The sequence below is a fragment of the Salmonella sp. SJTUF15581 genome, assembly GCF_043356775.1.
Taxonomy (GTDB): Bacteria; Pseudomonadota; Gammaproteobacteria; order Enterobacterales; family Enterobacteriaceae; genus Salmonella; species Salmonella enterica.
In genome coordinates, this window is sequence record NZ_JBEUJY010000002.1 from 516,330 (window position 1) to 631,672 (window position 115,343).

113 protein-coding genes, 2 tRNA genes and 1 other RNA gene (2 of these 116 cut by a window edge) are annotated in these 115,343 nt (G+C 53.6%); 45 read left to right on the top strand and 71 right to left on the bottom strand.

Going from position 1 to position 115,343, the window contains the following annotated elements; all coding sequences use genetic code 11:
* The 7 genes from ABVN36_RS06010 to tdcA form a co-directional block, all read right to left on the bottom strand.
* Positions 1-586, bottom strand: partial view of an amino acid permease gene (locus ABVN36_RS06010; RefSeq protein ID WP_000443189.1) — the 5' end (the start) only. Its footprint begins 746 nt before the window's first position; the window shows 586 of its 1,332 coding nt (coding positions 1-586); it begins with the start codon at positions 584-586; the stop codon falls past the left edge of the window.
* A 314-nt stretch (positions 587-900) separates the two neighbouring features.
* Complete coding sequence (gene tdcG, locus ABVN36_RS06015; RefSeq protein WP_023138716.1) at positions 901-2,265, bottom strand: L-serine ammonia-lyase; 1,365 nt, start codon at positions 2,263-2,265, stop codon at positions 901-903.
* A gap of 69 nt (positions 2,266-2,334) precedes the next feature.
* Positions 2,335-4,629, bottom strand: a complete 2,295-nt coding sequence (gene pflB, locus ABVN36_RS06020) for a formate C-acetyltransferase (protein WP_023138715.1) — start codon at positions 4,627-4,629, stop codon at positions 2,335-2,337.
* 33 nt (positions 4,630-4,662) lie between these two features.
* Complete coding sequence (gene tdcD / locus ABVN36_RS06025; protein WP_001001854.1) at positions 4,663-5,871, bottom strand: propionate kinase; 1,209 nt, start codon at positions 5,869-5,871, stop codon at positions 4,663-4,665.
* 66 nt (positions 5,872-5,937) lie between these two features.
* A complete protein-coding gene (tdcC, locus tag ABVN36_RS06030) occupies positions 5,938-7,269 on the bottom strand; it encodes a threonine/serine transporter TdcC (RefSeq protein ID WP_000108129.1) in 1,332 nt (443 codons plus the stop codon).
* Positions 7,270-7,289: 20 nt separating this feature from the next.
* Entirely contained in the window at positions 7,290-8,279 is a 990-nt protein-coding gene (tdcB, locus tag ABVN36_RS06035) for a bifunctional threonine ammonia-lyase/L-serine ammonia-lyase TdcB (protein WP_000548368.1), read from the bottom strand.
* Positions 8,280-8,376: 97 nt separating this feature from the next.
* On the bottom strand, positions 8,377-9,315 hold the full coding sequence (gene tdcA / locus ABVN36_RS06040) for a transcriptional regulator TdcA (protein WP_001094907.1): 939 nt from the start codon (positions 9,313-9,315) through the stop codon (positions 8,377-8,379).
* 713 nt (positions 9,316-10,028) lie between these two features.
* Here tdcA and ABVN36_RS06045 point away from each other — a divergent pair.
* Positions 10,029-10,256, top strand: coding sequence for a hypothetical protein (locus ABVN36_RS06045; RefSeq protein ID WP_001747714.1), 228 nt, complete (start codon positions 10,029-10,031; stop codon positions 10,254-10,256).
* 229 nt (positions 10,257-10,485) lie between these two features.
* Here ABVN36_RS06045 and rnpB read toward each other — a convergent pair.
* The 4 genes from rnpB to garL form a co-directional block, all read right to left on the bottom strand.
* An RNA gene (rnpB, locus tag ABVN36_RS06050) (RNase P RNA component class A) lies at positions 10,486-10,860 on the bottom strand.
* A 32-nt stretch (positions 10,861-10,892) separates the two neighbouring features.
* The gene (garK, locus tag ABVN36_RS06055; protein ID WP_023138260.1) at positions 10,893-12,038 is read right to left on the bottom strand and encodes a glycerate 2-kinase; all 1,146 of its coding nucleotides are present in this window, start codon (positions 12,036-12,038) and stop codon (positions 10,893-10,895) included.
* Between the two features lie 97 nt (positions 12,039-12,135).
* Positions 12,136-13,026 carry a 2-hydroxy-3-oxopropionate reductase gene (gene garR, locus ABVN36_RS06060; protein ID WP_000178106.1) on the bottom strand — a complete coding sequence of 297 codons (891 nt, stop codon included), beginning with the start codon at positions 13,024-13,026 and terminating at the stop codon, positions 12,136-12,138.
* Between the two features lie 25 nt (positions 13,027-13,051).
* Entirely contained in the window at positions 13,052-13,822 is a 771-nt protein-coding gene (garL, locus tag ABVN36_RS06065; RefSeq protein ID WP_001057715.1) for a 2-dehydro-3-deoxyglucarate aldolase, read from the bottom strand.
* Between the two features lie 529 nt (positions 13,823-14,351).
* On the opposite strand from garL, the gene garD reads away from it, so the two are divergent.
* From garD to ABVN36_RS06105, 8 genes are all read left to right on the top strand, one after another.
* Entirely contained in the window at positions 14,352-15,923 is a 1,572-nt protein-coding gene (garD, locus tag ABVN36_RS06070) for a galactarate dehydratase (protein WP_023138261.1), read from the top strand.
* A 257-nt stretch (positions 15,924-16,180) separates the two neighbouring features.
* The gene (locus ABVN36_RS06075) at positions 16,181-17,035 is read left to right on the top strand and encodes a tagatose bisphosphate family class II aldolase (protein WP_000469979.1); all 855 of its coding nucleotides are present in this window, start codon (positions 16,181-16,183) and stop codon (positions 17,033-17,035) included.
* A 119-nt stretch (positions 17,036-17,154) separates the two neighbouring features.
* The gene (gene gatZ / locus ABVN36_RS06080) at positions 17,155-18,426 is read left to right on the top strand and encodes a tagatose-bisphosphate aldolase subunit GatZ (protein ID WP_001805535.1); all 1,272 of its coding nucleotides are present in this window, start codon (positions 17,155-17,157) and stop codon (positions 18,424-18,426) included.
* Between the two features lie 14 nt (positions 18,427-18,440).
* Entirely contained in the window at positions 18,441-18,905 is a 465-nt protein-coding gene (gene gatA, locus ABVN36_RS06085) for a PTS galactitol transporter subunit IIA (protein ID WP_000080445.1), read from the top strand.
* A gap of 30 nt (positions 18,906-18,935) precedes the next feature.
* Positions 18,936-19,220, top strand: coding sequence for a PTS galactitol transporter subunit IIB (gene gatB / locus ABVN36_RS06090; protein WP_000824293.1), 285 nt, complete (start codon positions 18,936-18,938; stop codon positions 19,218-19,220).
* A gap of 3 nt (positions 19,221-19,223) precedes the next feature.
* A complete protein-coding gene (locus ABVN36_RS06095; RefSeq protein ID WP_000490604.1) occupies positions 19,224-20,597 on the top strand; it encodes a galactitol-specific PTS transporter subunit IIC in 1,374 nt (457 codons plus the stop codon).
* Positions 20,598-20,640: 43 nt separating this feature from the next.
* Entirely contained in the window at positions 20,641-21,684 is a 1,044-nt protein-coding gene (gene gatD / locus ABVN36_RS06100; protein WP_198908278.1) for a galactitol-1-phosphate 5-dehydrogenase, read from the top strand.
* Positions 21,685-21,794: 110 nt separating this feature from the next.
* Entirely contained in the window at positions 21,795-22,568 is a 774-nt protein-coding gene (locus tag ABVN36_RS06105) for a DeoR/GlpR family DNA-binding transcription regulator (RefSeq protein WP_001083899.1), read from the top strand.
* Positions 22,569-22,725: 157 nt separating this feature from the next.
* Here ABVN36_RS06105 and rsmI read toward each other — a convergent pair whose 3' ends face one another.
* Positions 22,726-23,589, bottom strand: a complete 864-nt coding sequence (gene rsmI / locus ABVN36_RS06110) for a 16S rRNA (cytidine(1402)-2'-O)-methyltransferase (protein ID WP_000812295.1) — start codon at positions 23,587-23,589, stop codon at positions 22,726-22,728.
* Between the two features lie 63 nt (positions 23,590-23,652).
* Between rsmI and ABVN36_RS06115 the strand changes: the two genes are divergently transcribed.
* From ABVN36_RS06115 to dolP, 4 genes are read left to right on the top strand one after another with little or no spacing between them, the layout of a single operon-like run.
* Entirely contained in the window at positions 23,653-25,695 is a 2,043-nt protein-coding gene (locus ABVN36_RS06115; protein ID WP_023138262.1) for a penicillin-binding protein activator, read from the top strand.
* Positions 25,653-26,048, top strand: coding sequence for a YraN family protein (locus ABVN36_RS06120; RefSeq protein ID WP_000057285.1), 396 nt, complete (start codon positions 25,653-25,655; stop codon positions 26,046-26,048). Before ABVN36_RS06115 ends, ABVN36_RS06120 begins: the two co-directional genes overlap by 43 nt.
* 21 nt (positions 26,049-26,069) lie before the next feature.
* Positions 26,070-26,660: a DnaA initiator-associating protein DiaA gene (gene diaA / locus ABVN36_RS06125; RefSeq protein WP_000893481.1), complete on the top strand. Its 591-nt coding sequence runs from the start codon at positions 26,070-26,072 to the stop codon at positions 26,658-26,660.
* Positions 26,661-26,669: 9 nt separating this feature from the next.
* Positions 26,670-27,245 carry a division/outer membrane stress-associated lipid-binding lipoprotein gene (dolP, locus tag ABVN36_RS06130; protein WP_000643280.1) on the top strand — a complete coding sequence of 192 codons (576 nt, stop codon included), beginning with the start codon at positions 26,670-26,672 and terminating at the stop codon, positions 27,243-27,245.
* 66 nt (positions 27,246-27,311) lie between these two features.
* Here dolP and ABVN36_RS06135 read toward each other — a convergent pair whose 3' ends face one another.
* Entirely contained in the window at positions 27,312-27,947 is a 636-nt protein-coding gene (locus ABVN36_RS06135; protein ID WP_020899280.1) for an NAD(P)H-binding protein, read from the bottom strand.
* A gap of 130 nt (positions 27,948-28,077) precedes the next feature.
* Between ABVN36_RS06135 and yhbO the strand changes: the two genes are divergently transcribed.
* On the top strand, positions 28,078-28,596 hold the full coding sequence (gene yhbO / locus ABVN36_RS06140) for a protein/nucleic acid deglycase (protein WP_000037599.1): 519 nt from the start codon (positions 28,078-28,080) through the stop codon (positions 28,594-28,596).
* Here the strand turns inward: yhbO and ABVN36_RS06145 are convergent.
* Complete coding sequence (locus ABVN36_RS06145) at positions 28,576-29,019, bottom strand: YhbP family protein (protein ID WP_000380404.1); 444 nt, start codon at positions 29,017-29,019, stop codon at positions 28,576-28,578. The two genes, yhbO and ABVN36_RS06145, sit on opposite strands and share 21 nt — an antisense overlap.
* A 37-nt stretch (positions 29,020-29,056) precedes the next feature.
* On the opposite strand from ABVN36_RS06145, the gene ABVN36_RS06150 reads away from it, so the two are divergent.
* A complete protein-coding gene (locus tag ABVN36_RS06150; protein WP_000928379.1) occupies positions 29,057-29,374 on the top strand; it encodes a GIY-YIG nuclease family protein in 318 nt (105 codons plus the stop codon).
* On the opposite strand, the gene ABVN36_RS06155 is transcribed toward ABVN36_RS06150, so the two are convergent.
* Positions 29,361-29,864, bottom strand: coding sequence for a GNAT family N-acetyltransferase (locus ABVN36_RS06155; RefSeq protein ID WP_000908562.1), 504 nt, complete (start codon positions 29,862-29,864; stop codon positions 29,361-29,363). The two genes, ABVN36_RS06150 and ABVN36_RS06155, sit on opposite strands and share 14 nt — an antisense overlap.
* Complete coding sequence (locus ABVN36_RS06160; RefSeq protein ID WP_000884721.1) at positions 29,858-30,382, bottom strand: SCP2 domain-containing protein; 525 nt, start codon at positions 30,380-30,382, stop codon at positions 29,858-29,860. Before ABVN36_RS06160 ends, ABVN36_RS06155 begins: the two co-directional genes overlap by 7 nt.
* Before the next feature lie 216 nt (positions 30,383-30,598).
* Between ABVN36_RS06160 and ABVN36_RS06165 the strand changes: the two genes are divergently transcribed.
* The 3 genes from ABVN36_RS06165 to ABVN36_RS06175 all read left to right on the top strand — a co-directional run bounded on the left by ABVN36_RS06165 (position 30,599) and on the right by ABVN36_RS06175 (position 33,666).
* Positions 30,599-31,594, top strand: a complete 996-nt coding sequence (locus tag ABVN36_RS06165) for a peptidase U32 family protein (protein WP_000421309.1) — start codon at positions 30,599-30,601, stop codon at positions 31,592-31,594.
* A complete protein-coding gene (locus ABVN36_RS06170; protein WP_001540959.1) occupies positions 31,585-32,481 on the top strand; it encodes a U32 family peptidase in 897 nt (298 codons plus the stop codon). The genes ABVN36_RS06165 and ABVN36_RS06170 overlap by 10 nt, the downstream gene beginning before the upstream one ends.
* A 177-nt stretch (positions 32,482-32,658) precedes the next feature.
* Positions 32,659-33,666: an LLM class flavin-dependent oxidoreductase gene (locus ABVN36_RS06175; protein WP_000130438.1), complete on the top strand. Its 1,008-nt coding sequence runs from the start codon at positions 32,659-32,661 to the stop codon at positions 33,664-33,666.
* Here ABVN36_RS06175 and ABVN36_RS06180 read toward each other — a convergent pair.
* On the bottom strand, positions 33,644-34,363 hold the full coding sequence (locus ABVN36_RS06180) for a murein L,D-transpeptidase family protein (protein WP_023138263.1): 720 nt from the start codon (positions 34,361-34,363) through the stop codon (positions 33,644-33,646). The genes ABVN36_RS06175 and ABVN36_RS06180 overlap by 23 nt on opposite strands.
* 158 nt (positions 34,364-34,521) lie before the next feature.
* Between ABVN36_RS06180 and ABVN36_RS06185 the strand changes: the two genes are divergently transcribed.
* The gene (locus ABVN36_RS06185) at positions 34,522-35,052 is read left to right on the top strand and encodes a hypothetical protein (RefSeq protein WP_023138264.1); all 531 of its coding nucleotides are present in this window, start codon (positions 34,522-34,524) and stop codon (positions 35,050-35,052) included.
* Positions 35,053-35,112: 60 nt separating this feature from the next.
* On the opposite strand, the gene mtr is transcribed toward ABVN36_RS06185, so the two are convergent.
* From mtr to ABVN36_RS06245, 12 genes are all read right to left on the bottom strand, one after another.
* Positions 35,113-36,357, bottom strand: coding sequence for a tryptophan permease (mtr, locus tag ABVN36_RS06190; RefSeq protein ID WP_023138265.1), 1,245 nt, complete (start codon positions 36,355-36,357; stop codon positions 35,113-35,115).
* Positions 36,358-36,510: 153 nt separating this feature from the next.
* The gene (deaD, locus tag ABVN36_RS06195) at positions 36,511-38,400 is read right to left on the bottom strand and encodes an ATP-dependent RNA helicase DeaD (RefSeq protein ID WP_000807244.1); all 1,890 of its coding nucleotides are present in this window, start codon (positions 38,398-38,400) and stop codon (positions 36,511-36,513) included.
* The gene (gene yrbN / locus ABVN36_RS06200; protein WP_010723222.1) at positions 38,393-38,473 is read right to left on the bottom strand and encodes a protein YrbN; all 81 of its coding nucleotides are present in this window, start codon (positions 38,471-38,473) and stop codon (positions 38,393-38,395) included. Before yrbN ends, deaD begins: the two co-directional genes overlap by 8 nt.
* Before the next feature lie 105 nt (positions 38,474-38,578).
* Positions 38,579-39,463 (bottom strand): lipoprotein NlpI, encoded by an 885-nt coding sequence (gene nlpI / locus ABVN36_RS06205; RefSeq protein WP_000802069.1) that lies wholly within the window; start codon positions 39,461-39,463, stop codon positions 38,579-38,581.
* A gap of 109 nt (positions 39,464-39,572) precedes the next feature.
* Positions 39,573-41,708: a polyribonucleotide nucleotidyltransferase gene (pnp, locus tag ABVN36_RS06210; protein WP_001670767.1), complete on the bottom strand. Its 2,136-nt coding sequence runs from the start codon at positions 41,706-41,708 to the stop codon at positions 39,573-39,575.
* Between the two features lie 241 nt (positions 41,709-41,949).
* Positions 41,950-42,219 (bottom strand): 30S ribosomal protein S15, encoded by a 270-nt coding sequence (gene rpsO, locus ABVN36_RS06215; protein WP_000059465.1) that lies wholly within the window; start codon positions 42,217-42,219, stop codon positions 41,950-41,952.
* Between the two features lie 150 nt (positions 42,220-42,369).
* Positions 42,370-43,314 carry a tRNA pseudouridine(55) synthase TruB gene (gene truB / locus ABVN36_RS06220; RefSeq protein ID WP_023138266.1) on the bottom strand — a complete coding sequence of 315 codons (945 nt, stop codon included), beginning with the start codon at positions 43,312-43,314 and terminating at the stop codon, positions 42,370-42,372.
* Positions 43,314-43,715, bottom strand: a complete 402-nt coding sequence (gene rbfA, locus ABVN36_RS06225) for a 30S ribosome-binding factor RbfA (protein ID WP_001040208.1) — start codon at positions 43,713-43,715, stop codon at positions 43,314-43,316. The genes truB and rbfA overlap by 1 nt, the downstream gene beginning before the upstream one ends.
* 220 nt (positions 43,716-43,935) lie before the next feature.
* Positions 43,936-46,614 carry a translation initiation factor IF-2 gene (infB, locus tag ABVN36_RS06230; RefSeq protein WP_000133064.1) on the bottom strand — a complete coding sequence of 893 codons (2,679 nt, stop codon included), beginning with the start codon at positions 46,612-46,614 and terminating at the stop codon, positions 43,936-43,938.
* A 24-nt stretch (positions 46,615-46,638) separates the two neighbouring features.
* A complete protein-coding gene (gene nusA, locus ABVN36_RS06235; RefSeq protein ID WP_001031038.1) occupies positions 46,639-48,141 on the bottom strand; it encodes a transcription termination factor NusA in 1,503 nt (500 codons plus the stop codon).
* Between the two features lie 27 nt (positions 48,142-48,168).
* Positions 48,169-48,621, bottom strand: coding sequence for a ribosome maturation factor RimP (rimP, locus tag ABVN36_RS06240; protein ID WP_000105461.1), 453 nt, complete (start codon positions 48,619-48,621; stop codon positions 48,169-48,171).
* 207 nt (positions 48,622-48,828) lie between these two features.
* Positions 48,829-48,905 (bottom strand) — tRNA-Met (locus ABVN36_RS06245).
* A 343-nt stretch (positions 48,906-49,248) separates the two neighbouring features.
* Here ABVN36_RS06245 and argG point away from each other — a divergent pair.
* On the top strand, positions 49,249-50,592 hold the full coding sequence (gene argG / locus ABVN36_RS06250) for an argininosuccinate synthase (protein WP_000207654.1): 1,344 nt from the start codon (positions 49,249-49,251) through the stop codon (positions 50,590-50,592).
* A gap of 85 nt (positions 50,593-50,677) precedes the next feature.
* Here the strand turns inward: argG and ABVN36_RS06255 are convergent, their stop codons facing one another.
* The 7 genes from ABVN36_RS06255 to rlmE form a co-directional block, all read right to left on the bottom strand.
* Entirely contained in the window at positions 50,678-51,742 is a 1,065-nt protein-coding gene (locus tag ABVN36_RS06255) for a YwqG family protein (RefSeq protein WP_023138267.1), read from the bottom strand.
* A 335-nt stretch (positions 51,743-52,077) separates the two neighbouring features.
* Positions 52,078-52,164 (bottom strand) — tRNA-Leu (locus ABVN36_RS06260).
* 13 nt (positions 52,165-52,177) lie between these two features.
* The gene (gene secG / locus ABVN36_RS06265) at positions 52,178-52,510 is read right to left on the bottom strand and encodes a preprotein translocase subunit SecG (protein WP_000272680.1); all 333 of its coding nucleotides are present in this window, start codon (positions 52,508-52,510) and stop codon (positions 52,178-52,180) included.
* Between the two features lie 222 nt (positions 52,511-52,732).
* On the bottom strand, positions 52,733-54,070 hold the full coding sequence (glmM, locus tag ABVN36_RS06270; protein ID WP_000071169.1) for a phosphoglucosamine mutase: 1,338 nt from the start codon (positions 54,068-54,070) through the stop codon (positions 52,733-52,735).
* On the bottom strand, positions 54,063-54,911 hold the full coding sequence (gene folP, locus ABVN36_RS06275) for a dihydropteroate synthase (RefSeq protein WP_023138268.1): 849 nt from the start codon (positions 54,909-54,911) through the stop codon (positions 54,063-54,065). The genes glmM and folP overlap by 8 nt, the downstream gene beginning before the upstream one ends.
* 103 nt (positions 54,912-55,014) lie before the next feature.
* The gene (gene ftsH / locus ABVN36_RS06280) at positions 55,015-56,949 is read right to left on the bottom strand and encodes an ATP-dependent zinc metalloprotease FtsH (RefSeq protein ID WP_001107481.1); all 1,935 of its coding nucleotides are present in this window, start codon (positions 56,947-56,949) and stop codon (positions 55,015-55,017) included.
* 103 nt (positions 56,950-57,052) lie between these two features.
* The gene (gene rlmE / locus ABVN36_RS06285; RefSeq protein ID WP_000145974.1) at positions 57,053-57,679 is read right to left on the bottom strand and encodes a 23S rRNA (uridine(2552)-2'-O)-methyltransferase RlmE; all 627 of its coding nucleotides are present in this window, start codon (positions 57,677-57,679) and stop codon (positions 57,053-57,055) included.
* Between the two features lie 126 nt (positions 57,680-57,805).
* Between rlmE and yhbY the strand changes: the two genes are divergently transcribed.
* Positions 57,806-58,099, top strand: coding sequence for a ribosome assembly RNA-binding protein YhbY (gene yhbY, locus ABVN36_RS06290; RefSeq protein ID WP_001592995.1), 294 nt, complete (start codon positions 57,806-57,808; stop codon positions 58,097-58,099).
* Positions 58,100-58,254: 155 nt separating this feature from the next.
* Here yhbY and greA read toward each other — a convergent pair whose 3' ends face one another.
* On the bottom strand, positions 58,255-58,731 hold the full coding sequence (gene greA, locus ABVN36_RS06295) for a transcription elongation factor GreA (protein ID WP_001148008.1): 477 nt from the start codon (positions 58,729-58,731) through the stop codon (positions 58,255-58,257).
* Between the two features lie 247 nt (positions 58,732-58,978).
* On the opposite strand from greA, the gene dacB reads away from it, so the two are divergent.
* Positions 58,979-60,412, top strand: a complete 1,434-nt coding sequence (dacB, locus tag ABVN36_RS06300) for a serine-type D-Ala-D-Ala carboxypeptidase (RefSeq protein WP_001212675.1) — start codon at positions 58,979-58,981, stop codon at positions 60,410-60,412.
* A gap of 130 nt (positions 60,413-60,542) precedes the next feature.
* Here dacB and cgtA read toward each other — a convergent pair whose 3' ends face one another.
* The 4 genes from cgtA to rplU all read right to left on the bottom strand — a co-directional run bounded on the left by cgtA (position 60,543) and on the right by rplU (position 63,414).
* Complete coding sequence (gene cgtA, locus ABVN36_RS06305; protein WP_000673556.1) at positions 60,543-61,715, bottom strand: Obg family GTPase CgtA; 1,173 nt, start codon at positions 61,713-61,715, stop codon at positions 60,543-60,545.
* Between the two features lie 15 nt (positions 61,716-61,730).
* Positions 61,731-62,696, bottom strand: a complete 966-nt coding sequence (locus ABVN36_RS06310) for a DMT family transporter (protein WP_000813052.1) — start codon at positions 62,694-62,696, stop codon at positions 61,731-61,733.
* Positions 62,697-62,825: 129 nt separating this feature from the next.
* On the bottom strand, positions 62,826-63,083 hold the full coding sequence (rpmA, locus tag ABVN36_RS06315) for a 50S ribosomal protein L27 (RefSeq protein ID WP_000940593.1): 258 nt from the start codon (positions 63,081-63,083) through the stop codon (positions 62,826-62,828).
* A gap of 19 nt (positions 63,084-63,102) precedes the next feature.
* Complete coding sequence (rplU, locus tag ABVN36_RS06320) at positions 63,103-63,414, bottom strand: 50S ribosomal protein L21 (RefSeq protein WP_000271396.1); 312 nt, start codon at positions 63,412-63,414, stop codon at positions 63,103-63,105.
* 257 nt (positions 63,415-63,671) lie between these two features.
* On the opposite strand from rplU, the gene ispB reads away from it, so the two are divergent.
* Together ispB and sfsB are read left to right on the top strand one after the other, a co-directional pair.
* Positions 63,672-64,643 (top strand): octaprenyl diphosphate synthase, encoded by a 972-nt coding sequence (ispB, locus tag ABVN36_RS06325; RefSeq protein ID WP_001047354.1) that lies wholly within the window; start codon positions 63,672-63,674, stop codon positions 64,641-64,643.
* 231 nt (positions 64,644-64,874) lie between these two features.
* Positions 64,875-65,162, top strand: a complete 288-nt coding sequence (gene sfsB, locus ABVN36_RS06330) for a DNA-binding transcriptional regulator SfsB (protein WP_000444167.1) — start codon at positions 64,875-64,877, stop codon at positions 65,160-65,162.
* A gap of 58 nt (positions 65,163-65,220) precedes the next feature.
* On the opposite strand, the gene murA is transcribed toward sfsB, so the two are convergent.
* From murA to mlaF, 7 genes are all read right to left on the bottom strand, one after another.
* Positions 65,221-66,480 carry a UDP-N-acetylglucosamine 1-carboxyvinyltransferase gene (gene murA / locus ABVN36_RS06335; protein ID WP_000357288.1) on the bottom strand — a complete coding sequence of 420 codons (1,260 nt, stop codon included), beginning with the start codon at positions 66,478-66,480 and terminating at the stop codon, positions 65,221-65,223.
* A 53-nt stretch (positions 66,481-66,533) separates the two neighbouring features.
* A complete protein-coding gene (gene ibaG, locus ABVN36_RS06340; RefSeq protein WP_001518349.1) occupies positions 66,534-66,788 on the bottom strand; it encodes a BolA family iron metabolism protein IbaG in 255 nt (84 codons plus the stop codon).
* Positions 66,789-66,975: 187 nt separating this feature from the next.
* Positions 66,976-67,272 carry a lipid asymmetry maintenance protein MlaB gene (gene mlaB / locus ABVN36_RS06345; protein WP_000188843.1) on the bottom strand — a complete coding sequence of 99 codons (297 nt, stop codon included), beginning with the start codon at positions 67,270-67,272 and terminating at the stop codon, positions 66,976-66,978.
* Positions 67,272-67,907, bottom strand: a complete 636-nt coding sequence (gene mlaC, locus ABVN36_RS06350; protein ID WP_000476475.1) for a phospholipid-binding protein MlaC — start codon at positions 67,905-67,907, stop codon at positions 67,272-67,274. Before mlaC ends, mlaB begins: the two co-directional genes overlap by 1 nt.
* A gap of 18 nt (positions 67,908-67,925) precedes the next feature.
* The gene (mlaD, locus tag ABVN36_RS06355) at positions 67,926-68,477 is read right to left on the bottom strand and encodes an outer membrane lipid asymmetry maintenance protein MlaD (protein WP_001193591.1); all 552 of its coding nucleotides are present in this window, start codon (positions 68,475-68,477) and stop codon (positions 67,926-67,928) included.
* A 4-nt stretch (positions 68,478-68,481) separates the two neighbouring features.
* A complete protein-coding gene (gene mlaE / locus ABVN36_RS06360; RefSeq protein WP_000925786.1) occupies positions 68,482-69,264 on the bottom strand; it encodes a lipid asymmetry maintenance ABC transporter permease subunit MlaE in 783 nt (260 codons plus the stop codon).
* 7 nt (positions 69,265-69,271) lie between these two features.
* Entirely contained in the window at positions 69,272-70,084 is an 813-nt protein-coding gene (gene mlaF / locus ABVN36_RS06365) for a phospholipid ABC transporter ATP-binding protein MlaF (protein WP_000531566.1), read from the bottom strand.
* A gap of 212 nt (positions 70,085-70,296) precedes the next feature.
* Between mlaF and ABVN36_RS06370 the strand changes: the two genes are divergently transcribed.
* The 12 genes from ABVN36_RS06370 (at position 70,297) to yrbL (ending at position 79,139) form a co-directional block, all read left to right on the top strand.
* Positions 70,297-71,274 carry a calcium/sodium antiporter gene (locus ABVN36_RS06370; RefSeq protein ID WP_000922736.1) on the top strand — a complete coding sequence of 326 codons (978 nt, stop codon included), beginning with the start codon at positions 70,297-70,299 and terminating at the stop codon, positions 71,272-71,274.
* Positions 71,275-71,287: 13 nt separating this feature from the next.
* Positions 71,288-72,274 (top strand): arabinose-5-phosphate isomerase KdsD, encoded by a 987-nt coding sequence (gene kdsD, locus ABVN36_RS06375; RefSeq protein WP_000018619.1) that lies wholly within the window; start codon positions 71,288-71,290, stop codon positions 72,272-72,274.
* A gap of 20 nt (positions 72,275-72,294) precedes the next feature.
* Positions 72,295-72,861 (top strand): 3-deoxy-manno-octulosonate-8-phosphatase KdsC, encoded by a 567-nt coding sequence (gene kdsC, locus ABVN36_RS06380; RefSeq protein WP_000030029.1) that lies wholly within the window; start codon positions 72,295-72,297, stop codon positions 72,859-72,861.
* A complete protein-coding gene (gene lptC, locus ABVN36_RS06385; RefSeq protein ID WP_000047845.1) occupies positions 72,858-73,433 on the top strand; it encodes an LPS export ABC transporter periplasmic protein LptC in 576 nt (191 codons plus the stop codon). Before kdsC ends, lptC begins: the two co-directional genes overlap by 4 nt.
* A complete protein-coding gene (lptA, locus tag ABVN36_RS06390) occupies positions 73,402-73,956 on the top strand; it encodes a lipopolysaccharide ABC transporter substrate-binding protein LptA (protein WP_000669770.1) in 555 nt (184 codons plus the stop codon). The genes lptC and lptA overlap by 32 nt, the downstream gene beginning before the upstream one ends.
* Before the next feature lie 6 nt (positions 73,957-73,962).
* Entirely contained in the window at positions 73,963-74,688 is a 726-nt protein-coding gene (lptB, locus tag ABVN36_RS06395; RefSeq protein WP_000224104.1) for an LPS export ABC transporter ATP-binding protein, read from the top strand.
* A 47-nt stretch (positions 74,689-74,735) separates the two neighbouring features.
* Positions 74,736-76,169: an RNA polymerase factor sigma-54 gene (gene rpoN / locus ABVN36_RS06400; protein WP_000809020.1), complete on the top strand. Its 1,434-nt coding sequence runs from the start codon at positions 74,736-74,738 to the stop codon at positions 76,167-76,169.
* 22 nt (positions 76,170-76,191) lie between these two features.
* Positions 76,192-76,479, top strand: a complete 288-nt coding sequence (gene hpf, locus ABVN36_RS06405; protein ID WP_001176589.1) for a ribosome hibernation promoting factor — start codon at positions 76,192-76,194, stop codon at positions 76,477-76,479.
* A 117-nt stretch (positions 76,480-76,596) separates the two neighbouring features.
* Entirely contained in the window at positions 76,597-77,088 is a 492-nt protein-coding gene (gene ptsN / locus ABVN36_RS06410) for a PTS IIA-like nitrogen regulatory protein PtsN (protein WP_000609332.1), read from the top strand.
* A 45-nt stretch (positions 77,089-77,133) separates the two neighbouring features.
* The gene (gene rapZ, locus ABVN36_RS06415; protein WP_023138269.1) at positions 77,134-77,988 is read left to right on the top strand and encodes an RNase adapter RapZ; all 855 of its coding nucleotides are present in this window, start codon (positions 77,134-77,136) and stop codon (positions 77,986-77,988) included.
* On the top strand, positions 77,985-78,257 hold the full coding sequence (gene npr / locus ABVN36_RS06420) for a PTS phosphocarrier protein NPr (RefSeq protein WP_000216797.1): 273 nt from the start codon (positions 77,985-77,987) through the stop codon (positions 78,255-78,257). Before rapZ ends, npr begins: the two co-directional genes overlap by 4 nt.
* 249 nt (positions 78,258-78,506) lie before the next feature.
* Entirely contained in the window at positions 78,507-79,139 is a 633-nt protein-coding gene (gene yrbL / locus ABVN36_RS06425; protein WP_023138271.1) for a PhoP regulatory network protein YrbL, read from the top strand.
* A 74-nt stretch (positions 79,140-79,213) separates the two neighbouring features.
* Here the strand turns inward: yrbL and mtgA are convergent, their stop codons facing one another.
* The 4 genes from mtgA to ABVN36_RS06445 form a co-directional block, all read right to left on the bottom strand.
* Positions 79,214-79,942 (bottom strand): monofunctional biosynthetic peptidoglycan transglycosylase, encoded by a 729-nt coding sequence (gene mtgA / locus ABVN36_RS06430; RefSeq protein ID WP_000044651.1) that lies wholly within the window; start codon positions 79,940-79,942, stop codon positions 79,214-79,216.
* Positions 79,939-80,592: an isoprenoid biosynthesis glyoxalase ElbB gene (gene elbB, locus ABVN36_RS06435; protein ID WP_001748596.1), complete on the bottom strand. Its 654-nt coding sequence runs from the start codon at positions 80,590-80,592 to the stop codon at positions 79,939-79,941. The genes mtgA and elbB overlap by 4 nt, the downstream gene beginning before the upstream one ends.
* Before the next feature lie 226 nt (positions 80,593-80,818).
* Complete coding sequence (gene arcB / locus ABVN36_RS06440; RefSeq protein WP_000809811.1) at positions 80,819-83,155, bottom strand: aerobic respiration two-component sensor histidine kinase ArcB; 2,337 nt, start codon at positions 83,153-83,155, stop codon at positions 80,819-80,821.
* A 93-nt stretch (positions 83,156-83,248) separates the two neighbouring features.
* Complete coding sequence (locus tag ABVN36_RS06445; protein WP_001176892.1) at positions 83,249-84,178, bottom strand: TIGR01212 family radical SAM protein; 930 nt, start codon at positions 84,176-84,178, stop codon at positions 83,249-83,251.
* 671 nt (positions 84,179-84,849) lie between these two features.
* On the opposite strand from ABVN36_RS06445, the gene gltB reads away from it, so the two are divergent.
* From gltB to ABVN36_RS06470, 5 genes are all read left to right on the top strand, one after another.
* Positions 84,850-89,310: a glutamate synthase large subunit gene (gltB, locus tag ABVN36_RS06450; protein ID WP_000965014.1), complete on the top strand. Its 4,461-nt coding sequence runs from the start codon at positions 84,850-84,852 to the stop codon at positions 89,308-89,310.
* 9 nt (positions 89,311-89,319) lie between these two features.
* Positions 89,320-90,738 (top strand): glutamate synthase subunit GltD, encoded by a 1,419-nt coding sequence (gene gltD, locus ABVN36_RS06455; protein WP_000081635.1) that lies wholly within the window; start codon positions 89,320-89,322, stop codon positions 90,736-90,738.
* Positions 90,739-90,944: 206 nt separating this feature from the next.
* Positions 90,945-92,048, top strand: a complete 1,104-nt coding sequence (locus ABVN36_RS06460) for a YhcG family protein (RefSeq protein ID WP_023138272.1) — start codon at positions 90,945-90,947, stop codon at positions 92,046-92,048.
* A 115-nt stretch (positions 92,049-92,163) separates the two neighbouring features.
* Positions 92,164-93,417, top strand: a complete 1,254-nt coding sequence (codB, locus tag ABVN36_RS06465) for a cytosine permease (protein ID WP_000076262.1) — start codon at positions 92,164-92,166, stop codon at positions 93,415-93,417.
* Positions 93,404-94,684 (top strand): cytosine deaminase, encoded by a 1,281-nt coding sequence (locus ABVN36_RS06470; protein ID WP_001180674.1) that lies wholly within the window; start codon positions 93,404-93,406, stop codon positions 94,682-94,684. The genes codB and ABVN36_RS06470 overlap by 14 nt, the downstream gene beginning before the upstream one ends.
* Positions 94,685-94,766: 82 nt before the next feature.
* Here ABVN36_RS06470 and nanQ read toward each other — a convergent pair whose 3' ends face one another.
* The 8 genes from nanQ to sspA form a co-directional block, all read right to left on the bottom strand.
* Positions 94,767-95,234, bottom strand: coding sequence for an N-acetylneuraminate anomerase (gene nanQ, locus ABVN36_RS06475; RefSeq protein WP_000979903.1), 468 nt, complete (start codon positions 95,232-95,234; stop codon positions 94,767-94,769).
* Positions 95,231-96,106, bottom strand: a complete 876-nt coding sequence (nanK, locus tag ABVN36_RS06480; RefSeq protein ID WP_000208971.1) for an N-acetylmannosamine kinase — start codon at positions 96,104-96,106, stop codon at positions 95,231-95,233. The genes nanQ and nanK overlap by 4 nt, the downstream gene beginning before the upstream one ends.
* On the bottom strand, positions 96,103-96,792 hold the full coding sequence (locus ABVN36_RS06485) for an N-acetylmannosamine-6-phosphate 2-epimerase (protein ID WP_000054439.1): 690 nt from the start codon (positions 96,790-96,792) through the stop codon (positions 96,103-96,105). Before ABVN36_RS06485 ends, nanK begins: the two co-directional genes overlap by 4 nt.
* 46 nt (positions 96,793-96,838) lie before the next feature.
* Positions 96,839-98,329, bottom strand: a complete 1,491-nt coding sequence (gene nanT / locus ABVN36_RS06490) for a sialic acid transporter NanT (protein ID WP_000108071.1) — start codon at positions 98,327-98,329, stop codon at positions 96,839-96,841.
* A gap of 115 nt (positions 98,330-98,444) precedes the next feature.
* Positions 98,445-99,338, bottom strand: coding sequence for an N-acetylneuraminate lyase (gene nanA, locus ABVN36_RS06495; RefSeq protein WP_023138273.1), 894 nt, complete (start codon positions 99,336-99,338; stop codon positions 98,445-98,447).
* Between the two features lie 134 nt (positions 99,339-99,472).
* Entirely contained in the window at positions 99,473-100,264 is a 792-nt protein-coding gene (gene nanR, locus ABVN36_RS06500; protein ID WP_000382926.1) for a transcriptional regulator NanR, read from the bottom strand.
* A 108-nt stretch (positions 100,265-100,372) separates the two neighbouring features.
* Positions 100,373-100,873 (bottom strand): ClpXP protease specificity-enhancing factor, encoded by a 501-nt coding sequence (gene sspB, locus ABVN36_RS06505; RefSeq protein WP_000366112.1) that lies wholly within the window; start codon positions 100,871-100,873, stop codon positions 100,373-100,375.
* A 5-nt stretch (positions 100,874-100,878) separates the two neighbouring features.
* Positions 100,879-101,517 (bottom strand): stringent starvation protein SspA, encoded by a 639-nt coding sequence (sspA, locus tag ABVN36_RS06510; protein WP_000257298.1) that lies wholly within the window; start codon positions 101,515-101,517, stop codon positions 100,879-100,881.
* 114 nt (positions 101,518-101,631) lie between these two features.
* Here sspA and ABVN36_RS06515 point away from each other — a divergent pair, with 114 nt between their 5' ends.
* A complete protein-coding gene (locus ABVN36_RS06515) occupies positions 101,632-101,805 on the top strand; it encodes a hypothetical protein (RefSeq protein WP_001518027.1) in 174 nt (57 codons plus the stop codon).
* Between the two features lie 26 nt (positions 101,806-101,831).
* Here ABVN36_RS06515 and rpsI read toward each other — a convergent pair whose 3' ends face one another.
* The 3 genes from rpsI to zapE form a co-directional block, all read right to left on the bottom strand.
* Entirely contained in the window at positions 101,832-102,224 is a 393-nt protein-coding gene (gene rpsI, locus ABVN36_RS06520) for a 30S ribosomal protein S9 (protein ID WP_000829815.1), read from the bottom strand.
* 15 nt (positions 102,225-102,239) lie between these two features.
* Positions 102,240-102,668, bottom strand: coding sequence for a 50S ribosomal protein L13 (rplM, locus tag ABVN36_RS06525; RefSeq protein WP_000847559.1), 429 nt, complete (start codon positions 102,666-102,668; stop codon positions 102,240-102,242).
* Positions 102,669-102,970: 302 nt separating this feature from the next.
* On the bottom strand, positions 102,971-104,095 hold the full coding sequence (gene zapE, locus ABVN36_RS06530; protein WP_023138274.1) for a cell division protein ZapE: 1,125 nt from the start codon (positions 104,093-104,095) through the stop codon (positions 102,971-102,973).
* 192 nt (positions 104,096-104,287) lie between these two features.
* Between zapE and zapG the strand changes: the two genes are divergently transcribed.
* From zapG to degS, 3 genes are all read left to right on the top strand, one after another.
* Positions 104,288-104,686: a Z-ring associated protein ZapG gene (gene zapG, locus ABVN36_RS06535; RefSeq protein ID WP_001519074.1), complete on the top strand. Its 399-nt coding sequence runs from the start codon at positions 104,288-104,290 to the stop codon at positions 104,684-104,686.
* A 156-nt stretch (positions 104,687-104,842) separates the two neighbouring features.
* Positions 104,843-106,210, top strand: coding sequence for a serine endoprotease DegQ (degQ, locus tag ABVN36_RS06540; RefSeq protein ID WP_000716695.1), 1,368 nt, complete (start codon positions 104,843-104,845; stop codon positions 106,208-106,210).
* Between the two features lie 92 nt (positions 106,211-106,302).
* Positions 106,303-107,373 carry an outer membrane-stress sensor serine endopeptidase DegS gene (degS, locus tag ABVN36_RS06545; protein ID WP_000497705.1) on the top strand — a complete coding sequence of 357 codons (1,071 nt, stop codon included), beginning with the start codon at positions 106,303-106,305 and terminating at the stop codon, positions 107,371-107,373.
* Between the two features lie 33 nt (positions 107,374-107,406).
* Here the strand turns inward: degS and ABVN36_RS06550 are convergent, their stop codons facing one another.
* The 8 genes from ABVN36_RS06550 to ABVN36_RS06585 all read right to left on the bottom strand — a co-directional run.
* Entirely contained in the window at positions 107,407-108,138 is a 732-nt protein-coding gene (locus ABVN36_RS06550; protein WP_023138275.1) for a triphosphoribosyl-dephospho-CoA synthase, read from the bottom strand.
* Positions 108,139-108,157: 19 nt separating this feature from the next.
* Positions 108,158-109,459 (bottom strand): oxalacetate decarboxylase subunit beta, encoded by a 1,302-nt coding sequence (locus ABVN36_RS06555; RefSeq protein ID WP_164528040.1) that lies wholly within the window; start codon positions 109,457-109,459, stop codon positions 108,158-108,160.
* 12 nt (positions 109,460-109,471) lie between these two features.
* The gene (oadA, locus tag ABVN36_RS06560; protein ID WP_050901253.1) at positions 109,472-111,247 is read right to left on the bottom strand and encodes a sodium-extruding oxaloacetate decarboxylase subunit alpha; all 1,776 of its coding nucleotides are present in this window, start codon (positions 111,245-111,247) and stop codon (positions 109,472-109,474) included.
* A 16-nt stretch (positions 111,248-111,263) separates the two neighbouring features.
* Complete coding sequence (locus ABVN36_RS06565; protein WP_033903554.1) at positions 111,264-111,512, bottom strand: oxaloacetate decarboxylase subunit gamma; 249 nt, start codon at positions 111,510-111,512, stop codon at positions 111,264-111,266.
* Between the two features lie 156 nt (positions 111,513-111,668).
* A complete protein-coding gene (gene ttdB / locus ABVN36_RS06570; RefSeq protein WP_000162405.1) occupies positions 111,669-112,286 on the bottom strand; it encodes a L(+)-tartrate dehydratase subunit beta in 618 nt (205 codons plus the stop codon).
* Entirely contained in the window at positions 112,286-113,185 is a 900-nt protein-coding gene (gene ttdA / locus ABVN36_RS06575; RefSeq protein WP_000045349.1) for a L(+)-tartrate dehydratase subunit alpha, read from the bottom strand. The genes ttdB and ttdA overlap by 1 nt, the downstream gene beginning before the upstream one ends.
* Positions 113,186-113,217: 32 nt before the next feature.
* A complete protein-coding gene (locus ABVN36_RS06580) occupies positions 113,218-114,486 on the bottom strand; it encodes an SLC13 family permease (protein WP_000433390.1) in 1,269 nt (422 codons plus the stop codon).
* Between the two features lie 210 nt (positions 114,487-114,696).
* Positions 114,697-115,343, bottom strand: partial view of a GntR family transcriptional regulator gene (locus ABVN36_RS06585; protein WP_001171581.1) — the 3' portion only. The gene runs 19 nt beyond the window's last position; only the last 647 of its 666 coding nucleotides appear in the window; its start codon lies beyond the right edge, outside the window — the gene reads right to left on this strand; its stop codon occupies positions 114,697-114,699.

Sequence of the window (115,343 nt, forward strand, 5' to 3'; positions counted from 1 at the left end):
CCAGCGCCGCCACTACCAGTAGCTTGGTCAGCACCATGCCGGTGGAGATTTTGAACAGTAATTTTTCACCGCGTGAGGAAATCGCTACCAGGATGCAGATCAGCACCAGACCATAAAATGGACTATCGGAAAGTAATCCTTCCGTTACGCCGAAAGTATGCAGATAAGAGGCGCTGTCGTTAGTAATCGCCGTAGAATAGACGAACATCCAGATGACGAGCATCACAAAGTACAGCGCGCCTAATAAAATACCCCAGTTTTTGCCCAGATAGCCGCTGATCACGCTGGGGTAGTCTTTACATTCCGGGGATTCCGCCAGCGTATTAATAAACAGCCGCTGGAACAGGTACATGGCCGGATAGCCAATAATAGAAGAGAGTAAAAAGACCCAAAGTCCCATCAGGCCAACCTGGACAGGAAGAAAAACGATCCCTGCGCCGATCGCCATCCCGATACTCATAATGACCCAACCGGTGTCGGTACTATCAAATTTGATGGCTTCACGCCATTCGCTTTCTGTCATCCCTGCCCGACGCGCCGGGGCTGATGCGTCGAGGATTACGCTGGTATTACTAGCCGATTCCATAGAATTCTCGCTCAATGTGTAGGTAGAGGTTTTTTTATTTTTCGTGCCGCAGCAAGGCGATATGCAGAACGTGAGGTGCAGGTACTTTCTTGTAATAAGAAAATCATACGCGCACGATAAGAGAAAAACTTACCAATAAAACGCCTGCATTTCTTGTGGGTTAAGAATTTTTTTCTATTTACTATTGGTTTAATGTTGTTATTTTCTCTATTTGACGCATATCACAACAAAAAAGGGCGCACGTTGGTGCGCCCTTTTCTCAGCTTCTGTCTTCTGCGTTATCCCATAGCCTGCTTACTCTGCGCCTGTCGGGCCTATCCACAAACGACTTTAATCGCCAGACCGCCGCGCGACGTCTCGCGATATTTGTCGTTCATGTCTTTACCCGTTTCGTACATGGTTTCGATCACTTTATCGAGCGAAACCCGCGGCTCAGAGGTACGGCGTAGCGCCATTCGCGCCGCATTTACCGCTTTAACGGCGTTAATCGCATTACGTTCAATACAAGGGATTTGTACCTGACCCGCCACCGGGTCACAGGTGAGGCCAAGGTTATGCTCCATCGCAATTTCCGCCGCAATACAGACCTGCGCCGGGCTGCCGCCCAGCAGTTCTGTCAGCCCCGCCGCCGCCATCGAACACGCGACGCCAACCTCGCCCTGACACCCCACTTCCGCGCCGGATATCGAGGCGTTCATCTTGTACAGCATGCCAATCGCCCCCGCCGACAGCAGATAGCGGGCGATAGAGTTGGCATTGACCGGACGACGGAATTTGTCGTAATAGGCCAGCACCGCAGGAATAATGCCGCACGCGCCGTTGGTCGGCGCGGTGACCACTCGCCCGCCCGCCGCGTTCTCTTCGCTCACGGCCAGGGCGAACATGTTAATCCAGTCGATGACGTTCATCGGATCGCGGGAAAGATTATCGCTGGAGACCAGCAGACGCCGTAACGCTACCGCTCGGCGTGGAACGTTCAGCGGCCCCGGCAGCACGCCCTCAGTATTCATGCCACGTTCAATTCCGGTCGCCATCACCTGCCAGATGCGGGCAAAGCCAGCGTCAATCTGCTCTTTGCTCCGCAACGCCAGTTCATTTTGCATCATCAGGCCGGAAACCGAGAACCCCTGTCTTTCACACAGCGTCAACAGTTCGCTGGCGGAATGAAAATCATACGGCACCGATTTTTCTACGTCGTGCGACTGGCCAAAGCGTTCCTCTTCGACAATAAAGCCGCCGCCAATAGAGTAATACGTTTTGTGTAAAAGCGGCGTTTGTCCGTGCCAGGCGGTAATACGCATACCGTTTTCATGGCGCGCCAGGGTTTCAGCGTGAAAGAAAATACTGTCGGCGACGGGAAAATCCACCACATGCGCGCCACCCGCCACCGATAAACGGCTGCTGCGGGCAACCTCCTGGATAAACGCCGGAATGCTATCAATATTGACATCCTGCGGCGTATTGCCCGCCAGGCCCATAATGACGGCGGTATCGGTCGCGTGGCCTTTGCCCGTCAGCGATAGCGATCCGTAAAGATCAACCGTGATGCGCGTCGTTCGCGGCAGGTCGCCGCTGTCGATCAGCCGATCGATAAAACATTTTCCTGCATTCATTGGCCCTACGGTATGGGAGCTTGAAGGTCCAATGCCAATCTTAAAAATATCAAATGCGCTAATCATATCTCCCCCTAAGATTACCGTTCAGTGAAGATCCGTCGCGGGGCGATCCACACGATCGCCCCGTTCACGTTACATCGCCTGAGTAAAGGTGCGCGAAATAACGTCCTGTTGCTGCTCACGAGTCAGCGCATTGAAGCGCACGGCATAGCCGGAAACGCGGATCGTCAGGTTCGGGTAGTTTTCCGGATGTTCAATCGCATCCAGCAACATTTCACGGTTCATGACATTGACGTTCAGATGCTGCCCGCCTTCTACCTGTGCTTCATGATGGAAATAGCCGTCCAGCAGGCCGACAAGATTGGTTTTCCGCACCGCATCTTCTTTCCCGAGCGCCGCAGGCACAATCGAGAAGGTGTACGAAATACCGTCTTTGGCGTAGGTAAACGGCAGTTTCGCCACCGACGTCAGCGAGGCTACCGCTCCTTTGCGGTCACGACCGTGCATCGGGTTCGCCCCCGGCGCGAACGGCGTTCCGGCGCGGCGTCCATCCGGCGTATTGCCAGTCTTCTGCCCGTACACGACGTTCGAGGTGATGGTCAAAATGGACTGCGTCGGCACCGCATTGCGATACGTCGGCAACACGCTAATTTTTTGCATAAAGCGTTTCACCAGGTCGCAGGCGATGCTGTCCACGCGCTCATCGTTGTTGCCGTACTGCGGATACTCGCCTTCAATAGCGAAGTCGATGGCAAGGCCATTTTCGTCGCGAATCGGTTTCACCTGAGCGTACCTGATGGCGGACAGGGAATCCGCCGCCACCGACAGTCCGGCGATGCCGCACGCCATCGTCCGATACACATCACGGTCGTGCAGCGCCATCAGCGAAGCTTCATAGCTGTACTTATCGTGCATGTAGTGAATGATGTTCAGCGCGCTAATGTACTGCACCGCCAGCCAGTCCATAAAATGGTCGAGGCTCTCCATTACCGTGTCGTAATCCAGCACCTCATCCGTTAACGGCGCGGTTTTCGGCCCAACCTGGATTTTCAGTTTCTCATCAACGCCGCCATTGATAGCGTACAGCAACGTTTTGGCAAGGTTGGCGCGCGCGCCGAAGAACTGCATCTGCTTACCGATGACCATCGGGCTGACGCAACAAGCGATAGCATAATCGTCGCTGTTAAAGTCGGTACGCATTAAATCGTCGTTTTCATACTGCAAAGATGAGGTCACGATGGAGACCTGCGCAGCATATTTCTTGAATGCCACCGGCAACGCTTCTGACCACAGTATGGTCAGGTTCGGCTCCGGCGCTGGCCCCATCGTGTGCAGGGTATGCAGATAACGGAAAGAGTTCTTCGTCACCAGCGTGCGGCCATCAAGCCCCATCCCGCCAATAACTTCGGTGGCCCAGATCGGATCGCCGGAAAAGAGCGAATCAAATTCCGGCGTGCGCAGGAAGCGCACCATGCGGATCTTCATGATGAAATGGTCGATCAGCTCCTGCGCCTGCTGCTCTGTCAGAAGACCCGCGTTGAAATCGCGCTCAATGTAGATATCAAGGAACGAGGCGGTTCTTCCCAGCGACATTGCACCGCCATTTTGCGATTTTACCGCCGCCAGATAAGCGAAGTAGAGCCACTGTACCGCTTCCTGCGCGTTCCGCGCCGGGCGGGAGATATCGTAGCCGTATTTCGCCGCCATCTCCTGCATTTGCAGCAGCGCGCGACGATGCTCCGCCAACTCCTCACGCAGGCGAATCGTCGCCTCAAGATTCTGTCCCTGCTCCAGATTCGACTGCAGATCGGCGAATTGCAGCTCGCGTTCGCGCACCAGATAACGGATGCCATACAGCGCGACACGACGATAATCGCCAATAATGCGCCCGCGACCATAACCATCCGGCAAACCGGTTAATACGCCGGATTTACGGCAGCGCAGCATATCCGGCGAGTAAACATCGAATACGCCCTGATTATGGGTTTTCCGCAGGTCGGTAAAGGTATATTCAAAATCGGCGTCCATTTCGCGGCCATAAGCGTGGAATGAACTTTTGATCATGTTAACGCCGCCAAACGGATGCAAAGCGCGTTTAAGCGGCTTATCCGTTTGTAAACCGACGATTTTTTCCAGCTCTTTTTCAATATACCCCGCATCGTGCGCGGTAATCGTCGTCGCGATGTTGGTATCGAAATCCACCGGCGCATGGGTCGCGTTCTCGATACGTATTCCCGCCATCACCTTTTCCCACAACGCCGTGGTCGCTGGCGTCGCGTCGGCGAGAAAAGATTCATCCCCCTCATAGGGCGTATAGTTATGCTGAATAAAATCACGGACATTAATTTCTTCTTTCCAGTCCGTACCTTTAAAATCACGCCATGCTTCGGCATACAGCATATCGCTGGTATCGATATTTACCTTCATGAAAAATAATCTCTCTACAGAACAGCCGTTAAGTTATGCAAATTCCACTGGTGCTTTCACGTTGCCTAAATGAATGGCATCAAGGGCAATCATTTTCTCTTCATTCGTGGGAATAACAGCGCAAATAACCTGAGAAGGGTTAGCGGAAATAATGCGCTCGCCGTGAGAATTCGGCTGCTTATTCATTTCAACGTCTAACGTAAGCCCCAGTACGCCCAAATGTTCAATGGCCAACTGGCGAATTAATACTGAATTTTCACCAATACCGCCGGTAAAAATAATGCCATCCAGCCGATGTAACGATGCCGCGTGTCCGGCAATATGACGGGCGATACGGTGGACAAATGTTTTTATCGCTAACCGGGCGCGCTCATGTCCTTCGTGCCAGGCTTTTTCCAGGACTCTAAGGTCGGATGACAACCCGGAGATGCCGAGCAAACCGGACTCTTTATTCACCACTCGCTCCAGATCGCTCAACGTCTGCCCGGTTTCTTTGGCTATCCACGCCATCGCGCCGAAATCAACGTCGCCGCTGCGAGTACCCATCATCAGCCCCTCAAGCGGCGTCATCCCCATTGAGGTATCCACGCTCTGACCATTGCGTACCGCGCAGATAGACGCCCCATTGCCCAGATGCGCGACAATCAGACCCGAGTTTTTTTCATCGAGGTCAAGCAGTTCATACGCGCGCCGCGAAACATAGCGATGCGACGTACCGTGAAAGCCGTAGCGACGCACACCCAGGCTGGAAAAATATTCCCACGGCAATCCGTACAAATAGGCTTCCGGCGCCAGCGTCTGGTGGAAACTGGTATCAAATACCGCCACCTGACGCACGGCCGGGAAAAGGTGCCGCGCCGCGTCAATGCCGCTTAAATTAGCGTAATTATGCAGCGGCGCTAAAGGTGATACCCGACGAATATTATCGATAATCTCATCGGTAATAATGACGGACTGCGTAAATAGCTCTCCACCGTGCGCGATACGGTGACCAATTAATGCCACGCTATCCGTTAAATCACGTTTTTCCAGCTCAAAGGCAATGGCTTTTAACGCGTCCTCATAATTAGAGTGCGCGAGGTTTATCGGCTTATCGCCATTAATAGATAAAAAGGCGTTTTCAGTATTCATCCCATCTGCTATTCCCGCCATTAAAACATCACAGGTAGCGACATCCAGTACAGAGAATTTGATAGAAGATGATCCGCAATTAATGACCAGAACGACCGGAAATTCATTCATGTAGTGCCTCCGTCGATGTCAGCCTGCGTCCACGCCCTGGGGCGGAACGCAGGCTAAACGTGAGGATTAGAACAATTTGTAGACAATATTCAGGATGGTCAGCAGACCAATCAGGGTGACGAACACGTTATCCAGACGACCACGGTACTTCGCCAGCGACGGCGCTTTACGAATGGCGTACATCGGCAGCAGGCATAACAGCGAGGCGATAATCGGCGCGCCCATCGCTTCAATCAGGTCCAGAATGTTCGGGTTTGCGTAAGCTACGACCCAGGTAGACCCCATAATGAAGATCATGCTGATGGTGTTAAGCTTGCCCATAGAGACTTTGGTTTTATCGCCTTTATAACCGAATTTCAGCACCAGGCCGTTCAGCCCTTCCAGCGTCCCCAGGTAGTGACCGAAGAAAGATTTGAAAATAGCAACCAGCGCGATGATAGACGCGCCATACTCCAGCACCGTTGCAAAAGTAGATTTTGTCCCCGACAAAGAGGCGAAATGGTTGGCCAGGTAGGAAAGTACCGGAATGTTCTGCGCTTTCGCATCCGCCATGTTCTGTGGAGAGAGCGTAAACAGGCAGCTAAAGGCGAAGAACATCACCACGGCGACCATCAGCATACTGGCGCGCGAGATGATCTGTGAACATTTACGCTCGGTAAATTCGCGGCCAAACTCTTTCTCATACTCTTCCCGCTTAGACACCACGAAGGAAGAGACGATGGGCGAAAAGTTAAAGGAGAACACCATGATAGAGATGCCCAGCCACACCGTAACCAGTATGCCATCGTGCCCGGTCAGCGCGATATTACTGAGATCAACCTGATCGATAACCGCCGAGTTCCAGTAAGGAATCAGCGATAATGAGATTAGCACCAGGCTGGCGATAAACGGCCATACCAGGTAACTCATCACCTTAACCATCAGATCTTTACCAAACCAGATCACAAAGGCCATCAGCAGCAGCAAGAACAGCGCCACGAAACCGCGATTCAACGCTGGCATCTGCAACTGGTTTTCCCAAAACGTCATGAACGTGTTAGTGATGGTGACGCCATAAATCCACAGCAGCGGACAAATCGCAAAGAAGTAAAGGAACGTGATAACTACCCCGCCCGTTTTACCAAAGTGCTCTTCGACCGTTTCCGTAATATTGCCGGACGGATTAGATCCGGATAAACACAGACGCGCCAGCGCCCGGTGACAATAGAACGCAATGGGGTAAGCTAAAACCAGCATCAGCAGAATGGGGATAAGCCCGCCAAACCCGGCGCGGATAGGGAAAAACAGCACCCCGGCGCCAATGGCGGTACCAAATAAACCCAGCGTCCACGTCGTGTCCGATTTACGCCATGACGACTGTTTTGCCTGGCTGGATACAATGCTATCAGTAGTACTCATATCCTATCCTCACGAAAAGATTAAGCGTCAACTAAACCCGTAATTTGTGATACACGAGAAAGATCGATATTGCCGCCAGAAATAATACTGACCGTTTTTCTGTTCTGAATATGACTATCTAATTTCCCGCTTAATAGTGCGGCGCAGGCCAGTGCGCCAGCGCCTTCAGTAATAACCTTATTGCGCTGAATTAAAGCGATCATGCTGTTACGAATTTCATCTTCGCTAACCAGAACAATGTCATCGACTAATTCACGAACAATTTCATAGGTTAAATTACCCGGGCGGGAGACATCACAACCATCCGCCAGGGTGCCGGTCGTTCGGTGCGTGGTTATTTCGCCGGCGTAATAAGACGCCGCCATACCGTGAACATTTTCGGCCTGTACGCCGATAACTTTAATGGTTGGGTTAATCGATTTAATCGCAATGGCAATACCTGCAATTAAACCACCGCCGCCAATAGGCACGATGACATTATCGACATCGTACAGATCTTCCATAATTTCCAGACCAATAGTGCCCTGCCCGGCAATGACTTTTGGATCGTCGTAAGGCGGAATAAAAATGCGGCCTTCGGTTTCGACAATTTCACTCACCTTAGCAATGGTGTCATTGAAGTTGTCACCGTGGAGCACCACTTCCGCCGAATAATCACAGGTGGCCGCCACTTTTGACTTTGGCGCGCCCTTCGGCATCACGACTTTGCCGTCAATACCCAGCATTGCGCAAGAAAGAGAAACGCCCTGTGCATGATTACCTGCGGAACAGGCCACGACGCCTTTACGTTTTTCCGCCTCCGTTAACGAGCTAAGTTTGTTAAAAGCGCCACGAATTTTAAATGAACCCGTACGCTGCATATTTTCAAACTTGAGAAATATTTCGCCTTTGCAACGTTCACTAAAATAGTTAGAGCGAGGCATTCCCGTTTTATATATCTTCCCCGCCAGTCTTTTTTTCGCTTCGAGGATATCTTCAATTGCAACCGGGAGATCGTATGTAATGTGCATTATAACCTCTTAACCTGGGTATTAAAAATAAGTTACCGTTGCCCACTGTTCAAAAGAAACAGGTGGCGTCAATTTCGCTAAATATGTTTATTCCATATCATTCAATTTCTATTAACTGCCTGCGTCTGCATCCATTATATGATGAATATTGCTTAGCCAATTCTACTAATACTGAAGCGGCTTTTTTGATACGATAATTTTTAGACCATACCGCCGCATAACGTGCGACGGGTAATGTGTCTTTGATTGGTATCGTGATAAATTGATTAGAGCCAAAAGGCGTGGTCATATCGCAGGGAATAACAGTTAAGAAATCAGCATTGAGAACAAGATTATATATTGTGACAACGGAATCTGTTTTAACAATGTTTTCGATGCTGATGCCATTTCGTTGTAGAGTGGTGAGTAATTCGCTGTAGTAGCCCATATTCGTTTGCGGCAACACCCACTGTTCGTCTTTTAACGATTCCAGTGTGATGGTGCCGGTGCATGTTCGGGACTTGCTGGCTACCAGGACAAACTCTGATTCAAACAGCGGCTCGACATGCAGATCCTGTAGCTGCATTTCATTACTGAGCGTACCGATAGCAAAGTCCAGCCGCCCGTCGCGCAGGGCCGGCAGGAATGAAGAGAGCTGGGCTTCGTACATGGATACCTGCGCTTTTGGAAAGACCTCTTTGAACTTATGAATCATATCGGACATGAAGGTAAAGCCAATCAGCGAAGGAAAGCCAAACGAGACGTCGACAACGGTATTGCACGTCATACTGTTCATCTCGTTGATCATGTTTTTCATTTCGCGGGTGATAGATTCAGACCAGGAAAGCAGTACCTGTCCCGCTTCGGTCAACGTAACGCCGGTATTTTTACGTACAATTAGCTCAACGCCAAAATAGGCCTCAACATCGCTAATGATTTTACTGACGGCGGGTTGGGTTAACCCTAACGATTTTGCGGCAGAACCGATAGAACCACTTCTAATGACTTCCTGAAAGACCACCAAATGCTGTGTTTTAGGGAGAACAAGAGTATTCATATCTACCGCTCTGAAATAACATTGTGAACGGCAGGAAGTGTAGCAAATTAAATCTTAAAGGTTATGTGCGACCACTCACAAATTAACTTGCCGCAATTTTTACATGGTCTTTATTAAATAAATAAAATCTGTTATTTCAATGAGTTACAAAAATAAAACAGCAACTTAGTCTGATTTCAATCAAAAAATAGGGTCGGGATAACGATATATTATGGCGATAACCAGCCTATTTTATCTCCTATTTTCGACATCCCATGAAGGCGATATTTCAATCAATTACGGGACATTTTATCGACAATTCCAGCGTTAAATTTAAAACGTAATTTCTCAAATTTAAGTATAAACCGAAGGTAAATGCGCTTAAAAACCGTTACGCGTCACATTTTTTTACCTTATTTGTTTGTAAAGAAACATTTAATAAAATTTTAACCAAAATATTTCATACATTTAATTTTCATTTACAACAAATAATTTACACCGTTTTCTTGCTGTTTTTCAGGATGTAATTTTGTGAAAGAAATCGATTGCTTTTCACTTCAACTAAAAAGAGCGCAATCCATAGCGTTTTGTGTTTCTCATCACAAAAACGAATAATATTATGTCACCACGGCTGTCAATTAATTGCCGGATAGTGACGCTGGCGTCTTCTGCAACCTCTATACCCTTCACCGGCCTGATAAGCAAAAACCCGCCGAAGCGGATTTTATGAAGAGGTGAAACTGACCGATAAGCCGCTTTCTTTTGGGTATAGTGTCGTGGACAGTCATTCATCCTGTCGCCCTGTAAAAGCAAAAACCCGCCGAAGCGGGTTTTATGAAGAAGTGAAACTGACCGATAAGCCGCTTTCTTTCGGGTATAGCGTCGTGGACAGTCATCCATCCTGCCGCCCTGTAAAAGCAAAAACCCGCCAGCTTACACTGACGGGTTTTATGAAGAAGTGAAACTGACCGATAAGCCGCTTTCTTTTGGGTATAGCGTCGTGGACAGTCATCCATCCTGCCGCCCTGTAAAAGCAAAAACCCGCCAGCTTACACTGACGGGTTTTATGAAGAAGTGACACTGACCGATAAGCCGCTTTCTTTTGGGTATAGCGTCGTGGACAGTCATTCATCCTGCCGCCCTGTAAAAGCAAAAACCCGCCAGCTTACACTGACGGGTTTTTGCATGAAGAGGTGAAACTGACCGATAAGCCGGGTTCTGTCGTGGACAGTCATTCATCTAGGCCAGCAATCGCTCACTGGCTCAAGCAGCCTACCCGGGTTCAGTACGGGCCGTACCTTATGAACCCCTATTTGGCCTTGCTCCGGGTGGAGTTTACCGTGCCACGGACTGTTACCAGCCGCGCGGTGCGCTCTTACCGCACCCTTTCACCCTTACCTGATCCCACTTACGTGGGCCATCGGCGGTTTGCTCTCTGTTGCACTGGTCGTGGGTTTCCCCCCCAGGCGTTACCTGGCACCCTGCCCTATGGAGCCCGGACTTTCCTCCCCTCCGCCCGTCTCCCCGAAAGGTCGACGACGAAGCGGCGACTGTCTGGTCAGCTTCGGCGCGCAGTATAGAGGGTTCGCGCGACTTTGTCACCCTGCGCTGCGCATTCCTATCGCCAGAGCGGCAGCAACATTTCTGGATGCCCGATAAATATTGTCAAAAGCGCCCCGAAAAGCCTCCTCCAGCGTCACGATGCGCGTGAGTACGCTAAAGACAGCGTCGATGCCATAGTGATGCACTACCCCTACATCGTGCGTCAGGCTGCCGGCAATGCCAATCACTGGCTTATGATATTTTTTCGCCACATTCGCGACGCCAATCGGCACTTTACCGCGAATACTTTGGCTATCAATCCGCCCTTCTCCCGTCACCACCAGCGTACAGTCGTGGATATGCTCCTCCAGGTTCAGTGCCGCCGTGACAATTTCGATCCCGCTGCGTAATTCCGCACCGAGAAAAGCCATTAACGCCGCCCCCATACCGCCTGCCGCGCCTGCGCCGGGCGCCGCCTTTACGTCGACATTCAGCGATTTTTTTATGATGTCGGCATAGTGAGCAAGATTTCTGTCCAGCTCAACAATGTTCTCTTCGGTCGCGCCTTTCTGCGGCCCAAAAATTCGTGATGCGCCGTTGTCGCCGATCAGAGGATTAGACACATCGCAAGCGACACGAATAGCGCAGAGTTTTAAACGGGGATCGAGCTCTGAAATATCAATGTCGCTTAGACAATGAAGGCTTCCGCCACCGTAACCGATATCCGCGCCGTTTGCATCGCGCAGTTTTGCGCCCAGCGCCTGCATCATCCCTGCGCCGCCGTCATTTGTCGCGCTGCCGCCAATGCCGATAATGATATTGCTTGCGCCGCTTTCCAGCGCCTGCAATATCAGCTCCCCCGTTCCCCGCGAGGTAGTAATCAAAGGGTTGCGTTTTTCTGGTGGAACCAGCGCCAGTCCGCTGGCCGCCGCCATTTCAATAAACGCGGTTTTACCATCCCCGGACATTCCCCAGCAGGCTTTCACTTTTTCACCCAACGGCCCGGTCACCCATGCGGTGCGTTCAACGCCCTGCGTCGCGGCAATCATGGCTTCGACCGTTCCTTCGCCGCCATCGGCAACCGGAACAGAGACATATTGCGCATCGGGGAAAATTTCCCGAAATCCTTTTTCTATCGCCTGCGCTACCTCGGCGGCAGAAAGGCTTTCTTTGTAGGAGTCGGGGGCAATTACGATTTTCATAGTGGTAGCCTGTTACTGCACAACGCCGGATGGCGTTTCACTTATCCAGCCTGAAATTCAGGCCCGGATCGCTACACGCCATCCGGGCACAACGTCGTTAGCGAGTGACTTCCACTTTCGCCAGTTTTTCGTAGTAGCACGCCAGCGCGCTATGGTCGTCATTACCGTGTCCATCCGCGCGTAACGCCTGCATCATTTCCATAACGGCGGCGGTCAGCGGGAGCTGCGCGCCAACGCCGTGGGAGGTATCCAGCGCATTCGCCAGATCTTTAATGTGCAGATCGATACGGAAACCTGGCTTAAAGTTTCTGTCCATGACCATCGGCGCTTTCGCATCCAGTACCGTGCTGCCAGCCAGACCGCCGCGAATCGCCTGATAGACCAGATCCGGGTTGACGCCCGCTTTAGTCGCCAGCGTCAGCGCTTCAGACATGGCGGCGATATTCAACGCCACGATTACCTGGTTAGCCAGTTTTGTGACGTTGCCTGCGCCGATATCGCCGGTATGCACCACGGAACCCGCCATCGCTTTCATCAGGTCGTAGTACTTGTCGAAAATGGCTTTATCGCCCCCCACCATCACCGACAGCGTGCCATCAATCGCCTTCGGCTCGCCGCCGCTGACCGGCGCATCCAACATCTCAACGCCCTTCGCCTTCAGCGCATCGCTGATTTCACGGCTTGCCAGCGGCGCGATAGAACTCATATCAATCAATACGGTTCCCGGCTTCGCGCCTTCGATGATACCGTTCTCGCCCAGCGCAACCTCTTTCACATGCGGAGAGTTAGGCAGCATCGTGATGATGACGTCACACTGTTCAGCGATCGCCTTCGCCGTAGAGGCCGTTTCCGCGCCTGCGGCAATGACGTCGGCAATCGCTTCAGGATTACGATCGGACACCACCAGCGAATACCCTGCTTTCAGTAAGTTTTTGCTCATGGGCTTACCCATGATGCCTAAGCCAATAAAGCCAACTTTCATCGTCATAGCGTTCTCTCTTTCCATACCAGGATTATTTTTTAAAGGTGTCGGCAAGCTTCTGCGTGCTGGCGCGGAATGCGCCTAAATCGCTGCCAACGGCGACAAAGGTCGCGCCCCATTCCAGATAACGGCGGGCATCCGCCTCTACCGGCGCCAGAATGCCGCACGGTTTACCGTGCGCTTTAGCGCGGGCGAAAATATGTTGAATCGTCTGCTGCACGTCAGGGTGAGAAGCATTGCCGAGATGACCCAGCGCGGCGGCCAGATCGCTGGGGCCGACAAAAATGCCATCAACGCCTTCCGTTGCGGCGATGGCATCAACATTGTCGACACCCAACTGGCTTTCGATTTGAACAATAATGGTGATGTTTTTGTTCGACTGCGCAAAGTAATCAGGCACCGTACCGAACATATTCGCGCGGTGAGAAACGGAGACGCCGCGAATGCCTTCCGGCGGGTAACGCGTCGAGGCGACGGCGCGAGCCGCTTCCTCTTGCGTTTCAACAAAGGGGATCAGGAAGTTATAAAACCCAATATCCAGCATCCGTTTGATAATGACCGGTTCATTGGTTGGCACACGTACCACAGGCGCGCTGGCGCTGCCTTTCAATGCCATTAACTGCGGAATTAAGGTGGTCACATCGTTCGGCGCATGTTCGCCATCCAGCACCAGCCAGTCAAATCCCGCCAGACCGAGAACTTCGGTGGTGATTGGGCTTGCCAGTGCAGACCAGCAGCCAATCTGCACCTGTTGCGCCGCTAGCGCCGCTTTAAACTTATTCGGGAAAATAGCGTTATTCATCGCTTATACCTTCGCTTATTTCTTTAATTCTCTACATGTGATGCCGCCACCATAACTTATAGCAACGACAATAAAATGCTTATCTGAAATCAGAATGGGTCTCCGCATTCTATTTCTAATGTGGTACACATCCTGTAGCACAATATACCGTTCTGATATCTTTATCGTCTTTTATTATTATCATGGTATTTTCAAATAACTCGTCAGATACACTGAATTCGCCATTCAGTATAAACAGCCTATGGCGGATAATCATTGTGCAAACGCTCATTAAAAAGGGATTATTTAACGCTTATTTTTGAGCATACGCCCATGATACTGGGCGCTAATGCACACATTTACGCTTTACCCGGCCTGCATAAAAAATTTCATAATTTGCGGTGATCTGGATCACATTCTTATATTTATACTCCTGTCATTCTTATTTCATTATGCATGAACTTTATTTCTTATATTGAGATTTAACGATTTAACCATAACCAAAATAGATAATCCTATTTCTATCATCCAGGCTGGAGAATGTTGAACAATGGCCAATATCGAAATTCGCCAGGAATCGCCATCGGCGTTTTATATAAAAGTACATGAAACCGATAATGTCGCAATTATTGTTAATGACCACGGTCTTAAAGCCGGAACACGTTTTCCGGATGGCCTGGAACTGACTGAACATATTCCGCAAGGCCATAAAGTTGCTCTGACGGATATCCCCGCTCACGGCGAAATCATCCGTTATGGCGAAGTCATCGGTTATGCGGTACGCGACATCCCGCACGGAAGCTGGATCGACGAGTCGCTGGTTGAACTGCCAAAAGCGCCGCCGCTGAATACGCTACCGCTGGCGACCAAAGTACCGGAACCGCTGCCGCCGCTGGAAGGCTACACGTTTGAGGGCTATCGTAACGCCGATGGCAGCGTCGGCACCAAAAATCTGCTTGGCATTACCACCAGCGTGCACTGTGTGGCGGGCGTGGTCGATTATGTGGTGAAAGTGATTGAGCGCGATCTCCTGCCCAAATACCCGAATGTCGATGGCGTTGTAGGGCTAAACCATCTGTACGGCTGCGGCGTGGCAATCAACGCGCCGGCGGCGGTCGTGCCGATTCGCACGATTCATAATATCGCGCTCAACCCCAATTTTGGCGGCGAAGTGATGGTGATTGGCCTCGGTTGCGAAAAACTGCAGCCGGAACGGCTGCTGGAAGGCACCGAGGATGTTCCCGCCATCGCCGTTGAAAGCGCCAGTATTGTGCGTTTACAGGACGAGCAGCATGTCGGCTTTAAATCAATGGTCGACGATATTTTGCGGGTCGCCGAACGCCATCTGACGAAACTGAACCAGCGCCAGCGCGAAACCTGCCCGGCCTCCGAGCTGGTCGTCGGGATGCAATGCGGCGGCAGCGATGCGTTTTCCGGCGTCACGGCAAACCCGGCGGTGGGTTATGCTTCCGATCTGTTGGTACGCTGCGGCGCGACCGTCATGTTCTCGGAGGTCACCGAAGTGCGCGATGCCATTCATCTTCTGACGCCGCGCGCCATCAACGAAGCCGTGGGTAAACGCCTGCTGGATGAAATGGCCTGGTACGATAACTACCTTGATATGGGGAAAACCGATCGCAGCGCTAACCCCTCCCCTGGCAACAAAAAAGGCGGACTGGCGAACGTCGTGGAAAAAGCGTTGGGCTCTATCGCTAAATCGGGTAAGAGCGCCATTGTCGAAGTATTGTCACCGGGCCAGCGCCCCACCAAACGCGGCCTGATTTACGCCGCGACGCCCGCCAGCGATTTCGTCTGCGGCACGCAGCAGGTCGCTTCCGGCATTACCGTACAGGTCTTTACCACCGGACGCGGCACGCCGTACGGGCTGATGGCGGTGCCGGTCATTAAAATGGCGACGCGTACCGAGCTGGCGAACCGCTGGTATGACTTAATGGATATCAATGCAGGCACCATCGCCACGGGTGAAGAGACAATCGAAGATGTGGGCTGGAAGCTGTTTCACTTTATTCTCGATGTCGCCAGCGGCCGGAAAAAGACTTTCTCGGACCAGTGGGGCCTACATAACCAACTGGCGATATTTAACCCGGCGCCAGTGACCTGATCCAGTCAGTACCCTTCTCCGACCAGGGTATAACCGCATAATCTGTAGACCGGGTAAGCGCCAGCGCTACCCGGTATTTTTTCGCCCTTAGTCTGTAGCCTGAAGTATGTCTGCCCGACATGCTTTTTTTATGCCTGACTTTCGATAACTTCCATTTTATTTCGAAACTTTCATTTATCAGATCAAAATCACAAAAAAACATTCCGAAAGCCTATAAATTCTTTCAAAGAAAACAAACGAAAGATTTCGGAGGAAGGATGTTTATCATTTCAGGCAGAACAATGCTAAAGAAGGCGCAGCAGGAAGGTTATGCTGTGCCGGCGTTTAACATCCACAATCTGGAGACATTGCAAGTGGTGGTGGAAACCGCCGCAGAATTGCGCTCTCCGCTGATTGTCGCCGGTACGCCAGGCACCTTTAGCTACGCAGGCGTCGGTAATATCGTGGCCATCGCCGCAGAACTGGCGAAAAGCTGGAACCATCCTCTCGCGGTACATCTCGATCATCATGAAAAACTGGCCGACATCAAAATGAAAGTCGCCGCCGGGGTACGCTCGGTCATGATCGACGGGTCGCATTTCCCCTTTGCCGACAATATTGCGCTGGTGAAAAGCGTGGTTGATTACTGTCATCGCTACGATGTCAGCGTTGAAGCTGAACTTGGGCGTCTCGGCGGGCAGGAAGACGATCTTATCGTTGACGGCAAAGATGCGCTTTATACCCATCCGGAACAGGCCCGGGAATTTGTAGAAAAAACGGGTATCGACTCGTTAGCCATTGCTATCGGCACCGCTCATGGCCTCTACACCGCTGAACCAAAACTTGATTTTGAACGACTGACGGAAATTCGTCAGCGGGTTGATGTCCCCTTAGTCCTTCACGGCGCCTCTGGCCTGCCGACCCGCGATATTACCCGCGCTATTTCGCTGGGCATCTGCAAAGTTAACGTCGCGACCGAGCTTAAAATCGCCTTTTCCGGCGCGCTTAAAAACTATTTAACGCAACACGCAGAGGCCAGCGATCCCCGCCATTACATGATCCCGGCGAAAGCGGCCATGAAAGAGGTTGTACGTAAAGTGATTGCCGACTGCGGTTGTGAAGGGAAGCTCTAAAGCCCCCGGATTTAGCACGGCAAAGGGCGTTTTCATAGCTGGATCACGAAAGCCATTATTATCCTTTGCCTTCAAACCAAAAATATTATGAAGATAAACAAAAGATATCGGAGCCAGAAGTGAAAGAAATAATTTCTCGTCACAAAGCAGGAGAACAGATAGGGATCTGTTCCGTATGTTCAGCACACCCGCTGGTGATTGAATCCGCATTACGTTTTGATCTGAATAGCGGGAACAAAGTTCTGATCGAAGCGACCTCTAACCAGGTTAATCAGTTTGGCGGTTATACCGGCATGAAACCGGCTGACTTTCGTGATTTTGTCTATGGCATCGCCCAGGAAGTGGGTTTTCCACGCGAACGGCTTATTTTAGGCGGCGATCACCTGGGACCTAACTGCTGGCAAAACGAACCTGCAGATACGGCGATGGAAAAATCCGTCGAACTCATTAAGGCTTACGTCGCTGCCGGGTTTAGCAAAATCCATCTTGATGCCTCTATGTCCTGCGCTGACGACCCGACGCCGCTGGACCCAATGGTTGTCGCTAAACGCGCCGCCCTGCTTTGCCAGGCAGCGGAAACGACGGCGACCGACGAACAAAAACGCCATTTAACCTATGTTATCGGCACTGAAGTTCCGGTTCCGGGCGGAGAAGCCAGCGCCATTAACGCCGTACATGTTACCCGCGAACAGGATGCGGCTCGCACGCTGCAAACGCATCAGGCTGCTTTTCGCGCCCTGGGGCTGGAGGAGGCATTGAACCGGGTTATCGCGATTGTCGTACAGCCGGGCGTAGAATTCGACCATACACAGATTATCCACTATCAACCGCAGGCCGCTAAAGCGCTTTCCGACTGGATAAAAGAAACGCCGATGGTCTATGAAGCGCACTCCACCGATTACCAAACTCGCCAGGCCTACCGTGCGCTGGTACGCGATCATTACGCCATTCTGAAGGTCGGCCCGGCGCTCACTTTCGCGCTGCGCGAAGCCATTTTCGCACTTGCGCAAATGGAAAACGAGCTGATCTCCCCGGAACAACGTAGTCGGGTACTGGAGGTCATTGATGAAGTTATGCTAAACGAGCCAGGCTACTGGAAAAAATACTACCGTCCAACCTGGAGCCAGGCGATGGTCGACATCCACTTTAGTTTGTCTGACCGTATTCGCTATTACTGGCCGCACCCGCGTATTCGTCAAAGCGTAGAGAAGTTAATCGCCAATCTGAATAACGTCACATTGCCGCTGGGATTAATTAGCCAGTTTATGCCCGTACAGTTTGAACGCCTGTCTGAGGGCGTGCTCACCCCCACGCCGCATAACCTGATTATTGACAAAATTCAGGATGTTCTGCGCGCTTATCGCTTCGGTTGCACGCCGGATGTCGCCTGAATAATGGAGAATTTATGAGCCAACTATTTGTCCGAACCGGAATCACATTCGACTCGAGCCAACAGGCGCTGGCGCACATTGGCAAAGAGATGCTGGCGAAAGGCGTGGTACATGATAGTTATCCGCAGGCGCTGGTGGAACGTGAAGCGTCTTTTCCTACCGGCATTGCGCTGGAGCGTCACGCCGTCGCTATCCCTCATTGCGAGGCGGTTCATGCGAAATCACCCGCTATCTATCTGATTCGTCCAGATAAGCCGGTCATGTTTCAACAGGCGGATGATGACGAAGAGATTGCCGTTTCGTTAATCATCGCCTTAATCGTTGAAAACCCGGCGGCACAGCTAAAACTTCTGCGCCGCCTGTTTAGTGAGCTACAGAACCCAAGCACCCTCGATGCCCTGTTAAGCGCGCCGGATGCCGAACTGGCGATACGCTTTCAGGAAACCATCCTTGAGCCTGAGCAGTGCGTCCAGGTTTGATAATAAATTGATAATAATGAGGAATACCCTATGAAACGTAAAGTAATTGTGGCCTGTGGCGGTGCGGTTGCAACCTCAACGATGGCTGCGGAAGAAATTAAAGAGCTATGTGATGCCAACCATATTGAGCTCGACTTAGTGCAATGCCGGGTCACCGAAATCGAAACCTATATGGACGGCGCCGATCTTATCTGTACCACTGCCAGGGTCGATCGCGCCTTCGGCGATATTCCCGTCGTTCACGGTATGCCTTTTGTTTCCGGCGTGGGTATTGAAGCATTACAGCAAAAAATTCTGTCCATTCTCATGGGGTAACGTATGTTTAGCGAAATAATGCGTTATATCCTCGACTTAGGCCCAACGGTGATGTTGCCTCTGGTGATCATCGTGTTCTCTAAACTGCTGGGAATGAAGCTTGGGGATTGTTTTAAATCGGGTTTGCATATTGGTATCGGCTTCGTGGGTATTGGTCTGGTCATCGGCCTGATGCTGGATTCTATCGGCCCCGCGGCGAAAGCCATGGCGGAACATTTCCAAATCAATCTCCACGTTATTGACGTCGGCTGGCCAGGTTCATCGCCCATGACCTGGGCGTCACAAATCGCGCTGGTCGCGATCCCTGTCGCCATCGGGGTTAACGTCCTGATGCTGGTGACCCGCATGACCCGCGTGGTGAATGTCGATATCTGGAATATCTGGCACATGACCTTCACGGGCGCCATGCTGCATCTGGCGACCGGTTCATACTGGCTGGGGATTCTGGGCGTTGTGGTTCATGCCGCCTTTGTCTACAAACTGGGGGACTGGTTTGCCAAAGATACCCGCGACTATTTTGGCCTGGAGGGGATTGCAATCCCACACGGTTCATCCGCGTACCTGGGCCCCGTGGCGGTGCTCGTTGATACCATTATCGAAAAAATTCCGGGCCTCAATCGTATTCACTTTAGCGCAGACGATGTCCAGAAACGCTTCGGACCGTTTGGCGAGCCGGTGACTGTCGGCTTCGTGATGGGGCTGGTGATTGGTGTACTGGCAGGCTACGACACCAAAGCCGTTCTGCAACTGGCGGTCAAAACCGCAGCGGTGATGCTGCTTATGCCACGCGTCATTAAACCTATTATGGATGGCCTAACGCCTATCGCCAAACATGCGCGTAAACGTCTACAGGCCAAATTTGGCGGGCAGGAGTTCCTGATAGGCCTTGATCCAGCGCTACTGCTCGGTCATACCTCTGTTGTCTCCGCGAGCCTGATATTCATTCCGCTGACCATCCTGATTGCCGTCTTAGTACCGGGGAACCAGGTGCTGCCGTTCGGCGACCTCGCCACCATCGGTTTCTTTATTGCGATGGCGGTTGCGGTACACCAGGGCAACCTGTTCCGCACGCTGATTTCAGGTGTCATTATTATGGGTATCACCCTGTGGATAGCCACCCAGACGATTGGCCTGCATACCCAACTGGCTGCCAATGCCGGAGCGCTAAAAGCTGGCGGACAAGTCGCCTCGCTGGATCAGGGCGGTTCCCCCATCACCTGGCTGCTGATTCAACTTTTTACCTGGCAGAATATCGTCGGCTTCGCCGTCATTGCCATTATCTATCTGGCTGGCGTACTGCTGACCTGGCGTCGCGCCCGACAGTTTGTCGCGGCTGAGAAAGCCACGGCGCTACAGCAAAGTCAAATCGCCTCTTAATTTTAGGGGAGCAATCGCTCCCCTCACCTTCCTGGAGAATGTTATGAAATCAGTGGTTATTCACGCTGAGGGAGACGTGCGCGTTGAAGAACGCCCCTTACCACAACTGCAAGCCGAGGACGATGTGTTGGTCAAGGTCGTTAGCTCAGGGCTTTGCGGGTCGGATATCCCGCGTATTTTCGCGCAGGGCGCCCATTATTATCCTATTACGTTAGGTCATGAATTCAGCGGCTACGTTGAATCCTACGGCACAGGCGTAACGGATATGCAGCCCGGCGATGCCGTCGCTTGTGTCCCGCTTCTTCCCTGCTTTCACTGTCCGCAATGCGAACGCGGTTACTTTTCTTTATGCAAACAGTATCAGTTTGTAGGATCGCGCAGCGAAGGCGGTAATGCGGAATATGTGGTGGTCAAACGGGCCAATCTTTTCCGCTTGCCGTCTGATATGTCAATTGAAGATGGCGCGTTTATCGAACCGATTACCGTGGGCTTACACGCCTTTCATCTGGCGCAGGGCTGCGAGGGGAAAAACGTAATTATCGTTGGTGCCGGGACAATTGGCCTGCTGGCCTTACAGTGCGCGCGGGAACTGGGCGCGCGAAGCGTAACGGCGATTGATATCAATCCGCAGAAACTGAAACTGGCGAAAGCGCTCGGCGCAACGCATACCTGTAATAGCCGGGAAATGACCGCAGACGACATCCAGACCGCGTTGTCCGACATTCAGTTTGATCAACTGGTTCTCGAAACGGCAGGAACTCCCCAGACCGTCTCGCTGGCTATCGATATCGCCGGGCCGCGCGCGCAACTGGCGCTGGTGGGGACGTTACATCACGATCTCACCCTGACAACGCGTACATTCGGGTTAATTTTGCGTAAAGAGCTCACGCTCCTCGGCAGTTGGATGAACTACTCCGCGCCATGGCCAGGAGAGGAATGGGAAACCGCAGCGCGCCTGTTGGCTGAAAAACGTCTTCAACTGGCCCCTCTCATTGCCCATCGCGGCGATGCGGAAAGCTTTGCAGAAGCAGTCAAAGCGCTTAATGGCGCGCCCATGCAGGGCAAAATCTTACTTCAACTTTCCTGATGGTACGAGCCAGCAACCTGCGCTGGCTCACATTTCCTTTCGAAATTTAGCGTTCACCTTTCGCAATCCTTCGTTTAAACTAGTTACAGTTAATTATCAGGCAAATCAATATGAACTCATTTGAGCGAAGAAATAAAATTGTCGACCTGATTAATACGCAAGGCAGCGTGCTGGTGATGGATCTTTCAAATACCTTTGGTATTTCTGAAGTGACTATCCGTGCTGACCTGCGTCTGCTGGAAGAGAAAGGCCTTGTCACCCGTTTTCATGGCGGCGCGGCAAAACCGGGAAGTCATCTGGCGGAAGGCGACAATCAGGAAGTCATTCTGGAAGATCGGTATCAACTCGCCAGCGATCCGAAAAAGCGGATTGCCCAGGCGGCTGCGGCAATGGTTGAAGAAGGAATGACCATCATTCTGGATAGCGGGAGCACAACATTACTGATTGCGGAAGCGCTCGCGCGAAAAAGCAATATTACGGTGATCACTAACAGCTTGCCTGCCGCTTTTACGCTATCAGAAAATAAAGATCTCACGCTGGTGGTCTGCGGCGGTACGGTACGGCATAAAACCCACTCAATGCACGGCACGATTGCGGAACGATCGCTACACGGCATCAGCGCCGATGTCATGTTTGTCGGGGCGGATGGCATTGATGCGACAAACGGTATTACCACGTTTAACGAAGGTTATTCCATTAGCGGCGTCATGGCGGCGGCTGCACACAAAGTTATCGCGGTACTGGACGCGACCAAATTTAACCGTCGCGGCTTTAACCAGGTATTGCCGATGGACAAGATCGACTGTGTGATAACCGATGACACCATCAGCAAACAGGATAAAGCGGCATTAGCGAAAACAGGCGTGGAATTAATGATCGTCTAAAAAGGAGTCGGTTATGCGTTGCTGATCGCGAGAGTAAGCCCGAAGGAAAGGTCCGGTCCGCTATCACCGCCCAATGCCCCCATCACTTTACCCACATCAATCACCTGATTGAGTATTAACGCGATGGCGATAAAAGGCGGTTCCCGGGCGCTCGCTTTTACTCTTCCTGCTGCTCCAGCGCGTACTTATACAGCGCATTTTTCTTCACGCCGTGAATTTCTGCTGCCAGCGCCGCCGCTTTTTTCAGCGGCAGTTCTGCCTGTAGCAGCGCCAGCGTGCGCAGCGCGTCGGCGGGCAGGTCGTCTTCTTGCGCTTTATGCCCTTCGACAATCAGCACCATTTCGCCTTTGCGACGGTTTTCATCTTCTTTGACCCACGCCAGCAGCTCGCCGACCGGCGCGCCGTGAATGGTTTCCCAGGTTTTGGTCAGCTCACGCGCCAGCACCACATAACGGGATTCTCCCAATACCGCGACGATATCTTCCAGGCTATCTAACAGGCGGTGGGTTGACTCATAAAAAATCAGCGTTCGCGGTTCCGTTTCAATGGCTTTTAGCGCATCACGGCGGCCTTTGGATTTCGCCGGTAAAAAGCCTTCATAGCAGAAACGGTCGGATGGCAGGCCAGCGGCGCTCAGGGCGGTAATCGCCGCACACGGCCCCGGTAGCGGCACCACGCGAATCCCCGCTTCACGGCAGGTACGTACCAGGTGGTAGCCCGGATCGTTAATCAGCGGCGTACCGGCGTCGGAAACCAGCGCAATGTTCTGCCCTTCTTTTAGCTTCGCGACCAGCGTTTCCGCTTTTTGTTGTTCGTTATGGTCGTGCAGCGCGAACAATCGGGCATTAATCCCAAAATGTTGCAGCAATAAACCGGTGTGACGAGTATCCTCGGCGGCAATCAGATCTACAGCCTGTAACACCTCCAACGCACGCTGGGTAATATCCGCCAGATTACCGATAGGAGTAGGTACAATAAAGAGTTGGCCCTGAGAATTATCCGCCGATTCGTTTTGTTTCATTGTGTCGTCCGTATTGCCGATTTAATATTGAGCATTGCGTAAAAAAATATCACTGGATACAGTATGGTACCCTCAACATTTTCTCGTTTGAACGCCGCACGCGCGCTGCCTGTCGTCCTGGCTGCGCTACTTTTCGCCGGGTGCGGCACCCAGGCGCCAGATCAAAGCGCAGCCTATATGCAGGGTTCAGCGCAAGCTGACTCCGCCTTTTACCTGCATCAGATGCAGCAAAGCGCAGATGATAGCAAGACCAACTGGCAATTACTCGCCATTCATGCACTGCTGAAAGAAGGAAAAAGCCAGCAGGCCGTCGAGTTGTTCAATCAACTCCCGCAAAATCTGAACGATACCCAGCGTCGCGAACAGTCTTTATTAGCGGTAGAAATCAAACTGGCGCAAAAAGATGTCGCAGGCGCGCAGGCCTTGCTGGATAAACTAAAACCCGCCGACTTTGCGCCAAATCAGCAAGCGCGTTACTGGCAGGCGCAGATCGTTGCCAGCCAGGGACGCCCGTCGCTTACCCTGTTGCGGGCGTTAATCGCCCAGGAACCGCTACTGGCGGCGAAAGATAAACAAAAAAATATCGACGCCACCTGGCAGGCGCTCTCCGCCATGACGCCGGATCAGGCCAGGACGTTAGTTATCAACGCTGATGAAAATGTGCTTCAGGGCTGGCTGGATCTGCAACGCGTCTGGTTTGACAACCGCAACGATCCAGACATGCTGAAAGCCGGGATCGCCGACTGGCAAAAACGCTACCCGCAAAATCCGGGGGCGAAAATGCTGCCGACGCAGCTCGTCAATGTACAACGTTTTAAACCAGCTTCCACCAGCAAAATCGCTCTGCTGCTGCCGCTGAACGGTCAGGCTGCCGTGTTTGGCCGTACCATCCAGCAAGGTTTCGAAGCCGCGAAAAACCTCGGCACCCAGGCGGTAGAGATGCAGCCTGCCGCCGCGCCTGACGCGCCGGTAGAACCTGGCGTGGAGGAGACGCAGCCACAAATGACCAACGGCGTCGCCAGTCCGTCGCAGGCCTCGGTGAGCGATCTGACTGATGACGCTCCATCCCAGTCCGCTACGCCAGTCAGCGCGCCACAAACTCCCCCTGCTACAGCAAGCGCGCCGGCGGATCCCTCCGCTGAATTAAAAATCTACGATACCTCTTCCCAGCCGTTGGATCAGGTGCTTGCTCAGGTTCAGCAAGACGGCGCCAGTATCGTGGTCGGGCCGCTGTTGAAAAACAATGTGGAAGCGCTGATGAAAAGCAACACGCCGCTCAACGTGCTGGCGCTCAACCAGCCGGAAACGGTACGTAGCTTCCCTAATATCTGCTATTTCGCGCTCTCTCCGGAAGATGAAGCCCGTGACGCGGCGCATCATATTTATAACCAGGGCAAGCAGTCGCCGCTGCTGTTGATCCCACGCAGCACGCTTGGCGATCGCGTGGCGAACGCCTTCACCCAGGAGTGGCAAAAACTGGGCGGCGGCATCGTGTTACAGCAAAAATTCGGCTCCGTAGCCGAGCTGAAAATGGGCGTGAACGGCGGCGCGGGTATCGCGTTGACGGGCAGCCCGGTCGCCGCCAGCGTGCCTGCGCAGCCTGGCGTCACCATTGGCGGTCTGACCATCCCTGCGCCGCCGACCGACGCGCAAATCACCGGCGGCGGACGCGTAGACGCGGTCTATATTCTGGCTACGCCGGAAGAGATTGGCTTTATCAAACCGATGATCGCCATGCGTAACGGCACCCAGAGCGGCGCGACGCTGTATGCCAGCTCCCGCAGCGCGCAAGGCACCTCCGGCCCCGACTTCCGTCTGGAGATGGAAGGTTTACAATACAGTGAAATTCCTATGCTGGCAGGCGGCAATATGCCGTTGATGCAGCAGGCGCTGAGCGCTGTACATAACGACTATTCTCTGGCGCGGATGTACGCCATGGGCGTGGATGCCTGGACGCTGGCGAACCACTTTTCGCAGATGCGTCAGGTGCAGGGATTTGAGATCAATGGCAATACCGGCGCATTAACCGCCAGCCCGGATTGTGTGATTAACAGGAAGTTATCATGGCTCAAATACCAGCAAGGGGAGATTGTTCCCGCCAGCTAACGCGTAAACAGGCTGGCGACGCGTGGGAAGCTGCCGCGCGTCGCTGGCTGGAAAGCAAAGGACTGCGGTTTATCGCCGCCAACGTGCGCGAGCGCGGCGGCGAAATCGATCTGATCATGCGCGACGGAAAAACGACGGTTTTTGTTGAGGTCCGCTATCGGCGCTCCGGGCTTTATGGCGGCGCGGCGGCTAGTGTGACCCGCAGCAAGCAACACAAATTATTACATACTGCCCGCTTGTGGCTCGCCCGCCAGAATGGGAGTTTTGATACTGTGGATTGTCGGTTCGATGTGTTAGCCTTCACCGGAAATGAGATTGAGTGGTTTCGGGATGCGTTTAACGACCACTCATAATTGAAGATTTTAAGGATTAGCGTGCTCGAAAGAATCAAAGTTTGCTTTACAGAAAGCATTCAAACTCAAATTGCTGCGGCGGAAGCGCTTCCGGATGCCATTTCCCGCGCCGCCATGACGCTGGTTCATTCCCTGCTTAACGGCAACAAAATCCTCTGTTGTGGAAACGGGACGTCCGCGGCCAACGCACAGCATTTTGCTGCCAGCATGATTAACCGCTTTGAAACGGAGCGACCCAGTTTACCCGCCATTGCACTAAATACCGATAATGTGGTCTTAACTGCGATCGCTAACGATCGCCTGCACGATGAAGTTTATGCAAAACAAGTCCGGGCGCTGGGACATGCAGGCGATGTTTTATTGGCGATCTCTACGCGTGGTAATAGTCGCGATATCGTAAAAGCCGTTGAAGCAGCCGTCACACGTGACATGACCATTGTGGCGCTAACCGGGTATGACGGGGGTGAGCTGGCCGGACTATTAGGGCCGCAGGATGTTGAAATTCGTATCCCTTCACACCACAGCGCGCGCATTCAGGAAATGCATATGCTGACGGTAAACTGCCTGTGCGATTTGATCGATAACACGCTTTTTCCTCACCAGGATGATTAAGGAGTACACATGAAGGCATTTTCGCCGCTCGCAGTCCTTATTTCTGCGTTGCTATTGCAAGGTTGCGTCGCCGCCGCGGTAGTGGGTACGGCAGCCGTCGGCACCAAAGCCGCAACCGACCCGCGTAGCGTGGGCACCCAGGTGGATGACGGAACGCTGGAACTGCGTGTCAGCAGCGCGCTGTCGAAAGATGAGCAAATCAAAAAAGAGACGCGCATCAATGTCACGGCTTATCAGGGCAAAGTTTTGTTAGTGGGGCAGTCGCCAAACAGCGAACTCTCCGCACGCGCTAAACAGATAGCGATGGGCGTTGAAGGCACCACCGAGGTCTATAACGAGATTCGCCAGGGTCAGCCTATCGGCCTGGGGACCGCCTCTAACGATACCTGGATCACCACGAAAGTTCGCTCACAGCTACTGACCAGCGATCAGGTAAAATCGTCAAATGTGAAAGTCACCACCGAGAATGGCGAAGTGTTCCTGCTGGGCCTGGTGACTGAACGTGAAGGTAAAGCGGCAGCAGACATCGCCAGCCGGGTGAGCGGCGTGAAACGCGTGACCACCGCCTTTACGTATATTAAGTAACCGGTGTGCCGGGTGGCGATAAGAATGTGTAAACCGCGTCGCCATCCGGTAAATCATCCGGCTTCGCTACCCCGCTTTTTCCCGCAGTTGCGATGAGGTCAGAATCGTCACGCCTTCTTGTGCTGGCGCCAGCGCTTCCGCCAGCATGGCCCGCGCCACATCCCGCGCATCAATCGATTTCCAGTTTCCGGGCAGTAGCCGAAATAGCGGAGCGAAAAGCGTTTCATTCACCCGCCGCGTTGTTCTGTCGCCGAGCAGCATAGAAGGCCGGACAATCGTCAAACGAGGCCAATTTTGCGCGATTAACGCCTCCTCCATTTCTCCTTTCACCCGATTGTAGAAAAACGGAGAGTGCGCGTTTGCTCCCATTGCGCTGACCACCACCATGTGCTGCGCGCCCAGTCGACGCCCGGTCAGCGCGGTATCAACCACCAGCGTATAATCCGCATGAATAAACGCCGCTTTACTTCCCGCTTCACGCCGGGTCGTGCCCAGGCAGCAAAAAACAATATCCACCGGGTCGGTCACCTGAGCTAACGCGTCGGTAAGCTGCGGATCGTGAGGGTTATAAACGCCGACAATATCCGTCAGCGGGCGACGCGTCGGCGCGGCGATAGCGCTCACCTGCGGCGTGTTGATTAACATTCTCAGCAGATGTCCGCCGACCAGTCCGGTCGCGCCGGTAATCAGTACCTGACTCATCCTCGCTCCTTTACAGATTTGTCCACCTTGCACTCTCGGCCCTATCGACCAGGCTTAATAGTCTACGAGGTAAGTATCCATCATTGTGGAAAATTTGCCTTACCCGACGCCACCACTGCGGAGGAAACGCATGAGTAAGAAAATTGCCGTTTTGATTACCGATGAATTTGAAGATTCAGAATTTACCTCGCCGGCAGCAGAATTCCGTCAGGCCGGCCATGAGGTCATCACCATCGAAAAAGAGGCGGGTAAAACGGTGAAAGGAAAAAAAGGCGAGGCCAGCGTCACCATTGATAAGGCTATTGATGACGTTCGTCCCGACGAGTTCGACGCCTTGCTATTGCCGGGAGGCCATTCGCCGGACTACCTGCGCGGCGACAGCCGTTTCGTGGATTTTACCCGCGATTTCGTTAACAGCGGTAAACCGGTTTTTGCCATTTGCCACGGCCCGCAGTTGTTGATCAGCGCCGATGTCATTCGTGGCCGCAAACTCACGGCGGTGAAACCGATTATTATCGATGTGAAGAATGCGGGCGCGGAATTTTACGATCAGGAAGTCGTCGTCGATAAAGATCAGCTGGTGACCAGCCGCACGCCTGACGACCTGCCGGCATTTAACCGCGAGGCGCTACGCCTGCTGGGCGCGTGAGTCGCGTAACCAGTGCAGTTTTTTACCAAACCCCAGCGTGTTGTCGGTGAATTTAATTTCATCCAGCCGGATTTCCCATACCGGCGCTGGCAGCACCCTGGCGACCGGGAAGCGACGAAGGTAAGCTTTACGCGCGGCGTCGCTCTCCTGCCCCTCCAGACGGCGAATTTCCCCTTTAAACTGCACGCCGCGAATGCGCGCCACCGTTTTCGGCTGCCCATTGACCGTTCCCGCAACTGGCGCGCACGCGCCGGACATTTGCGCATGGCGGGTTTTATCATCCGTTAACAGATACAGTGCGACGTTTTGCGCATCGAACAAATAAAACGCATTGGCGCACCACAGCTCTCCCTCATGGTGTACGCACCAGGTCACCACGTGTTGTTTCGCCAGCCAACGGCCAATAGCGGTAAGTGTGTCCATCTTTATTCTCGCTTATACTGGGAACCTGAAAATTATCATGCTGATGGCGACAATGACACCCTGGTATCTGTATCTGATTCGTACCGCAGACAATGCGCTTTACACCGGAATAACCACCGATGTGGCGCGTCGTTACAGGCAGCATCAAACGGGAAAAGGCGCAAAAGCATTACGGGGAAAAGGCGAGTTAACGCTGGCGTTTGCGGCGCAGGTCGGCGATCGCTCGCTGGCCCTGCGCATAGAGTATCGCATCAAACAGCTCACAAAGCGCCAGAAGGAGCGCCTTGTGACGGAACGCGAAGCGTTTGAGGCGCTGCTGTCCAGCCTGCAAACGCCGGTGCTTAAAAACGATTGAAGTGGTCGTGATACTCCACCAGCCCCGTCACGCCCTCCAGCGCATCCTCAGCCAAACGGTGTACCTGGAAAGCGCTTTCCGTACCGGGCCAACGGCAGTGAAGATCGTAATGTGCGGCCAGTTCAAAACCGAAGCGGCTATATAACGCCGGATCGCCCAGCGTCACGACCGCCGCGTAGCCGAACTCGTTGAGCGAATCCAGCCCTTCATACACTAACTGGCGCGCCAGCCCTTGCCCGCGATACTTTTCATCGACCGCCAGCGGCGCCATGCCGACCCACTGTAAATCTTCGCCCTGCACATCAACCGGGCTAAAGGCGACATAGCCCACCACCTGACCTTCATCATCCGTGGCCACCAGTCCGAGCGTCAGAAAACCATCTTCACGCAAATCGTGAACCAGCTTCGCTTCCGCATCGCTTTCGAATGAACGGCGTAACAGCGCATCAATACCAGGCGCATCAATGGGAATTTCTACTCGAATTAGCATGGTTCACCTACCGAGGTCTGTTTGGTTTCCGGCGAGTTTTTCATACCCGCCTCAACAAAATCCGCCAGTTGCAGCAGCATAACGCGTAACGCTTTCGGCATCTGCTCCAGTTCGATGGCGTCCATCAGATTCTTCACATACAACCCTAACTCAGTATCGCCTTCAATGACCAGTCGACGCTGGAAAAAGAGCGTATCCGGATCCTGTTTACGGGCGGCGATCATTAGCAGATCGCTGGCGTCGGCGCTAAAACTGACGTCGGCATCCGCCTGCTGGCTAACGATCAGCTTTTCATTTTCAACTGTGGTATACCATTTTAAGTCGATGTCACGAACATGAATGCTTAACCAACGACCTTCGAGGAATTCCAGCTCTCCATCGGCCAGCGCCTGACGAAACTGCCAGCTCAGAACCTGTTCCAGAACCTGGCGCTTTAGCGCAAAGGGCGTCAGTTTAACCGGTACACTCATCAGAGACGGGCCAGCATGGACTAAGCGTGAACGCAGTTTATCTAACACGAGCTTTACTCCCTGTTTCAATAGTCCTGTTATTTTGCCATATCCAATAAATCACATGGCGGCGTAAATCAACAATTGGGTCTGATTTTCTACCCCATTATTGGTGTTACCAATACGCCTTTAACTGCCTTAAATCAAAAATTGTCGCAGCAAGGTTAACTAAAATCCCTGTTCGTTAACAATTTTGCGTCTCAGACGTAACCCTCAGGATAAATTATGGAGCTGCTCTGCCCTGCCGGAAATCTCCCGGCGCTGAAGGCGGCCATCGAAAACGGCGCTGACGCCGTTTATATCGGGTTAAAAGACGATACCAATGCCCGTCATTTTGCCGGCCTTAACTTTACCGAAAAAAAATTGCAGGAAGCGGTGAGTTTTGTTCACCAGCATCGCCGCAAATTACACATCGCCATTAATACTTTTGCGCATCCGGACGGCTATGCCCGCTGGCAGCGCGCCGTGGATATGGCGGCGCAGCTTGGCGCCGACGCACTGATTCTTGCCGACCTCGCTATGCTGGAATATGCCGCAGAGCGTTACCCACATATTGAGCGCCATGTTTCCGTTCAGGCCTCGGCAACCAACGAAGAGGCGATTCGCTTTTATCACCGCAACTTTGATGTCCACCGCGTAGTACTGCCGCGTGTACTGTCGATTCACCAGGTAAAACAACTGGCCCGCGTCACGCCGGTGCCGCTGGAGGTATTCGCGTTTGGCAGCCTGTGCATTATGGCGGAAGGTCGCTGCTATCTTTCTTCCTACCTGACGGGGGAGTCGCCCAATACCGTCGGCGCCTGCTCTCCCGCCCGCTTTGTCCGTTGGCAGCAAACGCCGCAGGGGCTGGAATCGCGCCTGAATGATGTCCTGATTGACCGTTACCAGGATGGCGAAAACGCGGGCTACCCAACGCTGTGTAAAGGCCGCTATTTAGTGGACGGCGAGCGCTACCACGCGCTGGAGGAGCCAACCAGCCTGAACACGCTGGAACTGCTGCCGGAGCTCATGGCGGCGAACATCGCTTCGGTGAAGATCGAAGGTCGCCAGCGCAGCCCGGCCTATGTCAGCCAGGTGGCGAAAGTGTGGCGCCAGGCGATCGATCGCTGCAAAGCCGCCCCGCAAAACTTCGTTCCACAGCGCGACTGGATGGAGACGCTCGGCGCGATGTCCGAAGGCACCCAAACCACGCTTGGCGCATATCACCGTAAATGGCAGTGAGAGGAGCTATGAAATATTCCTTAGGACCGGTGCTTTATTACTGGCCGAAAGAGACGCTGGAAGATTTTTATCAGCAGGCCGCAAAAAGCAGCGCTGACGTCATTTATCTGGGCGAAGCGGTGTGCAGCAAGCGTCGCGCGACTAAAGTCGGCGACTGGCTGGAAATGGCGAAATCCCTCGCCGCCAGCGGTAAGCAGGTGGCGCTCTCCACCCTGGCGCTGGTACAGGCGTCATCTGAATTAAGCGAGCTGAAACGCTATGTGGACAACGGCGATTTTCTGCTGGAAGCCAGCGATCTTGGCGTGGTGAATCTGTGCGCCGAGCGCAAACTGCCGTTTGTCGCTGGCCATGCGCTGAACTGCTACAACGCGGTCACGCTGCGCCGGTTGCTGAAAGAAGGCATGGTACGCTGGTGTATGCCAGTGGAGCTGTCTCGCGACTGGCTGGTGAATTTGCTTAATCAGTGCGATGAACTGGGCATCCGCAATCAGTTTGAAGTGGAAGTGTTGAGCTACGGCCATCTGCCGCTGGCCTACTCCGCTCGCTGCTTTACCGCCCGTTCGGAAGACCGTCCGAAAGATGAGTGCGAAACCTGCTGTATCAAGTATCCAAACGGTCGTGACGTGCTCTCGCAAGAGAATCAGCAGGTGTTTGTGCTTAACGGTATTCAGACCATGAGCGGCTATGTCTATAACCTTGGCAACGAACTGACGTCAATGCAGGGATTGGTCGATATCGTGCGCCTGTCGCCGTTGGGGACGGAGACATTTGCCATGCTTGATGCCTTTCGCGCTAACGAAAACGGCGGCGCACCATTACCGCTTGCCGCGCATAGCGACTGTAACGGCTACTGGAAGCGGCTGGCCGGGCTGGAGCTACAGGCCTAGCCGGATGGCGGCATCAATACCTTATCCGGCCTACAAATAGCGCTCCCGTAGGCCCGATAAGCGCAGCGCTATCGGGCATTGTTTTTGCCGTCAGTCTCATAAAGCTCACTTTGTTAACAACATTCGCTAATCTTTAATGCAGTATTAAAAGATTAACCGGTAACAAAGTGAGCCGTTATGACTGACAAAACTATTCCGTTCTCGGTGCTGGATCTGGCGCCGATCCCTGAAGGTTCTTCGGCAAAAGAAGCCTTCACGCACTCGCTTGATCTCGCACGGCTGGCTGAAAAGCGCGGCTATCACCGCTACTGGCTGGCGGAACATCACAACATGACCGGTATCGCCAGCGCGGCGACCTCGGTATTGATTGGTTATCTGGCGGCCAATACCACAACATTACATCTTGGCTCCGGCGGCGTGATGCTACCTAACCATTCACCGCTGGTGATTGCCGAGCAGTTCGGCACGCTGAATACGCTCTACCCGGGACGTATCGACTTAGGATTGGGACGCGCGCCGGGTAGCGATCAGCCGACGATGCGCGCGCTGCGTCGCCATATGAGCGGCGATATCGATAACTTTCCACGCGATGTCGCAGAGCTGGTGGACTGGTTCGACGCTCGCGATCCTAATCCGCATGTGCGCCCGGTGCCCGGCTACGGCGAGCAGATCCCGGTCTGGCTGTTGGGCTCCAGCCTGTATAGCGCACAACTGGCGGCCCAGCTTGGCCTGCCGTTCGCCTTTGCTTCGCATTTCGCGCCGGATATGTTGTTCCAGGCGCTGCATCTGTACCGTACCCAGTTCAAACCTTCAGCGCGGCTGGAAAAACCGTACGCGATGGTGTGTATCAATATTATCGCCGCCGACAGCAACCGCGACGCCGAATTCCTGTTTACCTCTATGCAGCAGGCTTTTGTGAAGCTACGCCGTGGGGAAACCGGCCAACTGCCGCCGCCGATTGAGAATATGGAGACCTTCTGGTCGCCATCCGAGCAGTATGGCGTGCAACAGGCGCTGAGTATGTCGCTGGTCGGTGATAAAGCGAAAGTCCGCCACGGGCTGGAATCCATCCTGCGGGAGACCCAGGCGGATGAAATTATGGTAAACGGGCAGATTTTCGACCACCAGGCACGCCTGCATTCGTTTGATTTAGCGATGGATGTTAAGGAAGAGTTGTTGGGCTGATTTTATAACGCCGATTTTCAACGGTGATGGTTGGCAATCGGCGATTTTTTTCGAAGTAATCATAGCCGGGCTTCAACATACGCCAGAAATTATATTCCGGCCATGCTTGCGCCTGGCGCATATTTTCGTCATTCATCGTAAATGGGAAGATATGGACAGGCACGCTCTTCTGCCCGCTGTTTAGCGCCTGCGTCACCAGTTGATAAATCTCTTCAATACCGGCATCGGTCATGGCATAGCAACCGGCCGAAACGCAGTTCCCGTGAACCATAATGAAATCACCGGTGTAGCCATTTGCCCGATCGTAAGCATTCGGGTAGCCAATATTAAATGCCAGATGATAGCGGCTGTTTGGGTTAAGCAACCCTTTGTTGGTGGCATAAAAGCCTTCCGGGCTTTTACCGTCTCCCTGTTTATGTTTTGGCCCTAAGCCACCAGACCATGCGCATATAGTCCAGGTTTTGTAGAGTTTGTAAGGCTTGTTATTGGCGCTTGCCCACAGTTCCAGCTTATCTTCCGCTTTCAGAATGCGGATAAATAACTGGTCGCCGGGGTGAATGATTTTTAAAGACGATGCGACAGGTTTTTCCACTGGCAGGTAAACGTCTTCATCGTACGGAGTGAGCCAGAAAAATTTTAAAATAAAAGCGATAAACAGGCTCAATAATACAATAGCGAGTAGTCCTTTACGCCCCATTTTCGTATTCCGCTTATTCTGAACCAGTTCAAGTATATATTTTCCTATGATATGAAATAGAGGAAAGGTCCAGTTCTGTACTTTTATAAAATAGTAATCGTTTTATCATGGCCGAACAGGGATATGAATAAATCGACTTATTACCAGAGAAAATCATCATGAGTGAACCTGCTTCCTTTTTTCTTCATGCACATATTACCGAGAGTAACCTCAAGAAATTTTTCCATTCACCGGCAACAAATATTAAAGACTATGACGACTGGTTGCCATGGTTTACTGAGGAGCAAAGGTTGTACGGCGATCCTGCAAAAATGCTTAACAATCTTGCCACATGTAATTCTGGTGAAAGTGAAAAGAATATTTATGCTGAACATATCAACTTTAATAAAGAAACACAGATAGTCACGATGGATCACATATTTCTCTCAGAGAGCTATGAAACCTTCATGCCACTCATGGCCTGTGTGCGGGGAATCGAGAAATTTATTACGCCAGGGAAAAATAATTTTGCGCTAATTTATTATTACTGGTGGGGTTCGGAGATCGCCATCGCGCTCGAATTTGACGCCAATGGTAGCAGAATAACGGCAAATCCTAAGGCAGAAAATTTAACTATCGCCGATGCTTTTTTCGATGAACACGGGGAAGCACTCGCCGAAGAACTTTATAATAAACAGGGTTTTATTTGATACCATTTCGCGGACTTGTGAAATATTGCCGGATGAAAACAGCTCATCCGGCTCGTTCAATTACTGGTACACCGGCAACAAATTAAAGCTCGATAAAATATGCACCAGTGCGTTCCCGACGCCAAATAGCAGAATCAGTACAATCATCGGTTTACCGCCCCAGACGCGGAATTTCGGGCTACCAAAGCGCTTGCGAGATTTACGCGCCAACAGCGCAGGCACAATGGCCGCCCAGATAGTTGCAGCTAAACCTGCATAACCAATGGCGTACAGAAAACCGTTCGGGTACAGCAGGCCACCAATCATCGGCGGCAGGAAAGTCAGCAGCGCCGTTTTAAAACGCCCCATTGCCGAGTCATCAAAACCAAACAGATCCGCCAGATAGTCAAACAGCCCCAGCGTCACGCCGAGGAAGGAACTGGCGACCGCAAAGTTAGAGAACACCACCAGCAGCAGATCCAGGCTGCGGCTGTTCAGCACGCCGCTCAACGCCTGTACCAGCACATCAATATTGCCGCCTTTCTGCGCAATGCCGATAAATTCCGGACGCGGGATGTTGCCCATCGTCCCCAGCAGCCAGACGGAATAGAGCGCCAGCGCCAGTAACGTCCCATAAATCAGGCATTTGACGATGGTACGCGGATCTTTGCCGTAATATTTCATCAGGCTCGGTACGTTACCGTGATAACCAAAAGAGGCCAGACAAAATGGCAGCGTCATCAGCAGGTACGGCGTATATGACGCGTGGCTTTCAGCCACGTTAAACAACGTGGCAGGCTGAACGTGCCCTAACAGGCTGCCGAAGGTCAGGAAGAAAGTAATCACTTTCGCGCCCAGCACAATCGCCGTCATCCGGCTGACCGCCTTCGTACTCAGCCACACAACAAACGCCACCAGCAGCGCAAAGGCAAAACCTGCCGCTCGCGCCGGAACGTTCAGCGACATCTCAGCAAAGGTATGATGCAGAATTGAGCCGCTCGCCGAGATATAGGCGTAAGTCAGGATGTAGAGCACAAAGGCAATAGAAATGCCGTTGACAATGTTCCAGCCTTTCCCCAACAGATCTTTGGTGATGGTGTCGAAACTCGAACCAATGCGGTAGTTAAGGTTGGCTTCGAGGATCATCAGCCCGGAGTGCAGCATACAAAACCAGGTAAAGACCAGCGCCGCCATCGACCAGAAGAACCACGCCCCGGACATGACCACCGGCAGGGAGAACATCCCCGCGCCAATGATGGTGCCGCCGATAATCACCACGCCGCCAAGCAGCGAAGGTGACGTTTGGGTGGTGGTAAGTGTTGCCATTCAGCTCTCTCTCCAGTCATTTATAATGTGACTATCTCTCAATACGTTGCACTGTACCAGTACACGAGTACAAAAGAAATAAAAAAAGCCCCGATTGTGACGATCGGGGCTGTATATTTTACTTTACGCTGTGAATGCGCAGTTCAGCGAGAGTTACGCATCACCGCCGAAACGACGGCGACCGGTAGAGTCATCACGACGCGGACCACGGCTTTCACGACGTTCGCCGCTGAAGCGACGACCATCACCACGACCACCTTCACGACGTTCGCCGCTGAAATTACGACCGCCTTCACGACGTTCACCACTGAAGCTACGACCACCGCCGCGACGTTCGCCGCCCGCGTGCGGAACCGCATCACCCAACAGCTGCATATTCATCGGCTTGTTCAGAATGCGGGTACGCGTGAAGTGCTGGAGCACTTCGCCCGGCATACCTTTCGGCAGCTCGATGGTGGAGTGAGACGCGAACAGCTTAATGTTACCAATGTAACGGCTGCTGATGTCGCCTTCGTTAGCGATAGCGCCCACGATATGACGAACTTCAACGCCGTCATCACGGCCCACTTCAATGCGGTATAACTGCATATCGCCAACGTCACGACGTTCACGACGCGGACGATCTTCACGGTCGCCACGCGGGCCACGGTCATTACGATCGCGCGGACCACGGTCGTCACGGTCACGGAATTCACGCTTAGGACGCATCGGCGCATCCGGCGGCAGAATCAGCGGACGCTCGCCCTGCGCCATTTTCAGCAGTGCGGCAGCCAGCGTTTCGAGATCCAGCTCTTCACCTTCAGCAGACGGCTGGATTTTCGCCAGCAGCGCACGGTACTGATCCAGATCGCTGCTTTCCAGTTGCTGCTGAACTTTCGCGGCGAATTTTTCCAGACGGCGTTTACCCAGCAGTTCTGCGTTCGGCAGTTCCACTTCCGGAATGGTCAGCTTCATGGTGCGTTCGATGTTGCGCAGCAGACGACGCTCGCGGTTCTCAACGAACAGCAGCGCGCGACCGGCGCGACCCGCACGGCCGGTACGACCGATACGGTGAACGTAGGACTCGGAGTCCATCGGAATATCGTAGTTCACCACCAGGCTGATACGTTCAACGTCCAGACCACGTGCCGCAACGTCGGTAGCGATCAGGATGTCCAGACGACCATCTTTCAGGCGTTCCAGAGTCTGCTCACGCAGCGCCTGGTTCATATCGCCATTCAACGCGGCGCTGTTGTAGCCGCTACGTTCCAGCGCTTCTGCTACTTCCAGGGTCGCGTTTTTGGTACGTACGAAGATAATCGCCGCATCAAAGTCTTCCGCTTCCAGGAAACGCACCAGCGCTTCGTTTTTACGCATACCCCAGACAGTCCAGTAGCTCTGGCTGATGTCAGGACGGGTAGTCACGCTGGACTGAATGCGCACTTCCTGCGGCTCTTTCATAAAGCGGCGGGTAATGCGACGAATCGCTTCCGGCATGGTGGCGGAGAACAGAGCGGTCTGATGACCTTCCGGGATCTGCGCCATAATAGTTTCAACGTCTTCGATGAAGCCCATACGCAGCATTTCGTCGGCTTCATCCAGCACCAGACCACTCAGTTTAGAGAGGTCGAGGGTGCCGCGTTTTAAGTGATCAAGCAGACGTCCCGGCGTACCGACAACGATCTGCGGCCCCTGACGCAGGGCGCGTAACTGCACGTCATAACGCTGACCGCCGTACAGGGCAACCACGTTTACGCCGCGCATGTGTTTAGAGAAATCCGTCATGGCTTCGGCAACCTGTACCGCCAGTTCGCGGGTCGGCGCCAGCACCAGAATCTGAGGTGCCTTCAGCTCAGGATCAAGATTGTTGAGCAGCGGTAAAGAGAACGCTGCGGTTTTGCCGCTACCGGTCTGGGCCATGCCCAGCACGTCGCGACCGCCCAGCAGATGCGGAATGCACTCTGCCTGGATTGGAGATGGTTTTTCGTAACCCAGATCGGTAAGGGCTTCAAGGATAGGAGCCTTCAGCCCCAGATCTGCAAAAGTGGTTTCGAATTCAGCCATGTAGTACGTGTGCCTCAAAATTAATGGCGGCCAGTCTACATAACTCATCATGAAATTGATCTGCAATTTTCATTGAAAAGTGTGAACCGGCTCAAAGTAGGTGTATTAACGAACAACAACGCCCTCACCCGCGAAGGTGATGGCAATCAAAAAGATTACGGGCTGATATGTTCGTCAGCTATTGCTGGTCCGATTCTGCCAGGTCATCTTGGTCCTGGCCCAGGAGCGATAATTCCAACAATGCGTATCGGTGCTCAACAAAGTTATGAACGTTGTTGGCCACCGCCAGTTTGAACAGAGCCGTGGCGCTGTCCAAATCCCCCAGACTTAGGTAATACTTACCTAAATAGAAGTTGGTTTCACTGAGATGCTCAGCGAGCGAGGTGTTATCCGTTGCGTCCGCCTTGAGCCTTTCCATCAACGTTGCTTCGCTAATGTCGCCCAGGTAGAACTCGACAATGTTCCATCCCCATTGCTCTTTATCCGATTTTTCAAAGCGTGCTTTTAACGCTTCTTTCGCCTGCTTCTCATTAAGCTTCTGCTCAACAAGATACAGCCACAGGCTGCGGTAAGGATCATTGGGATCGTCTTGATAAAACGCCAGCAGATCATCTTGCGCTAACTTATCACGGCCGCCGTAATACAATGCGATACCGCGGTTTAAGTGCGCGTAGTTGTAAGTTGGATCAAGCTCTAGTACAGAATCAAACGCTTCATAGGCAGCATCAAAATTGCCTGCCTGCGTTAAATAAATGCCTAAGTAATTGAATACTTCAGGCATATCCGGTCTGATTGCCAGCGCTTGTGAAAAATCATTTCGCGCTAATGCCCTCAAACCAAGACTATCATACAACACTCCGCGCTCATATAAAAGCTGTGCGCGTTCGTCATCGGTTAAAGCCCGACTGGCAAGAATCTGTTCCATACGCGCCAGAATCACTTCCTGCTGTAAAGTCGGTTGCAATGGTACTGCGAGGACTTCACTTTTACGCCAGGCGGAATTACTGCATCCTGCAAGCGTAAGTGCTGTCGCAACGAAACACCAGCGCAAAAAAGGCTTCATTTCCCACTCCCGAAGACAACGATTGAATGAACGTCCTGTTCCCCGGTGGCTCAACAAGGCGTCCAGCCAGGTCTAAAGCCCTCCGCACTGCGGAGGGCAAAAGGCTACCTTACTCGGCCTGTTCGCTCGCCGGAGCTTCCGGCGCAGCCGCAGGTTGAGACTGCTCGGTTGCTTCTTTAATGCTCAGACGTACACGGCCCTGGCGGTCAACTTCCAGAACCTTAACCGGGACTTCCTGACCCATCTGCAGATAGTCGGTCACTTTCTCTACACGCTTATCCGCGATTTGAGAGATGTGAACCAGACCTTCTTTACCGCCACCGATGGCAACAAACGCGCCAAAGTCAACGATACGGGTCACTTTACCATTGTAGATACGGCCGACTTCGATCTCCGCGGTAATCTCTTCGATACGACGGATAGCGTATTTCGCTTTTTCACCGTCGGTCGCCGCGATCTTCACAGTACCGTCATCTTCGATTTCGATGGTGGTGCCGGTCTCTTCAGTCAGCGCGCGGATCACAGAACCGCCTTTACCGATCACGTCTTTGATCTTGTCCGTGCTGATCTTGATGGTATGGATACGCGGCGCAAATTCAGAGATATCGCCGCGCGGCGCGTTGATCGCCTGTTCCATCACGCCCAGGATGTGCAGACGCGCACCTTTCGCCTGGTTCAGCGCAACCTGCATGATCTCTTTGGTGATACCTTCAATTTTGATATCCATCTGCAGCGCAGAGATACCGTCGCGGGAACCCGCCACTTTGAAGTCCATATCGCCCAGGTGATCTTCGTCGCCCAGAATGTCAGACAGTACAACGTAGTTGTCGCCTTCTTTCACCAGACCCATAGCGATACCTGCTACGGCGGCTTTAATTGGCACGCCAGCGTCCATCAGCGCCAGAGAAGCGCCGCACACGGAAGCCATAGAGGAAGAACCGTTGGATTCGGTGATTTCAGACACCACGCGAACGGTGTACGGGAATTTATCCATGTCCGGCATCACTGCCAGCACGCCGCGCTTCGCCAGACGACCGTGACCAATTTCACGACGCTTCGGAGAACCGACCATGCCGGTTTCGCCTACGGAGTACGGAGGGAAGTTGTAGTGGAACAGGAAGCTGTCAGTACGCTCGCCCATCAGTTCATCAAGCACCTGCGCGTCACGGGCAGTACCCAGAGTTGCGGTAACCAGCGCCTGCGTTTCACCACGGGTAAACAGAGCGGAACCGTGAGTACGCGGCAGTACGCCAGTGCGCACGTCCAGACCACGGATCATGTCTTTTTCACGGCCATCAATACGCGGCTCGCCTGCCAGTACGCGGCTACGCACCACGTTTTTCTCGATAGCGTGCAGGATTTCGCCCAGCTCGTTAGCATCCAGAGTTTCATCTTCTGCAATAAGCTGCTCGATGGTTTCGGATTTGATTACGTCAACCTGAGCATAGCGCTCTTGTTTATCGGTGATGCGGTACGCGTCGCTCAGACGAGATTCAGCAAGCGCAGCAACACGCGCGTTCAACGCGTCGTTGACGGCTTCCGGCTGCCAGTCCCAACGCGGTTTACCGGCTTCTTTCACCAGATCGTTGATCGCCTGGATAACAACCTGCTGCTGCTCGTGACCGAATACCACCGCGCCCAGCATAGTGTCTTCGCTCAGCAGTTCAGCTTCGGATTCCACCATCAGCACAGCCGCTTCGGTACCGGCAACCACCAGGTCCAGCTTGCTTTCTTTCAGCTCGTCCTGGGTCGGGTTCAGCACGTACTGGTCATTGATGTAACCTACGCGCGCCGCGCCGATTGGGCCGTTGAACGGAATGCCGGACAGCGACAGCGCAGCGGATGCGCCGATCATGGCAACGATGTCCGGGTTAACCTGCGGGTTAACGGAAACGACGGTCGCGATAACCTGCACTTCGTTAACGAAGCCTTCCGGGAACAGCGGACGAACCGGGCGGTCAATCAGACGCGCGATCAGGGTTTCGCCTTCGCTTGGACGGCCTTCACGACGGAAGAAGCTGCCCGGGATACGACCAGCAGCGTAGGTACGCTCCTGATAGTTAACGGTCAGTGGGAAGAAGTCCTGGCCTGGCTTGGCTTTTTTCTGGCCGACAACGGTAACGAATACGGCGGTGTCATCCATGCTTACCATAACAGCGGCAGTGGCCTGACGCGCCATCATGCCAGTTTCCAGCGTAACGGTATGCTGACCGTACTGGAATTTACGAACGATCGGATTAAGCAAAATAATATCCTTTCCAATTTTTGACGGCATAATACGCGCCGTCGTTAATACCCGATCTTCTGCGCATCCTCGCGACTAATGACAACCCTAACCCTGATATGGGTAAAGCCTCTCATTAGCCGCGCGAACCTCTGCAACGGAAGATCATTCATAGCAACAATACATTAGTTTCCAGCGAATTGCTGCCATCTGCTGGAAAAAAGGGGCCATGAAGGCCCCCTCTTTCTGAAACTCGAAAGAATTAGCGACGCAGACCCAGACGCTCAATCAGCGCGGTGTAGCGTGCAACATCTTTACGTTTCAGGTAGTCGAGCAGTTTACGACGCTGAGAAACCATACGCAGCAGACCACGACGGCTGTGGTGATCTTTTTTATGCTCTGCAAAGTGACCCTGCAGGTGGTTAATCTGTGCAGTCAACAGAGCAACCTGAACATCGGTAGAACCGGTGTCGTTTGCGTCACGACCGAACTCAGAAACGATTTTAGCTGTAGCTTCAGTACTTAGAGACATTTTAAAACTCCAAAGTATTTAAGAATGAGAGGACGCCGATCTCTAATTCAGCGATCCCAGTGTACGCCGCGTAAACTGTTAAATAATTTACGCGACGTTAAGCGGCAGTATTCTACTCGCAGCGCTCTCTTATCGCAAGACGAAGCGACATTACGCCGGGTACTCTACTACCAGCCGACGAGGCGCGACACGGCCTTCGTCGTCAATTTCGCCCATACCGATAAATTTACCGCTCTCACCTTCCGTTACGCGAACCAGCCCTTCCAGCGGCGCGCCCGTGGTACGTACCGGGTTGCCATTTTTGAAGTAAACTGAGGATGTTAACGGAATATTCACAACAGGATAGTCCGAAGCTGGACTGTCCATTGGCATCAGTAATGGATCGAGCATCTGCGCCGCCGGAACGCCCTGCTGCTCCGCCTGTGCTACCAGCGTCTGCAAATGCTCCAGCGTCACCATACGATCCACCGGATACTTGCTGACCGTCAGACGACGCAGGTAGGTTACGTGCGCGCCACAGCCCAGTTTCTCACCTAAATCATCAATAATGGTACGAATATAGGTGCCTTTGGAGCAATGAACTTCCAGCTCCAGCTCGTTACCTTCATGGCGAATAAACAGCAGCTCATAGACAGTAATCGGGCGGGCTTCGCGCGGCACTTCGATACCCTGGCGGGCATATTCGTACAGCTTCTTGCCCTGATACTTCAGCGCCGAATACATCGAGGGAATCTGTTCGATATCCCCACGAAAGGTCTCCAGCGCGCTCGCAAGCTGCTCAGCGCTGAAAGTCACCGGACGCTCCTGCACGATTTGACCATCGGCGTCAGAGGTATCCGTGCGCTGCCCCAGACGGGCAATAACACGATAGCGTTTGTCAGAATCCAGCAGGTACTGCGAAAATTTTGTCGCTTCGCCGAGGCAAATCGGCAACATGCCGGTCGCCAGCGGGTCCAGCGCGCCGGTATGCCCGGCGCGGTTGGCATTGTAGATGCGCTTAACTTTCTGCAGCACGTCATTGCTGGACATACCCTGCGGCTTATCCAGCAGCAGAACGCCGTGAATGTCGCGGCCACGACGACGAGGACGACTCATCAGTCCTCCTTGCTGTCGTCCGGGTTCACACGACGTTCTTCGTCATGTTTCACCACGTTAGTCACCAGGTTGGACATACGCATTCCTTCCACCAGCGAGTTGTCGTAGAAGAAGGTCAGTTCCGGTACGATGCGCAGACGCATCGCTTTACCCAGCAAGCTGCGGATGAAACCAGACGCTTCCTGCAGGGCCTTAATGCCGTTTTTCACAGCCGCTTCGTCCTGATCGTTGAGGAACGTCACGAATACTTTGGCGTATGCCAGATCGCGGGACATTTCAACACCCGATACGGTGGTCATCATACCTACACGTGGATCTTTGATTTCGCGTTGCAGGATGAGCGCGATCTCTTTCTGCATCTCTTGCGCTACGCGCTGAGGGCGACCAAATTCTTTCGCCATAATAAATTCTCCAGAATAAAGACAAAAAAGGGGCCATAAGCCCCTTTTTAAATTTCTTGCCGGGTGGCGCTTCGCTTACCCGGCCTACGCCTAATCATCTTCTAAGGATTTTGGATTGCAACAAGGCGGCAAGCTCGTAAATCCCCGGGAGCATAGATAACTATGTGACCGGGGTGAGCGAGCGCAGCCAACGCCGTTGCGGCCCAAAAGACGACGAAGATTAAGCGATGGTACGTTGGATCTCGATGATTTCGAATACTTCGATCATATCGCCAACGCGAACGTCGTTGTAGTTCTTCACGCCGATACCACATTCCATGCCGTTACGGACTTCGTTAACGTCATCTTTGAAGCGGCGCAGGGATTCCAGCTCGCCTTCATAGATAACCACGTTGTCGCGCAGAACGCGGATTGGGTTATGGCGTTTAATCGTACCTTCGGTAACCATACAGCCCGCGATCGCGCCGAATTTCGGCGATTTGAACACATCGCGCACTTCAGCCAGACCGATGATCTGCTGTTTCAGTTCCGGAGACAGCATGCCGCTCATCGCCGCTTTCACTTCGTCGATCAGGTTATAGATGACGGAGTAGTAACGCAGATCCAGGCTTTCAGATTCGATCACTTTACGCGCAGAGGCATCGGCACGAACGTTGAAGCCCACCAGAATGGCGTTGGACGCCGCAGCCAGGGTCGCGTCGGTTTCGGTGATACCACCTACGCCAGAACCGATGATCTTCACTTTCACTTCGTCGGTAGACAGTTTCAGCAAGGAGTCGGAGATCGCTTCCACAGAACCCTGTACGTCGGCCTTCAGCACGATGTTCACTTCGTGAACTTCGCCTTCGGTCATGTTGGCGAACATGTTCTCGAGTTTAGATTTCTGCTGACGCGCCAGTTTAACTTCACGGAATTTACCCTGACGATACAGAGCAACTTCACGGGCTTTCTTCTCGTCGCGAACGACGGTCACTTCGTCACCCGCAGCCGGAACGCCGGACAGGCCGAGGATTTCCACCGGAATGGACGGACCCGCTTCCAGCACTTCCTGACCCAGTTCGTTACGCATCGCACGCACGCGGCCGTATTCGAAGCCACACAGCACGATATCGCCCTTATGCAGCGTACCTTCGCGTACCAGAACGGTAGCCACCGGACCACGACCTTTATCCAGGAAGGATTCGATCACCGCGCCGCTCGCCATACCTTTGCGTACCGCTTTCAGTTCCAGAACTTCGGCCTGCAGCAGGATAGCATCAAGCAGTTCGTCAATACCGGTGCCCGCTTTCGCAGACACGTGAACGAACTGGCTTTCACCGCCCCACTCTTCCGGCAGAATGCCGTACTGGGACAGTTCGTTCTTAACGCGATCCGGATCGGCTTCCGGCTTATCGATTTTGTTCACCGCAACCACGACCGGCACACCTGCCGCTTTCGCGTGCTGGATAGCTTCGATAGTCTGCGGCATCACGCCGTCGTCTGCCGCTACCACCAGAACCACGATATCCGTTGCCTGGGCGCCGCGAGCACGCATAGAAGTAAACGCGGCGTGACCCGGGGTATCCAGGAAGGTGATCATCCCGTTGTCAGTTTCAACGTGGTAAGCACCGATGTGCTGGGTAATGCCGCCCGCTTCGCCAGAGGCTACTTTCGTGGAACGAATGTAGTCCAGCAGAGAGGTTTTACCGTGGTCAACGTGGCCCATGATGGTCACAACCGGTGCGCGCGGTTCAGCCGCAGCGCCGGTATCACGGTCGCTCATTACCGCTTCTTCCAGTTCGTTTTCACGACGCAGGATAACTTTGTGGCCCATCTCTTCGGCAACCAGCTGTGCGGTTTCCTGGTCGATGACCTGGTTGATGGTGGCCATGGCGCCCAGCTTCATCATCGCTTTGATGACCTGAGAGCCTTTCACCGCCATCTTGTTCGCCAGTTCGCCAACGGTGATGGTTTCACCGATCACCACGTCGCGGTTAACGGCCTGAGCGGGCTTCTGGAAGCCTTGCTGTAAAGAAGACCCTTTACGCTTGCCGCCTTTACCGCCGCGAACCGCAGCACGCGCTTCTTCGCGATCGGCTTTGGATTCGGCATGTTTGCCTTTTTTCGCCGGACGCGCCGCTTTTGCATTACGGCCACGACCACGACCGCCTTCTACTTCACGATCGTTTTCGTCTTCGGCCTGGCGCGCGTGCTGAGAAGTGGTGACATGATAGTCACTGGTGTCTTCTACTGGCTCAGGCGTTGCGGTCCATTTGTTTTCTTCCGCCATGCGGCGAGCTTCTTCTGCTACACGACGCGCTTCTTCTTCGAGTTTGCGACGTGCTTCTTCTTCCGCTTTACGCTTCAGCTCTGCAGCTTCATTCTCACGGCGGGCTTTTTCGGCCTGGGCGGTTTTGGTCATATCGTCAGTCTGTTGATTGCTCACTTTGTCTTTTTCCGCAGCTTCACGTTTCGCTTTTTCAGCGGCTTCACGCTTAGCTTGTTCTGCGGCCTCGCGTTCAGCTTTTTGTTGCGCCTCGCGTTTGGCCTGTTCTTCTGCCTCACGACGGGCTTGCTCTTCCGCTTCACGCTGCGCCTGCTCTTCCGCGGCCAGGCGTTCAGCCTCTTGCGGATCGCGTTTCACAAAGGTGCGCTTCTTGCGGACTTCGATTTGTACCGATTTACTTTTTCCACCGGTACCAGGAATATTCAGGGTGCTGCGCGTTTTACGCTGCAGCGTCAGTTTATCGGGACCAGAAACCGCTTCGCGGTTCAGGTGCGCCAGTAAAGTCTGTTTTTCTTGTGCGGACACAGAGTCGTCAGCAGATTTCCGGATACCTGCATCAGCAAACTGCTGTACCAGGCGATCCACGGAAACCTGTCTCTCTGCGGCCAGCGCTTTTAGGGTTACATCTGTCATGCTGTTCCTTCCTGCTACAGTTTATTACGCTTCGTCGCCGAACCAGCAAATATTACGGGCAGCCATAATCAGCTCACCGGCTTTTTCGTCGGTCAACCCTTCGATATCAGCCAGATCATCAATGCCCTGGTCGGCGAGATCTTCCAGCGTACAAACACCACGAGCCGCCAGTTTGAAAGCCATATCGCGATCTAATCCTTCCAGATTCAGCAGATCGTCAGCCGGTTTGTTATCACCGAGGCTTGCTTCCTGGTCCTGCGCCAGAGTGGCCAGTGCGTTTTTAGCACGCTCGCGCAGTGCTTCAACGGTCGGCTCATCAAGGCCGTCAATTTCCAGCAGTTCTTTCATTGGCACATAGGCCAGTTCTTCGAGCGTGGAGAAACCTTCTTCTACCAGAACGGTCGCGAACTCTTCATCAATATCAAGATATTTAGTAAAGATCTCGATAGCGGCATGTGCTTCAGCCTGATGTTTAGCCTGCAAGTCATCAACGGTCATTACGTTGAGTTCCCAGCCGCTCAATTGCGAAGCCAGGCGGACGTTCTGACCATTACGTCCGATCGCCTGCGCCAGATTACCGGCTTCAACGGCGATATCCATGGTATGTTTATCTTCGTCCACCACGATAGACGCGACGTCTGCCGGCGCCATCGCATTAATGACGAACTGCGCCGGGTTATCATCCCACAGCACGATATCGATACGCTCACCGCCCAGTTCGGTAGAGACCGCCTGAACGCGCGCGCCGCGCATCCCCACGCAAGCGCCGACCGGATCGATACGTTTATCGTTGGTTTTCACTGCGATTTTCGCACGAGAGCCCGGATCGCGAGCCGCCGCTTTAATTTCAATCACTTCTTCGCCGATTTCCGGCACTTCGATGCGGAACAGTTCGATCAGCATTTCCGGCTTGGAACGGGTGACGAACAGCTGCGCGCCACGCGCTTCCGGGCGAACAGCATACAGCACGCCGCGAATACGGTCGCCAGGGCGGAAGTTTTCGCGCGGCAGCATATCTTCACGCAGAATCACCGCTTCAGCGTTACCGGCCATCCCTTCGGATTTAATTTCCAGAGAGATATTGTCGCGGTTCACTTTCTTCACCACGCCAGTGACGATTTCGCCTTCCTGGTCGCGGAACTGATCGACAACCATCGCGCGTTCAGCTTCACGGACCTTCTGTACGATAACCTGTTTCGCAGTCTGCGTGGTGATACGGTCAAAGGTGACAGATTCAATCTGATCTTCAACATAGTCGCCGACATTCAGGCTTTCGTCTTCAAAACGCGCCGCTTCCAGCGTAATTTCCTTCGTCGGCATGGTCACTTCTTCAACGATCAACCAACGGCGGAAAGTATCAAAATCACCGCTTTTACGATCGATTTCTACACGAACATCGATCTCCTGCTCATATTTTTTCTTTGTTGCTGTCGCCAGCGCACTTTCCAGCGCTTCAAAAATTTTTTCGCGTGGCAGCGCTTTTTCGTTGGAGACGGCTTCAACAACAGCCAAAATTTCTTTGTTCATCGCGGGCTTTTCACCTCATCCAGACTGTTAAAAGTGGGGAACCAGGTTCGCCTTCTGGATATTACTCAGCGCGAACACTTCATCTTTGCCTTCGACTGTGACGGTAATCATTTCACCGTCCACCGCTTTGATAATGCCCTGCCACTTGCGACGGTTCTGTACCGCCATGCGAAGAACCAGCGCGACTTCTTCACCCTGGAAACGCGCATAATGATCGGCAGTGAACATAGGACGGTCGAGACCCGGTGACGAGACTTCAAGGTTGTAAGCCACGGAGATAGGATCTTCAACGTCCAGCACCGCGCTTACCTGGTGGCTCACATCAGCACAATCATCAACATTGATGCCATCTTCACTATCAATATAGATGCGCAGTGTGGATGTGCGACCGCGAATAAATTCGATGCCGACCAGCTCGTAGCCTAAGGCTTCAACTGGCGCTGTAATCATCTCTGTTAATTTTTGCTCTAATGTGGACAAGCCCACCCCCAAGACATAAAAAAAGGGCCTAAAGCCCAGTTATTCTGTAGTCAGATAACAAAAAACCCCGATAAATCGGGGCTTTAGATAACTGAACCCTATAACCGCAACGGCGGTCTGGTGTACCTTCCGAAAGAATTTTTTTCAAATCCAGCTACGAAGGACATAATCTTCACAGTATATTTGAAAAAGAACTCTAAGGGAAAGTGGTTGCGGGGGCCGGATTTGAACCGACGACCTTCGGGTTATGAGCCCGACGAGCTACCAGGCTGCTCCACCCCGCGCCTGAAACGTGGCAAATTCTACTCGTTTTGGGCAAAATTTGCAAATACTGCTGGGATTTGGTACCGAGGACGGGACGTAAAATCTGCGCACAGTATAGTGACCAGGCATGAGTTATGTCAACCCTATTCCCAATATGCAGATGAATGAATATCACTCTTCGTTATACTCATCCCATCTCTCCGGCTTATGCACGCATTTCACAACGTTATTTCAGTAAACCTTCACTAAACGCTTCCTGTATCTGCTAAAAGATGATTAAATGAAAACTCATTTATTTTGCATAAAAATGCACTAAAGCAGAAACCGATCTCATTATCAGTCAATCAAGCAGGGTTCTATTCTATGACGACGATTCTTAAGCATCTTCCAGCAGGTCAACGTATTGGTATCGCTTTTTCCGGCGGTCTGGACACCAGCGCCGCACTGCTGTGGATGCGACAAAAAGGAGCTGTCCCATATGCCTATACTGCGAATCTGGGACAACCGGATGAGGATGACTATGACGCCATTCCTCGTCGCGCAATGGAGTATGGCGCAGAGAATGCTCGCCTGATTGATTGCCGCAAGCAGTTGGTTGCAGAAGGGATCGCAGCGATTCAGTGCGGCGCTTTCCATAATACGACTGGCGGACTGACCTATTTCAATACCACGCCGCTGGGCCGTGCCGTGACCGGCACGATGCTGGTCGCCGCGATGAAAGAAGACGGCGTGAATATCTGGGGCGACGGCAGCACCTATAAAGGCAACGATATTGAACGTTTCTATCGTTACGGCTTGCTGACCAACGCCGAGCTGCAGATTTACAAACCGTGGCTGGATACCGACTTTATCGATGAGCTGGGCGGCCGTCATGAGATGTCTGAATTTATGATTGCCTGCGGTTTCGACTATAAGATGTCAGTCGAAAAAGCCTACTCCACCGACTCCAACATGCTCGGCGCCACGCATGAAGCGAAAGATCTGGAGTTTCTTAACTCCAGCGTCAAGATCGTCAACCCGATTATGGGCGTGAAGTTCTGGGACGAGAGCGTGAAGATCCCGGCAGAAGTTGTGACCGTCCGCTTCGAGCAGGGTCACCCTGTTGCCCTGAACGGTAAAACCTTCAGCGATGATGTTGAGATGATGCTGGAAGCGAACCGCATCGGCGGCCGTCACGGCTTGGGTATGAGCGACCAAATTGAAAACCGCATCATTGAAGCAAAAAGCCGCGGTATTTATGAAGCCCCCGGAATGGCACTGCTGCACATCGCTTACGAGCGTCTGTTGACCGGTATTCACAACGAAGACACCATTGAACAGTATCATTCACATGGTCGTCAACTGGGTAAACTGCTGTATCAGGGCCGCTGGTTCGACTCTCAGGCGCTGATGCTGCGTGACGGCCTGCAACGTTGGGTCGCCAGCCAGATTACCGGTGAAGTGACGCTGGAACTGCGTCGCGGCAACGACTACTCCATCCTGAACACCGTGTCCGACAATCTGACCTATAAGGCTGAGCGTCTGACCATGGAGAAAGGCGAGTCCGTATTCTCACCGGACGATCGTATTGGCCAGTTGACCATGCGTAATCTGGACATTACCGATACCCGCGAGAAACTGTTCGGCTACGCGAAAGCGGGTCTGTTAACCGCCTCTTCCGCGACCGGTCTGCCGCAGGTTGAGAATCTGGAAAACAAAGGCAAATAAGCCCGCATCGTTGATGCAACAGGCCGCGAAAGCGGCCTTTTTTATGAACATCACCCCAGGTTGATGCAAATGGCTGATTTGCCGGTTAATCTAACTGGACAACATTTCGCACCCTGTCAAAGCATTGTGCAGCCATGTCTTTTTCAGTCATCATTATATAGTCAATGCCCCCGCCAAAATCCGGCCCAGCGACAGCCAGTAATGCTGTTGTAGAATGAATTTCTTCATCCCAGCTAAAAAGCTGTCGCCACCTTGTATCATTTTGATTCAGTTCATCTTCCACACTACGTTGGAGAGGAATTGTCCACCCTCCCAGAAGATCGCCGGAATAGCAGGCATTAACTCGATACGGGTTATCTTGTTCGTAATCACTTAACGCGTCATACCATGATTCATACGCTTTCTGCTGCGTAACGCTTAGCCCCTCGCAGACTGACGGAACACTGATAACGGAAAGAGGTTCCAGGCACTCAACCTGTGTACACAATTGCCATGGTTCACGAAATTCAATCTTATTGTAAAAAGCCAGCAAGTCATCTGGCACAGCTAGCGTGCTTAATGTATCTACCTCAACATCGTGCCAGAAAACAAAGGGCTGCCGATCTTCCCAGGTAACATCGACAAAGAAGCTCAATAACCCCCGCCTGGGAAGCAGTGGATCAAACCCCGGGAGTAACGCCAGGTCACTCAAATTTAGTTGGGCAACGAAAGCAAGCGGAAAATCAACCAACTGATTCTCTATGCGGATGTCAGTTTCGGTTAATAACCGTTGCTGCACTGACCGATACTTCTCCTCATCAAAATCTTCCGCTGGCTGCCCAAGCAGCTTACGCCCTTCATTGAGCAGCTCATAACTCATTTTCATTTCATGAACAAACATGGCATTTCGCGTTTTTTCAGCTTTCAGCTTTAGCACGCGAGATGTGGCATTAACCGATTTTTTTCGTATAGGCCAGTTTTGTCCTAATGGCCAGTCGGGTAGACCGCCCAACCGCGATACCCCCACCTTTACTGTTTCCATATCCCGCAGACAACGTTTAAATGCAATAGCAGCACGTGCCTGTTGCACGACTTTCTCCTGAATAGCAGAGCTCAAATTGGATGTGCGCAATTCGGCAATCAATCCAGCACGATCGAAAAATAAACTCATTAATCTCTTCCTTAGATATTCGGCTCAGTGCAAAGGAAGATTAGATAAAACTACTTGAGAAAAAGATATGGAGGGGGATAACAGATACAAGCATTTCAGATTATAACTGAACAACTACCGTCTTCAATGAACGAAGATGATCTCGTAATCGGTGGAGTGAACCTGACGCAGGGAGATCACCAGAGAGGACATACATGAGTATGTATGGAGGGCTATCTCAACGTATTGACGGGGCCATGCCAGGGACGCGTGTAAACTTGCTTCAACCTCCTCTCTGAGAGCAGTTTCAACAGACGAAAAAAAAGACGCTTTTCAGCGTCTCTTTTCTGGAATATTGGTACCGAGGACGGGACTTGAACCCGTAAGCCCTATTGGGCACTACCACCTCAAGGTAGCGTGTCTACCAATTCCACCACCTCGGCACGGATACTGCTATTAGCGCGGGATATCGCTGGTCGGCTGGGCCGGTGCAGCAGGTTGAGTCTGCTCGGTCTTCGCCGGCGCGCTCAGATTTTCCCACTCGCTTCCTTTATTGGTTTTGTTGCTATTGATATTACCCAACACCAGACTGATGATGAAGAACAGCGTCGCCAATACCGCCGTCATTCGGGTCATGAAGTTACCAGAACCACTTGAACCAAATAGCGTAGCGGAAGCGCCTGCTCCGAAGGAGGCTCCCATATCAGCGCCTTTACCTTGCTGCAGCATGATCAGACCTACAAGGCCAATTGCCACAATAAGGAAAACAACTAAAAGAGCTTCGTACATAATCAACCTGTTCCTTGCGGAGTTGCCGCGTACCAATGCTTCTACCAATAAAGCGGGATTTTTACTGTTTCCCACTGAAGCGGGTGTGAATACTAACCAAAGCGAATGACCTTCGCAAGGGCAATTTAAGCGCATTGTATCAACTGCGGAAAAAAACAGCAAAAGCGTTGTTTTTTGCGGGCAGTAAGGCGGCAACCGCCGCCTTTTTAGTCACTTAAACGCTTAAACGGCTTTTACCGCATCCGCGATACGATGGGCGAATGCCGTAACCTGCGCTTCATCCTCGCCTTCCACCATCACGCGAATCAACGGTTCGGTACCGGATTTACGTAGCAGTACCCGCCCACGATTGCCGAGCGTGGCTTCTACGTCCGCCGTTACCGCTTTCACCGCTTCATTTTCCAGCGGATCGCCGCTACCGGCGGTGTAACGCACGTTAACCAGAATCTGCGGGAACATTTTCATACCGCTGCACAGATCGTGCAGACTCATATGATTACGCACCATCGCCGCCAAAACTTGTAGCCCCGCTACAATACCGTCGCCAGTGGTCGTTTTATCCAACAGAATAACGTGACCAGAGTTTTCCGCGCCGATGCGCCAGCCTTTTTCCTGCAATTTTTCCAGCACGTAGCGGTCGCCCACTTTCGCCCGGGCAAACGGAATGCCAAGCTGCTTGAGCGCCAACTCCAGCCCCATATTGCTCATCAGCGTCCCCACCGCGCCGCCGCGCAGTTGCCCCTGGCGCAGCCCTTCGCGCGCGATGATATACATGATCTGATCGCCATCGACTTTATTGCCTTCATGGTCAACCATGATGACCCGGTCGCCGTCGCCGTCAAGCGCGATGCCGAGGTCCGCCTTCTCCGCCAACACGCGCGCCTGCAACGCGCGCACGTCGGTCGCGCCCACTTCTTCGTTAATGTTGACGCCGTTTGGCTCACAGCCGATGGCGATAACGGTCGCGCCCAGCTCGCGCAGCACATTCGGTGCGATATGGTAGGTAGCGCCGTTGGCGCAATCCACAACCACTTTCAGACCGTTGAGGCTCAGTTCGTTCGGGAAGGTGCCTTTACAGAACTCAATATAGCGTCCGGCGGCGTCGACGATGCGGCTCGCTTTCCCCAGCTCGGCGGAGTCTACGCAGGTGATCTCTTTTTCCATTTCGGCTTCGATGGCTTCTTCCACATCGTCAGGCAGTTTCGTACCGTCGATAGAGAAGAATTTAATGCCGTTATCATAGAACGGGTTATGCGAAGCCGAGATAACGATACCCGCCTCCGCGCGGAAAGTCCGCGTCAGATAGGCGACGGCTGGCGTTGGCATAGGTCCGGTAAACGAGGCCGACAGTCCCGCAGCGGCAAGGCCCGCCTCCAGCGCGGACTCCAGCATATAGCCGGAAATACGCGTATCTTTACCGATAATGATTTTACGTGAGCCATGACGCGCCAGCACTTTTCCGGCAGCCCAACCCAGTTTAAGCACGAAATCAGGTGTAATGGGGGCATTGCCTACACGTCCGCGAATCCCATCGGTACCGAAATATTTACGATTACTCATAGCGTTTGTTTCCCTTTGCAGACAGAGTGGCTTCTACCACCCGCATCGCCTCTACGGTTTCTTTGACGTCATGGACGCGAATGATCTGCGCGCCCTGCATCGCGGCAATTACCGCGCACGCAAGGCTGCCGTTCAGACGGTCTGATGGTCCCACGTTAAGTAACTGACCAACCATCGTTTTACGTGACATGCCCACCAGCAGCGGCAGGTTAAAATGATGAAACTCACCCAGTCGCGCCAGTAAGGTATAATTGTGAAAGAGATTTTTACCGAAACCGAATCCGGGGTCGAGCAACAATTTCTCTTTTGCGATGCCGGCCTTCTCACAACGTGCTATTTGCTCAATAAAGTAGCGATTCACCTCGGCAAAGACATCGTCATATTTCGGCGCCTCCTGCATGGTTTTGGGGTTGCCCTGCATGTGCATAAGACTGACCGGCAAGCCGGTTTCCGCTGCCGCTTCCAACGCGCCGGGCTCGGAGAGCGAACGGACATCATTGATAATATGCGCGCCCGCCCTTGCCGCTTCACGGATCACCTCGGGTTTAGAGGTATCCACAGAAATCCACACTTCAAAACGTTGCGCGATTGCTTCCAGTACCGGAATAACGCGATCCAGCTCTTCTTCCACGCTCACTTCTGCCGCGCCTGGTCGCGTTGATTCCCCCCCCACATCAATAATTGTCGCCCCGGCATTCACCATTAAATTCGCATGTTTCACCGCCTCAATCAGCGTGTTATGCGCACCGCCGTCTGAGAACGAATCCGGCGTTACGTTCAGGATACCCATAACATGCGGATGAGTGAGATCGAGCGTGGCGCCCTGAGCGAAGAGTTTCATGATCAAAATCCCTGTTTTATTTATGGTGAGTTAAAAAAGAAAAACCCCGGGGCAAGCCCCAGGGTTTCGGTGAGCGCTAAACATAATGTTGTACAACAAACGTTTATTTGTCGCCCAGCTGCTCTGACATCGTGTTGCCCGGGTTCGGCGTGCGTGGTTCATCAACCGGACGCGGCGCCTGAGGCGTACCATTGCTGTCAGAGTTATTGGTGCCGTTTGGATCTTCCCAGCCCGCAGGCGGACGCACTTCACGACGCGCCATCAGGTCATCAATCTGCGGCGCATCGATGGTTTCATATTTCATCAGCGCATCTTTCATCGCGTGCAGAATATCCATATTGTCAGTCAGGATCTGACGAGCGCGATTGTAGTTACGTTCAATCAGCGCTTTCACTTCCTGGTCGATGATACGCGCAGTTTCATCAGACATATGTTTCGCTTTTGCGACGCTACGGCCGAGGAACACTTCGCCCTCTTCTTCCGCGTACAGCAACGGACCGAGTTTCTCCGAGAAGCCCCACTGGGTGACCATGTTACGCGCCAGGTTAGTCGCGACTTTAATGTCGTTCGACGCGCCGGTAGAAACATGCTCAACGCCGTAGATAATCTCTTCCGCCAGACGGCCACCGTACAGCGTGCTGATTTGGCTTTCCAGCTTCTGACGGCTGGCGCTGATCGCGTCGCCTTCAGGCAGGAAGAAGGTCACGCCCAGCGCACGACCGCGCGGGATAATCGTCACTTTGTGCACCGGATCGTGTTCCGGCACCAGGCGACCGATAATCGCGTGGCCCGCTTCGTGATACGCGGTCGACTCTTTCTGCGCTTCCGTCATCACCATGGAGCGACGTTCGGCGCCCATCATGATTTTGTCTTTCGCTTTCTCGAACTCAACCATCGACACAACGCGTTTGTTGCCGCGTGCGGCAAACAGCGCCGCTTCGTTGACCAGGTTCGCGAGGTCAGCACCGGAGAAGCCCGGCGTACCGCGCGCAATGATCGCCGCATCAATATCCGTCGCTAACGGTACGCGACGCATATGCACCTTCAAAATCTGCTCACGACCGCGCACATCCGGCAGGCCTACCACCACCTGACGGTCAAAACGGCCTGGACGCAGCAGCGCCGGGTCCAGAACGTCCGGACGGTTAGTTGCGGCGATAACGATGATACCTTCGTTACCTTCGAAGCCGTCCATCTCAACCAGCATCTGGTTCAACGTCTGCTCACGTTCATCGTGACCGCCGCCCAGACCAGCGCCACGCTGGCGACCTACGGCGTCGATTTCATCGATGAAGATAATGCACGGCGCCGCTTTCTTGGCCTGTTCGAACATGTCACGCACACGAGACGCGCCGACACCGACGAACATTTCCACAAAGTCAGAACCGGAAATCGTAAAGAACGGCACCTTCGCTTCACCCGCAATGGCTTTTGCCAGCAGGGTTTTACCGGTACCCGGCGGGCCGACCATCAGGACGCCTTTCGGAATTTTACCGCCCAGCTTCTGGAAACGGCTCGGTTCACGCAGGTATTCAACCAGTTCCGCCACTTCTTCTTTCGCTTCGTCACAACCCGCGACGTCAGCAAACGTGGTTTTGATCTGATCTTCCGTCAGCATACGCGCCTTGCTCTTACCGAACGACATGGCGCCTTTGCCACCGCCGCCCTGCATCTGACGCATGAAGAAGATCCAGACGCCGATCAGCAACAGCATCGGGAACCAGGAAATGAAGATAGAAGCCAGCAGGCTTGGCTCTTCAGGTGGTTCGCCAACAACCTTGACGTTTTTAGTCAGCAGGTTATCAAGCAGCTTCGGATCATTAATCGGAATGTAAGTCGTGTAACGGTTACTATCTTTCTTGGTAACGTTGATCTCACGTCCGTTGATACGCGCTTCGCGAACCTGGTCCTGATTGACCTCTTGCAGGAAGGTAGAGTAATCCACCTTACGGCCATTAGACTCGCTGGGCCCAAAGCTCTGGAATACTGACATCAGCACAACGGCAATGACCAGCCAGAGTATTAGGTTTTTCGCCATGTCACTCAAGGGATTAACCTCTTATTACAACTGTGTTAAAAACAGCGTCAGGATACTCTATATCCAGTTTCTTTCAAACCTTACGTCTGAAATCTGCCGGTTATCACTTTCGCCCGGTCGCTACAATGTACACTTCACGCGAACGCGCACGCGAAGAGTCCGGCTTACGAACTTTAACCTTCGTAAACAGGGAGCGAATTTCCCTTAGATACTCATCGAAACCTTCGCCCTGGAACACCTTCACTACAAAACTTCCGCCTGGCGCCAGCACATCGCGGCACATCTCTAACGCCAGCTCCACCAGATACATGGCGCGGGGGATATCCACCGCCGGTGTTCCGCTCATGTTTGGTGCCATATCCGACATGACAACTTGTACTTTACTGTCACCCACGCGTTCCAGTAACGCTTTCATGACAAGTTCATCACGAAAATCGCCCTGAAGAAAGTCCACACCAACGATAGGATCCATAGGTAAAAGATCACAAGCGATGATGCGGCCTTTGCCGCCAATCTGCGTGACCACATACTGTGACCAGCCTCCTGGCGCAGCGCCGAGATCGACTACCGTCATTCCCGGCTTAAAAAGTTTGTCACTTTGCTGTATTTCATCAAGTTTAAACCAGGCACGGGAGCGTAGCCCCTTTTTCTGCGCCTGTTGAACATATTTATCGCTAAAGTGTTCCTGAAGCCAGCGGCTTGAGCTGGCAGAACGCTTTTTACCTGTCATTTAACTTTCCCGTCGGGGCAGTTCATCGTAGCCAATGGCGTAAATTTCTACACGCCTATTTGGCGATATAAGGGAGATGGCGGTAGAATGACCCGTTTTCAATCCCAACGTAAGCAAAAATATACGATGAATCTGAGTACTAAACAAAAACAGCACCTAAAAGGTCTGGCACATCCGCTCAAGCCTGTTGTTATGCTTGGCAATAATGGTTTGACCGAAGGGGTACTGGCCGAGATTGAACAAGCGTTAGAGCACCATGAACTTATCAAGGTGAAAATCGCCTCGGAAGATCGCGAAACAAAAACCTTGATCGTGGACGCTATCGTGCGCGAAACCGGCGCCTGTAACGTACAGGTCATCGGTAAAACGCTGGTGCTGTATCGCCCAACTAAAGAGCGTAAAATCTCGCTGCCGCGTTAAGGATATCCTAAAGTCGAACACAAAATCTGTGTAAAACGAGGGGTTTTCCACGAGCAGGAGAGCAAAATGCCACGCTCTCTCCGTTGATAAAAGGCCGCTATGCGGCCTTTTTCCTTTCTTTACAATACACCAACAATTTGCGTATTGAGTACTGCTTAAAGGTATTCCACTTTAAGCACTTCGTATTCCACATCGCCGCCAGGCGTTTTGATCACCACGACGTCATCCTGCTCTTTGCCGATCAGACCGCGAGCGATTGGCGAGTTTACCGAAATGAGATTTTGCTTAAAATCCGCCTCATCATCGCCAACAATGCGGTAGGTCTGCTCTTCGTCGGTGTCCAGGTTCAGCACCGTGACGGTAGCGCCGAAAATCACGCGGCCATTGTTTGGCATTTTGGTGACATCAATCACCTGCGCATTCGACAGTTTTGCTTCGATATCTTTAATGCGCCCTTCGCAGAAACCCTGCTGTTCGCGTGCAGCATGATACTCCGCGTTTTCTTTTAAATCGCCATGTTCGCGCGCTTCGGCGATAGCGGCGATGATTTCAGGACGGCGCACAGATTTCAGAAAATCCAGCTCTTCGCGCAGTTTTTCGGCTCCGCGTAAGGTCATCGGAATAGCTTGCATTTGTTATACCTCTTGAACATTCCTGTAGGGGGCAATGAACTCTACCCCGGCTGCTAAGCCAGCCCCGGCATATGCCATACCAGGGTCAGAAGCAAAAAAACACCAACCCGGGCGCGCAGTCCCAGGTCAGCTACAATTTCCTCTTTGATAACCATTTTACCCTGGAGTTCCCTATGGGTCATCGTTTACTTTTTAGGGCGTTGCGCCGTAGTATGACGGCTTGTTTCCAGGGTGTTAGCGCGAGATTATGCGATTTTCCAGATTTATCATCGGATTGACCACCAGTATAGCGTTCAGCGTTCAGGCCGCGAATATTGACGAATACATCAAACAGCTTCCGGCCGGCGCCAACCTCGCGCTGATGGTGCAAAAGATTGGCGCGCCCGCGCCGGCTATTGATTATCATAGTCAGCAGATGGCGCTTCCCGCCAGTACCCAAAAGGTGATTACCGCGCTGGCGGCGCTGATTCAACTCGGCCCGGATTTCCGTTTTACGACCACGCTGGAGACTAAAGGCAACGTCGATAACGGCATCCTGAAAGGTGACTTAATTGCGCGCTTCGGTGGCGATCCAACGCTAAGACGTCAGGATATTCGCAATATGGTCGCGACGCTGAAAAAGTCCGGCGTCACGCAAATCGACGGTAATGTGCTTATCGATACGTCGATTTTCGCCAGCCACGATAAAGCGCCAGGCTGGCCGTGGAACGACCTGACGCAGTGTTTCAGCGCGCCTCCCGCCGCCGCCATTGTTGACCGCAACTGTTTTTCTGTGTCGCTTTATAGCGCGCAAAAACCAAACGATTTAGCCTTTATTCGCGTGGCCTCTTATTATCCGGTAACGATGTTCAGCCAGGTACGGACTCTGCCGCGCGGTTCGGCAGACGCGCAGTATTGCGAGCTGGATGTTGTGCCTGGCGATTTGAACCGTTATACGCTTACCGGCTGTTTACCACAGCGCGCCGACCCGCTGCCGCTGGCCTTTGCTATTCAGGACGGCGCCAGCTACGCGGGCGCGATCCTCAAGCAGGAACTGAAAGAGGCCGGGATAACTTACCGCGGCACGCTGCTGCGCCAGACGCAGGTTAACGAGCCCGGAACGATCGTCGCCAGTAAACAGTCGGCGCCACTGCACGATCTGCTTAAGATTATGCTGAAAAAGTCAGACAACATGATTGCTGATACTGTTTTTCGGATGATTGGTCATGTCAGGTTTAACGTGCCTGGCACCTGGCGGGCGGGATCGGATGCCGTTCGCCAGATCCTGCGCCAACAGGCGGGAATTGATATCGGCAATACCATTATTGCCGACGGTTCCGGTCTTTCTCGCCATAATCTGATCGCTCCCGCCACGATGATGCAGGTGCTGCAATATATCGCCCAACACGATAACGAGCTGAACTTTATCTCTATGCTGCCGCTGGCGGGCTATGATGGTTCATTACAATACCGCGCCGGGCTGCATCAGGCGGGCGTAGACGGTAAGGTTTCAGCGAAAACCGGGTCACTGCAGGGCGTGTATAATCTGGCGGGCTTTATTACCACCGCAAGCGGGCAACGGATGGCATTTGTACAGTATTTGTCCGGCTACGCGGTTCCACCTGCCGATCAGCGTAATCGACGTATTCCGCTGGTACGCTTCGAGAGTCGATTGTACAAGGATATTTATCAGAATAACTGAGTGCATTATTGCCGGATGGCGGCGCTAACGCGTCTTATCCGGCCTACAACGAACATAATAAAACGGGCCGCAAATGCGGCCCGTTGGCTTTTATAGGCCGGATAAGCGTAAGCGCCATCCGGCTACGAGATTAACGTTTGTAGATGAACTCGACGCCTTCTTCGTCGTCTTCATCCCAGTCGTCATCCCAGTCATCGTCTGCGTCTTCTTCCACTTCAGCCAACTGCTGGCGATGATAATCGTCCCACATGAACTCGACTTTTTCCGGCTGTTTTGCTTCTTCAGCCTGCGCGATCGGATTCTCGATGATAAAGGTCATCACATCCCAGCAGAGATCTTTCACCCCTAGCTGACTGGCAGCGGAAATCAGATAGTATTTCCCTTCCCAGCCCAACGCTTCGGCGATCGCTTTCGCTTTCTCTTCCGCTTCGGTTTTATCCATCAGATCGATCTTGTTGAACACTAACCAGCGCGGTTTAGCCGCCAGATCCTGGCTGTATTTTTCCAGTTCGCCAATAATGATACGGGCGTTTTCCACCGGATCGGAACCGTCGATCGGATCGATATCAATGAGGTGCAGCAGTACGCGGCAACGTTCGAGGTGCTTCAGGAAGCGAATCCCCAGGCCCGCGCCTTCCGCCGCGCCTTCGATCAACCCCGGAATGTCGGCCACCACAAAACTCTTTTCGCTGTCCATACGTACCACGCCCAGGCTCGGCACCAGCGTGGTAAACGGATAGTCCGCGACTTTCGGTTTTGCTGCCGATACCGCGCGAATGAACGTTGATTTACCGGCGTTTGGCATCCCCAGCATCCCGACATCCGCCAGCAGCATCAGTTCCAGCAGCAGGTCGCGCTTATCGCCCGGCGTACCATTGGTTTTCTGGCGCGGCGTACGGTTAACCGAGGATTTAAAACGGGTATTGCCTAGCCCATGCCAGCCGCCCTTCGCGACCAACAGACGCTGACCGTGTTTGGTCATGTCGCCCATCGTTTCACCGGTTCCCTGGTCGATAACGCGCGTACCGACCGGCACTTTGATGGTCACGTCTTTACCGCGTTTACCGGTACAGTCGCGGCTCGCGCCATTCTGACCACGTTCAGCGCGGAACGATTTTTCAAAGCGGTAATCGATCAGCGTATTCAGGTTTTCATCGGCTTCCATCCAGACGTCGCCGCCGTCGCCGCCATCACCGCCGTCCGGGCCGCCTTTCGGGATATATTTTTCGCGGCGGAAGCTCACACAGCCATTACCGCCATCGCCTGCAACGACCAGAATCGATGCTTCATCAACAAACTTCATTTTATTCTCCGTAAATCATTCGCCTGAGCGGGGTTGCGAAACCACCGTTTCATGCTTGCGTAAACCGCCCCAAATACGATGACCAATGGCGGAATACATCGCGCCCGCAACCACGACAAACGCACCGAGATAACCTAAAAGGTTTAACATCGGTCTGGCGAAGAAATCGGGCCAGGCCATAGATAAAAGATCTGAAAACAGCAGGGTAAATAGCGGTGTAAGCGTGATTATCGCGCTCACCTGCGCCGCCTGCCAACGCGCCATCGCTTCCGCCAGGGCGCCATATCCTACCAGCGTATTTAGCCCGCAGAAAATCAAACAGGCGAGCTGCCAATCGCTCAGTTGCGCTATCACCATCGGTTTTGCCAGCGGCAAGAGCGCTATCGTACATAAAGTGTACAGTAAAAACAGGATCTGCTGCGAGGCCAGACGTCGCAATAATACTTTTTGCGCCACGCCATAGCTCACCCACACCATCGCCGCGCCTACGCCAAAAATAACGCCCCAGGTGTAGTCGGTCAGTCGGGTAAAAATCTCGATCAGACTGGTGTTAAAAAACATCACCAGCCCGCTCAATAACATCAGCGCGCCAATCACCTGCGTACCGCGCATCTTTTCTTTCAGAATAAAGACGCTGGCGACCATCATGCCAACCGGCGAGAGCTGGCCGATAACCTGCGACGCGGTTGGGCTTAAATATTGCAGGGAAGAACTGAACAAAATGAAATTACCGAACAGTCCGCAGGTCGCTATCGCCAATAACACCAACCAGCGCGGCTTACGAAAAATACGCAGCGGCGGCAGCTTTCTTTTTACTGCCAGTATCGCCCCGAGGCCAATACTGGCCATTAAGAAGCGGTAGAAGACAATGGTTGAAGGCTCCATCACCTCCAGCACTTGCTTCATTGCTATTGGCAACGCTCCCCAGCACATCGCGGTAGTGAGCGCTAAAAGAATGCCAATGCCTGCCTGCTGCTTCATGCCGTGTTCCCTGCAAAGACCCGTTAACGGCATTCGCACAGCCACACGGGTATATTTTAGTCGGCCATCGAATGTAAAAAGCCCCGCAACAGGTGCGGGGCTTTCATCCGTTACCGGACCACAAAAAACTTACTCAGCAACGATGCTGATGTATTTACGGTTTTTCGGGCCTTTAACTTCGAATTTCACTTTACCGTCTGCTTTAGCAAACAGAGTGTGGTCACGACCGCAACCAACGTTGGTGCCAGCGTGGAATTTAGTACCACGTTGACGAACGATGATGCTGCCTGCCAGAACTGCTTCACCGCCAAAGCGTTTTACGCCCAGACGTTTAGCTTCAGAATCGCGACCGTTACGAGTCGAGCCGCCAGCCTTTTTATGTGCCATTTAATCTGCTCCCCTAATCTTAAGCGCTGATGCCGGTAATTTTCACATCAGTGAACCACTGACGATGGCCCTGCTGCTTACGGTAGTGTTTACGGCGACGAAACTTAACGATTTTAACTTTCTCGCCACGACCGTGGGCAACAACTTCAGCTTTGATTACGCCGCCATCAACGAAAGGAACGCCGATTTTGACTTCTTCACCGTTTGCGATCATCAGAACTTCAGCGAACTCGATAGTTTCGCCAGTTGCGATGTCCAGCTTTTCCAGGCGAACGGTCTGACCTTCGCTTACTCGGTGTTGTTTACCACCACTTTGGAAAACCGCGTACATAAAAAACTCCGCTTCCGCGCACACCTTTCAATGATTCAGAGCGCGCTATAAATATTCACAATAGGGCGCGAATATTACGCAAATTGCACGGCTTTGACAAGTGCTACCATCAATACATGAAGAAAAAAAACACAACGCATACGGTAACGTTTATCTGCGGCGTTTTTTCAGTACAATCAGGGTATATTTCTAACCATAAACCCTACGTTACCTCATTCAGACATGGGATAATCGGGGCGATAAGCCCGGCTTTTGCGATGAATTTAGAAAAAATCAACGAGTTAACCGCGCAAGATATGGCGGGTGTCAATGCGACAATCCTTGAACAGCTTAATTCCGACGTTCAACTGATTAATCAGCTAGGATATTACATTATTAGCGGCGGCGGAAAACGCATTCGTCCGATGATTGCCGTTCTTGCCGCGCGTGCGGTGGGTTATCAGGGTAACGCGCACGTGACTATCGCCGCTCTGATCGAGTTTATCCACACGGCGACGCTGCTACATGATGATGTGGTGGATGAATCTGATATGCGTCGCGGCAAAGCGACGGCAAATGCCGCTTTCGGTAATGCCGCCAGCGTGTTGGTCGGCGACTTTATCTATACCCGCGCCTTCCAGATGATGACCAGCCTCGGCTCGTTAAAAGTGCTGGAAGTGATGTCGGAAGCGGTCAACGTGATTGCAGAAGGCGAAGTGCTGCAATTGATGAACGTGAATGACCCGGACATTACCGAAGAAAATTACATGCGGGTGATTTACAGTAAAACGGCCCGTCTGTTCGAAGCCGCCGCCCAGTGCTCCGGTATTCTTGCCGGTTGTACGCCTGAGCAAGAGAAAGGGTTGCAGGACTATGGCCGCTACCTTGGTACGGCTTTCCAGCTCATTGACGATCTGCTGGATTACAGCGCCGACGGCGAGCATCTCGGTAAAAATGTGGGTGATGACCTCAATGAGGGCAAACCCACCTTACCGTTGCTTCACGCCATGCGCCACGGTACGCCAGAACAGTCAGCGATGATCCGTACCGCTATTGAACAAGGTAATGGCCGTCATCTTCTGGAACCGGTTCTGGAAGCGATGACCACCTGCGGCTCGCTGGAATGGACGCGTCAGCGAGCGGAAGAAGAAGCCGACAAAGCGATATCCGCGTTGCAGATATTGCCGGATACTCCATGGCGTGAGGCGCTAATCGGTCTCGCACACATCGCGGTGCAGCGCGATCGTTAATGCCGTTCTCTTATCCCGCGTACTGCGCGGGATATCCCATTAAGTTCTAATAAACTCCAGATACCCTATCGCCTGTCTTTCACATACTCATTCAGGACTTTCCCTGGCATATTCTGAATATTGCCGCCACTTACATGAACTTTTTAGAACATTCCTTCACGAAGCGTTATAGTATCGAACGTCGTCGGGTTGTTAAAACCGTAAGTGATTAACCTAAGGAGTGATGGATGTATGGAAAGCAAGCTTATTGACTGGCATCCGGCCGATATCATTGCCGGACTACGTAAAAAAGGGACTTCAATGGCCGCTGAGTCACGCCGGAATGGATTGAGTTCATCCACGCTGGCCAATGCATTAACGCGCCCGTGGCCGAAAGGAGAGTTGATTATCGCGAAAGCATTAGGAACGGAACCCTGGGTTATTTGGCCATCGCGTTATCACGATCCGCGCACGCATGAGTTTATCGACAGAACGCGGCTTATGAGAGCGCGTAATAAAGACAAACAGAATGTAGAGTAAGCGCCTGAAAAATAACCCCCGCAATCGCGTTCGCGGGGGTTATTAAGCGTACAGGAGGTTATTCGCCTTTCACGCGTTCAATATTCGCGCCTAGCGCGCGCAGTTTGTCTTCGATGCGCTCATAACCGCGATCGATGTGATAAATGCGATCCACAATCGTCGTGCCTTCCGCAATACAGCCCGCCAGCACCAGGCTCGCAGATGCCCGCAGATCTGTCGCCATGACCTGGGCGCCAGAGAGCGTTTCTACGCCATGGCATATGACGGTATTGCTTTCAATTTCCGCACGCGCGCCCATGCGGCTGAGTTCAGGCACGTGCATAAAACGGTTTTCAAAGACGGTTTCAGTGATAAAGCCCGTCCCTTCTGCCACCAGGTTCAGCAACGTGAACTGCGCCTGCATATCGGTCGGAAATGCCGGATGCGGCGCGGTACGGACATTGACCGCCTTCGGTCGTTTGCCGTGCATGTCCAGACTAATCCAGTCCTCGCCCACTTCGATATCCGCGCCAGCATCGCGCAGTTTCGCCAGTACCGCGTCCAGAGTGTCCGGTTGCGCGTTACGGCAGAGGATTTTGCCGCGAGAGATCGCTGCCGCCACCAGGAAAGTCCCCGTTTCGATACGATCCGGCAGCACACGATAAACGCCGCCGCCCAGACGCTCTACGCCCTCGATCGTAATACGATCGGTGCCCTGCCCGGCGATCTTCGCCCCCAGCGTAACCAGGAAGTTAGCGGTGTCGACAATTTCCGGCTCGCGCGCGGCGTTTTCAATGATGGTCGTCCCTTCCGCCAGCGTGGCGGCGCACATAATGGTGACGGTCGCGCCGACGCTGACCTTATCCATCACGATATGCGCCCCTTTAAGACGTCCTTCGACGGAGGCCTTTACGTAGCCCTCTTCCAGCTTGATGGTCGCACCCAGTTGTTCCAGACCGGTAATATGCAAATCAACCGGACGCGCGCCGATAGTACAGCCCCCCGGCAGAGAGACTTGTCCCTGACCAAAACGGGCAACCAGCGGCCCCAGCGCCCATATCGAGGCGCGCATGGTCTTAACCAGATCATAAGGCGCGCAGAACACGTTCACCTGGCTGGCGTCAATGTGTACCGATCCATTGCGTTCCACTTTCGCGCCTAATTGGCTCAGGAGCTTCATCGACGTATCCACGTCTTTCAGTTTTGGAACGTTTTGGATCTCTACCGGTTCTTCTGCCAGCAGAGCGGCGAACAGGATCGGCAGCGCGGCGTTTTTGGCGCCGGAAATTGTGACTTCGCCCTGGAGCGTCGTTGGCCCCTGTACACGAAATTTATCCATTATTGTATTCTCAGTTAAGCATTCATCTCCGCTACCGGCAGGTTACCCGTAGCTTAAAATCCGTTAAGTTTACGATCGCGCGCCCATTCCGCCGGGGTATATGCTTTGATCGATACGGCATGGATACGGTTGTCCGCAATGTACTCCATTAGCGGCCCATAGACCGTTTGCTGTTTCTTGACCCGGCTCATGCCGTCAAACATCTCGCCCACGGCAATAACCTGAAAGTGACTGCCATCGCCGGAGACGTGGACTTCCTGGAGGGAGAGGGCATTCATCAGCACACTCTGAATTTCATGATTTTCCATGGGTTCTTTATTCGTCAAATAGTGAAAACAGCCCAACATCTTAGAGCAAAGTCGCGCCGTCTTAAATAAGCAAAAGATTACGCTGATAAATCAGCGCGGTAAAAGTGCCGGATGGTGCTGCTAACGCAACTTATCCGGCCTACGGGGATCATGCGAAGTGTAGGCCGGATAAACCATCCGGCATTCATTACATACGGGGAAGTACGTCTTCGGGCAAGTTATATAATTGCGCCAGCGCGTAAACCTTGTCGTTAACGCCAGACAGCGACACGGCATTGCCCTGCTTTTTTGCCTGGTTCACAAGGTGCGCCAGCAGCGCCAGTCCCCCCGTATCTACCCTGGAGATCTGGCTCAGGTCGATACGGGTAACGCCATTCATCGCTTCTACGCGCGCGTCCCATAGCGGCGCCAACACGTCCTGATCCAGCTCTCCCGCCAGCACCAGAGTGTCCGCCTCACGCGTCCAGGTGAGTTGCGGCGTCATTACTGTTTCTCGTCCAAAGTAATTTTCTGTTGAGAGATAGATTTCAGTTGTGCGGTCAGGCCGTCGATGCCTTTAGTACGCAGCAGGTCGCTCCACTCATTTTGCTTGGTGGTGATCATGCTGACGCCTTCCGCAATCATGTCATACGCCTGCCAGTTGCCGGTCTGGGTGTTTTTGCGCCACTGGAAATCCAGGCGTACCGGCGGACGACCGTTGGGATCGATAATCGTTACACGGATAGGCACAATGGTCGCATCGCCCAGCGGTTGCTCAGGCGCTATCTGGTAAGTCTGACCGTGGTACATCGCCAGCGCCTGACCGTATGCCTGTTTCAGGTATTCGCGAAACGCGGCAAAATAGGCTTCACGCTGCGCCGGGGTCGCCTCTTTGTAGTAGCGGCCCAACACCAGCGCGCCGGCATATTTTACCTGCACGTACGGCAGAAGTTCCTGATCAACAACGTCTCGCAGGTAATCCGGATTGGCACGAATTTTCGGCTGTTCGTTTTTCAGGCGATCAAAAGTTTTCTGCGCCGCCTCGTTCATCAGTTTATAAGGATTGCTCTGATCCGCTGCCGTTGCTGCGCTTAATGGCGCAATGACCAGCAGGGCCACCATCATCAGTCGTTTAAACATGCCTCAATTCTCCTGAGATTATTTCGTTTCGCCCGCGGGCGTTGTGGCTTCAGTATGACCTTCCGTTGCGGCTGGCGCATCGCCAGAATTCTTATTGTCGTCGCCTTTGCTGTTATAAAGGAACTGGCCAATCATATCTTCCAGCACCATTGCAGACTTGGTGTCCTGAATCGTACTCCCATCTTTGAGGATAGACGTTCCCAGCTCAGGATCTTCAAAACCGACGTTTAATGCCAGATATTGCTCCCCCAGCAGCCCGGAAGTACGAATACTCAACGAGCTGGTATCGGGAATATGGTTATAACGCTCTTCGATGTCGAGCGTTACGCGCGGCAGGTATGTTTTCGGATCAAGCGAGATATCTTCAACCCGCCCGACAACCACCCCGCCGATGCGTACCGGGGAACGCACTTTCAGACCGCCGATGTTATCGAAGGTCGCATAAACCTTATAGGTCGGCTCCGTGCGCATAGAGGTCACATTTGCCGCCTTCAGGCAAACAAACAGCGCCGCCAGCAACGCTACCAGCAAAAAAACGCCTACCCAAATTTCATTTTTTTTCGTTTGCATGAACTCAATTCCCAAACATCAGTGCGGTCAGCACAAAATCCAGCCCCAGAACGGCCAACGATGCGTGAACCACGGTACGCGTCGTTGCCCGGCTAATCCCGGCAGAAGTCGGTATTGCGTCATAACCGTTGAATAACGCAATCCATGTTACCGTAATGGCGAACACCACGCTCTTTATCAGACAGTTCACCAGGTCCATACGCCAGTCGACGGCATTCTGCATCGCGGACCAGAAGAACCCGGCGTCGATTCCTTTCCAGCTTACGCCGACCAGCGAGCCGCCCCAGATACCGACCGCCACAAAGATAATGGTCAGTAGCGGCAACGAAATCACGCCCGCCCAAAAGCGCGGCGAAATCACCCGGCGCAATGGATCGACCGCCATCATCTCCATACTGGAGAGCTGCTCCGTCGCCCGCATCAGGCCGATTTCCGCCGTCAACGCCGACCCGGCCCGCCCGGCAAACAGCAACGCCGCGACCACCGGCCCCAGCTCGCGCAGCAGCGAAAGCGCCACTAACATGCCAAGACTGGTCTCCGCGCTGTAAGTGGTCAGAACCAGATAGCCTTGCAGCCCCAGCACCATACCGATGAATACGCCGGAGACAATAATGATAAGCATCGACAAGACGCCCACATTATAAAGCTGGCGCACCAGCAGCGGCGCATGTTTGCGAAACTCCGGCTTACCGATAATCGCATTGAATAACATTAACCCGGCGCGCCCGAACGTCCTGACGGTTTTGATCCCGCTGTGTCCGAGTGCTGCCAGCGCATTTAACAGCATGAGTGGCTTAACTCCCTGTTTCGAGTAAATCAAGGTGATAGTCGCCCGCCGGATAGCGGAACGGAACCGGCCCGTCGGCAATACCGTCAAGGAACTGACGCACGCGCGGGTCCGTATTCTCCTGCAACGCCTGAGCGCTACCGTGAGCGACGATTTTTTTGTCCGCCATGATCCAGGCGTGATCCGCAATACTGAGCACCTCTGGCACATCATGCGAGACCACCACGCAGGTCACGCCCAGCGCGCTGTTCAATTCTGAAATCAGCTTCACCAGAACGCCCATGGTAATCGGGTCCTGGCCGACAAACGGCTCATCGAACATGATGAGATCCGGTTCCAGAGCGATGGCGCGCGCCAACGCGGCGCGGCGCGCCATCCCACCGGAGAGCTCGGAAGGCATCAGTTTTGCCGCGCCGCGCAGCCCGACAGCTTCCAGTTTCATCATCACGACGCTTTTTAGCAGCGGCGCGGGTAAATTGGTGTGCTCCCGTAGCGGATAGGCCACATTGTCAAACACGTTCATGTCGGTAAACAGCGCTCCCGACTGAAACAGCATACTCATACGTTTACGGACGGTGTAGAGCCGCGAACGGGACATGGCCGGCACATTCTCGCCATCAAATAAGATCTCGCCCTTATCCGGCGGGATCTGTCCGCCAATCAGGCGCAACAGCGTGGTTTTACCGATGCCCGACGGCCCCATGATCGCCGTGATCTTCCCGCGCGGCACCGTCAGGGAAATATTATCGAAAATGCAGCGTTCGCCACGGGAAAAGCTGACGTCGCGCATATCGACTAAATTGGCCGCAGACTGACCCATTGATTCATCCTTCGTATTGCCTTGTTGAGGTAACCATGGCGCTGAATTTAACCATGGGTTCGACATAATTACAGAATATTAACTGACAGGGTTAGCGAAAGCTGGCATTCGTTTTACTTTTTAGCCGCATAAAGTCAAAATTAGGACTTCGTTACGGCTTCCAGATATCCCTTCCAGGGGACCGGCGAGTATACCTGAAGAAAGGACTTTAGATGCTTTTAGCGATGGCGCTACTCATAATTGGTTTGCTTCTGGTGGCCTACGGCGCCGATCGTCTGGTGTTTGCGGCCTCTATTTTATGCCGTACATTCGGTATTCCCCCGCTGATCATCGGGATGACGGTCGTGAGTATCGGCACCTCGCTGCCGGAAATTATTGTGTCGGCCGCCGCATCGCTACACGGTCAGCTCGATTTGGCCGTCGGCGCGGCGCTCGGTTCTAACATCACCAATATTTTGCTGATCTTAGGGCTGGCGGCGCTGGTTCGTCCATTTACCGTGCATTCCGATGTTCTACGTCGCGAATTGCCATTAATGTTATTTGTTAGCGTGGTAGCCGGTTCCGTACTGCATGACGGACAGTTAAGCCGCAGTGATGGTATCTTTCTCCTGCTTCTGGCTGTGCTATGGCTGTTATTCATTGTTAAAATCGCGCGTCTGGCCGAACGCCAGGGGAATGACAGCCTCACCCGCGAACAACTGGCGGAGCTGCCGCGCGAAGGCGGGCTCCCCGTCGCGTTCTTATGGCTGGGCATTGCGCTGGTCATCATGCCGATGGCGACGCGCATGGTAATCGATAACGCTACGGTGCTGGCGAACTATTTCGCCATGAGTGAATTAACGCTCGGTCTGACAGTCATCGCCGTCGGCACCAGTCTGCCAGAACTGGCGACGGCGATTGCCGGCGTGCGAAAAGGCGAAAATGATATTGCCGTTGGTAATCTCATTGGCGCCAATATTTTTAATCTCGCCATCGTGCTGGGACTGCCTGCGCTGATCGCGCCGGGGGAGATCAACCCGCTGGCGTTTGGGCGTGATTATAGCGTGATGTTGCTGGTTAGCGTGGTTTTCGCTTTACTTTGCTGGCGGCATCCGCGTCAGATTGGTCGGGGCGCAGGTATACTGCTGACCGGCGGGTTTATCGTATGGCTGGCGATGCTCTATTGGCTATCGCCACTTCTTGTTGGATAACTGGAAACGGATTATGTCGCATTTAGCGTTGCAACCGGGGTTTGACTTTCAGCAGGCAGGCAAAGAGGTCCTGGAAATTGAACGTGAAGGCCTGGCGGAGCTTGATCAATATATCAACCAGCATTTCACGCTGGCCTGTGAAAAAATGTTCAACTGCACCGGAAAAGTGGTGGTCATGGGGATGGGAAAATCCGGTCATATCGGACGGAAAATGGCCGCCACGTTCGCCAGTACCGGCACCTCTTCCTTTTTTGTACATCCAGGCGAAGCCGCGCACGGCGATTTGGGGATGGTTACGCCGCAGGATGTGGTTATCGCTATCTCCAACTCCGGCGAATCCAGCGAGATCGCGGCGCTAATACCGGTGCTTAAACGGCTGCACGTACCGTTAATTTGCATTACCGGGCGACCGGAAAGCAGCATGGCGCGTGCGGCAGATGTGCATCTGTGTGTTAAAGTGCCCAAAGAAGCGTGTCCGTTAGGCCTGGCGCCTACCACTAGTACCACCGCAACGCTGGTGATGGGCGACGCTCTCGCCGTGGCGTTGTTAAAAGCGCGCGGCTTTACCGCCGAGGATTTCGCTCTATCGCATCCTGGCGGCGCGCTGGGACGTAAGCTACTGCTGCGCGTAAGCGATATTATGCATACTGGCGATGAAATCCCGCATGTTAATAAACATGCCACCCTGCGTGATGCGCTGTTAGAAATTACGCGTAAAAATCTCGGTATGACCGTCATTTGCGATGAATCCATGAAGATCGACGGTATCTTCACCGACGGCGATTTACGTCGCGTGTTCGATATGGGCGGCGATATGCGCCAGTTGGGGATCGCCGAGGTGATGACGCCAGGGGGCATTCGCGTGCGTCCCGGTATTCTCGCTGTCGATGCGCTGAATTTAATGCAGTCCCGCCATATCACCTCCGTACTGGTTGCTGATGGCGACCAGTTACTCGGTGTGTTACATATGCATGATCTCCTGCGTGCAGGCGTCGTGTAGAAACTCAAGGATAATTAACGATGAGTAAAGCAGGTGCGTCGCTTGCGACCTGTTATGGCCCCGTCAGCACCCATGTCATGACCAAAGCGGAGAATATCCGCCTGCTCATCCTGGACGTGGATGGCGTATTGTCTGACGGCCTGATTTATATGGGCAATAACGGCGAAGAGCTGAAGGCTTTCAACGTTCGTGACGGCTACGGTATTCGCTGTGCTTTGACCTCCAATATCGAGGTTGCCATTATTACCGGACGAAAGGCTAAACTTGTAGAAGATCGCTGCGCCACGCTGGGGATTGTCCATCTTTATCAGGGACAGTCGAATAAGCTGATCGCCTTTAGCGATCTGCTGGAAAAACTGGCCATTGCGCCGGAAAATGTTGCCTATGTCGGCGATGATCTGATTGACTGGCCAGTGATGGAAAAAGTGGGGTTAAGCGTTGCCGTTGCGGATGCGCATCCGCTGCTGATCCCCCGCGCTGACTATGTGACGCACATTGCCGGCGGGCGCGGCGCGGTACGTGAGGTGTGCGATTTGCTGCTGCTGGCGCAGGGCAAGCTGGATGAGGCCAAAGGGCAATCGATATGAGTAAAACCAGACGTTGGGTTATCATTCTACTGTCGCTGGCCATTCTGGTACTGATTGGTATCAATCTGGCGGATAAAGACGATCCTGCTGCCGTGATGGTCAACAGCAACGATCCCACGTATAAAAGCGAGCATACGGATACCGTCGTGTACAGTCCGGAAGGCGCGTTGAGCTATCGTCTGATCGCGCAGCACGTTGAATATTTTTCCGATCAGGCGGTCTCATGGTTTACGCAACCGGTATTAACCACCTTTGATAAGGATAAAGTGCCGACATGGTCGATCAAGGCCGATAAAGCCAAATTGACTAACGATCGGATGCTCTATCTGTATGGCCATGTTGAAGTCAACGCCCTGGTGCCTGACGCTCAATTACGCAGAATTACCACCGATAACGCGCAGATTAATCTGGTGACGCAGGATGTTACCTCGAACGATCTGGTGACGTTATACGGCACAACATTTAACTCCAGCGGACTGAAAATGCGCGGTAACTTACGCAGCAAGAACGCCGAGCTGATTGAAAAGGTTAGAACCTCTTATGAAATTCAAAACAAACAAACTCAGCCTTAATCTTATGCTTGCCGGCTCGCTGCTGGCCGCCAGCATTCCGGCTTTCGCCGTCACGGGCGATACCGAACAGCCTATTCATATTGACTCGGATCAACAGTCGCTGGATATGCAAGGCAACGTCGTGACCTTTACGGGCAACGTGGTGATGACCCAGGGCACGATTAAGATCAACGCCGATAAAGTCGTGGTTACCCGCCCTGGCGGCGAACAGGGGAAAGAGGTGATCGACGGTTACGGCAATCCGGCCACCTTCTACCAGATGCAGGACAACGGTAAGCCGGTGAAAGGCCACGCTTCCCATATGCATTACGAGCTGGCGAAAGATTTTGTGGTGCTGACCGGCAACGCTTATCTGGAGCAGCTTGACAGCAACATTACCGGCGACAAAATCACCTACCTGGTGAAAGAGCAGAAAATGCAGGCCTTCAGCGAGAAAGGCAAACGCGTCACCACCGTTCTGGTGCCGTCGCAATTGCAAGACAAAAACAAAGGCCAGACTCCGGCGCAAAAGAAGAGTAACTAATTCGTTATGGCAACATTAACTGCAAAGAATCTGGCGAAGGCCTATAAAGGCCGTCGCGTAGTGGAAGATGTCAGTCTGACCGTTAACTCCGGGGAGATTGTCGGGCTGCTCGGTCCAAACGGCGCGGGTAAAACCACCACCTTTTATATGGTCGTCGGTATCGTGCCGCGTGACGCGGGCAATATCATCATCGATGATGAAGATATCAGTCTGCTGCCGCTGCACGCGCGCGCGCGCCGCGGTATCGGCTATTTGCCGCAGGAAGCCTCTATTTTCCGCCGTCTCAGCGTATTTGATAACCTGATGGCGGTACTGCAAATTCGTGACGATTTGACCGCAGAACAGCGAGAAGACCGCGCCAACGAGCTGATGGAAGAGTTTCATATCGAGCATCTGCGCGACAGCATGGGACAGGCGCTGTCCGGTGGTGAACGCCGTCGTGTAGAAATAGCCCGCGCGTTGGCCGCTAATCCCAAATTTATCCTGCTGGATGAACCCTTTGCCGGCGTTGACCCGATTTCCGTTATCGACATCAAACGCATTATTGAGCATCTGCGCGATAGCGGGCTCGGCGTGCTGATCACCGACCATAACGTCCGTGAGACGCTGGCAGTCTGTGAACGCGCCTATATCGTGAGCCAGGGCCACCTTATTGCCCACGGTACGCCGACAGAAATCCTGCAAGACGAACACGTTAAGCGTGTATATCTTGGGGAAGACTTCAGACTCTGATAGGGTAGAGGGCTATGCTGCTCTAGCGGGAGAAAACGACTCTGAATATGAAGCAAGGTTTGCAACTCAGGCTTAGCCAACAACTGGCGATGACGCCTCAGCTACAACAGGCCATCCGTCTGTTGCAGTTGTCTACGCTGGAACTTCAGCAGGAACTCCAGCAAGCGCTGGAAAATAACCCGCTGCTTGAGCAAACCGATCTTCATGACGAAATCGACACTCAGCAACCTCAGGATAACGATCCTCTCGATACCGCCGACGCGCTCGAACAAAAAGAGATGCCGGAAGAGCTGCCGCTTGACGCCAGTTGGGATGAAATTTACACCGCCGGGACGCCGTCCGGCCCCAGCGGCGATTATATCGACGATGAGCTGCCCGTCTATCAGGGCGAAACGACGCAGTCGTTGCAGGATTATCTGATGTGGCAGGTTGAGCTAACGCCCTTCTCGGATACCGATCGCGCTATTGCGACATCCATTGTCGATGCGGTAGATGATACCGGTTATCTCACCGTATCACTGGACGAAATTCGCGAAAGCATGGGCGATGTAGAGGTGGATCTCGATGAGGTTGAAGCCGTTCTGAAGCGCATTCAGCGTTTTGATCCGGTAGGCGTCGCGGCAAAAGATCTTCGCGACTGTCTGCTGATCCAGCTTTCACAATTCGACAAATCCACGCCGTGGCTGGAAGAGGCGCGGCTTATTATCTGCGATCACCTTGATCTGCTAGCCAACCACGATTTCCGCACGTTGATGCGCGTTACCCGACTGAAAGAAGAGGTGCTGAAAGAGGCGGTAAACCTGATTCAGTCGCTCGATCCCAGACCCGGTCAATCGATCCAGACCGGCGAGCCGGAGTACGTTATCCCGGATGTGCTGGTACGCAAGCATAACGGTCGCTGGACGGTGGAGCTTAATAGCGACAGTATTCCCCGTTTACAGATTAACCAGCACTATGCCGCCATGTGCAATAGCGCGCGCAACGATGCCGACAGCCAGTTCATCCGCAGTAATTTACAGGATGCGAAATGGCTGATAAAAAGCCTTGAAAGCCGTAACGACACGCTGCTGCGCGTCAGTCGCTGCATCGTCGAGCAACAGCAAGCCTTTTTTGAACAGGGCGAAGAATATATGAAACCGATGGTACTGGCGGATATCGCCCAGGCCGTCGAGATGCACGAATCCACCATATCCCGCGTGACCACGCAGAAGTATCTGCACAGCCCGCGCGGTATTTTTGAACTCAAATATTTCTTTTCCAGCCACGTCAATACCGAAGGCGGAGGCGAAGCCTCTTCCACCGCGATTCGCGCGCTGGTGAAGAAGTTAATTGCGGCGGAAAACCCCGCGAAACCACTGAGCGACAGCAAGTTAACCTCTCTGCTGTCAGAACAAGGTATCATGGTGGCGCGCCGCACTGTTGCGAAGTACCGAGAGTCTTTATCCATTCCGCCGTCAAACCAACGCAAACAGCTGGTTTGACCCAACCGATAAGGAAGACACTATGCAGCTCAATATCACCGGACATAATGTCGAAATTACTGAAGCCCTGCGTGAATTTGTGACGACAAAATTCGCCAAACTTGAACAGTATTTTGAGCGGATTAATCAGGTATACGTGGTGTTGAAAGTGGAGAAGGTCACGCATATCTCGGATGCGACGCTACACGTTAACGGCGGCGAAATTCACGCCAGCGCGGAAGGCCAGGATATGTATGCCGCCATTGACGGCTTGATTGATAAACTGGCAAGGCAGTTAACCAGGCATAAAGATAAACTGAAACAACACTAATTGTCCGGGCAGTTAGCCAGTGCAGGACGGCCTGTTGTGTGACACAACGGGCCATTTGTACAGTTAGCGCTCCGAACCTGGCCATCAACCTGACAGGACAGGTTCTTAGGTGAAATTATGATAAATAACGATACGACTCTACAACTGAGCAGTGTACTTAACCAGGAGTGTACGCGTAGCGGCGTTCATTGTCAGAGTAAGAAACGCGCGCTGGAAATCATCAGCGAACTGGCGGCAAAACAGCTCAGTTTACCTCCTCAGGTCGTGTTTGAAGCCATTCTGACACGCGAAAAAATGGGCAGTACCGGTATTGGTAATGGTATCGCCATCCCGCACGGGAAACTGGAAGAAGATACCTTACGCGCCGTCGGCGTGTTCGTTCAGCTCGAAACGCCAATCGCGTTCGACGCCATCGATAACCAGCCGGTCGATCTCCTCTTCGCCCTGCTGGTGCCCGCCGATCAAACTAAAACGCATCTGCACACGCTGTCGCTGGTGGCGAAACGTCTGGCGGATAAAACGATCTGCCGCCGCCTGCGCGCGGCGCTGAATGATGAAGAGCTGTATCAAATCATTACTGACACCGAAGGTGAGCAGAATGAGGCATAACAACTCAATGGCATTTATTTCTGTCGTTGTGAGGAGAAACGGTACATGGTACTGATGATCGTCAGCGGGCGTTCCGGATCAGGTAAATCTGTCGCTCTGCGCGCGCTGGAAGATATGGGATTTTACTGCGTGGATAACCTCCCCGTCGTGCTGTTGCCCGATCTGGCGCGAACGCTGGCCGATCGCCAGATTTCCGCCGCCGTCAGCATTGATGTGCGCAATATGCCTGAATCACCTGAGATTTTTGAACAGGCGATGAATAATCTGCCTGGCGCTTTCTCGCCGCAATTGCTGTTTCTTGACGCCGACCGCAATACCTTGATTCGCCGCTACAGCGACACGCGCCGTTTGCATCCGCTTTCCAGCAAAAATCTTTCTTTAGAGAGTGCGATCGATAAAGAGAGTGACTTGCTGGAGCCGTTACGCTCACGTGCGGATCTGATCGTCGACACTTCAGAAATGTCCGTCCATGAGCTGGCGGAGATGCTGCGTACCCGGCTGTTGGGCAAACGCGAGCGTGAACTGACGATAGTATTTGAGTCCTTCGGCTTTAAACATGGTATCCCGATTGATGCGGACTATGTGTTTGATGTCCGCTTTCTGCCCAACCCGCACTGGGATCCAAAACTGCGCCCCATGACCGGGCTTGATAAGCCGGTAGCCGCGTTTCTTGACCGACACACAGAAGTTCACAATTTTATCTATCAGACTCGCAGCTATCTTGAGCTATGGTTACCGATGCTGGAGACCAACAACCGCAGCTACCTTACCGTCGCTATCGGTTGTACCGGCGGGAAACACCGTTCGGTGTATATTGCAGAACAGCTGGCAGACTACTTCCGCTCGCGCGGTAAAAATGTCCAGTCTCGCCATCGCACGCTGGAAAAACGCAAAACATGACCGTAAAGCAAACTGTTGAAGTCACCAATAAGCTGGGCATGCATGCCCGGCCTGCCATGAAGCTTTTCGAACTGATGCAGGGTTTTGACGCCGAGGTGCTATTACGCAATGACGAAGGCACCGAAGCGGAAGCGAACAGCGTCATCGCTCTGTTAATGCTCGACTCCGCCAAAGGGCGTCAGATCGAAATTGAAGCCACCGGCCCGCAAGAAGTTGAAGCGCTGGCGGCGGTTATCGCGCTGTTCAATTCCGGCTTTGACGAAGACTAAACCTCCCCCTCTATACCTTATTTCCCCCAACGCCGTCCCGGTATTTGATGACAGTCCCCCCCAAAACCGGGCGTGTTACGCCTGCCTGCCACTTGTCCCGCAGCCCCACCCTTTCGTAAGATTTGTACATTTCGTGCGCTTTACCTATGCATAAAAACATTAAGAAAACCTTAAAAAATTTCGTTTAGGTTTTGTTTAAGTTCTTTGTCCATACTAAATTTATGTGAATAAATTTTTCCAGGACTTGCCATGATCCTCTTATCGAAACAGACTCCGCTGGGCGCCGGTCGACATCGTAAATGCTATACGCATCCGGATAATGCCCGGCGTTGCATAAAAGTCATTTACAACCGTGACCACGGCGGTGATAAAGAGATTCGGCGTGAACTGAGCTACTATGCGCATCTGTCCCGCTACCTGACGGACTGGAGCGCTATCCCCCGTTATTACGGCACGGTAGAAACCGATTGCGGCACCGGCTATGTCTACGACATGATTACCGATTTCAACGGCGCGCCCTCTATTACCCTGACCGAGTTCGCCGCGCAATGTCGTTATGAAGAGGATGTCGATGTCCTGCGGCGGCTACTGAAAAAACTGAAACGTTACCTGCTGGATAACCATATTGTGACGATGTCGCTGAAGCCGCAAAACATCCTGTGCCAGCGTATCAGCGAGTCAGAAGTGGTTCCGGTGGTTTGCGACAATCTGGGGGAAAGTACCTTTATCCCGCTGGCGACCTGGTCAACATGGTGCTGTGAACGCAAACTGGAGAGAGTGTGGCAGCGGTTTATCGCCCAGCCTGCGCTGACCGTTGCCCTGGAGAGGGACGCGCAGCCAAAAGACAAGAAACGGCTGGCGCTTACTTCTCACGAAGCTTAATGACCTGTGCTTATCAGGCCTGGACGACACAGATCGCAGGCCTGATAAGGCGTTCGCGCCGCCAATCGGCAAAATTAATTAAGCTGGTTGCGCGTCATAAAAGATTCCCCGCCCAGTTGGCGCATCTGGCGCATAATCCACGCCTGCCGGCTACGCACATAGCCGGAAGGCGCATTCGCCTTATAGCGTAACGGATTTGGCAATACCGCCGCCAGTAACGCGGCTTCGGACATATTTAAGCGGCTGGCGGGTTTATGAAAATACCGTTGTGCCGCAGCCTCCACGCCAAAAATACCATCGCCAAACTCCGCGATATTCAGATAAACCGTGAGAATGCGCTTTTTGCTCCAGACAGTTTCAATGCCCAGCGTTAGCCCGGCCTCCAGACCTTTGCGCACCCAACTGCGTCCATCCCATAAAAAGAGATTTTTCGCCGTTTGCTGCGAAAGCGTAGAGGCGCCGCGAATACGGCTCTCATTCCGCTCATTATGCGCCAGCGCTTTTTCAATCGCCGGAACATCAAAGCCCCAGTGCTCAGGGAACTTCTGGTCTTCCGCCGCAATTACCGCCAGCCCCATCCACGGCGAGATATCCGCCATACTGACCCAGTCAGAATGCGCCACATAACCGAACTCTCCGCCGAGCCAGGCGCTAATCTGCCGTTCCGCCATCACCGCCGAAAAAGGCACCGGAACCACGCTAAACAGCGCAATGCCGCCGCCCCAAAAGACGGCGAGCGCAGCAAGGATACGTAAAAGTAAACGGCGCAAAAACGTTAACGGCGCGATGCGTCGTTTGCTCATTCCGCCAGAACCAGCACGCGCGACACTAATTTATCAATGCCGCTTGCCGCCTGGGCGATATCCTGCGCCAGCATATAGGCAGGGGTGGTCACGACCTTGTTATCCTCGTCCACAACGATATCATCAACCGGGCAAGGTACGTGTTCGGCACCCATCTCTTCAAGTACTTCAGCGGTATCAATATCCGTCCCTATTGTCAGACGTAGCGGGAAGTCAAAGATTTTCGGCAACATTGCGGGCGCGATACAGATGAATCCCAGCGGCTTGCCGGACTGGTGCATGGCCTTCGCCAGCGCGACGACATCGCTATCCACCCGGCATTCGCTCCCCTGGCTGGCGAAATTACTCAGGTTCTTCGCCGCGCCGAAACCGCCAGGCACAATGAGCGCATCCAGTTCCTCTGGCTGAGCCTGGGACAGAGGACGAATATCGCCCCGCGTAATACGCGCCGCCTCAATCAGGACGTTACGCGTTTCCGCCATCGCTTCGCCGGTCAGGTGATTAATAACATCCGCTTGTGGTTTATCCGGCGCGAAGCAGATAGCCTGCGCGCCGCTGCGGGCAATGGCCAACAGCGTCAGAACGGCCTCATGAATTTCGGCGCCGTCATAGACGCCGCATCCGCTGAGCACTACGCCAATTTTTTTCATGGTGAACATCCTCCTGCAACCGACTCAAGCCCATTAATAATTTTGATTAAAATGCTACGCTTCACACATTTAAATGATTCATGTAACAAATCATTTAGGATTTGCTATCTTAACTGCGTGCGGCCTGAAAACAGGACTGCGCCTTTGACATCATCATAATAAGCACGGCGCAGCCACGATTTCCCTGGTGTTGGCGCAGTATTCGCGCACCCCGGTCAAACCGGGGTCATTTTTTTTCCGCGTTTGCCACCCAGGCTTTCAGCACCGCGACATCGTGCTGCCACTCCTGCTTCATCTCTTCAATCCATTCCGCGACATTATCTTCCCAGGCGGGAAGATCCGGCGACTGGATTTGCTGGCCAAGTTGTTGCAGATGACGCAGCCCTACCGAACCGGCGGCGCCTTTAATCTTATGCCCTTCCTCAACAACGCCTTTTTTGTCACGCGCCGTCAGATTGGACTCCAGCACGCTTAAATAGCCAGGCATCATTTTTTCAAACACCGCGAGACCGTCGGTGATCAATTTAGGCCCAACCAACTCGATGTACTGTTCCAGCATCGGGATATCCAGCAGCGCTTGCGCTTTATCGCTCTCTTCAGGCGTCACGGTACTCTCCTCTTTATCGGTGGCATCCCAGAATTTTTTAATCATCGCGGTTAAGGCTGGCACCGACAGCGGCTTACTCAGCACATCGTCCATACCAGCGTCCAGATACTCTTTTTTATCTTTCAGAACGTTAGCCGTAAGCGCTACCAGCGGCGGTAAATCTTCCCGCGTGTGGCGACGGGTCAGTTCTCTGGCAATATCCAGACCCGTCATATCCGGTAGCTGAATATCCAGTAAGACCAGGTCATATTCGCCTGGCGCGAACATCTCCAGCGCCGCCTTGCCGGTCATCGCGACATCCACGCTGTTACCCAGTTTTTCCAGTACCGAACGCGCTACGATCACGTTCAGTTCAATATCTTCGACCAGCAGAACATGCAGCGCCGGCAGCGGCATGTCGTCTTCATCAAAGGCGTCCTCCACCTCTTCCGCCACCGCTGGCGCATGAACCGTTAGCGTAAAGGTCGATCCTTTGCCCGGCAGACTGGAAACGGTAATATCGCCGCCCATATTTTTCGCCAGCCGACGGGAGACCGCCAGCCCGATACCGGTACCCGTCGCCGGTTTACCGCCATGACTGTCTTTCACCTGATAATACATGGCGAAAATTTTATCCTGCTCATCCTGCGGAATGCCGATCCCGGAATCTTCCACTTCAAAGTGCAGCATGTCGCCTTCATCATAGCGCGCCCGCACCGTCACCTGGCCCTGCTGAGTAAATTTCACCGCATTGCTGATCAAATTCCATAAAATCTGGCGCAGACGCGTTCCGTCGGTAATGACTTTGTGCGGCAGCGGCAGCGTCGGCTCAAGCACAAAACGTAGCCCTTTTTGCTGCGCCTGCAAACCGGAAAGGTTTTCCAGATCGGCCATAAAGCTGGTGAAATCAATGGGTTGGTTATCAAGCTGAACCTTACGCCGCTCCATCTTATCCATATCAATGATATCATTGAAAATATTGCCTAACGTCACGGCGGAGACATGGATTGTCTTAAGGTATTTTTCCTGTTCGGCGGTGAGATCGGTATCCAGCAGGATGCGGCTTAAACCGACGATGCCGTTAAGCGGGGTGCGCAGCTCATGACTGATGGTAGAGATAAACGTGGTCTTGTCGCGGCTGGCGCGCTCCAGCGCGTCCTGATAACGCTTACGTTCGGTAATATCACGACCAAATCCCATCAGGCCATGACGTTTACCGACACGGTCGTAATAAGGCACTTTACGAATTTCAAAGCAGGCCTTTCGTCCGTCCGGATAATCCAGCCACTGTTCGTAGGTCAGGGAGACGTTATGGCGGAATACTTTTTCATCGGTTTCAATGACTTTCTCCGCCGCTTCGGGAGAGTACACATCTTCCGGCTTCAAATGCACCAGCTGTTTTTCGCTCTTGCCGGTTAGCAATTCCATTGCGCGGTTACAGCCGGAAAATTCTTTATCCTCATTACGATAAAAAACCAAATCCGGCGAGGCGTCCAGAAAGGAGCGCAGAAAAGAGGATTGCTGTTCTAGCTGGATTTGCGCCTCTTCACGCTCTTTAATTTCTACTTTTAGCTGTTCAAATGTCTCTTGCAGCTCCGCTTCCGCTTTTTCGCGATCGGCAATTTCCTGATTAAGCTGGGCAATATTGTCCTTCAACTGTACGTTAAGCTTGAGATCGCGCTCGCGCATCTCCTCCAGCTTTTGCACCAGACGCGACAGTCGCTGCCTTGACTCTTCCAGTTGTTCAACAACAACGGATAAGAAATAGACCGCCCAGGGCGTAATTAACAGGCCAAAAAAGATGGAACGAATAACGTCGATACTTTCAACCTGACCATGCAGTACCATGGTCACCGCCATCTGCACGACAATCGCCAGCACCACCAATGCCAACGCCAGGAGCATGGAAAAGCGCACCAGACCCAATTTCATCATCAGGTCGACATAGTATTGCGCCAGCATACGAATTTGCTTCATAGAGGATTCCTTCACCACAACTTCGCACATAATACCCAATTATGGGAACCGCGTTGAATATTGTGCGAAATATGCGTAGCGCCCCTCATCACGCTACGCTACAGGTGGTATCCAGGGACGGGCCAGCGCAGAGCCCTGTACGCCATGCTCATTCAGGTATTTGTCCAGCTCAACCATCCCCGTCCAGCGATTCTCGCACCACAGCGGGGCAAGCAGCGTCGGACGGCGAGCGCTGGCTGAAATTCGGTGATAAATTACCTCCGGCGGCGTATGACGAATCATCTCACCTGCCGTTAGCGTGTAGTCGTCCAGTTCGATGCCGTTCAGCCGCCCCGCTTCCCAGGCTTTGGCCATCGTACTGCCTTTCACAATATGCAGCGGATGCAGTTTAATACCGTCAACGCCCGTCTCCACCACACGCTCCATGGTTTGCAGGCATTCTGCCTGCCCTTCGCCCGGCAGCCCCACAATCAGATGCGCGCACACTTTCAGCCCGCGCTCCCGGGCAATCCGGGTGGTACGCTGATAGCAGGCGAAGTCATGCCCGCGGTTAATTCGGCGCAGGGTTTTATCGTGCGCGGTTTGCAATCCCAGTTCCAGCCACACCTCGTAGCCTTGATCTTTATATTCACACAGTAAATCTACTACTGACTGCGGGACGCAATCCGGACGCGTACCGACGCATAACCCGACGATACTGGCCTGGCTGACCGCCTGTTGATACATGGAACGCAGCACCTGCACTTCCGCAAAGGTGCTGGTGTAGGCCTGGAAATAGGCCAAATAGCGTTTAGCGCGGTTCACCAGATGCGCCTGATGCGCAAGCTGCTCGGCAATCGAATGATGCTGCTGCGCCTCATCGGCAAAAGAGGCGACATTACAGAAGGTGCAACCGCCACGCCCGATGGTGCCGTCGCGATTAGGGCAGCTAAAACCGCCATGAAGCGTCAGCTTATGAACCTTTTGCCCATACCGACGTAAAAGATCCCCACCAAACATATTGACTAATTTCTGTAACTGCATAATCTGATAGACCGCCTCTTAAAAAGAGGCCAAAGCCTGCCATTTTTAGTCTCCTTTGGCGATGACCTGGATCAATCGTCCCGGAAGGCTTTTATCCATTGCATAATCAAGCAAAATAAACGATATTTCATTCATAATCCCGCTGATGATTTTTCCTGATATTCCCCTCTTTTTTCAGCGTTTGCTGGGTCATCGATAAAAACAGTAGCATTCAATACTGCTCACGCTTAAAACAGCATAAAATGCCAAGATTTTTGAAAAAGCAAGGTCAGATAATGCCTGGCGAGCGGCTCTTATAGTGAGACAGATCACAGGCTTTCTGCCGCTCCGTATTAGCAGCCCTTCTATAAAAAACCTTTTAATTTCAACAGATTCAAAAAGTTATCTGTGCTACAGCACACTTTTGCATAAATCAGTTTGCCATTTGACCTGGGTGTGGATTCCCGATAAGTTGGGGATCCGCTGGAAGCTTTCTGGATGAGCCGTCTGCTCATCATATTTATGCAGTAATTGAGATTCCCTCTTAACCGTATTTACCAATGCGCAAAGGACACAAAGAGGGCGAATGCGAGGTAAGCGTATGATGCGCCAGCCCCGTCGCCATGCTCTTGCTGTGCCCGCGCGCCGTCGGTTGGGAGAGCGTCCCGTAGAGCCTGGGGAGGTTCACTGATATGTTGTACGATAAATCCCTTGAGAAGGATAACTGTGGTTTCGGCCTGATCGCCCACATAGAAGGCGAACCTAGCCACAAGGTAGTGCGTACCGCCATACACGCGCTGGCCCGGATGCAGCACCGTGGCGCGATCCTTGCCGACGGTAAAACCGGCGACGGTTGCGGCTTGCTGTTACAAAAACCTGACCGTTTCTTTCGCATCGTGGCCGAAGAGCGCGGCTGGCGCTTAGCCAAAAACTACGCCGTCGGGATGATCTTTTTGAATAAAGATCCTGAACTGGCCGCCGCGTCACGCCATATTGTCGAAGAAGAATTACAGCAGGAAACCCTGTCGATTGTCGGCTGGCGCGATGTGCCAACCAATGAAGGCGTGCTCGGTGAGATCGCCCTCTCCTCTCTGCCGCGTATTGAGCAGATTTTTGTCAACGCTCCGGCAGGCTGGCGTCCGCGTGATATGGAGCGCCGTCTGTTTATCGCCCGCCGACGCATTGAAAAACGCCTGCAGGACGACAAAGATTTCTACGTATGCAGCCTGTCGAACCTGGTCAACATTTATAAAGGTCTGTGTATGCCGGCGGATCTGCCGCGCTTCTACCTGGATCTTGCGGATCTGCGTCTGGAATCGGCCATCTGTCTGTTCCACCAGCGCTTTTCCACTAACACCGTGCCGCGTTGGCCGCTGGCGCAGCCGTTCCGCTACCTGGCGCATAACGGCGAGATTAACACCATCACCGGCAACCGCCAGTGGGCGCGCGCCCGTACCTATAAATTCCAGACGCCGCTGATCCCGGATTTACAGTCCGCTGCGCCGTTTGTTAACGAAACCGGTTCGGATTCCAGCTCGCTGGACAACATGCTGGAACTGCTACTGGCAGGCGGGATGGACATTATCCGCGCCATGCGCCTGTTGGTGCCGCCCGCCTGGCAGAACAACCCCGATATGGACCAGGATCTGCGCGCCTTCTTTGACTTTAACTCCATGCATATGGAGCCGTGGGACGGACCGGCAGGCATCGTGATGTCCGACGGGCGCTTCGCCGCCTGTAACCTTGACCGTAACGGCCTGCGCCCGGCACGCTATGTCATTACCAAAGACAAGCTGATCACCTGCGCCTCCGAAGTCGGTATCTGGGACTATCAGCCGGATGAAGTGGTCGAGAAAGGCCGCGTCGGCCCAGGCGAGCTGATGGTGATCGACACCCGCGGCGGACGTATTCTGCATTCCGCGGAAACCGATGACGATCTGAAAAGCCGCCATCCGTATAAAGCGTGGATGGAAAAGAATGTTCGCCGTCTGGTGCCGTTTGAAGAGCTGCCTGATGAAGAAGTCGGTAGCCGCGAACTGGACGATGACCTGCTCGCCAGCTATCAGAAACAGTTTAACTACAGCGCCGAAGAGCTGGACTCGGTTATCCGCGTGTTGGGCGAAAATGGCCAGGAAGCCGTCGGCTCAATGGGCGACGACACCCCCTTTGCCGTGCTCTCCAGCCAGCCGCGTATTATTTACGACTACTTCCGCCAACAGTTCGCGCAGGTCACTAACCCGCCTATCGACCCGCTGCGTGAAGCGCACGTCATGTCGCTCGCCACCAGCATCGGTCGCGAAATGAACGTCTTCTGCGAAGCGGAAGGTCAGGCCCATCGCCTGAGTTTTAAATCGCCAATTCTGCTGTACTCCGATTTCAAACAGCTCACCACCATGAGCGAGCATCACTACCGCGCCGACTGGCTTGATATTACCTTTGATGTCACCGAAACCACACTGGACGCGACGGTTAAAGCGCTGTGCGATAAAGCGGAACAGATGGTGCGTAACGGCACCGTGCTGCTGGTCCTCTCGGATCGCAATATCGGTAAGAATCGCCTGCCGGTCCCCGCGCCGATGGCGGTGGGCGCGGTGCAGACTCGTCTGGTCGATCAAAGCCTGCGCTGCGACGCCAACATCATCGTAGAAACCGGAAGCGCCCGCGATCCGCATCACTTTGCGGTACTGCTCGGCTTTGGCGCAACGGCCATCTATCCGTACCTGGCCTACGAAACGCTGGGGCGTCTGATTGATACCCAGGCCATCGCTAAAAACTATCGTACCGTGATGCAGAACTACCGCAACGGCATCAACAAGGGGCTGTACAAGATTATGTCCAAAATGGGCATTTCGACCATTGCCTCTTACCGCTGCTCCAAACTGTTTGAAGCGGTCGGACTGCACGATGATGTGGTAAACCTGTGCTTCCAGGGCGTGGTCAGCCGTATCGGCGGCGCGAGCTTTGATGACTTCCAGCAGGATCTGCTGAATCTCTCCAAACGCGCCTGGCTGGCGCGCAAACCCATTAGCCCGGGCGGCCTGCTGAAGTACGTCCACGGCGGCGAATATCACGCCTATAACCCGGATGTCGTGCGTACCCTGCAACAGGCGGTACAGAGCGGCGAGTACAGCGATTATCAGGAATACGCCAAACTGGTCAATGAGCGTCCGGCGGCAACGCTGCGCGATCTGCTGGCGATACATCCAGACGGCGAGGCGGTGACTATCGACGAGGTTGAGCCCGCCAGTGAGCTGTTTAAACGCTTTGATACCGCAGCCATGTCTATTGGCGCATTAAGTCCGGAAGCGCACGAAGCGCTGGCGGAAGCGATGAACAGCCTCGGCGGCAACTCCAACTCCGGCGAAGGCGGCGAAGACCCGGCGCGCTACGGCACCAATAAAGTGTCGCGCATCAAGCAGGTGGCTTCCGGCCGCTTTGGCGTGACGCCAGCGTACCTGGTCAATGCCGATGTGATTCAGATTAAAGTCGCGCAGGGCGCGAAACCGGGCGAAGGCGGTCAGTTGCCGGGGGATAAAGTCACTCCGTATATCGCTAAACTGCGCTATTCAGTACCGGGCGTGACGCTGATCTCCCCGCCGCCGCACCACGATATCTACTCTATCGAGGACTTAGCGCAGCTCATTTTCGACCTCAAACAGGTCAACCCGAAGGCGATGATCTCCGTGAAGCTGGTGTCCGAACCGGGAGTCGGCACCATCGCGACCGGCGTGGCGAAAGCCTATGCGGATCTGATCACTATCGCCGGTTACGACGGCGGTACCGGCGCCAGCCCGCTCTCTTCGGTGAAATACGCTGGCTGCCCGTGGGAACTCGGACTTGTTGAAACCCAGCAGGCGCTGGTCGCCAACGGTCTGCGTCACAAGATTCGTCTGCAGGTGGACGGCGGTCTGAAAACCGGCGTCGATATCATCAAAGCAGCGATTCTCGGTGCAGAAAGTTTCGGCTTCGGCACCGGTCCGATGGTGGCGCTGGGCTGTAAATACCTGCGCATCTGCCATCTGAACAACTGTGCAACCGGCGTGGCGACGCAGGATGAAAAACTTCGTAAGAACCACTATCACGGCCTGCCGTTCAAAGTGACCAACTACTTTGAATTTATCGCCCGCGAAGTGCGCGAGCTGATGGCTTCGCTTGGCGTGACCCGCCTGGTGGATTTGATTGGCCGCACCGACCTGCTGAAAGAGCTGGAGGGCTTCACCGCTAAACAGCAGAAGCTGGCGCTGTCTCGTCTACTGGAAACCGCTGAACCTCATCCGGGTAAAGCGCTGTACTGCACCGAGAATAACCCGCCGTTTGATAACGGTGTGCTGAATGCGCAACTGTTGCAGCAGGCGAAGCCGTTTGTCGATGCGCGCCAGAGCAAAACCTTCTGGTTCGACATCCGCAACACCGATCGTTCCGTCGGCGCGTCGCTTTCCGGCTACATCGCACAGACCCACGGCGATCAGGGGCTGGCTTCCGATCCGATTAAAGCACACTTCAGCGGTACCGCAGGCCAGAGCTTTGGCGTGTGGAACGCGGGCGGCGTAGAGTTATATCTGACTGGCGATGCCAACGACTATGTCGGTAAAGGTATGGCAGGCGGTTTGATCGCCATCAGACCGCCGGTAGGTTCCGCCTTCCTCAGTCATAAAGCCAGCATTATCGGCAACACCTGCCTGTATGGAGCCACCGGTGGCCGTCTGTACGCGGCGGGCCGCGCGGGCGAACGTTTCGGCGTGCGTAACTCCGGGGCGATTACCGTAGTAGAGGGCATCGGCGACAACGGCTGTGAATACATGACCGGCGGCATCGTCTGCGTGTTGGGTAAAACCGGCGTTAACTTCGGCGCGGGGATGACCGGCGGCTTCGCCTATGTGCTGGACGAAGATGGCGAATTCCGTAAACGCGTGAACCCGGAACTGGTAGAAGTACTGGACGTTGATTCGCTGGCTATCCACGAAGAGCATCTGCGCGGCCTGATCACCGAGCACGTGCAGCATACTGGTTCGCAACGCGGCGAAGAGATCCTGTCCAGGTGGTCAAGCTTCTCAACCCAATTCGCGTTAGTGAAGCCCAAGTCCAGCGATGTCAAAGCCCTGTTGGGCCACCGTAGTCGTAGTGCGGCAGAATTGCGCGTGCAGGCGCAGTAAGGAATTGAAATGAGCCAGAATGTTTATCAATTTATCGACCTGCAGCGCGTTGATCCGCCGAAGAAACCGCTGAAGATCCGTAAGATCGAGTTTGTTGAAATCTACGAACCGTTTTCTGAAGGTCAGGCGAAAGCCCAGGCGGATCGCTGTTTGTCCTGCGGGAATCCCTACTGCGAGTGGAAATGTCCGGTACATAACTACATCCCGAACTGGCTGAAACTGGCTAACGAAGGGCGTATTTTTGAGGCGGCTGAGCTATCGCACCAGACCAACACCCTGCCGGAAGTGTGTGGCCGCGTCTGCCCGCAGGACCGCCTGTGCGAAGGCTCCTGTACGCTGCACGATGAGTTCGGCGCAGTGACCATCGGTAACATTGAGCGCTATATCAACGATAAAGCGTTTGAGATGGGCTGGCGCCCGGATATGACCGGCGTGCGCCAGACGGACAAACGGGTAGCGATTATCGGCGCAGGTCCGGCAGGGCTGGCGTGCGCCGACGTGCTGACCCGCAACGGCGTGAAGGCGGTGGTCTTTGATCGCCATCCGGAAATCGGTGGTCTGCTGACCTTCGGTATCCCGGCCTTCAAGCTGGAGAAAGAAGTCATGACCCGCCGCCGTGAGATCTTCACCGGCATGGGTATTGAGTTCAAACTTAATACCGAAGTGGGTCGTGATGTACAGCTTGAAGATCTGCTGAAAGATTACGATGCGGTATTCCTTGGCGTCGGCACCTATCAGTCGATGCGCGGCGGGCTGGAAAATGAAGATGCGGACGGGGTTTTCGACGCTCTGCCGTTCCTGATCGCCAATACGAAGCAGATCATGGGGTTTGGCGAAACCAGCGACGAACCATATGTCAGCATGGAAGGCAAACGCGTGGTGGTGCTGGGCGGCGGCGATACCGCAATGGACTGCGTACGTACCTCCATTCGTCAGGGCGCAACGCACGTAACCTGTGCTTATCGTCGTGATGAAGAGAACATGCCGGGCTCCAGACGCGAAGTGAAGAACGCGCGCGAGGAAGGTGTCGAATTTCAGTTTAACGTTCAACCGCTGGGCATTGAAGTCAATGCCAACGGCAAAGTGAGCGGCGTAAAAATGGTGCGCACTGAAATGGGCGAACCGGATGCCAAAGGCCGTCGGCGGGCAGAGATCGTCGCCGGTTCCGAGCATGTGGTTCCGGCTGATGCGGTGGTGATGGCGTTTGGTTTTCGTCCACACAGCATGGAATGGCTGGCGAAACACAGCGTGGAACTGGACTCGCAGGGACGAATTATCGCGCCGGAACGCAGCGATAATGCTTTCCAGACCAGCAACCCGAAAATCTTCGCCGGTGGCGACATCGTGCGCGGTTCCGATCTGGTGGTGACGGCGATTGCGGAAGGCCGTAAAGCGGCTGACGGGATTATGAACTACCTCGAAGTATAACCCTTCCGGCTCCCCGCTTACTGCCTTGGCTGATGGCTGGGGAGCCGATATTCCTCTCCTCAATATCTCTCCTGCCGATTCTGGAAACCCGCTCGTAAATCGAGATGTAATGCCATGTAAAATCCGTTCATAGATTGATCCGTTTACGCCTGAAGCGTATTGATAGCGTTCTAATTTCACAATGAAACTATCACGTAAGGGATGACATGACGAATCCAACTTTAGTGCCACAGTCTGATGAATATCAGCAAATTCATGACGGTATTATTCGTCTGGTCGATACGGCACGTACCGAGACCGTGCGCAGCATCAATGCCATTATGACTGCCACCTACTGGGAAATTGGCCGACGCATTGTCGAATTTGAACAGGGAGGAGAAGCGCGAGCGGCCTATGGCACCCAGCTTATCGAACGATTATCGGTAGATTTAAGTCAGCGCTATAAGCGCGGTTTTTCCACCAGAAACCTATGGCAAATTCGTACATTTTATCTTTGTTTTCAACAGATTGAAATTCCGCAGACACTGTCTGCGGAATCTTCAAATCTCATACCGCTCGCCAAAACATTCCCTCTTCCCTGGTCAGCGTATGTCCGCCTCTTGTCGGTAAAAAATCCCGATGCCCGCACTTTTTACGAGAAAGAGACGCTACGTAACGGCTGGTCCGTACGGCAGCTCGACAGGCAAATCGCCACTCAGTTTTACGAACGAACGCTACTGTCCCACGACAAATCCGCCATGTTGCAGCAGCCTGCCCCCGCCGAGCCAAACGTTTTGCCGGAGCAAGCCATACGCGACCCGTTCATTCTGGAATTTCTTAACCTGAAGGACGAATATTCCGAATCAGATCTCGAAGACGCGCTGCTCAGCCACCTGATGGACTTTATGCTGGAGCTTGGTGACGATTTTGCTTTTGTTGGCCGCCAACGCCGACTACGCATAGACGATAGCTGGTTCCGCGTCGACCTGCTGTTCTTCCATCGTCGCTTGCGCTGCCTGTTGCTCGTTGACCTGAAGGTAGGCAAATTCGGTTATGCGGATGCCGGGCAGATGAATATGTACCTGAACTATGCCAAAGAGCACTGGACAATGCCCGGAGAAAACCCACCAGTCGGCCTGGTTTTGTGCGCAGGGAAAGGCGCGGGGGAAGCGCATTACGCGCTGACTGGCCTGCCAAACACCATCATGGCGAGCGAGTACAAAGTGCAGTTGCCCGACGAAAAATTACTCACAGACGAACTTATTCGTTCGCAAACCATGCTGGAAACTCAACTCACACGCGGTGGTTCACTGACAACGGAGAAAAACTAACGAACCATTAATGCCATGAATAATTATCAAAAAAATATCACACGAAAACGTTTGCTTTATTTTGAGAACTGTATATTATGCGGCGGATTTTTTGGGCAAAATTCATGGAGGCGTTGTGTCGCAGGACAACAATTATAGCCAGGGCCCCGTCCCTCTGGCGGCGCGGAAGGGCGTGATTCCACTGACGTTTGTCATGTTGGGTTTAACGTTTTTTTCCGCCAGTATGTGGACCGGAGGGACACTCGGCACCGGTCTTTCTTATAATGATTTCTTCCTCGCAGTTCTCTTCGGTAATCTCCTCCTCGGTATCTACACTGCATTTCTTGGTTACATCGGCGCAAAAACCGGACTCTCCACCCACCTCCTTGCACGTTACTCCTTTGGCGTTAAAGGATCATGGCTTCCCTCGCTGCTGCTAGGCGGCACACAGGTAGGCTGGTTTGGCGTTGGCGTAGCGATGTTCGCTATTCCGGTCAGTAAAGCGACGGGCATTGATGCCAATATCCTGATTGCCGTTTCGGGTCTGCTGATGACCCTGACCATTTTTTTCGGCATCTCGGCGTTGACCATTTTGTCTATCATTGCCGTACCCGCGATCGTTATACTGGGCAGCTACTCCGTCTGGCTGGCGATCAGCGGCGTGGGTGGGCTGGAGCATTTAAAAACGATAGTGCCGCAGACGCCGCTGGATTTTTCCAGCGCGCTGGCGCTGGTGGTGGGCTCGTTTGTCAGCGCCGGTACATTGACCGCCGACTTCGTCCGCTTCGGGCGTCATGCCAAAAGCGCCGTACTGATTGCGATGGTCGCTTTTTTCCTCGGCAACTCGCTGATGTTTATCTTTGGCGCGGCAGGCGCTGCCGCCGTCGGTCAGGCGGATATCTCTGACGTGATGATAGCGCAGGGGCTGCTGCTGCCCGCGATCGTGGTGCTCGGCCTGAATATCTGGACCACCAACGATAACGCGCTGTACGCATCGGGTCTGGGCTTCGCCAATATTACCGGTCTTTCCAGCCGCACGCTGTCGGTGGTGAACGGGATTATCGGTACCGTGTGCGCGCTGTGGCTTTACAATAATTTTGTCGGCTGGCTGACGTTCCTGTCATCTGCCATCCCACCGATTGGCGGAGTGATTATTGCCGACTATCTGGTGAACCGCCGCCGCTATGCCGACTTCAACACCGTGCGCTTTATTCCCGTTAACTGGATTGCTATTCTTTCCGTCGCGCTGGGCATCGCCGCCGGACATTATGTTCCTGGTATTGTGCCCGTCAACGCCGTACTCGGCGGCGTCTTCAGCTATATCCTGCTGAATCCACTTTTCAACCGCAGCCTTGCTAAATCACCAGAGGTCAGCCATGCAGAACAATAACATCACCATTCGTCAGGCGCGTCTGCAGGGACACGAAGGATTATGGCAGATTACGATTGAAAACGGGCGCTTTAGCCGGATTGAGCCTCAGGAAGCCGCATCGTTACCGCAGGGCGAAGTGCTTGATGCCGAAGGCGGTCTGGCTATTCCACCGTTTGTTGAGCCACATATCCACCTGGATACCACGCAAACGGCGGGTGAACCGAGCTGGAACCAGTCCGGCACACTGTTTGAAGGGATTGAGCGCTGGGCAGAACGTAAAGCAATGCTCACGCATGAAGATGTGAAAGCGCGCGCGATGCAGACCCTGAAATGGCAGATGGCTAACGGCATCCAGTACGTTCGTACTCACGTTGACGTTTCAGATCCTACGCTCACCGCGCTGAAAGCCATGCTGGAAGTGAAGCAAGAGGTTGCGCCGTGGGTAGACCTGCAAATCGTCGCCTTTCCGCAAGAAGGTATTCTGTCTTATCCCAACGGTGAAGCGCTGTTAGAGGAAGCCGTGCGTTTGGGCGCTGACGTTATTGGCGCCATTCCGCACTTTGAGTTCACGCGGGAATATGGCGTTGAATCGCTGCACAAAATCTTCGCCCTGGCACAGAAATACGATCGCTTGATCGATGTGCACTGCGACGAAATTGATGACGAGCAGTCTCGCTTTGTCGAAACGGTCGCGGCGCTGGCGCATCGTGATGGCATGGGGGCGCGCGTGACCGCCAGCCACACCACGGCTATGCACTCGTACAACGGCGCGTATGCGTCACGCCTGTTCCGCCTGTTGAAAATGTCGGGGATTAACTTCGTCGCCAACCCGCTGGTGAATATTCATCTGCAAGGGCGGTTTGACACTTACCCGAAACGTCGTGGCGTCACGCGGGTGAAAGAGATGCTGGAAGCGGGGATCAACGTCTGCTTTGGCCATGATGACGTCTTCGACCCGTGGTATCCATTAGGCACAGCAAATATGCTGCAGGTGTTGCATATGGGGTTACACGTTTGCCAGTTGATGGGGTATGGGCAAATCAACGACGGGTTAAATCTGATCACTACCCACAGCGCAAAAACCCTGCATTTACAGGACTACGGTCTGAGCGTCGGCAATGCCGCGAATCTGGTTATCTTACCCGCTGAGAATGGATTCGATGCGGTACGTCGCCAAACGCCTGCCCGTTACTCGATTCGCCACGGGCGGGTAATTGCCGAGACGGTGCCGAGCCAGACGACGCTGCACCTGACCCAGCCGGAAGCCGTGACGTTTAAGCGTTAACCCGTCATACCCGCGCTCTCCGGCACATTCACCACGCAGCCCCGTAAGGGGCTGCGTTCGGAAGACTGCTCCGGCAAGAGATTCAGGCCGCCAGCAGACTGGCGCGTACTTTCACTACCACTTTCTTGATGTCATCCGGCTCACCCACTGCACATCCCGGTTTATGCGGTTCTCCCGGCATAAACACAGCAAACATCCCCGCTTGCAGCGTAATAGTCTGCTCGTCGACAATTTGACTACAAAGCTGGTAATCCTCTTCAACGTGCATCTCCTCGCACTGGCGAGCGGCACCGGACATCCCAAACGCAATACGCTCGACGCCGGTTAGTAGTAGCTGAATATCAATGTATTGTTCATGCAATTCCGCTTTCTTCTCGGTCGGCATTTGCGTCGTTAACTGCATTACATTCATAAAGATATTGTCGCCCTGCAATTCATAGCGCCCCGGCGCTTTCTCCTGCGGCCTTGCCGCCAGCGCGAGAGTCAAGGCATCCAGCAGTCGCGGATGCAACCCGCAAGAAGGCAACGACTGTACTTCCCCCATCATCATAATGTGTCTCCTTGAGCTAACAAAGCAGCGCCTAATAATCCTGCGTCATGCCGATAGCGAGCGGCGCTCAGCGCCACGTGATAAGGCACAGGCTCTTGCATCAAAAACGCGCGAACCTGCTCCAGGTATCCCTCAGCTAACCCTACGCTGCCGCCAATGACCACACACTGGCAGTCGGTAGTCGCTTTCACATCGGCGATCATTCGCGCTATTACCTGCGCGGATTGGCTTACCAGATGTCGCGCCTGCTGATGACCTTCGCCAGCGCGAATAAATAGGGTTTTGGCGTCGCATCCCGCCAGATCGTCCCGCGCCGCCGCGGCCATCCCTCGTCCGGAGGCGATGGCCTCTACGCAGCCAACGCGTCCACAGCCGCATACGGGCCCGTGTGGGTCCGCCAGGGTGTGTCCCAGGTGCCCGGCCAGACCGCCTTTTCCGGTAAGGAGCTTGCCGTCACAGACAACGCCGCCGCCAACGCCGGTTGAAACGGTGATAAATACCATATCGCGGATATCGTCAGGGAGCGCGTGATACTCCGCCCAGGCCGCCGCCTGCGCGTCGTTCACCGCCAGCGTCGGCAGGCCTGCGATTGTTTCCAGTGTTTGTACTAACGGAAAGTGTAGCAAGCCGCCCAGATTATGGGGGTTTAGCGCCAGCAGCATCCCTTCCTGAATGATCCCGGTAGAAGCTATCGCTACCTGACGCGCCTCTGCCCGTAGTGGTTCAACCAGCGCCTTTAATGCTTCACGTAACGCATCCGGCGTTTTGCTCGCGGGGGTCGGTAGCTCGCGACGCTGGCTAATGCGCAAGTTTTTGTCGATGAGCGCGGCGGCAAGTTTAGTCCCGCCAATATCAATTGCTAACGTAGTCATGACGCCGCCTTTTTTAATGCGTCGTTATACCATCCACAGATATGTTCCAGACGGGTAATGGCGGACCCCACCGTCACCGCCCATGCGCCATAGCGGATCGCCTCCGCTGCCAGTGCTGGCGAGTTATAGCGCCCTTCGGCTATTACCCGGCATCCGGCGTCATGCAACGCTTTGACTAAGGGCAGATCGGGTTCCTCCGGCGTATCGGGGGTGGTGTAGCCGGACATTGTCGTGCCGATAATGTCCGCGCCCAACCGTTGACAGGCGAGACCATCGTCCACGGATGAGCAGTCGGCCATCGCCAGTAGATGGTGGTGATGAATGCGCGCCAACAACGCCTCAACGGCTACCGGCCGTTGCCGAGCGGTTCCATCAACGGCGATAATAGCTGCGCCGGCCTGCGCCAGCGCATCTACATCGTCGAGAAAAGGGGTAATGCGCACTGGAGAGTCGTCCAGATCGCGTTTGATAATGCCGATAATGGGTACCGAAACGAGCGAGCGGGTCATACGCAGGTTGTCTATGCCTTCAATACGCACCGCAACCGCGCCCGCCTGTTCCGCCGCCAACGCCATTGCCGCTACAATCTCCGGCTTATCCAGCGGACTGCCCGGAACGGGCTGGCAGGAGACAATCAGGCCGCCAGAAGCGGCAATATTTTTATCCAGTTGTTCAAGTAACGACATACTACTCCCTTACAAATATTGCCCGGTTGAAAACCGGGCAAGCGGATTAACTTTTCGTTTTTACAAAGGCACCTTTACCACTGCCAAGCGGTACGGCTCCGCTGAACGGTTTGTCGTCAATAGCATCGTGGGTGCGTAACGCTTCCGGACGTAGCCAACGCTGTACGCGAGACGGCATATCAAGCCCAATAAGCAGGATCACGACAAACGTCAGGCTGAAAGAGAGCGATGCCAGCGCAGTGCCCAAATCCAGACGTTGAGCGATCAGCGCTCCCAGGATCGGCGCCAGCGCGCCGCCGAGCGCGCCGACGTTATAAGTAAAGCCCAGCCCCGCCGCGCGCTGATCGGTATCGAAGTAACCGCCGATCAGTTTCGGTAGAATCCCGGCAATCCCCTGCCCCAACATCTGTTGGAAAAACAGTAGCAGACCCAGAACCCAGACGTTTGTGCCGCCAATCGCAAAGACCGGAATAATGAGAATTTGCGAGGCCAGCAGGCTACAGACATAGGCTTTACGCGTTCCCAGCCAGTCGCCAAGAAAACCGCCTACGCAGCAACCAACCGCCGCGCCAAATCCGCTAAAGAACAGGACATTCGCCACCGTATGCGGATCGTAGGCCAGCTCAGTTTTCAGATAAGTGGGTAATAGCGCCTGAATCGGCCAGGAATAGAGGAAAGCAAACAGTACCACCAGCATCAGCATGACGCCAGTGGGCCAGCGTTTACCGCTGCTCTGCACCATAAAGCTGATAAAGATAACCGCGCACAGTAGTCCCAGCCCCGCCACAATCGCAGCATTTTGTAGGTTACCGGCAAAACAGAACCACAGCGCAGCGGCGGCGGCGAAAGTCATTAAAATGTTGATGATGCGATGTTCGCCCCGATAAAGAATGTCGACCATCGTACGTACCGGCGCTTTACCCGCGTGTTTCTCTTTCCAGTCTTCCGCTTCCGGAATGTTTTTCCGCAGCCAGAGGGCGAAGATAATTGGCAAAATGCCAATGAAAAACAGCGCGCGCCAGCCCCAGACAGGCACCACCAGGCTGTACACCTGCGCGGCAACGACCGCGCCGACGGAGAAGCCGGAAATCAGAAAACCACTGGCCTTATTGCGTAAATGTTTTGGCCAGCTTTCAATCACATAGGTCGCGCTGGAACCATATTCGCCCGCCATGCCCATACCAATCACCAGTCGGGCGATGAACATGGTGGTGTAACCGGGCGCAAACCCGCATGCCAGGGTTCCCACCGAAAACAGAATGATGCTGCTGACCATCGCCAGACGACGCCCATAGCGATCGCCCATCGCGCCCAGTAATAACCCGCCGAACCAGCGAGAGATAAAAGCCGCAGAAATCAGGCTTGCCGCCTGTACCGTCGTCAGCCCAAATTCGCTTTGTACCTCAGTCAGTACAAGAGCAATCAACACAAAATCAAAACCATCAAGCAGATATCCCAGCCAGGCAGCGGAAAATGCCCGCCACTGCGCCCGGTTGAGATGGCGATACCACGGGATGTTCTGGGTAGAAGTACTCATTTTACTCTCCCGACGATTTTTGTTGTCGTTATGCCGAATGGCGGCTCCGCCTTATCCGGCCTACCGCTCACACTGTTGTAGGCCGGGCAAGCGTAGCGCCCCCGGCATTATGCTGTTACGCCTTTTCTTCCATCAGTTGTTGAGCCAGCGCCTTGAGCGCCGGCAGGTATTTTTCATCAACAGGCGCGAACGGTTTACGACACAGCGGCACCGATACCACGTCCATATAATGCAGGACCGTTTTCAGGCCGCGGAATACGCCGGTTTTAATCAGTAAATCAATAACCTTATTGCACTCGGTTTGCAGACGCTGCGCTTTCGCCACATCGCCCTCACGTAATGCCTGCACAATCCCCTGGTAACGCCAGCCCATAATGTTGTATGTGCTGCCGATACCGCCGTCCGCGCCCGCCAGCAGGCCGAAAGCGAAGATTTCGTCATAACCGTTGTACAGCACCAGATCCGGATGCGCGCGGCGGATCTGCTCCATCTGGAAGAGATCGCCGGAGGTTTGCTTCAGCGCGCTCACGCCCGGTAATGTCACCAGCGTATTGATCTGATCGAGGGTAAGTTTTACACCGCTTAACGCCGGAATGTTGTATACCACCATCGGCAATCCATCTGCGGAATCAATGATTGCCCGATAATGGTCACAGTGCTCTTCAAAACTGAAAGGGTAATAAAAAGGCGTCACCGCAGAGACCGCATCAAAACCGTAACGCTTTGCGGCGCTGGCAAGCTGCTGGCTTTCTGCGGTGCTTACCGTCCCGACATGGGCGATCAGCGTGATTTTTCCCTTCGCCTCTTCGGCGACAATCTCCAGTACCTGCTCTCTTTCAGCAAGGCTCTGTACGAATGCTTCCCCGGTGGAACCGCCAACGTACAGCCCATCGATACCCTGCCCGATGTTAAAACGCACCAGACGGCGCAGGCTTTCGCTATCCAGTTGCTGCTGATGATCAAATGGGGTCAACAACGCCGCCATTACGCCTTGCAATGCTTTTGCCATACCTACCTCTACGGATGATGAATATATTAACTACCTACCTTTATACCTGTTATACCAGATCAAATAAGCAGCAAATAATACAGAACGCTTATAGTGCGATCTGCTTCACTAAACTGGGATCGGAGGCGCGATCGCTACCGCATTTTTTGACTTTTTTTACCGAGCGCGTGCCAGGTAGCGGAAACGCTATTGAGGTGGGTTTGCAGAGCGCGATCCGCTTTATCGGGATCTCGCTGGCGAATGGCATCAACAATCACAATATGCTGTTGATAACTCACGTTATTATGTTCATGCAGCTCACGATCGGGAACGCTTGGGCGAGCGGCGATTAGCCAGTCCAGCAGAGCAACATGAATAGCCATAAAGATCGGATTGCCGGGAATTTCAGCCAGCACCCGGTGAAACTCGACATCCGAACGAATAAACAGCGCGTTGTCATCCAGCGACTGGCTATTAATTTCCAGCGCTTTCGTTAACAACGCGATCTGCTCGTCGGTGGCATGTTCCGCCGCATAGCGTACCAGGCTGGATTCAAAGAAAAGCCGTAGCTGTTCAAAGTGAGCGATGCCGCCAGGATGAGTAAGAAAATCTTTCGCCATACCCGACAGTTCACTGATGATGGTATCAGCAGAGGGGCGCGAGACGCGGGCGCGTTCGCCGTTATTGATTTGCACCAGACCTTTACGCTTCAGCGCAGCTAACGCTTCACGCACGGAGGGACGTCCTACATTGAAGAAGGCCATTAATTCACGTTCAGACGGTAGCTGTTCTCCCTCGCCAAACTCATGACGGCGGATCATCTGCTCCAGCTCTTCCTCAACCATTTCAGACAGTTTTTTACGCGCCAGCGGGCGGCGGCGCAAACTACGCCCGAGGGATGTCGGTGAATCTTCTGCTTGCGAATCAAATGCGTTCATAACGTCCATTCATGAGTGGTCGGTGGCAAATAATAGCAAGCTTATCGTAACACAGCTTCAAAAGCAGGGTGAACCCGCGAGGAGACCAAACAAAACAGGCCCTTCAGGGCCTGTTGATTATTTTACTACGCGTAGCGCCGGACGTCCGCCACGCGGCGGAGGCGGCTCGTCATCAGGACTACTGTCGTCATCGTGGTCGGGCTTATCGCCATCAATGACGGACATCACGGTCTCGCTTTCCGCGCCTGCGGTATTGTCATCATCATTTAAGCTGACAACGTCTTCATCATAGGCGGCTTCAGGCTCAAACATGGTGCCTGCGCCGTTTTCACGGGCGTAAATCGCCAGCACCGCAGCCAAAGGCACAGAAACCTGACGGGGAACGCCGCCGAAGCGCGCATTAAAACGCACTTCATCATTAGACAGCTCCAGATTACCTACCGCCCGCGGCGCAATATTGAGGACGATTTGCCCATCGCGCGCATATTCCATAGGGACATGCACGCCAGGCAGCATCACATCCACCACCAGATGCGGGGTCAACTGGTTATCCAGCAACCACTCGTAGAAAGCACGCAACAGATAAGGACGACGCGGCGTCAACTGTGACAAATCCATACAGGTTAACCCCGACCGAGGCGCATTTCACGTTCAGCTTCGGTTAAAGAAGCCAGGAAAGAATCACGTTCAAAGACGCGGGTCATATAGCCTTTCAGCTCTTTCGCCCCTGCGCCGCTGAATTCAATACCCAACTGCGGTAAACGCCACAGGAGAGGCGCCAGGTAGCAATCAACCAGGCTGAATTCGTCGCTCAGGAAATACGGTTTCTGACCAAATACCGGCGCAATCGCCAGCAGCTCTTCACGCAGTTGTTTACGCGCAGAGTCGGCCTCGGAAGCAGACCCGTTTACGATGACGTTCATCAGCGTATACCAGTCTTTTTCAATACGGTGCATGTACAGACGGCTTTCACCGCGCGCGACCGGATAAACCGGCATCAGCGGCGGATGAGGGAAACGCTCATCCAGATATTCCATAATGATGCGAGATTCCCACAGGGTCAGCTCACGATCCACCAGTGTCGGAACGCTTTGATTCGGGTTGAGGTCAATCAGATCCTGAGGTGGATTGTCCTTTTCCACATGTTCGATCTCAAAACTAACACCCTTTTCAGCCAACACAATGCGGACCTGATGGCTATAGATGTCAGTAGGACCAGAAAACAGCGTCATTACCGAACGTTTGTTGGCAGCGACAGCCATGAAAACCTCCAGGTATATTCAGAATTTTTACTGCTACCAGCCACAATGTGACCAGCCAGATGTTATGTCACCCAGGGCGAAAAAAGCCATCATTGCTCAGAAACGAGACAAAAAATGAACATTCCCCGCTATTTGGGCAGAAAATTGGATGATAGTTTACCAGATTTTGTGACCTTTGTGGTGAGTCGATTCTGGAATTGGGGAAAAAGAGACAACAATCCGCATTTCATCGTGACAGATAAATGCATTGCCCATAAAAAAACCCGCCGAAGCGGGTTTTTTCGCTAACAGTTGTCTGCCGAAGCAGAAACCCATTAACGTTTGGAGAACTGCGGACGACGACGTGCTTTACGCAGGCCGACTTTCTTACGTTCAACCTGACGAGCGTCACGAGTAACGAAGCCAGCTTTACGCAGTTCGCCACGCAGGGACTCGTCGTACTCCATCAGAGCGCGGGTGATACCGTGACGGATCGCACCAGCCTGACCAGAGATACCACCACCTTTAACAGTGATGTACAGATCCAGTTTCTCAACCATGTCGACCAGTTCCAGCGGCTGACGAACTACCATGCGGGCAGTTTCACGACCGAAGTACTGTTCCAGAGAACGTTGGTTGATAACGATTTTACCGTTGCCCGGTTTGATGAAAACGCGAGCTGCGGAACTTTTGCGGCGACCAGTGCCGTAGTATTGATTTTCAGCCATTGCCTATAATCCCGATTAGATGTCAAGAACTTGCGGTTGCTGTGCCGCGTGGTTGTGCTCGTTGCCCGCGTAAACTTTCAGTTTACGGAACATAGCACGACCCAGCGGGCCTTTTGGCAGCATGCCTTTAACCGCGATTTCAATCACACGCTCAGGACGGCGGGCAATCATCTCTTCAAAGGTCGCTTGTTTGATACCACCGATGTGGCCGGTGTGGTGATAGTACACTTTGTCAGTACGCTTGTTGCCGGTTACAGCAACTTTGTCAGCGTTCAGAACGATGATGTAATCACCGGTATCTACGTGCGGAGTGTATTCCGCTTTGTGCTTACCGCGCAGGCGACGAGCCAGTTCAGTAGCCAGACGGCCCAGAGTTTTACCGGTCGCGTCAACAACATACCAGTCGCGTTTTACGGTTTCTGGTTTAGCTGTAAAAGTTTTCATTAAAAGCTTACCCAAATAAATAAGTTACACGTTGGTGAACACCCAAACGTTTTAAATAGTTGAGGTTCACACGACAAAGTCCGGTAAACCTACCCCCTCGGATATGTTTGGCCGGCACAGAGAAAGTTTGGGAAAAAACTCTCTTGTAACGTGGGGTCGCAGGATTATAGAGAAGTCCAGGTCAAAGATCGACCCCTTTTTGCGATTTGCCGCGGGTTTTGTTCAGGCCTGGTTCCCCCTCCGGTAGGGGAGGTTGCACAGATATGATACCGCACAATGCCGGGGCGCTGCGCTTGTCCGGCTTACGGCATATGCTCCCGCTTGAGGTACTCCGCACTCTGCATCTCTTGCAGGCGCGACAGACAGCGCTGAAATTCAAACTTGAGCCGCTCCCCCTGATAAATCTCATATAACGGCGCGGCGGCGCTGACCACCAGCTTAACGTGGCGCTCGTAAAACTCATCCACCAGCGCAATAAAGCGGCGCGCTTCGTTCTCCATCAGCGGCGTCATGACCGGCACGTCAAACAGCAGAACCGTATGAAATAACCTTGAGAGCGCAATGTAATCATGCTGGCTGCGGGCCTCGACGCACAGCGTAGCGAAAGAGACCGCTAACGTTTGGTTTTCAACGCCCAGGGTGGATAAAGGGCGATGATTGATTTCCAGCGTCGGAGCGTGCGCGCGCGCGGTCCCCGCTAACGCCAGCCACAGTTTATCCATTTGCCGCCGGGTTTCATCATTAAGCGGCGTTAGCCATAAATGGGCCTGCGTCAGCGTCCGCAGTCGGTAATCGACGCCGGCGTCCACATTCATAATGTCGCAGTGCTGTTTAATGGCATCGATAGCCGGCAGGAAGCGGGCGCGTTGCAAACCGTTGCGGTAGAGTTCATCCGGCGGAATATTGGAGGTCGCGACCAGCATAATGCCGCGTGCAAACAGCGCTTTCATTAAACCGCCCAGCAGCATGGCGTCGGTAATATCGGTGACGAAAAACTCATCGAAACACAGTACGTCCGTCTCGGTTTTAAACCGATCGGCAATAATGTCTAACGGATCGATCTGTCCCTGTAACGCGGTAAGCTCTTCATGCACGCGCAGCATAAACCGATGAAAATGCAGGCGTAGTTTTCGCTCGCCCGGCAGGCTGTGGTAGAAGAGATCCATGAGCCATGTTTTGCCGCGCCCCACGCCCCCCCACATATACAGCCCGCGAACCGGTATTTGCGCGTCCGGTTCGTTTTTGCCTAATAATTTCCCCAGTCGCGCTATCAGTCCGCCGGGTGGCGTAGCCGACGATTTTTTCGCGGTGAGCGCCTGATAAAGGGTTTCCAGACGGTCGACCGCCTCTTTCTGAACGTCGTCAGGCTGATGGGTGCCTTCGTTGAGTGCCTGGAGATAACGCGATGTAGGGGAAAGGCTTTGCATAATGTTATTGTTATTCCTTGAAAATCGATGTGCCGTCGTTCACGGCTGACGAAAAAAAGGCCGTTCTACACTACGCGATATGCTGTCGGGATTCCACTTCTACGGAATTAGCGGTTATAGTGGCATAATCAGGCGCGGGCATGGAGCCTGGAGCCAACACCCTACGGAAACATAAGACAACGGGAGATGTTCATGACCTGGGAATATGCGCTAATTGGATTAGTCGTCGGTATCATCATTGGTGCCGTGGCCATGCGTTTTGGTAATCGTAAGTTACGTCAACAGCAGGCATTGCAGTACGAACTGGAAAAAAACAAAGCTGAGCTGGAAGAGTACCGTGAAGAGCTGGTTAGCCACTTTGCCCGCAGCGCGGAACTGCTGGATACCATGGCGCATGATTACCGCCAGCTGTATCAGCATATGGCGAAAAGCTCCAGCAGCCTGCTGCCGGAAATGTCTGCGGAGTCGAATCCGTTCCGTAACCGTCTGGCGGAGTCTGAGGCGAGCAACGATCAGGCGCCAGTACAAATGCCACGTGATTATTCTGAAGGCGCGTCTGGCCTGTTACGTAGCGGCGCGAAACGCGATTAATCGCACGCCGTTAAGAAAATTATCGGGCGCATCGCTTGCGCCCTCTCTCTATCTTTCCTGTCCCAGCTATTATCATTGTTACCAGGCTGAAAATTCAATAACATCAATCTGTTTTGAATTGTCTATCCGTTCATTCAAGGTACGAGAGCAGCATCCATGAAAAAACACACCCAGCTGTTAAGTGCATTAGCGTTAAGTGTCGGATTAACTCTTTCGGCACCGTTTCCAGCCCTTGCATCGATACCAGGCCAGGTGCCAGGCCAGGCGACGCTGCCAAGCCTTGCCCCTATGCTGGAGAAAGTGCTGCCTGCTGTCGTCAGCGTAAAAGTCGAGGGAACCGCCACCCAGAGCCAAAAAGTGCCGGAGGAGTTTAAAAAATTCTTTGGCGAGGATCTGCCAGACCAGCCGTCCCAGCCGTTTGAAGGACTCGGTTCGGGGGTGATTATCGATGCCGCGAAAGGCTATGTATTAACCAATAATCATGTGATTAATCAGGCACAGAAGATCAGTATTCAACTGAATGACGGACGCGAATTCGACGCGAAGCTGATCGGCGGCGACGACCAGAGCGATATTGCTCTGTTACAAATTCAGAATCCCAGCAAGTTAACGCAAATTGCCATCGCCGATTCCGACAAACTCCGCGTCGGCGATTTCGCAGTGGCGGTCGGTAATCCGTTTGGCCTTGGGCAAACCGCCACCTCCGGGATTATTTCAGCGCTGGGACGCAGCGGGCTTAATCTGGAAGGGCTTGAGAACTTTATTCAAACCGATGCCTCTATTAACCGCGGCAACTCCGGCGGCGCGCTGCTTAACCTGAACGGCGAGCTGATCGGGATTAATACCGCGATCCTCGCGCCAGGGGGCGGGAGCATCGGCATTGGCTTTGCTATTCCTTCCAATATGGCGCAGACGCTGGCGCAGCAGTTGATTCAGTTCGGCGAAATCAAACGCGGATTGCTGGGAATTAAAGGCACTGAAATGACCGCTGATATCGCTAAGGCATTCAAACTGAACGTTCAGCGTGGCGCTTTTGTCAGCGAGGTTTTACCCAATTCAGGTTCGGCGAAGGCCGGGGTGAAATCCGGAGACGTGATTATCAGTCTTAACGGTAAGCCGCTGAATAGCTTTGCCGAACTGCGTTCGCGTATCGCCACCACCGAACCGGGCACGAAAGTGAAGCTGGGCCTGCTGCGCGATGGTAAGCCGCTGGAGGTGGAAGTCACGCTGGATTCCAATACCTCTTCTTCCGCCAGCGCCGAAATGATCGCCCCGGCGTTGCAAGGCGCGACGTTGAGCGACGGCCAGCTGAAAGACGGGACGAAAGGCGTTAAGGTTGATAGCGTCGAAAAAAGCAGTCCTGCCGCGCAGGCCGGTTTGCAAAAAGATGATGTTATCATCGGCGTTAACCGCGATCGCATCAGTTCTATCGCCGAAATGCGCAAAGTGATGGCGGCAAAACCGTCCATCATTGCTCTTCAGGTAGTACGCGGCAACGAGAACATTTATCTATTGCTGCGCTAATCCTGTCTTAAACCGGGCATCAGCCTGCGATGTGATGTCCGGTTAACTCATGGTATGCTGCTGCCGTTCCCTTTTTTAACGACGCCTCCATCATGTTTGTGAAGCTCTTACGTTCGGTCGCAATAGGTTTAATTGTCGGCGCTATTCTGTTGGCCGTCATGCCTTCTTTGCGCAAAATTAATCCTATCGCCGTCCCGCAATTCGACAGTACCGATGAGACGCCAGCCAGTTATAATTTTGCGGTTCGCCGCGCCGCGCCTGCCGTCGTCAACGTCTATAACCGCAGTATGAACAGTACCGCGCATAATCAACTGGAGATCCGCACGCTGGGTTCCGGCGTGATCATGGATCAACGCGGTTATATTATTACCAACAAGCACGTGATTAACGATGCCGATCAGATTATCGTCGCGCTACAGGATGGCCGCGTCTTTGAAGCGCTACTGGTTGGCTCCGATTCGCTTACCGATCTGGCGGTGCTGAAGATCAACGCCACTGGCGGGCTGCCTACCATCCCGATTAATACAAAGCGTACACCGCATATTGGCGACGTCGTACTGGCTATCGGCAACCCATATAATCTGGGACAGACCATCACCCAGGGAATCATCAGCGCAACGGGTCGTATCGGCCTGAACCCGACGGGGCGACAGAATTTTCTCCAGACCGACGCCTCGATTAACCACGGTAATTCCGGCGGCGCGCTGGTCAACTCGTTAGGTGAACTGATGGGGATCAACACCCTCTCTTTTGATAAGAGTAACGATGGCGAAACGCCGGAAGGCCTTGGTTTTGCGATTCCCTTCCAGCTAGCCACGAAAATTATGGATAAGCTTATCCGCGACGGTCGCGTGATTCGCGGCTATATCGGTATTGGCGGACGAGAAATCGCGCCGCTGCACGCGCAGCAGGGTAGCGGCATGGACCCGATTCAGGGCATTGTCGTTAATGAAGTGACGCCAAACGGCCCCGCCGCGCTTGCCGGTATTCAGGTTAATGATTTGATTATTTCGGTCAATAATAAACCCGCCGTGTCCGCGCTGGAGACGATGGATCAGGTGGCGGAAATTCGCCCGGGCTCTGTCATTCCGGTCGTGGTAATGCGGGATGATAAGCAGCTCACGTTCCAGGTGACGGTGCAGGAATACCCGGCGTCGAACTAAAACGACGCAGCTTTTGCCTGCGTCGTTCGACGGCTAGTCAATAAAGACTGGCCCTGCCGGAAAATGCGCCAGGAAACTCGTGAAGATCAGCAGAGCGGGGAAACTCTTTTCCCCAACGGCCTCTTCACGCAGCGCCTTATCCAGTGCAAGCAGGCTATGCTCCCCCCCTTCCCCCAGAATGCCGCCCATCCAGAGCAGTCGTTGCGCCTGTTGACGCGCATACTGCGATGCGCTTTTCCAGGCAATCAGATGCAGCAACGTTTGTAACAGCAGGATCCGAGACGCGTGACCATCGCGTTGTAATCGCCTGAATACGGGTAATGCAATACTACGTACCGTCGAGAAACCGCTCGCCGCCTCCTCCTCAATCGGCGATAAACCAACAGCCGCCTGTTTGACGAAATCGCATAACTGATTGTGTGTTAATGGCCGCTCGCCTGCGCTCATATACCCTGCGGCAAAACAGAGTAACCCGATACCCTGAGCCCAATCGGTCGATGGCAGAATCCCCTGCAGAACATTCGGTGCCGACGTCTGTGCGGCACAAAGCCCCTCGTCGTAACACTGTGCAAAACGTTGCTCATATATTGCTGAGTTGACGCCGGACCACGGCAGTAAATGCAGCGCTGGCTCAAGCTCAGTTATCTGATTCACCGTCTCAACAACATAATGCAAGATGGTTTCTCTGGATGGCATGGATGTACCTTGCCGAAACGCAACCATTTCACTCATTACTGTGTCCTCATTTTGCGGGAACAGAATCACTGCTCCCGATTAGATTGGATTACATTGCCAGCACGTACTTCAGCATCACGCCCGCGGCAATGGCCGAACCGATAACCCCCGCCACGTTCGGCCCCATCGCGTGCATCAGCAGGAAGTTCTGCGGGTCTGATTCCAGCCCCACTTTGTTCGATACGCGGGCTGCCATCGGCACCGCCGACACCCCCGCCGAACCGATAAGCGGGTTGATTTTGTTCTTACTGCACAGGTTCAGCAGCTTCGCCATCAGTACCCCGGCCGCCGTCCCAATCCCGAACGCAATCACACCCAGCACCAGAATGCCCAGCGTCTGCGGCTGCAGGAACTTATCCGCCACCAGCTTCGCGCCCACCGACAGCCCGAGGAAGATGGTGACGATATTAATCAGACCGTTCTGCACCGTGTCGCTCAGACGCTCCACCACCCCGCTCTCGCGCATCAGGTTGCCGAAGCAGAACATCCCCAGCAGCGGGGCGGCGTCCGGCAGCAGCAGCGCCACCAGCAGCAACAGCACCGCCGGGAACAGAATCTTCTCCCGCTTGCTCACCGTGCGCAGCTGCACCATGCGGATTTTCCGCTCCTTCTCCGTGGTCAGCGCTTTCATAATCGGCGGCTGGATTAACGGCACCAGCGCCATATATGAGTACGCCGCCACCGCGATGGCCCCCAGCAGCTCCGGCGCCAGCTTGCCCGACAGGTAAATCGCCGTCGGGCCGTCCGCTCCGCCGATGATGCCGATGGCCGCCGCCTGCGGCAGGGTGAAGGAAATCAGGCCGAAGTAGTTCAGCGTCAGCGCCCCCAGCACGGTGGCGAAGATACCGAACTGCGCCGCCGCGCCGAGCAGCAGGGTGCGCGGATTCGCCAGCAGCGGGCCGAAGTCGGTCATCGCGCCGACGCCCATAAAGATGACCAGCGGCGCGACACCGGAGCCAATCGCCACTTTATAGAACAGCGCCAGCACCCCCGGCGTGTAGCCCATGTCCACCGCCAGGTTCTCCATCTGGCTCTGCACCGACGGCAGCGCCAGCGCTAATGCCTCTTTAATCGCGTGCACGTCCGGCGCGCAGTTCAGCTTCGCGGCAATCACCGCCAGCTGCCCGGCGTCGTGATGCGCCAGCAGGCTTTCCAGCGCGGTCAGCGCCATGCCCGCTTCCGGGATGTTGGAGAGCAGCCCGCCGAAGCCAATCGGCAGCAGCAACAACGGCTCGAACTTCTTCGCTATCGCCAGCCACAGCAGCAGCAGGCTCACCAGCAGCATGATGGCCTGGCCTGCGCCAAGGTTCATCAACCCCATGCCCTGAAGCAGGGCGTTCAGACTTTCCATTTCAGTTCTCCGTTACGCCAGCGTCATCAGGGTGTCGCCCACAGAGACCGCGTCCCCGGACTTCACCGCGATACCGCGTACCGTCCCGGCCTGCGCGGCGCGGATTTCGGTTTCCATTTTCATGGCTTCCAGAATCAGCAGCACATCACCTTCGGCCACCGTCTGGCCTTCAGCGGCAATCACCTTCCAGATATTCCCCGCCAGCGGCGCGGTGACCGGGGTGCCGGCGCCTGCGGGAGCGGCAGCCTGAACCGGTGCGGAAGAGGCCGCCGGAACAGCCGTAGTAAGCTGGCTGATATCGCCGCCGTCGCTGACCTTCACCACAAAGGCTTTGCCTTCCACTTCCACGGTGTAGATACCGGAGGCGGCAGGCTTCTCTGCTTTTGCCACCGGCTGCGCGGCTTCCGCCTGCGGTACCGGCTCAAACGCCGCCGGGTTATGGCGGTTCTCAAGGAATTTAAGGCCAATCTGCGGGAACAGCGCCACGGTGAGCACGTCGTCGATGGCGTTTCCCGCCAGAGTAATCCCCTTCTCCTGCGCCTGGCGCCTGACGTCCGCTTCCAGTTCAGCCAGTTCCGGTTTGAGTAAATCCGCCGGACGGCAGGTCACCGGGGCGCCCCCTTCCAGCACGCGGGCCTGTAACGCGGCGTTCACCGGCACCGGGGTGTGGCCGTATTCGCCTTTCAGAATGCCCGCCGTTTCTTTGGCAATGGTTTTGTAGCGCTCGCCGGTCAGGACGTTGAGCACCGCCTGGGTGCCGACAATCTGCGAGGTCGGGGTCACCAGCGGGATAAAGCCGAGGTCCTCGCGCACGCGGGGGATTTCCGCCAGCACCTGGTCCAGCCTGTCCGCCGCGTTCTGCTGCTTCAGCTGGCCTTCGAGGTTGGTCAGCATCCCGCCCGGCACCTGGGCCACCAGAATACGGCTGTCGTAGCCTTTCAGCTGGCCTTCAAAGGCCTGGTATTTTTTGCGCACCTCGCGGAAGTACGCGGCGATGCTCTCCAGCTTCAGGATATCCAGCCCGGTGTCATGCTCAGTACCTGCCAACGTCGCCACCAGCGCCTCGGTGGCCGGGTGGCCGTAGGTGGCGCTCATGGAGGAAATCGCCGTGTCGACGCCGTCGACGCCCGCCTCGATAGCCTTCAGCAGGGCCATCTCCGCCATCCCGGTGGTGGCGTGACAGTGCAGGTGCAGGCGCACGTCGTGGCGTTTTTTGATTTCGCTCACCAGCTCAAAAGCGGCCATCGGCGTGAGAATGCCGGACATATCCTTAATCGCGATGGAATCAACGCCGGTTTCCAGCAGTTGTTCGGTCAGGTCCAGCCAGGTCTGCAGGGTGTGGGCCGGGCTGGTGGTGTAGGAGAGCGTGCCCTGGGCGTGCGCGCCGTGGCTGCGCACCGCCTGCAGGGCGGCTTTCATATTGCGCGGGTCGTTCATGGCGTCGAAGACGCGGAACACGTCCATGCCGTTTTTCACCGCGCGTTCGACGAAGCGCTCCACCACGTCGTCGGCGTAGTGGCGGTAGCCGAGCAGGTTCTGGCCGCGCAGTAGCATCTGCAGCGGGGTTTTGGGCATGGCTTTTTTGAGTTCGCGCAGGCGCAGCCACGGGTCCTCGCCGAGGAAACGGATGCAGGCGTCAAAGGTGGCGCCGCCCCAGCATTCGAGGGAGCCGTAGCCCACGTCGTCGAGCTGAGCGGCAATCGGCAGCATATCGTCAAGACGCAGGCGGGTGGCGAACAGAGACTGGTGGGCGTCACGCAGGACGACGTCGGTAATGGCAATGGTCATGGATCCCTCCGGGAAATTAAACGTGGTGGCGGTGATGGTGAATGGCGGCGGCAATCACCGGCTTGAGGCGGGCAAAGTCGTCCGCGGGCGCGGCGGCGGCAGGTGCCAGTTTTGGCGCCGGAGCCGGTTCAGGGAAGAAACGGTTGACGGCGGCGGACATGCCGCGGATGGCGAAAATCAGCAGGAACAGAAACGCCAGCACGAACCCCATGCCGAGGAACATCAGGGTGAAGCCTTCACCTAATAGCAGAGCTGCATTAGTCATAAAATAGCCTTCAGGCAGGAGGCACGATAATGGGGCTATTTATGACGATGAAATAATAAGGGTGGATTTCCCTGAGCCGCCCCCGGCCAGAGCCCTTGGTTATTATTATCGTCATAACGTATTACCACCATTATCGTGCAATTTACGTAATCAGGTTTATTTGATGAAACTTACGTTCTGGCATATTTCATCAGCGACGATCTCTTTACGCTGATTAAAAATAATTTTGTTCTGTTCAAACAGATTATTCCCATGGGTATCAATAGAAACAATCAGCGGGCCAAACTCTTTAACCCGACAGACCCACAGCGTTTCCGGCATCCCCAGATCGCGCCATTGGGCATCTTCAATTTCTTCCACGCACACGGCGGCTACAACCGCACAACCGGCAGGGAATACGCAGTGCAGCGCTTTGTGTTCAGCACAGCCCTCTTCGGTACCTTTACCCATACCGCCTTTACCCACAATTAATTTCACGCCAGTCTGCGCAATAAATTCTTTTTCGAATTTCTCCATACGCATGCTGGTGGTTGGTCCAACGGAGACCATTTCAAACTTATCGTCTTCGCCTTTAATTGGGCGGACAATGGGGCCAGCGTGTAAAATAGCGCCGCCGCGAACATCTACCGGAAGTTCGCGACCACCTTCAATTAAACGGCGATGGGCTACGTCACGGCAGGTAACAATATGACCGTTGAGATAAATAATATCGCCAGCCTTAATATCCGCTAAATCTTCATCTTTAATTGGCGTAGTCAGGATTTTTTTAGTCATCAGAAATTCACTCCGCTGTGAGACGTAATGGTGTAATTCAAATCTTTATCGAAAACGATGTGCCCTTTACGGTGCGACCAGCAGCCGACGTTTACCGCCACGCCGATGGTAGAAGGATGACGCGCGGTGTTTTCAATGTTCACGCCCATAACGGAGGTATTACCGGACATCCCCTGCGGCCCCAGGCCAATTTTGTTAATGCCGTCTTCCAGCATTTTTTCCAGCGAGGCTGCACGCTCATTCTCGTTATGCGAACCGATCGGACGCATCAGCGCTTTTTTCGATAGCAGTGCCGCCGTTTCAACAGAGGTCGCTACGCCCACGCCAACCAGCAGCGGCGGACACGCGTTGAGGCCGTAGCTGGTCATCACATCCAGTACAAAGCGGGTCACACCTTCATAGCCTGCACCCGGCATCAGCACCATCGCTTTCCCCGGCAGAGAACAACCACCGCCTGCCATATAGGTATAAATGCTGCACTGATCGGAATTGGGAACGATCTCCCAGAAGACCGTCGGCGTGCCTTTACCCACGTTTTTACCGGTGTTGTATTCATCAAAAGTTTCTACGCTGTTGTGGCGCAGCGGAGAATCTACAGTTGCTTTGATCACCGCCTCACGCAACAACGCTTCCAGCTCGCCAATCAGCGGAAAGTTCGTCCCGCACTCCACCAGAAACTGAATGACACCGGTGTCCTGGCAGGAAGGCCGATCCAGCTCTTTCGCCAGACGCTGGTTCTCAATCATGGTAGTAAAGATGACGTCGGCCAGTTTACTGGTCTCTTTCTTATGCAAATCTTCCAGTTTTGCAGTGACATCATCAGGCAAAACTTTGCCGGTATATCCCACAAACTTGGCCATAACGTCGGTCATATGGGATATCTGTTCACTTTTGCTCATAAATGCTCCTTAGTCAGAACAGCTTCCGTTAATTACGGATGAAAAGGGAAAAGGATTGGCAGCAGGATCAAGCTGACAATGGTTGAAACGATAATCAGGGGGATACCGGCCTTAGCGTAGTCGACAAATTTATAGCCACCCGCGGAGAGCACCATCATGTTGGCAGGCATACCGATAGGGGTTGCGTAGGCGCAGGAACCGCCAATGACCGTCGCCATCAGAACCGCACGCGGGTCGGCCCCCATGCCTGCGGCAATGGACAAACTCACCGGCACCAATAGCGCTGTCGTTGCGGTATTGGACATAAAGTTGGTCATCACAACGGATAAGGCGAAAACGGCGATCAGCAACATGAACGGTGAGGAGTTTTGCCCCAGCATGCCGATTACATAGTCCGCAACCAGCTTGCCTGCCCCGGTCATTTCCAGCGCTTTTGCCAGCGCCAGGGTGCCGCCAAAGATAAAAATAGTCTGTGAATCAATGGCTTTATAGGCCTGTTTTTCCGTGAGTACGCCGCTTACGACCAGCACAAGAGCGCCAATACAACCGGTCACGGCCAGGCTGACACCGATCTTCTTCTCAAAGATCATGCCGAGGATCGTTGCGATCAACACCACGAGTGAGAGCCGTTGTTTCCACTGTGGAACATGGCTGTAGTCACGTTGCTCCCCGACGCTCCCCACCTCACCGCCGGTCGCATTATTCGGCAGAAAGCGATAGCCAATAGTCAGGAAGTAGAGAATGCCGCAGATGAGCATCGGGAGACCGATTTTTGCGTATTCAAAAAAGCCAAAGCCGCCGCCAATATTCTGTAGCGCAGACTGCGCGATAAGATTTCCCGGCGCGCCAATTAACGACAGGTTACCGCCCAACGCAGCGGCGAAAACCAGCGGCATCAGTAGACGAGAACGCGAGAAGCCCGATTTTGCCGCCACGCCGATCACCACCGGAATCAAAACCGCAGCGGTACCGGTGTTAGAAAGGACGCCAGACATCAAACCCACCACCACCATAATGGTGAAGATCAGCTGTTTTTCTGTTTTCGCGAAGCGCGTGATGACGCCGCCCACTTTGTTTGCCATACCGGTCTCGAACAACGCACCGCCCACGATGAACATCGCGACAAAGAGGATAACGTTAGTGTCGATAAAGCCAGCAAAGGCCTGTTTGATATTCAGAACGCCGGTGATCACTAAGGCCACGCAGACAATCATGGAAGTGACGGCCAGTGGCACTTTTTCCCATACAAACATGACGATAGCGAACACCAATAAACATAAGGTAAGGGTAATGGGTTCCATATTTATAATTATCCAATCAATGATATATGATATTGTATCCAATATTGACAGGGAGAAATTATTCCCATACAAAAACTAAGTCAAATCGTTTCTCAGGAAAGATGCAGGAGTGGGATCTACATCAAGATCGTGGTTAGATCGTTACTGGACGTGATTAATAGAATTGAAGAATTGGTTGAAGCGCCTGCGATGCTCACGCAGGCGAAAAGATCAGGCAGAAGGGTCACCAACATAGCGGGTCAGCATATTCTCCATTGAGCGAATAATGTGTTCGCGCATGCGCTGGCGTGCCAATGTTTCATCATGAAGTTCAAGAGCTTGCAGAATACTTTTATGTTCCTGAATGGAAATCACGGCATACTCTTCTTCGGTGACCTTATGGCCCATCGACAGGCCGTTCCACATATTACAGAGCAACATTTTCATTTTTTCGTTGCCAGCAACATTCCATATTTCCATATGAAATGCCTGATTCAGGTCGGAGTATTCCGCCGAGTTATTTTCCGCGAGAGCCTTTTCAGCGGCATAATGCACCTGGGCTATCCGCGAGATATCGGTGCCAGGACGAGAAGCTTTAGCCACCGCCTCACTTTCTAACAGCGCGCGAATTTCATAGTGTTCACGGATCGTTTGTTCATTGATGCCCAACACCACCGCCCCTTTATTAGGGCGCACTTTTATCAGCCCATCCGCCGCCAGAATCTGAAACGCCTCGCGCACTGGCATACTGGACACGCCGACCATTCCGGCAATGCCTTCTAACGTAATCTCCTGCCCTTCCACTAACTCCCTCGAAAGAATCGCTTTACGCAGCACTGCCGCGACCTGTTCTTTCGCTGAAAGAAGCTTAATCTTCC

Excerpts from the sequence above, each read along its gene's own strand:
- truB (WP_023138266.1), bottom strand. The coding sequence starts at position 43,314 with ATGAGTCGTCCTCGTCGTCGTGGCCGCGACATTCACGGCGTTCTGCTG.
- rlmE (WP_000145974.1), bottom strand. The coding sequence starts at position 57,679 with ATGACAGGTAAAAAGCGTTCTGCCAGCTCAAGCCGCTGGCTTCAGGAA.
- npr (WP_000216797.1), top strand. The coding sequence starts at position 77,985 with ATGACCGTAAAGCAAACTGTTGAAGTCACCAATAAGCTGGGCATGCAT.
- yhbY (WP_001592995.1), top strand. The coding sequence starts at position 57,806 with ATGAATCTGAGTACTAAACAAAAACAGCACCTAAAAGGTCTGGCACAT.
- sspB (WP_000366112.1), bottom strand. The coding sequence starts at position 100,873 with ATGGATTTGTCACAGTTGACGCCGCGTCGTCCTTATCTGTTGCGTGCT.
- greA (WP_001148008.1), bottom strand. The coding sequence starts at position 58,731 with ATGCAAGCTATTCCGATGACCTTACGCGGAGCCGAAAAACTGCGCGAA.
- cgtA (WP_000673556.1), bottom strand. The coding sequence starts at position 61,715 with ATGAAGTTTGTTGATGAAGCATCGATTCTGGTCGTTGCAGGCGATGGC.
- mlaE (WP_000925786.1), bottom strand. The coding sequence starts at position 69,264 with ATGCTGTTAAATGCGCTGGCAGCACTCGGACACAGCGGGATCAAAACC.
- dolP (WP_000643280.1), top strand. The coding sequence starts at position 26,670 with ATGAAGGCATTTTCGCCGCTCGCAGTCCTTATTTCTGCGTTGCTATTG.
- gltD (WP_000081635.1), top strand. The coding sequence starts at position 89,320 with ATGAGCCAGAATGTTTATCAATTTATCGACCTGCAGCGCGTTGATCCG.
- ABVN36_RS06565 (WP_033903554.1), bottom strand. The coding sequence starts at position 111,512 with ATGACTAATGCAGCTCTGCTATTAGGTGAAGGCTTCACCCTGATGTTC.
- sspA (WP_000257298.1), bottom strand. The coding sequence starts at position 101,517 with ATGGCTGTCGCTGCCAACAAACGTTCGGTAATGACGCTGTTTTCTGGT.
- deaD (WP_000807244.1), bottom strand. The coding sequence starts at position 38,400 with ATGGCTGAATTCGAAACCACTTTTGCAGATCTGGGGCTGAAGGCTCCT.
- mtgA (WP_000044651.1), bottom strand. The coding sequence starts at position 79,942 with ATGAGCAAACGACGCATCGCGCCGTTAACGTTTTTGCGCCGTTTACTT.
- kdsC (WP_000030029.1), top strand. The coding sequence starts at position 72,295 with ATGAGTAAAGCAGGTGCGTCGCTTGCGACCTGTTATGGCCCCGTCAGC.
- ABVN36_RS06445 (WP_001176892.1), bottom strand. The coding sequence starts at position 84,178 with ATGCAGTTACAGAAATTAGTCAATATGTTTGGTGGGGATCTTTTACGT.
- gatD (WP_198908278.1), top strand. The coding sequence starts at position 20,641 with ATGAAATCAGTGGTTATTCACGCTGAGGGAGACGTGCGCGTTGAAGAA.
- zapE (WP_023138274.1), bottom strand. The coding sequence starts at position 104,095 with ATGCAAAGCCTTTCCCCTACATCGCGTTATCTCCAGGCACTCAACGAA.
- ABVN36_RS06515 (WP_001518027.1), top strand. The coding sequence starts at position 101,632 with ATGAACATTCCCCGCTATTTGGGCAGAAAATTGGATGATAGTTTACCA.
- mlaD (WP_001193591.1), bottom strand. The coding sequence starts at position 68,477 with ATGCAAACGAAAAAAAATGAAATTTGGGTAGGCGTTTTTTTGCTGGTA.
- murA (WP_000357288.1), bottom strand. The coding sequence starts at position 66,480 with ATGGATAAATTTCGTGTACAGGGGCCAACGACGCTCCAGGGCGAAGTC.
- garL (WP_001057715.1), bottom strand. The coding sequence starts at position 13,822 with ATGAATAACGCTATTTTCCCGAATAAGTTTAAAGCGGCGCTAGCGGCG.
- ABVN36_RS06580 (WP_000433390.1), bottom strand. The coding sequence starts at position 114,486 with ATGGAACCCATTACCCTTACCTTATGTTTATTGGTGTTCGCTATCGTC.
- ABVN36_RS06460 (WP_023138272.1), top strand. The coding sequence starts at position 90,945 with ATGACGAATCCAACTTTAGTGCCACAGTCTGATGAATATCAGCAAATT.
- nanK (WP_000208971.1), bottom strand. The coding sequence starts at position 96,106 with ATGACTACGTTAGCAATTGATATTGGCGGGACTAAACTTGCCGCCGCG.
- ttdA (WP_000045349.1), bottom strand. The coding sequence starts at position 113,185 with ATGAGCAAAAGTGAACAGATATCCCATATGACCGACGTTATGGCCAAG.
- rplM (WP_000847559.1), bottom strand. The coding sequence starts at position 102,668 with ATGAAAACTTTTACAGCTAAACCAGAAACCGTAAAACGCGACTGGTAT.
- nanA (WP_023138273.1), bottom strand. The coding sequence starts at position 99,338 with ATGGCAAAAGCATTGCAAGGCGTAATGGCGGCGTTGTTGACCCCATTT.
- ABVN36_RS06255 (WP_023138267.1), bottom strand. The coding sequence starts at position 51,742 with ATGAGTTTATTTTTCGATCGTGCTGGATTGATTGCCGAATTGCGCACA.
- rpoN (WP_000809020.1), top strand. The coding sequence starts at position 74,736 with ATGAAGCAAGGTTTGCAACTCAGGCTTAGCCAACAACTGGCGATGACG.
- lptC (WP_000047845.1), top strand. The coding sequence starts at position 72,858 with ATGAGTAAAACCAGACGTTGGGTTATCATTCTACTGTCGCTGGCCATT.
- ABVN36_RS06470 (WP_001180674.1), top strand. The coding sequence starts at position 93,404 with ATGCAGAACAATAACATCACCATTCGTCAGGCGCGTCTGCAGGGACAC.
- kdsD (WP_000018619.1), top strand. The coding sequence starts at position 71,288 with ATGTCGCATTTAGCGTTGCAACCGGGGTTTGACTTTCAGCAGGCAGGC.
- rpmA (WP_000940593.1), bottom strand. The coding sequence starts at position 63,083 with ATGGCACATAAAAAGGCTGGCGGCTCGACTCGTAACGGTCGCGATTCT.
- ABVN36_RS06155 (WP_000908562.1), bottom strand. The coding sequence starts at position 29,864 with ATGCTAATTCGAGTAGAAATTCCCATTGATGCGCCTGGTATTGATGCG.
- hpf (WP_001176589.1), top strand. The coding sequence starts at position 76,192 with ATGCAGCTCAATATCACCGGACATAATGTCGAAATTACTGAAGCCCTG.
- rbfA (WP_001040208.1), bottom strand. The coding sequence starts at position 43,715 with ATGGCGAAAGAATTTGGTCGCCCTCAGCGCGTAGCGCAAGAGATGCAG.
- sfsB (WP_000444167.1), top strand. The coding sequence starts at position 64,875 with ATGGAAAGCAAGCTTATTGACTGGCATCCGGCCGATATCATTGCCGGA.
- ABVN36_RS06180 (WP_023138263.1), bottom strand. The coding sequence starts at position 34,363 with ATGGGGCGTAAAGGACTACTCGCTATTGTATTATTGAGCCTGTTTATC.
- rsmI (WP_000812295.1), bottom strand. The coding sequence starts at position 23,589 with ATGAAACAAAACGAATCGGCGGATAATTCTCAGGGCCAACTCTTTATT.
- tdcA (WP_001094907.1), bottom strand. The coding sequence starts at position 9,315 with ATGAATACTCTTGTTCTCCCTAAAACACAGCATTTGGTGGTCTTTCAG.
- tdcB (WP_000548368.1), bottom strand. The coding sequence starts at position 8,279 with ATGCACATTACATACGATCTCCCGGTTGCAATTGAAGATATCCTCGAA.
- ibaG (WP_001518349.1), bottom strand. The coding sequence starts at position 66,788 with ATGGAAAATCATGAAATTCAGAGTGTGCTGATGAATGCCCTCTCCCTC.
- ABVN36_RS06120 (WP_000057285.1), top strand. The coding sequence starts at position 25,653 with ATGGCTCAAATACCAGCAAGGGGAGATTGTTCCCGCCAGCTAACGCGT.
- tdcD (WP_001001854.1), bottom strand. The coding sequence starts at position 5,871 with ATGAATGAATTTCCGGTCGTTCTGGTCATTAATTGCGGATCATCTTCT.
- rpsI (WP_000829815.1), bottom strand. The coding sequence starts at position 102,224 with ATGGCTGAAAATCAATACTACGGCACTGGTCGCCGCAAAAGTTCCGCA.
- yrbN (WP_010723222.1), bottom strand. The coding sequence starts at position 38,473 with ATGAAAATTGCAGATCAATTTCATGATGAGTTATGTAGACTGGCCGCC.
- rplU (WP_000271396.1), bottom strand. The coding sequence starts at position 63,414 with ATGTACGCGGTTTTCCAAAGTGGTGGTAAACAACACCGAGTAAGCGAA.
- pflB (WP_023138715.1), bottom strand. The coding sequence starts at position 4,629 with ATGAAGGTAAATATCGATACCAGCGATATGCTGTATGCCGAAGCATGG.
- degQ (WP_000716695.1), top strand. The coding sequence starts at position 104,843 with ATGAAAAAACACACCCAGCTGTTAAGTGCATTAGCGTTAAGTGTCGGA.
- zapG (WP_001519074.1), top strand. The coding sequence starts at position 104,288 with ATGACCTGGGAATATGCGCTAATTGGATTAGTCGTCGGTATCATCATT.
- degS (WP_000497705.1), top strand. The coding sequence starts at position 106,303 with ATGTTTGTGAAGCTCTTACGTTCGGTCGCAATAGGTTTAATTGTCGGC.
- argG (WP_000207654.1), top strand. The coding sequence starts at position 49,249 with ATGACGACGATTCTTAAGCATCTTCCAGCAGGTCAACGTATTGGTATC.
- dacB (WP_001212675.1), top strand. The coding sequence starts at position 58,979 with ATGCGATTTTCCAGATTTATCATCGGATTGACCACCAGTATAGCGTTC.
- ABVN36_RS06135 (WP_020899280.1), bottom strand. The coding sequence starts at position 27,947 with ATGAGTCAGGTACTGATTACCGGCGCGACCGGACTGGTCGGCGGACAT.
- tdcG (WP_023138716.1), bottom strand. The coding sequence starts at position 2,265 with ATGATTAGCGCATTTGATATTTTTAAGATTGGCATTGGACCTTCAAGC.
- infB (WP_000133064.1), bottom strand. The coding sequence starts at position 46,614 with ATGACAGATGTAACCCTAAAAGCGCTGGCCGCAGAGAGACAGGTTTCC.
- rpsO (WP_000059465.1), bottom strand. The coding sequence starts at position 42,219 with ATGTCTCTAAGTACTGAAGCTACAGCTAAAATCGTTTCTGAGTTCGGT.
- mlaC (WP_000476475.1), bottom strand. The coding sequence starts at position 67,907 with ATGTTTAAACGACTGATGATGGTGGCCCTGCTGGTCATTGCGCCATTA.
- mtr (WP_023138265.1), bottom strand. The coding sequence starts at position 36,357 with ATGGCAACACTTACCACCACCCAAACGTCACCTTCGCTGCTTGGCGGC.
- tdcC (WP_000108129.1), bottom strand. The coding sequence starts at position 7,269 with ATGAGTACTACTGATAGCATTGTATCCAGCCAGGCAAAACAGTCGTCA.
- yhbO (WP_000037599.1), top strand. The coding sequence starts at position 28,078 with ATGAGTAAGAAAATTGCCGTTTTGATTACCGATGAATTTGAAGATTCA.
- ABVN36_RS06115 (WP_023138262.1), top strand. The coding sequence starts at position 23,653 with ATGGTACCCTCAACATTTTCTCGTTTGAACGCCGCACGCGCGCTGCCT.
- yrbL (WP_023138271.1), top strand. The coding sequence starts at position 78,507 with ATGATCCTCTTATCGAAACAGACTCCGCTGGGCGCCGGTCGACATCGT.
- ABVN36_RS06095 (WP_000490604.1), top strand. The coding sequence starts at position 19,224 with ATGTTTAGCGAAATAATGCGTTATATCCTCGACTTAGGCCCAACGGTG.
- garD (WP_023138261.1), top strand. The coding sequence starts at position 14,352 with ATGGCCAATATCGAAATTCGCCAGGAATCGCCATCGGCGTTTTATATA.
- garK (WP_023138260.1), bottom strand. The coding sequence starts at position 12,038 with ATGAAAATCGTAATTGCCCCCGACTCCTACAAAGAAAGCCTTTCTGCC.
- secG (WP_000272680.1), bottom strand. The coding sequence starts at position 52,510 with ATGTACGAAGCTCTTTTAGTTGTTTTCCTTATTGTGGCAATTGGCCTT.
- ABVN36_RS06105 (WP_001083899.1), top strand. The coding sequence starts at position 21,795 with ATGAACTCATTTGAGCGAAGAAATAAAATTGTCGACCTGATTAATACG.
- nanT (WP_000108071.1), bottom strand. The coding sequence starts at position 98,329 with ATGAGTACTTCTACCCAGAACATCCCGTGGTATCGCCATCTCAACCGG.
- glmM (WP_000071169.1), bottom strand. The coding sequence starts at position 54,070 with ATGAGTAATCGTAAATATTTCGGTACCGATGGGATTCGCGGACGTGTA.
- gatA (WP_000080445.1), top strand. The coding sequence starts at position 18,441 with ATGAGCCAACTATTTGTCCGAACCGGAATCACATTCGACTCGAGCCAA.
- nlpI (WP_000802069.1), bottom strand. The coding sequence starts at position 39,463 with ATGAAGCCTTTTTTGCGCTGGTGTTTCGTTGCGACAGCACTTACGCTT.
- ABVN36_RS06175 (WP_000130438.1), top strand. The coding sequence starts at position 32,659 with ATGACTGACAAAACTATTCCGTTCTCGGTGCTGGATCTGGCGCCGATC.
- ABVN36_RS06145 (WP_000380404.1), bottom strand. The coding sequence starts at position 29,019 with ATGGACACACTTACCGCTATTGGCCGTTGGCTGGCGAAACAACACGTG.
- elbB (WP_001748596.1), bottom strand. The coding sequence starts at position 80,592 with ATGAAAAAAATTGGCGTAGTGCTCAGCGGATGCGGCGTCTATGACGGC.
- arcB (WP_000809811.1), bottom strand. The coding sequence starts at position 83,155 with ATGAAGCAAATTCGTATGCTGGCGCAATACTATGTCGACCTGATGATG.
- ftsH (WP_001107481.1), bottom strand. The coding sequence starts at position 56,949 with ATGGCGAAAAACCTAATACTCTGGCTGGTCATTGCCGTTGTGCTGATG.
- lptA (WP_000669770.1), top strand. The coding sequence starts at position 73,402 with ATGAAATTCAAAACAAACAAACTCAGCCTTAATCTTATGCTTGCCGGC.
- lptB (WP_000224104.1), top strand. The coding sequence starts at position 73,963 with ATGGCAACATTAACTGCAAAGAATCTGGCGAAGGCCTATAAAGGCCGT.
- mlaB (WP_000188843.1), bottom strand. The coding sequence starts at position 67,272 with ATGACGCCGCAACTCACCTGGACGCGTGAGGCGGACACTCTGGTGCTG.
- nanR (WP_000382926.1), bottom strand. The coding sequence starts at position 100,264 with ATGGACGTTATGAACGCATTTGATTCGCAAGCAGAAGATTCACCGACA.
- gatB (WP_000824293.1), top strand. The coding sequence starts at position 18,936 with ATGAAACGTAAAGTAATTGTGGCCTGTGGCGGTGCGGTTGCAACCTCA.
- ABVN36_RS06150 (WP_000928379.1), top strand. The coding sequence starts at position 29,057 with ATGCTGATGGCGACAATGACACCCTGGTATCTGTATCTGATTCGTACC.
- rapZ (WP_023138269.1), top strand. The coding sequence starts at position 77,134 with ATGGTACTGATGATCGTCAGCGGGCGTTCCGGATCAGGTAAATCTGTC.
- gltB (WP_000965014.1), top strand. The coding sequence starts at position 84,850 with ATGTTGTACGATAAATCCCTTGAGAAGGATAACTGTGGTTTCGGCCTG.
- ABVN36_RS06185 (WP_023138264.1), top strand. The coding sequence starts at position 34,522 with ATGAGTGAACCTGCTTCCTTTTTTCTTCATGCACATATTACCGAGAGT.
- ABVN36_RS06165 (WP_000421309.1), top strand. The coding sequence starts at position 30,599 with ATGGAGCTGCTCTGCCCTGCCGGAAATCTCCCGGCGCTGAAGGCGGCC.
- oadA (WP_050901253.1), bottom strand. The coding sequence starts at position 111,247 with ATGACCATTGCCATTACCGACGTCGTCCTGCGTGACGCCCACCAGTCT.
- mlaF (WP_000531566.1), bottom strand. The coding sequence starts at position 70,084 with ATGGGTCAGTCTGCGGCCAATTTAGTCGATATGCGCGACGTCAGCTTT.
- ptsN (WP_000609332.1), top strand. The coding sequence starts at position 76,597 with ATGATAAATAACGATACGACTCTACAACTGAGCAGTGTACTTAACCAG.
- ABVN36_RS06555 (WP_164528040.1), bottom strand. The coding sequence starts at position 109,459 with ATGGAAAGTCTGAACGCCCTGCTTCAGGGCATGGGGTTGATGAACCTT.
- nanQ (WP_000979903.1), bottom strand. The coding sequence starts at position 95,234 with ATGATGATGGGGGAAGTACAGTCGTTGCCTTCTTGCGGGTTGCATCCG.
- ABVN36_RS06075 (WP_000469979.1), top strand. The coding sequence starts at position 16,181 with ATGTTTATCATTTCAGGCAGAACAATGCTAAAGAAGGCGCAGCAGGAA.
- ABVN36_RS06485 (WP_000054439.1), bottom strand. The coding sequence starts at position 96,792 with ATGTCGTTACTTGAACAACTGGATAAAAATATTGCCGCTTCTGGCGGC.
- ABVN36_RS06170 (WP_001540959.1), top strand. The coding sequence starts at position 31,585 with ATGGCAGTGAGAGGAGCTATGAAATATTCCTTAGGACCGGTGCTTTAT.
- ispB (WP_001047354.1), top strand. The coding sequence starts at position 63,672 with ATGAATTTAGAAAAAATCAACGAGTTAACCGCGCAAGATATGGCGGGT.
- folP (WP_023138268.1), bottom strand. The coding sequence starts at position 54,911 with ATGAAACTCTTCGCTCAGGGCGCCACGCTCGATCTCACTCATCCGCAT.
- ABVN36_RS06310 (WP_000813052.1), bottom strand. The coding sequence starts at position 62,696 with ATGAAGCAGCAGGCAGGCATTGGCATTCTTTTAGCGCTCACTACCGCG.
- ttdB (WP_000162405.1), bottom strand. The coding sequence starts at position 112,286 with ATGACTAAAAAAATCCTGACTACGCCAATTAAAGATGAAGATTTAGCG.
- ABVN36_RS06370 (WP_000922736.1), top strand. The coding sequence starts at position 70,297 with ATGCTTTTAGCGATGGCGCTACTCATAATTGGTTTGCTTCTGGTGGCC.
- garR (WP_000178106.1), bottom strand. The coding sequence starts at position 13,026 with ATGACGATGAAAGTTGGCTTTATTGGCTTAGGCATCATGGGTAAGCCC.
- nusA (WP_001031038.1), bottom strand. The coding sequence starts at position 48,141 with ATGAACAAAGAAATTTTGGCTGTTGTTGAAGCCGTCTCCAACGAAAAA.